This window comes from Ruficoccus amylovorans, from assembly GCF_014230085.1.
In the GTDB taxonomy this organism is placed as follows: domain Bacteria; phylum Verrucomicrobiota; class Verrucomicrobiia; order Opitutales; family Cerasicoccaceae; genus Ruficoccus; species Ruficoccus amylovorans.
The window spans coordinates 169,412-284,754 of sequence record NZ_JACHVB010000013.1 but is presented as its reverse complement, the minus strand read 5'-3'; the positions used below and the strand labels follow the sequence as shown (position 1 = coordinate 284,754).

Genomic DNA, 115,343 nt, shown 5'->3' with positions numbered 1-115,343 from the left:
TCCCGGAGCAAATCGGAGTCGCCGCCTACACCTTGCCCGGCGAGCACGCGCGCCTGTCCGGCATCTATCATAATCACGCCCGCGTCGGCGAACTGGCGGTGGACCGCTTGGCGCAGATGCTCCAGTTCGGTGAGCGTGGCTTGCCGGAATGCCCGGATCGGCTGCTGGTGTCGGCCAGTTGGCGCGAGGGCGGGACGGTACGTCTTTCCCCGGCCATGACGCATCCCTATGACAACAAAGGCCGTTTCACGGAGGAACTCGGATGAGCACGCCCGCCGGGGAGGTTTTGCACCTGTATGTCGGCAGCTACACCGAGGCGCCGTCACCGGCCCCCGCTCCCCAGGGCGCAGGGATCTCCGTCCTGGCTTTTTCGGAAAGGACGGGGGCGTTGGATCTCGTTGGAAGCGTGCCGGCGATCAACCCGAGCTACCTCGCTCTGAATGCGTCAGGAACCCATCTGTACGCGGTGCAGGAGCGTTCGCTCGAAGGCGGTCCCGCCGTCTGTGCCTACCGGATGGATGCGACTTCGTCTTTGCCCGTGCTGCTGAACGCTCAGCCGCTGCCGGATGGCTACCCGTGCCACCTGGCGGTGTCTCCGGATGGCCGCGAGCTCGCCGTTGCCTGCTATGAGGGGGGAAGTGTCTGCCTCCTGCCGATCGCCGAAGACGGGAAGCTGGGAGCCGTCAGCCAGGTGCTGCGCGCTTGCGGCAGCGGACCGCATCCAGTCCGGCAAGAGGGGCCGCATGCGCACATGGTTCACTACCTCGATGGCGATTCACTCCTGGCCACGGACCTGGGCACGGACTCGCTGCGAGCCTACCGGCGTGACGGCGCGGCGTGGAGCCTTGACGTTGCGCTCGCGTTGCCGCCGGGGAGCGGCACGCGCCACTTTGCCCGCCACCCTGACGGAAACCATCTAGCCGTGGTGGGGGAGTTGACGGGGGTTGTTTCTTTATTACGAAGGCATCACGGGCGCTGGGAACTGGTTGCGTCCGCGCGCACGCTGCCCGCGGATCACGCCGGGTCCATCAGTGCGGCCGCGATCCGTTTTTCCCCGGACGGCGGCGAACTCTACGTCTCTCACCGCGGGGGCAATGCCATTGCCCGACTTGATTGCAATATACTCACCGGCCATCTGCAACTGCGTGAGATGATCCCCTGTGCGGGCCGTTGCCCCCGCGACTTTATCCTGTCCCCTGATGGCAAGTGGCTGCTCGCGGCCGGTCAGGATTCCTCCACGATCGAGGTGTTGCGTCGCGAAGGCCGCGGCGGCGCGTGGATCGCGCAGCAGACATTCCCCCTCGGAACTCCGGTCTGTCTGGTTGGACGAGTTTTAGGCAGCATTTAGCTGACTGGGACAAGGGGGGGGAGGGATCTCTGCGCAGAGCAAAGTCCGGCTTGCATGATTCTGGAAAATTGCCTTGACGTTCTATTGACTGATATAATAGAAGAAATATCTATCATTGACTAACCCCAATTGAAACCTCCCTATGAAGAATAGAATCCCTCATATTCCGGCAGTGTTTGCCGCTTCTTTCGCTCTCACGGCGGTCGCTCTGCCAGAAGTGAGTGCTCAGACAACCTTGGCAGAGTGGATACTCTCGTATCCCTCCGGCACCGTGAACAGCGTGACCAGCACCGGCGACAATGCCACGACCGTAACTGCTCCCAGCGGCAACGAGCCGTCCGGGGCCATGTACGGCGAGTATGCCGGTACCAGCTTCAACCCTTCGGGTTCGGGCGACTGGTTGCAGTCCTCAGGCGTGGTGCCGTACCTGAATTTCGCTGCCAGCAGCGCCTTCACCATTGAGGCTTGGGTTTATGCTGAGTCCATTTCTTCGGTTGGACGGAATATTCTCAGTAACCGCACCGTTGGCTCTATCGACCCGACTAATCCCGGCTTCTCGCTCTATCAGCGTGGGACCGCTGCTGGTTCGGGTTCCGGTGAGCTTGGCTTTATTGTTGATTTCGGTTCTGCGGCCGTCGTGGTGAATTCGACGGGTACTGCGATGTCATTGGATACGTGGCACCATGTGGCTGTTACACGCACCGAGACAGGTGTCATCACTCTCTATCTGGATGGTAGTGTCGTCGGCCAGAATACAGCTTCCAATATTGGAGCAATCGTATCCCAAGACAGCACCTATATTGGTCGTGCCGCAAACAGTGGCGATGTAAACTCCATGTGGGATGGCGGGATCAATGTCGTACGGATATCGGATGCGGCGCTGGCACCAGCCAACTTTGTCGCGCTGCAGGCGGCAATCCCCGAGCCCTCGCAGTTCGCCGCGGCAGCCGCGTTGATGACGCTTCTGTTTGTTTATGTCCGCCGTCGGCGCAGCTAGAAGGTTTTTTAGTAATCCAAGTCAATCAATGGGTACCCTGTCCGAATGCTCGGGCAGGGTGCTTTGTTTTCCGCCGGCTCATCCTCCAGCGTAAGTAAGCGAGGTCTGGGCTGACACGTTATTAACCATCATGGACGTCGGAAAGCTGCCGCGTTGACACTGCTTAAAGCATTTTAATGTCAAAACCAGGTGATCCTTTGGGCGAAAAGGGGATGTTCCCGGGGGGAGGGGAAAAGCACGCGGGGTGTGGCTGTCACGACACTTGATGACCGCACGAAACCCGTGGTCATCGTGTTTTGGGGAAGCAACCGGTGGCAAGCTTGGTCCAGCGCGACTCGCCCTCAGACACAAACAAGCCCCGGAGCACGCGCTTCCGGGGCTTGACCGTATGTTATCCCTAAGCCGACCGGCTGAAGTTATTCAGCCCGGTTGGTCAGAAAATCCTTTGCGTACACGAACGCGTTCGAGACCCGTACCGCCTGGATGATGCCGTCAAAGTACCCGTCGGCGCTGGTGCTGTTGGCGGTGCGGCCAATGAAGAGAGGTTGGGGAGAGTGCAGGGGGCCATTCTGGGTGGTCTTTGCGCTGTCCACACTCTTGTGGTCCACCACGAGGTCGAGGCGGCCTTTCTCGTCGCGGCGTACAGCCAGATGATGCCAGGTGTCAGGTTCCAGCGGGGTGGTGGAGGTCAGGAATACATCCTGGTCTCCGAAATCAATAAACGCTCCGACTCCTCTTGCCCCTGACGATCCGGTGCCTCTGATCATGAGCGTTATGCCCGGCATTGCCGGGTCCTGGCTTTTGAAGGCGCGGTTGCTCAACATGGAGCGGCCACTGTCGGAGGTGCTGTGGTATTGGAACCAGAGTTCTATCGTGAACGGCTGGTTGGCCTCAAAGGCGAGTACATTGGTTGCCTCGCTCAGCAGCATTTGGCGCTTCGCCGCCGTAAAGCCGGCCGAGACGGTTTCTCCGGTCTGCACCGCTTCTGGCTCGAAGGCTACCGGAGAGGTCAGGGGTACCTGCTGGCTTCCCGTGCTGGTGGCCGTTTGGATAAGGCTGCCGGGCGTCTGGTTGGAGAAGGTCCATTCCATGACGGTTTCCGCTGCGAGCGCGGCTGGCAACAGCAGGCTGGCCAGGACGGTGGTCAAGAGGGTAGGGGGCATTGGATTTCTCATAATAGCTGGTTTAGATTGTATTGGGGGCATCATCTTTAGTTTGCGCTTTTAAAATATCAATAAAAATATCAGAAGTGGCTACAGGTACAATCGTATTGTAGCGCTGCATCTGGAGTTCTTATTGATATTTTAATTGACATTTCAGTGATTTGGGGATCCATACTGTCGTAACGATCGGCCTGTCCAACCCGCCCCTTGCGATGGCTAGTGCGGTCACGCGGCCATCGTTACGCTCGCCTCAGGCGCAGTGGACATATATGCTAACCCCTATTTGGATTCCGAAATGCATTACCCTCTGTCTTGTTTTTTTGCCGGTGTTTTTGTGCTGCTTCAGACGGCGCAAGCGGACACGGTGCGTACTCTGGAGGCCGACGGCTGGTCGGCGACGGTGGATGCTGGCACGCTCACCGGTTTGACTGGCCCTGACGGTCGCCCGTTGTGGGAGGCACCGTCGGCTCCGTATGGACCGGGGGTGGTGCTCGATGAGAAAACGCTCCGTGCCGCCCCGGGGGATGTGCGCTGGGGGGCTGATGGGACGGCGGTTGCCTCATCTTTTGCCGGTGTGGACGGACTGCGGGTAAACACGCGTTTTACTCTGGATGCCCAACGCAATGAGCTGGTGGTCGAGCAGGAGGCGTCCTCACCCCAGCCCGGACTGGCCGGGGTGGAGTGGTCGGTCGGCCCCCTTCCGCTGGAGAGTAAGATTATCATTCCGGCGGGAGGCGGTACCCAGATCGATGCGGATACTCCCGAGCGAGTCCTGTCTTTTAACTATCCCATGTTCTGGGAGGCGCAGCTGGCGATTGTTCAGATCACACCGGATAAGGGGTTTTACCTCTGGAGCGAAGACAGCGAACACTGTTTCAAGCGCCTGCAGCTCGTGCGCACGGATGCGGGCTGGATGATGAATCTGACGGTTTATAACTATGCACCTTTCGACACACTGACCACGGCCCGGACGCCCCCCTGGCGCATCGGGGTTTATCAGGGGGACTGGCGCGTGCCGGCCAAGGCCTACCGCGACTGGCGGGACGCGTTCATGCACCCCTTGCCGCTTACCCGACAGCAGCCCTCCTGGGTGGCGAACACGCGGGTGCAGGTGCTCAATGACGGCGATACGGATCGGCTGGAAGCGCTGGCCAAGCAGCTCGACCCTTCTCAGGTGTTGCTTTATATCCTGCATTGGCGAAAGCAGGAGTTTGACCGGGACTATCCGGAGTACTCGGAGTTCGCGCAGACTACCCTGCCGATGATCAAGCGCGCGCATGAGCTTGGGTTCCGCGTCATGCTGCATGTTAACCACTTTTCCGTCACGGATACGCATTCGAGCTTCCGCGAAAAGTACGCGGATGTGATCACGCGCAGCCCGTTTGGCCAGCATGAGATGCTCGCGTACAAAAATACCCGCATCAAGCCGCCGATTGTAAACTATTACGTGAATCCGGCCAGTCGGGCGTGGCGTGAGGATTTCGTTGGCCGGATGAAGGAGTTGGTTGAACTCAGTGGCGTTGATGCCTTGCACCTGGATCAGAATGTTCACGTGCATAATGACTATAACGGCCTCATCGATGGCATGACCTATGTCCAGGGCGTGCAGGCGCTTCACCGCGAGTTGCGCGAGGCGCTGCCCCAGGTTGCGCTTTGCGGCGAGGGCGTGAACGAGCTGACGTTCCCTTACTTGAGCTTTGCGCAGCGCACCGTGTGGTCGGCTATGCGGGGCACGATCGACCGTTCGAGTATCGGCAACGGGCACCCCGTCAGTGCCTACCTGTTCCGCCCCTATGTCAAGTTCGTGGGGTGGCCGGGGTATCCCTCGGGCTATGAGCAGCCGCAGCTCTACGCGGCCTGGTGGGAGGACTACCGCAGTTGGGGCGTGATCCCCTCGATCAAGGTCCTGCGGCGTGCCCCGGACGACCTGTTGGAACCGCAGGGGTTTTTCGAGCAGCAGATGGACGAGGCGCGCTTCTGGACGGAAAACCGCGTCGATCAGGACGTGGATGGCCGCTGGCCGCCGGACGTGGCATTCCCCTTTCTCACTGCGGACGGACGGCCGGTTTACCGCATGAAAGACCGCTCCACCCTTTGCGCCGGGGAGGAGATCAGCCGGACTTTGTCCGATATCACGGCGACGGATTTACCCGGCCATGTCGAAGGGTGGCTCTTTTATAACAAGGATGAGATCTTTGGTCTTAATCCGGTGCAATGGTACCCGTACTTCAAAGAGCCTCGCGATCTTTCGGCCTTCCACATTGAGCAGTTGCCCGAGGGGGTGCGCCCGGTGGCGGTGACCGCTTCGGTCGCCAGTCTGCTGGTCGAACTGGAGGCCGATGACTCCGGTGTGCTGGTGGACCTGGGGAATATGCCAGAGCGGTTGACCGGCGGGCTGCGTGACACCTCGGGGCAGGAAACCCTGCTGGAGTTGCCCATTGAGGGGCGCAGTAACGCCAGCTTGCTGGGCGGGGGCGGCGTCTTGCGCCTGACGCCTCCGGGGACCGCCCCCATGGATACGGATGCGGAGGGCGACCTGGTCAACAAGGCACAGGGGCTGGGAGAGGTCTTTGCACGTTGCACCTTGACCCTGCCGGAGGGGCCCGCGCAATTCCTCTCGGAGGTGGGCATGGACGGTCGGGCCGAGAAAAAGAGCGATGGCATGGACTTTACGGTCGTCGTCTCGGATGGTGAACGGACGGCTACGAAGACAGTCTTCACCGCCCTGGGCGCCCGTCAGCCGCTTAATCTCGATCTGGCACCGTTTGCCGGACGCGAGGTGACCGTCACCCTGTTGGCGGGAGCAGGTCCGGCCAATGACGCCACGAAGGACCAGGGCCTCTGGTATCATCCGCGCATTGTGACGTCTGCCCCGGGAGCAGAAGATTCCGCTCTGGCCTTTGTGTCGGGGAAGAGCCCGTGGCGCTGGTTGGCCGTGGACGGGGAGTTGATGGAGATCGCCCAACTGCCGCAGGAGGGTGATCGGCGATTGGCGTCCGGTTTGCCCACGCCCGATTGCTTGCTGTTTCTCGCGCAAGCGCCCTTTCCCGCCGAGGTGCCGGGGGTCCTGGATGAGGCGCCCGTGGCCTATACCGTCATGGACCGCTACGGTTACGTCGAGGGCGAGCGCGGCGGGCTGACGTTGCCGCGGCTGAGCCGGGCGATTGTTCCGGCTGGCTCGGTGGTTCGTGTAGATATCCCCTTGAGCCTGCAGGAGCTTACCTCTCCGGTCGTGGTGGAGATCGATCTGTCATTGGCGGCTCCGAGTCCCCAGCTCAAGCTGGAGTTGCGGTGGAACGGCCACCGGATCACGCTCCATCAAGAGGAAGAGGAGCCGGGCTCCTTTGTTTTCCGCAGTGAGCCGGTCGATATCCCGGGTGGTGTCGGCCTGCTGAGCCTGACTCTTGATGCCAAGGCCTGCCGCAGTGATGTCACATTGGCATCTCTGGAAGTGTTGATGGATACAGATTTTTGATATATCAATAGACATTTTATTGTGGACAGGCCGGCTTGTTTTTGTAATATATCTAGTAATCTATGAAAAGCGCATATCTTGATAAAACCAATGGAGTTGCCGACGTGAACGGCAAGCTGGCCGGCATCGACCATTGCACTATGCTAGCGCTCAAGCGATGGAACACGCCGACCATTTACAATGGCTGGGAGCAGGTCACTGACCATGATATCGCCCGGGAATGCTTTAACCTGGAACCTGTCCGCGATTTCATGCCCCAGATGGGACCCATGGTCGGACGGGCCATCACCGTTGTATTTGAGCCCAGCAACCCCAAGCACCGCGAGAACGCGTCGGCGTGGAGCGAGTACTACGCCTATGTGGCCTCCGTGCCCGGCCCCAAAATCGCCGTGGTGCAGGATTTGGACAAGCCTGTGATGAAGGGCGCATTCTGGGGCGAAGTGAACAGTAATATCCACAAGTCTCTGGGGTGTATCGGCACGATTGTCGATGGTGCCATCCGGGATGTCGATGAGATGAATAACGCCGGGTTCAAGGCCCTGGCGCGTGGCATGTGTGTCGGCCACGCCTACAGCACGCCGGTGCGCTGGGGTGTCTCCGTGGAGGTGTTCGGGGTCGAGGTCGAGCCCGGACGCTTGATCCATGCGGATAAGCACGGCTTTCTGGTCATCCCCCCTGAGGACGAAGTCGGGCTGTTGGAGGCTGCCGAGTTCATGGACCGCAACGAGTGTAATACGTTGATCCCGTCCGGCCGCTCCGCGACAGGGAAAACTATCCCGCAGCTACTCGAAACCATCAAGCAGGCCGGCATGCGCTCGGGGCAGGCGATCAAGGAACAGTTTGGCCGCCGCGGAGAGTGGTAATGCGCGCTTTTCCCTGACCGCGTTATGTCAGTCGTGCTTGACCGTTGGCCCGAGGGTAAGTCGCTGGCGGTAGCCTGGTCCTTTGACGACGGCTTTGCCGGCGATGCCGCCGTTATCGAGCGGCTGAATACGCACGGCGCGCGGGGAACCTTTCACCTCTCGAACGCCTTCCTCGGCTCGCCGGGGTATGTGACAGCCGCTCAAATACGGGAGGTCTATGCAGGGCACGAGGTCGCCGCTCACGGGTATAGCCACAGCTACCTGACGCTGGTGCCTCCGGTCTTGCGCCGGGACGAGATTCGGCGGAATCGTCTGGCGCTGGAGGAGCTCTCCGGTCAGGCGGTTGTGGGCCTGGCCTACCCAGGGGGCTACTATAACAGAGATGTCGAGCAGGCGGCCCGGGAGGCCGGATGTGCCTACGCCCGCAGTACGGTTTCGACGCAGGATATCGCCTTCCCGGCCGCGGAGGAGTTTACGCTCCACCCGACGTGCCATGAGCGCAACCTGAGCGATGCGCTCATTAACCGGTTTCTCCATCCCGCCAATGAGAGTCGAGGTCGCTTCCTTTTGGTCTGGGGGCATGCTGTGGAATTGGACAAAGAAAAACGGTGGGACGGTTTGGAGCGGCAGTTGGACCTGCTCTGCGCGCGCCAGAAGGACATCTGGTGGTGTACGCTGAGTGAGGTCGCTCGTTACTTGGCGGCTTTGCGACGGCTTCATGTCGATCAAGACGGCGGTATCATCCGCAATGCTTCCGCGTCGGAGATCTTTCTTTCGCGTAACGGCCAGCTGTGCCGCCTGCTGCCTGATGAGAGTCTTTCCTGGAAATGAACCGGCTGAGTCCTGATCACCTGAGCTTTCATAATGTGGCGGAATTCCGTGCGCAACAGGCCGGAGGCTGGCTTTTGCAGCGGGTGCCGGAGGACGTTCGGGCACGGTTGAACCCGATTGCGCAGCAGCGGATGCAGGAGCCGTACGGTGTGGAAGTCCGCTTCGTCCCGCAGGATTGGACTCGCCCGGTTCGGTTGACTTTCCGGTCGCTGGGGAAGGAGACGGAGTTGTGGCCATTTTGGGGGATGTTCGCGGAGCGTTTCCCGCGCAAAATCGGCCCGGAGCCGACGACGCTGGAGTTCGTGATGCATGAGCGGATGCGGGAAATCGGTCCTGAAAGATTCGCGGACCATGCGTTCAAGCCTTGGGTGTGTCGTCTGCTGATGCGGGGGGATCCGGTGCTCTTCATCGAAGGGGAGGGGGATGTGCGCTTGCCGAGGCAGGGAGAGGTGCCGCGGGTCCGGCTCCTGGCTTACGGGACATCCATCACGCAAGGCATTGGAGCGTCTCACCAGCACGCCTGCTATGTGAATCAAGTCTGTCGAGAACTGGGCTGGGATGTTGTCAATCTCGGCTCGGGCGGGTCGGCGCTGTGCGAGGAGGCGGTCAGCGACTATATGGCGGCGATGTCCGGCTGGGATGTCGCGCTGCTGTGCGTGTCTGTCAATATGGTGGGCCATGGTATCCCGGCGGAAGAGTTTGAGCGACGAGTCCGCTACATGCTGGAACGCCTGACGGCGCGGCGGCGCCCGATTCTGTGTCTTTCGGTAGTGCCGCATTTTGGGGACTTGGGGGAGTCTCCGCGCCGCGCTTTAGCCGGTTCGTATCGCGAGGTTCTGTCTCGTCTGTGCGGTCGGTATGCCCGGGTGCAGTACCTCAGCGGGGAGCGGGTTTTGACGGACTACGCGGACCTTCTGGACGACTTGATACATCCGTCCGATTACGGCATGACCAAAATTGCCCGGGGGCTTGCTCCCGTCTTGCGCTCCTTGCTGGCCTGATCTTACGGTACAGTTATCGGCGAGATATAGTCAGGTAGGTACACTTGACATATCTTTACATATATCCTATGGATTCCAGTCGCAATGACCCGTGTGAAATCCAAACCCGCTCGAATCCCTGGAAATACTCCCAAGGTCAGCCTTTCCCAGAAAGCCTACGACTATTTGATGGAGAAGCTCATGGCCAACGAGCTGGCACCGGGGGATCTGCTCAACCGCAGGCAGATTGCGGAGGAGCTCAATATCAGCGTCGCGCCCGTCCTGGAAGCGGTCGTGCAACTGGAGTCCGATGGCATCCTCGAATCCATCCCGCGAAAGGGTACCCGCGTTTGCGGTGTGCGCATGGAGGATCTGCGCGGACAGTTCATTCTGCGTGAGGCCCTTGAATGCGAAGCGGCACGCGTTTACGCCGGAAGTCTCGTCCAGGGGCATTACGCTGAGTTGGAGCGCCTGGCGGCTGCGGCCGATAAAGACTACCAGGATATTCGTCTGGCCTGGAACATCGAAAACGAATTCCATTCTGCCTTGGTGGCCCTGACGGGGATTCCCATGTTGCTGACAGCTTTTGGGAATGTGATGCGTAAAAAGCTCTTCATGGGCATTCAGCTTTATCAGTCGGTTCATCCCGAGAGCATGCGTGATAGCCACATCGAGTTGCTGAAGGCTCTATCGGTGGCCAAGGCCGATGAGGCGGCGCGTCTCGTGCGGCACCACATCCGTTGTGGGAAAGAGGCGCTCTTCCGCGGTCTGCCCTGACGGCGGCATCGCTCTTTTGCATTTTTCCTGTTTTTAGTGTTGGCATTGCAGTAGGCTTTTGCTGAAATATCACGATGAATATTGAGAGGCTTGAGCGAATCCCGGTTCTGGGCCAGTACGATGTGGTGGTGTGTGGTGGAGGCCCCTCGGGGATTCCGGCGGCTCTGGCGGCGGCGCGCTCTGGGGCGCGTGTGCTCTTGCTGGAAGGGACCGGGCAATTGGGAGGTGTCGGCACCAGTGCCGGCGTGACAAGCCTGCTCGGCGGCCGCACACGTAGCGAGGGGCATCCCTGCGTCGGGGGTATCTTTCGTGAGATGTCGGAGATCTTGATCGCCCGCGGGGCCGGTATCGACCCGGCGTCTATCCCCAACCAGTATTATCAGCCTTTCGGATGGGCGCCGGGCGATTTGGCGGTGGGCTTTTATTTTGAGCCCCGCGAGATGGTCTCGCTGTTGGACGAGATGATGGTCAAGGCTGGCGTGGATGTGCTCTTTTTCACGAGCTTTGTGGATACGGTGGTGGAGGACGAACGCGTCCGCCAGGTGATTTTCTTTAACAAGGCGGGGCTCCAGGCGGTCGAGGCCGGGGTCGTCGTCGATGCGACCGGGGACGCCGATGTCGCGGCCCGCAGCGGATGTGAGTTTGTCAAAGGCAGGGAGGAGGACGGGCTGATGACGCCCGCTACCCTGATGTTCCGGGTGGACCGGGTGGATCAGGACGCGCTCGAAGCCTATATGAGGGCTCACGAATCGATCCGGCTCAAGGACATTATCCAGCGCTTGCGCGAATCGGGAGAGTGGCCGTTCTCCTTTGATATCTTCATCAGCCAGCAGGCACCGGAGAGGGGAACCTTTATGATCAACACCACGCGGATATGCGGGGTGGACGGAACCGACGGCCGGTCCATTTCGCGTGGGATGATGGAAGGGCGCTCCCAAGTCCATCAGCTCTTCTCTATTATGCGGAAGCATTTCCCCGGCTTCGCGGACAGTCGTATCATCGAGATCTCGCCGTCGCTGGGTATCCGCGAGACGCGGCGTATTCGCGGAGATTTTCTCTATACGGTGGAGGATGTCATGAAACGTATCGAGTTTCCCGACACGATTGGTTTCAGCGGCTACGGTTTCGACCTGCCTGATCCTCAGAAACCCAGCTACCAGCCACTGGATGAGCAGGGCGTGCGAGCGCCGGAGGTGATTGCCATCCCCTACAGGATCATGCTTCCGCGTCCGGTGAGGAACATCCTCTGCCCCGGGCGGGCGGTAAGTGTTGAGCGTTTGCTCCTGGGACCGCTGCGGGTCATGGCTCCCTGCTACGCGATGGGCGAGGCGGCGGGCCAGGCAGCCGTCATGGCCCTCGACAACTGTGGCAATGCCGCGCAGATCGATAGCGAGAAACTACGGGACCGTCTGCGTGAGACAGGCGCGATTGTCGATGCTCAGGCGGTCGTCGGGGCCGCTCATTGAGGCGCTCGATTATAAGTACGATAGCAGGAATTTTTGCAGATTCCTATTGATATATCACGTGAATTTTGTTGTTCTGATTCTAATACCCCTGCCATGGCACCACTCGACTGGATAATCCTGATTGTATTTACGCTCCTGCTTTTTGGAATCGTCGTCTTCTTCAAGCGTTATACGCGCAGTGTCGCTGATTTCCTTTCGGCGAATCGTGCGGCGGGGCGCTACCTGGTGACGATGGCCGAGGGGGCCTCGGGGCTGGGCGCGATTAACCTGATTGCGTACTTCGAGATGTACTACCTGGCCGGGTTTGTGCCGGCCTTCTGGCAACTGATGTTGCTGCCGGCGGCCCTCATCATCTCGACGAGCGGGTGGGTGATCTATCGCTACCGGCAGACGCGGGCTATGACGCTGGGGCAGTTTTTCGAGCTGCGCTATGGGCGTAAGTTTCGCATTTTCGCCGGGGGGCTCGCGTTTTTCTCCGGCATCATCAACTACGGTATTTTCCCCGCCGTTACCGCGCGGTTCTTTGTGTATTTCTGTGGGTTGCCGCAGAGCTTCACGATTGGCTCTTTGGAGATGCAGACCTACCCGGTGGTTATGATTCTGCTGTTGTCCACGGCGTTGTTTTTCACCCTGACGGGCGGGCAGATCGTGATCATGGTGACAGACTTTGTGCAGGCGCAATTTGTGAATGTCGTGCTGGTTGCCGTCCTCATCTTTCTGGTGCTTCATTTCAACATGGACACCGTCAAGGAAGCCCTTCAGTCGGTGGGGGGCAGCGGCCAATCCCGGATCAATCCCTTCGATGCGGGAGAAGTGAAGCACTTTAACGCGTTCTATTTTCTGGTGAATCTCTTCGGGGCGTTCTACTGGACGATGGCCTGGCAGGGGGGACAGGCGTACAACTCCTCCGCGCGCTCACCGCATGAGGCGAGGATGGGGAAAGTGCTGGCGCAGTGGCGCACAGCGGTGACGACGCTGCTTCCGATTTTTCTGCCGATTGCCGCGCTGGTGGTCATGCACAGCGCGGACTTTTCGGCCCAGGCACAGGCGGCGAGCGAGGCGCTCGGAGCGGTCGGCGACGCGCAACTGCAAAAGCAACTGACGACCCCGTTGGTCATCCGCGAACTGCTCCCGGTGGGCATGCTTGGGCTGTTCGCGACGGTCATGCTGGCCTCTGCCATCTCCACCGATAACACCTACATGCACTCCTGGGGCAGCATCCTTATCCAGGACGTGATCGTGCCGTGGCGCGGGCGTCCGCTGAACCCGAAGCAGCACATGTTGTGGCTGCGGGTGTCTATCCTGGGGGTGGCGATCTTTGCCTTTGTCTTCAGCCTGTTCTTCCGTCAAACGCAGTATATCCTGTTGTTTATGTCGCTGACCGGAGCGATCTTTCTCGGCGGAGCCGGGGCGGCGATTATTGGCGGACTGTACTCCCGCCGGGGGACAACTCCGGCGGCGTTTGTCGCCATGATCACCGGGAGCGTCATCGGCTGTGGCGGGATTCTCATCAAGCAGTTTGACCCGGCCTTTCCCTTTGACGGTCAGCAGATGCTGTTCGCGGCGATGATCACCTCCCTCAGCCTGTACATCATTGTCTCGCTCGCCCAGCGGCGCCAGTTCAACCTCGACCGCATGCTGCACCGGGGCGAGTACGCGGAGATGACCGACCATCCCGAGAACTACGGCCAGCCCAAGCCGCGTCTGGGCTGGCACGCTTTGAAACCGGGCCGGGATTTCAACCGACGCGACCGCATCATCTTTTATCTGACGATTGGGTGGTCGCTGAGCCTGTTCAGCGCCTTTGTGATCATCACCGCCCTGAATCTGCACGAGCGCTGGAGTGACGACTGGTGGTTCAGCTACTGGAAAATATTCCTCGGCATCGGGCTCGTGAAGGCGGTTATCGTCACGGTCTGGTTCCTGGTCGGTGGCGCGATCAACTTGCGGGAGCTGATGGATGTGCTTCGGCACGCCAAGCGCAACCCGCTCGATGACGGCACCGTCAGTGCGGGGATCAATCGCGACGAAAACGCTCCCGGCGAAACACTCAACCCTTCACGGCAAAACGATTGATGAAACCCAACATTACCATTCTCGACGCAGAGACTTTTCATTTCTCCGACCGCAGCTCCTGGTCGATATTGGAGCCTTACGGGGAGCTCACCCTCTATGACCGGACGGGACGCGACCGGGCGCAGATCGTCGAGCGTTGCCGGGAAGCTCAGGTCGTCCTGACCAACAAGGTGCCGCTCGACGCGGAAACCCTGCGCATGCTCCCCGAATTGAAACTCGTCTCTGTATTGGCGACTGGATACAATATTATCGATGTGCAGGCGGCCCGCCGTCAGGGCGTGACCGTGTGCAACGTGCCCAGCTACAGCACCACTTCCGTGGCTCAGCACGCCGTCGCCCTCATCCTGGAAATGTGCAACCGGGTCGGCGACCATGCGGTCGGCGTCAGAGCGGGGGATTGGGCCCGATCGCCCGTTTTCTCCTACTGGCTGAGTCCGCCCAGAGAACTTGCGGGCATGACGGTGGGACTGGTCGGCTTGGGCGAGATTGGCCGAGCGGTGTCGGAGCGTCTCCGGCCCTTTGGGGTCCGCCTGCTGGCCTATTCCCCCAGCCGGCGGGGCGGGTTTGATTGGCCGGAGTTTGCATGGGCGAACTCGGTCGAGGAGGTGTTCGAGTCAGCGGACCTGGTTTCACTGCATTGTCCGCAGACACCGACTAATGGTGGTTTCGTTAACGCCGCTTTGCTGGGCCGAATGAAGCCCGGCAGCATGCTCGTCAATACCGCCCGGGGCGGACTCATTAACGAACAGGACCTCGCAGCGGCCTTGCGGGAGGGTCCGCTCGCCGCGGCGGCGGTCGATGTGGTCGGCGTTGAGCCGATGCATGCGGATAATCCGCTGCTGACTTTGGAAAACTGCTACATCACGCCGCACCTGGCCTGGGCCAGCGAAGAAAGCCGCCTGCGCCTGCTGGAGATCACCCGCGACAACCTTCAGTCTTTTTTCAGTGGAACCCCGCAGCATGTTGTTAACGCCTGAATCTTTTTCTATCTCCAACCTTTCCCAAAAACTTACCCATGTCCGATCTGTCATCCAATTACCGCCCGGCCTCCGCGCACAGTATCCACTGTCTGGATACGGTGGAGATTGCCGGAGAGAAATTCTCGACCGCTGTTCTGCCGGAGGGTCTTCGTTTGGAAAAAGAGCTGGGTGTCATCCTGGCTGGAAACCTCACAGCCCGTCGCATCTGCCTGGATGATTTTGTCTGCCATCCGCGTAGCATCATCACGCCGGGGGGCGACTATTTGCTGATGCATCCGGCCGGACCCATGCACTATGTCTGGGCCGGACGGGGTAAGATGGCTAACCGGATGTACCAGTACCGCTCCAGCGATGGCGGTTGCTCCTGGACGCCGGGAGCGGTGGCTTGGGAGGTCCCCTACAGTATGCACGCGGCGGTGCCCTTCGTCCCGAGAGGAAGCTCGAGAATTTACGCTTTCGGGACGGAGCCTGTCGTGGAATTTCATGACGGCACAGAAAATGCCCCCATCGGTTACCGGTTCTCGGACGACGACGGTCGGACCTGGAGCCCGGCGCAGATCATCCGCCCGCAGAACGATCCAGATTTTTGCGGTATGTCCGCCATGCGCATGTGCGAAACGCGCAGCGGCGCCTGGCTGGTCGGCGCTCATGCCTCCCACTGGACCGCGGACGAGGCTGGAGAGCATGTCGTCACGCATCAGTACCTGCTGCGTAGCACCGACCAGGGGAAAACCTGGACGGTCCTGCCTGCGGCCCGGCCGAACGGCTGGCAGTGCCCCGGCACCTGCCGAATGGACGAAGCCCGGCCCATCCTGCTTCCCGACGGGCAAATCCTGCTCATGGCGCGGACGCCGGAAGGACGCCTGTGGCAGAGTCGTAGCGATGACGACGGGCTGACCTGGTCGGCCTTTGAGCCGACGCCGCTGGTCCACCTTGACGCGCCGCCCATGCTTTTCATGTTAGCCGATGGTAAAACCCTCGTGGCCTTTTTTCACAACAAGCGCCGCCCGGCGGATGGAGGAGCCCATATCTTTGCCCATGAGGCGCGTGTCGAGTTGTGGTGTGCGCTTTCGACCGATGGCAGTCGCACCTGGAGCGAGCCCCGTCTCGTTGCGGTTAACGCCTGCGAACCCGCCGTGCTCAATGGCTGGGGCGGCGTGACTCCGATGGTCTCGTACGCGGACTTGCTGGTAAATGGCGATCAGCTCGAGCTGTTTATCGACCATCAGATGCGACAAGTCATCCATGTCCGCCTGACCCGTCAGGATCTTGACCGCCTGCCTGCCCGCAGCGATCTAGTCGATACCCAGCCCTAGCGGACTCCCTGGCGCAGGTCCGAAACGTTTCCGATCATGCCATCGACTGGAAGAGGTGCGCTTCGCAAGGCTTCCCGTATGCCTTTCGCGGCGCTCCGTCCTCTGTCTGGACTACAACCCTACTGTCATGCCCACAACGGTTATAGCTGTTGGACTCAATTAGGGGATGGCACAGCCGTCGTGGTCGATTACAATGCCGGGCCCAAGCCGTTACCTCGACTGCGTATTGGACTTATTCGTTTGACCAAGGGAGTATGCCATCCTCTCCGTAGACCTGGTCCAGCGTATAGGAGCCGCTGCTTCCGTCGGCGAAGAGGAACTGCACCCGATCATTGTGTCGGAAGGAGAGTCGCGGTGAGCCGGACAGAGGAGGGAGGCTTGTCCTGGTCATGATAAAATACCAGCTGCCCACAACCTCTCCTGCGCTATTCTGGGCCTCGCAGTCCGCCAGCAATGGAGTTTTTCCGGGGTTGTTGATCTCGGCGAACGAAAGCGAGCGGGAAGCGGGGTTACTGACCCCCTGACTGTCGGTCAGCCACTTCTTGATCGGCCCATACTGTTGGCTGTAGCCGATGCCATAGTCTCCTCGCACAGAGTGAACAGCCTGGGCTGGATCATAGAAAACCTCCGATGCTTCGGTCCTTCTCCCGTTGACGATTTCATTGTGTTCGAGATAGGGGGCGATAATCGTATGCCAGGCGGTGTTGGTATTCCAGCTTTGCTGAGTCTCAGAATCTGCGCTGATCAGCGGAGGCAGGTTTCCGTGGTCCGCATGATACATGCTTAGCGCGGTGTAAATCGTTCGTTTATTCCCAATGGATTTGGTGGCCCAGGCTTGCTCTTTGATCGAGCCTACTGCGGCAATTATGATTGCTGAAAGTACGCCGATGATAGAGAGAACGACCAAGAGCTCAGTCAGCGAGAAACCTGATCGCCAGTGGGATGCATTGCGTGGGGGATGCGCACTGGTTTGGGTGGATGGGGACATGGGAACAAGTAAAAGAGGGGTTAGTGTCTGGCTTTAATATTGATATATTGAGAGATGTTTCAAGAGTAAAATTCTCTTGATGAGACAGGGCTGGCTATGCTCCCGAAGTGCAGCAGGGCATTGACCTGCTCCTGTAAAGCTGGTCTGTCGTGAGATGGGAGTGCGTGGGCAGACTTACACCATCGCTGGAAAAACAGTCCACGAGGATGGGGATCACCGAGCTGCGTAAGCCAGTCGCTGATCTGAGTCTGGATAACCGCCCGACACAACCAGAGGAACCTGACAACAACGCTGGACTGAAGATCGTGAGCAGGTCAAGTGACTCACTAGTATATCAAACGCAATGGTACGGTTCCAGGAGGTTGCGCCAAGGGCTCAGCCCGGCACAACTCATAGAGCATGAGGTCCATCAGGTGCGGTGATCGTTGAGGATTGCGGACAGCCTGTTCAAGGCGGATTTCTTCGATAATGCCGCCTTCGCGTGTCTCCAGGCAGTCGGCCAAACCGGCATGCAGGCCATTCGCGCCGACGATGTGCATCCGGATTTCGCTGGAGGCATTGCCCCCTAAGACCGGGCGGTCCTGGCACAGGATGACACGGGCTCCCAGACGCGCGGCCGCCAATGCGCAGCAGGTGCCGGAGAGGCCGCCCCCTGCCACCAGCAGATCGCAGTGAAGATTAGTTCTTTGCATGGAGGTTATTATGGTATACCTTAAATTTAGTAACATCTTGGTTTTGCCAAAATTTGTTTTAAAAATCAATTTATTTTGGTATACCAAATTTAAAATGGAAACTGAGTACAGAAATGATACCCCTCGCGGAAAACTCGTGGCGGCCATGGTCACGCCCTTTACCAAGGAGGGCAGCGTGGATGTCGGCAGCACGGTACGCTTGGCTGGCTGGCTCCGGTCGGAAGGCGTCGATGAGCTGTTTGTGGTTGGGTCCACCGGAGAGCTTGCCCTGCTCGATGAAAAAGATCGGCTGGCAGTCATTGAAGCGACAAGGCAGGCTTCCGGAACTGGGACTGTGTATGCGGGGGTGAGTGGCATGGGCTACCGGCATGCGATCCGCAATGCCAAGGCTGCGTATCAGGCCGGAGCGGATGCGGTCGTCCTGATGAGTCCCTTCTTTCTGGCTCTGGACGAGGAGCAGCTTGTCTGCTACTGCACGGCGGTTGCGGATGCGAGCCCGTGTCCGGTGCTCCTCTATCATCATCTGCGCATGCCTTCGCCATTCTCTGTTCCGGTGCTGAAGGAGCTCGTGCGCCATCCCAATATCCACGGGCTCAAGGATACGAATGGCGGTGATAGCGAACGCTGCGAGGAGGTGCTCTCCGCTGCGTATGAAAGCGGTCGTCCCGATTTTCAGTTCTTCCAAGGCGTGGAAAGCCTGGTGCTACGCTCCATGCGGGCGGGAGCCACGGGCTGCGTGGTCGCCCAGGCTTGTATCGCTCCTGGTTTGTTCCGTTCCTTGTTGGATGCCTGGGGGCGAGGTGACATCCAGATGGCTGAGGCTTTTCAGGAAAGAATTACTTCGCTTTGGGGCGTCTTCTCCGAGCCCGGCGTTCGGCAGTCGTTCTTTCATTTTCTGCGTACGCTCAAATTGCCGCTCCAGCAGTGGGGGGTCATTGCCGGGGCGGATTGTTCGCTCCCAGGTGTACGCTACGCAGAGGAGTTTGACGCTCGCATCGCCGCCTTTATCGAGGCGCACCTCCCTCACATCCCAAAGTCCTGAATGATCAACATCCCAGCAACACTTATGATTGCGGCGATAACTTACTCCGGGCTGCCCCCGTCCATACTTGTGATGGATACTTCTGAATCCTGGAAAGCCCTTGCCCCTCTGCCTGAAGGTGTGGCGGGGCATGCCATGGCCTCCGATGCCCGCGAGGGATTATGGGTTGCCGGAGGTAGTCTCTGGCGAGACGGCGTCAAGGTAATACAGGATGAGATCAGGTATCTACAGCCGGGAGGGGCTGAGTGGCAGCACCGCGGCGGCATTCCTGGTGGCTGGGCCTATGGGGGAGGGGCTGTCGAGGGGGATGCTCTTTATCTGGCCGGAGGGATCGGAACTGACGGGCTTCGTGCGGATATTCTGCGTATCGACCTGGTTTCAGGTCACGTGTCCCAAATGGGAGCTTTGCTGGCGGGCCGGGCCTACTGTGCGGCGGCGGTGATGGATGGCGGACTATGGATCATGGGCGGCTCAGAGAATGCCGACGACTTGTCGCAAGCGGATACGCGTGTTTTTCGCTTTGATCTGGCCGACGGTACACTGCGCGAATACGCATCGGCGCCGGGAAGTGGATGGGTGAATCCGCTTCTTCTTTGCGTTGGAGGAAAGCTGTATGCTTTCCCTGGAAGCCGGTGGTCGGTTGACGCGAAAAGACTGATTCCGTTTGAAGGCGTTTTTGTCTTCTCTCCCGACCAGTCAGCCTGGGAGGTCGTGCCGGTCGAGGTGTCTCTGCCCCGGGCGATGAGCGGCGTTGCACTCGGGCAGAAAGCGGTCTGCCTGGCCGGTGGCGTTGTCACTTCCTCCTCTGCCGCCACGATCGAAGGGCATGTGTGGATCTATGATGCGCGAAACGGACACTTGTCCACGGGGCCAAATCTGCCCGAAGCGCGTCTGGGGGCAGCCATGGCAAGTACGGCCGGTCGCGTTTTTATCTCGGGGGGAGAGGACAAGCCGCGCAGCCGTGCGGCTGACGTTTGGAGCCTGGAGCTTGGGACGGCGGAACCGGCGCAATAGCGGATTGCCGTTGCTGTTCAACGTGTCGCTTGCGCTTCCAGAAAATCAAAGGCGGGGGGGACGCCTTGTTCCACCGTCTTGAAGATATGCCCGCCGGGCAGGCGCACGACTTGAGGCGGGTTGCCTGCCGCCGTCGAAGCTTGAATGTAGGCCTCGTTCATCTGACGATCAAAGGCCATCTCTCCGATCACGGTCATGAGCGCTACATCTTTCACCCGCTCGACATGGAGGCGCGGGTTCAGCTTGTTCCACACCGTCGGATCGCTACCGAAGCGGTCCTCTGGAACCCGATAATTTTGTGTCTTATCCGGGATCGGAAGACGCGGAAAATCGAGAAGTCCAATAATGGTCGCCAGCGCGCAAAAATCATCCGGGAGGCGAGTGACCGTCATGGCCGCGCCATAACCGCCCATCGACCAACCGCCGATGGCCCGGTGCCTGGCATCAGACGAGACATGAAATTCCTCCTCGGCCAGGGTGATGACTTCATCCATGTAGTCCGCATATCGGTCGGCGGAGCGAACGGGCGAATTTATGTACCAACCATCGTCGCCACGTGGCAGCACAATCGCGCAGGGTGAATCGAGCAGGCGGGATTTGGTCGCTGGAGACTCAAGTAGGGAGCGTTCGTTTCGCCCCCGGCCATGAAGGAAATAAATCACGGGGAATTCTTGGCTCGAGGTGTCGGCGGGTGTCAGGGTGTCCTCCGGCAGGATGACAATGAACCGTCCCGACCGGCTGAGCGCGGTGCTGGCGAAGTCGCATTGCCAGATGCGTGGTTCCAGCTTTTTGATTTTAAGGTCAGAGGTTCCCGAGGCAGCCGCGTGGGCCGAAGATAACCCCAAGAGTAACAGGATGGCGGCGATGCTGACAGAGAGGTTAAAGGATGGGATCGTCATGGCTTGATTTTGCTCGTAATCACCCTGGGTACTCGCGGGCTTCAGGGATATCTGATGGTTCTGTCAAAGGGGGGAGGGGATGGCAATGACCGTACAAAGAGCCGGACGGCTACCGAGGTTCGCCTGGATGAAGCATCCCCAAGGAGGGGGATTATTACTGAAGATCACCTTTCCAGAAGACGCTGTTATAGCTATCGATCTGGGGTTGGAGATCGTCCCGGCTCTGTGTTTCTATGTGGCAATCCACGTACCCGACATTGGCGAGCGTGCCGTCTCCAAAGCGGAAGCCGATCTGTGTTCGGGTCGCCACCGAGGATGAGGTGCCGGTAATCAACAGCATGGTGCGGGACGGGTCTGGGAGCAGGCTTGGCTGAAAGTGCTCCATGTTCGAGTACGGAGAATGCAGGTAGATGTTGGCCGCGAAGGGGCGGATGATCGCTCCGGGGGCTGTGTCCGCGTAAGGAATCCCCGGACAGTAAAAGATGCTGTTCTTCAGGTTTGAAGAGTCGTTCGTCCACGCAGGAAAGGGAATGCCGGGCATGGCATACTCCCACATGTTGATGACCCAGGGGACTGTCGTATTGCTCTGGTAGGGGACTTTTCCGTTGTTCTCCGTCGCAACCGTATGGAACAGCATCAGGCACTGGCGGAGGTTGGAGCGGCTCACGCTCCGCGCCGCGCTTTCACGTACCGACCCTATTATCGGGATTGTGATGCAAACGAGTATGGCAATGATAGCTATCACAACCAGCAGCTGCATCAGCGTGAAAGCGCGACGACGGGATCGTGTGTGACGGAAGTGCATTCGAATCACATAAAAGCTGAGAGTTTCGGGGCTACATGAGCTTGCTGCGGCGGGATCTGCTGCCGATCAGGAGCAGCATCAGGCAGACCGAGCCGATGACCATCTGGCTGGAGGAGGGCTCGGGGATCGGTACAATTCCATCCCCGGCAAGATTGTTGATCTCGAAGCGGGTTCCGCTGAACAGGCGCATGCCGACTGCGCCCGCGGCGTCAAAATCCGTGGTCGCCGAGAGGGTTTGGTTCCCGGATGTGGCAATGACGCTATTTTCACTATTGAGGACTGAGAGATTGAAGAACGACTGTCCCTCTCCGTCTATCCCCTGATCGACTGAGACCGTATAGGTTTGGTCTGCCGCCAGCTTGGGCCAGCCGGAATTGGTTGTCTGGGAAAACAGTGTGCCGAGCGTAGCGCTTGTGGTTGAGGCTCCGTACCACATGCGCAGCAAAGGTGTGCCCGCGGCGTCGGAGCTCAGCATGACAAGAACACCCGTATCGCTGTCTGTATTGACACGCAGGAAGAACCCTAATGACTGGGATGATCCGAGTTCGCTGATCTTGAACGTGGAGGAAATCGTCTCGGTCTGGAAAAGAGTTTCCCCTGCGTATAGTACGTTGGCCGTGCCCAGCGCCGGTTGTTCAAGAAAGCTGTTGGTCGGGTCCATCTGTGGGGTCGCATTGGCGTTCTGCGTGTATTCGACAGTGAAATTATCTGTGAATGCCGTTTCGTAATCAAAGGTAATATCGGCCTGGGCGACGGGAGAGAGAACGAGCAGAGAGGATGCTAGCAAGGCTGCTGCGCTGAGACGAGACAATGTCTGTGTGTGCATGATGTTATCAGGTTTTGAGTTTTGTAGATGTTCGACGATGAGAATCATGATGAGGAGAAAGGTTTAGTCGTCCCAACGCCAACGCGTGCCGGCGATGTAAGCTACACCTTGCAAATCGGTGAGGTAACAGACCGTCAGGAGTGAGCCGTCCTCCATCTGGAGGGTGGTCGGATAGCCGTTGTCGCCACCGCCGCCATAACCATCCGCGCGGAGCGTGCGGATGTCTTCCTGGTGCCAGGTTTTGCCGTTGTCCCGGCTCAGGGCCACGCGTACCCCCATCGGGGAGGAGCGGTAGCCGTAGGTGCATAGGAGCGAGCCGTCGCGCAGGAGGGTCAGCGATGCGGGGTGTCCGACCATCGGCGTGCTTTCTGGCTTCGTCCAGGTGCGTGCGCCATCACTCGAGCGGGACACCCACAGGCCCGCCCTGGCGTTCGCCGGTTCCTGCCGGAGCATGGCCACGATGTCGCCATTGGCCGCCTTGGCGAAGGCCGTCTCGCCGAAACCGAGCTTTTGTTCCGGGTCGGAGTAAATGGGGATGAATTCCCAGGTCGCGCCATTGTCCGTGCTGCGCAGGACGCCTGACTCATAGTACGGCTTGCTCGCGTTGGGCTTGCCGTAAATCCCGCGTAGAAGGGTCTGATCGTTGACCCGTACGGTGTTCAGCGCTTCGTAGTAATTCATCAGCAGGGCGTACCCGGGGATGTTGGCAGTCTCCTGTTTCCAGGTTGCTCCGCCGTCCGTGGAGCGATCGATGAAGTACCCGCTGGCATAGGCGTATTTGTTCGGATTGTCAGGAGTTACACGCACCTCAACGCCTTCGGCCTTGAGCTTCTTTAGGAGCTGCTGATCGGTGCTGTAGCGCCACCCCACGGCGCCAACGCGGACATAGCTGTGCTCGCCTGTTTTCCAGGCCGGCAGGACGGGATAGCGTTCCGCCGGCTCCCACGTTTTCCCCTCGTCATTAGACCGAAGGATGAGGGCACTCGGTCCGGCTTCCATGTGGCTGGAGGTTCGGCGCAGGGGCGCTTTGATGTAGAGTGAGCCGTCTTCGGCTCTCATCATCTGGGGGAAGAGGGCAAAGATGCCGGGTTGGTGGTAAATTTCGACCGACTCGGCGTTCGTTACCGACGGGGGCATATCCAGAGAGTCTTCGGGAGCGGGCTCCATCATGACATCCACTTCCTCCCAGTACGACTCGCCGGTACCCCCGCCGGTAACAGCTCCAAATGTGACCCAGGGGGTGCGCATGGCATAGCCGGGAAGGGAGGGGCTTCCAGCCAGCAGGGGGTTGCCGTCAACCGAGACCGAGAGGTGCCCATCGGCGAGGACAAGATCCACCTCGTGGGCTGACCCTGTCATGTCCACGGGAACGGTTCGCTTCAGGCGGTGAAAGTAAACCCTGTCCGGAAAGAACGTTATAAACTCCTCATGAAAGCCATCGGAGAGAGCGAGCGAGGCAACGCCCGGCTGTGAGGCGGTAACGGTGCGCATCCGCGCCATCACATCTATGCGCTCAGCGCGTGCGAGGGGAGCCCGAAACGAAGCGCTGGTAAACGCATTCCAACCAGAGGCTTTCGCGCGCTTGATGTGGAGTCCGTCCGGGGTTAACTCCAGGGTGTCGCCATCGGCGACCTGTTGGACCCAGCCTTGCTCCGAGGGGAGCGAAGTTGCCTCATAGCTTTGGATCAGTGTTGCGGATTCCTCGGCTTGGGAAAAGGCAGGCACACACGCGCATAACAGGTAGGCGAGAGTCGTGGTGTACTGGAAATAACGAGGCATCCGAGTGAGAGTTGCGGGGCGGGTATTATTTTCTTGGGCCTGCATAATTTGTATGAACTGAATACTTGACAAATGGTATACCAAAATGCAAGATAAATTTGTTTTGGCCCTAATTGAGTTTAATTTAATGATTAATAAACAATGATTTAAGTTTTAACAAAATAGGAATTCCATGAATAAAAAAAGTGACTACTCAACCCTGCCTTCAAAACTGAGGATTCTTCTGATCGGAGCCCACCCGACGGATGCGTTCGACAATGCTGGGGGGACTCTTATTCACCATATCGACCGCGGAGATGATGTGACCTGCGTGGTGATGACTCATGGAGTCCGCTCTCATTCGAACGTACTTCTTGATGAAATTCTGACCAGCGATGTCGCCCTCTCGGAGGAAGAGATCGAAGAAAAAACCCAGTTCTGGGCGCGCGAGAAGAACCGTGAGGTCGTCGATGCCTGCGAGATCATGGGAATCAAGGATCTGCGCTTCCTCGTGATGGAAGACGACATTTTCCTGATTACCCCCGAGCTCGTGCGTAAGCTCGGCAGCCTGATTCTGGACCTGCGGCCTGACGTGATCATCACTCATTATCCATTCGAAGGTGGTGGCATCGCCTATGCCCACGCGACGACCGCGCACGCGACTCTGCACGCGATCCATTACGCCTCCACGGCCCGCCAGGGAGACTCGCGTAAAATTCACCGTACGCCTCAGCTCTACTACATGGGTATTCCCTCGGCGGGTGTTGCCCTCTCCAGCATTGAAGCCACGTTTCATCCCAAGGTAGACTTTATCGTGGATTGTTCTGACACGATGGACCGCAAGGTGCGGGCGCTGGACCAGATTCGCAGTCAACGTTATGCCGGCCCTTATGCCCGTAAGCGTATCGAAACGGTGGACGGGCACTTCGGGCGTCTGGCGGGCATGGCTTATGCCGAACCTTTTATGCGCCACACCGTGCAGGTTTGCCACTACCTTCCCTTTACCGTGGATGAGCAGCAGCGCGGTAACGAGACCCAGACGGATCGTTTTGCGCGGATGACCCCGATGGTCGGGCAGGGTATCCCCTATGAAGAAACAAGCGACGTGCGTTGACGCTTAAGCCCGTCGTACTATACCCGAATCACAGTCACCACGTATGCCTACCCGCTCCAGCGTCCCCTCCAGGTGTTGCCTGCTCGTCTGGTTACTCCTCAGCCTCGTATGCTTGTTCGGCTGCGAGCGGAGTAACCAGCGACCCCGGCTGGTTGTGTTGACGCCGGGGGGCGATATTCGCCTGGCGGTGGATAAGGCTGTGGAGCGTTTCCTGCTGGCACATCCGGAGGTGGACGTCGAAGTCGTCTCCACGCCCAGCAAGAACTACTACGTGAAGTCTCTGACCATGCTGGCCGGGAATGCGTCCGTCGATCTGCTCTGGATGGGGCAGGGGTTCGGTATGTTTGCCACACGGGGAGCTTTGCTAGACCTCAATCCTTATCTGGAGGCCGAAGGCGTTAATCCCGATGAGATGCCCATCCGTCCGCCAGTGCTTGATTGGTATCGGCTGGATGGGCACCTCTACGGCATTCCCTATGGGATCGATGTCCAGGCCATCGTGTACAACCGCGAGCTGGTCGAGGCAAAGTCTCTCCCTGCACCCAACTGGGATTGGACTGGCAAAGACCTGATGGAGATGGGGCGCAAGCTTACGCGGAGCCGAGAGGCCGGGGGCACGGTTGTCGGTTTGGGATTTCAGGAATTTCCGCTCAATTACGCGGGCCTTTCGCTGCTGGATCCCTCGGCGGAGCGCTTTGCGCTGAATACGCCGGAGGGCCTCTCCTGGCTCAAGACCAACGATGAACTGATTCACGATGAGGGTATTCTGCAAAGAGGGTCGGATCAGGAGTCCGTCGATCGCCTGACGGGCTTTCTGAATGGCCAGATCGCCATTATCGATGTGATGACGTGGGACATGCCCCAGCTCAGCCGCCAGGCCATTTTTGAATGGGCGCTGGCGCCGGTTCCCCAGCCTGATGCGGACAGCCCGCGGGTCGCCTGGGCATCCAGCGCAGGTTTCTCAGTGGCGGGCCACACCGGGCATCCCGAGCTGGCCAGTGAGCTCTTGCGGTACCTGACCGATGAGGAGTTTCAGCGCGATCTCTTCAACCGCACCATCCCGGCCTCCCCCGCGCTGCTGGATGAATATATCGCCTGGCAGCAAGAGCATGGCGTGGATGTTCGCCCACTCGTAGCGATGTTGAGCTACATGCAGCCAGAGCCGCGCTTGCGCGCGCTGAATGAGGTTGAAGCGGAATGGGAGCATTGGAAGGAGCTGGCCTTGAACAAAAAAATATCACCGGAAGAGGCCCTCTCGCAGGCTGAGAAAGGCATCAATCGTATCCTCGAGTTTCACCGGAAGGAAATCAGCCGATGAAAGCCCGCCCCATCACTATCTTTTCGTTTCTGGCGCCGAACCTGATCGGGTTTATGATCTTTACGCTCATCCCGATTGGAGCTGCGCTTCTGCTGTCTTTTTATGCCTGGGATTTGTTCAGTCCTCCGCGGTTCGTGGGCGCTGATAATTACCTGTTTATCATCGGATTTCGTCTTCGGGAGAATGTGGAACCCCTTCGGGGCGGGCTTTTGATCGTTATGGGGGTGCTGTTTCTCGTGACAGTGTGGTCTCGCAAGGTTTCGGGGCTCAACCATACAGTTCGGTGGTTGCTGGCTATGGCCGGAATGGCATGCGTGGCCGCGGGTGCCTTGCAGTGGTATGAGCCGGTTAATCCGCGATTTTGGTACTATGTGTATAACACGCTTTTCCTAATGATCGGCTTGCCCTTCTCGATGATCGGCTCGCTAGTGCTGGCGTCTTTGCTCAACCAGAAGTACTTCGGGCAAAACTTCTTTCGTCTCGCATTTTTTCTTCCTTCCATTGTGAGCAGTGTGGGAATCTACCTGTTGTGGAAATGGATTTTCCAGCCAGACTACGGTTTGATTAACGCCGCGCTCGCCCAAATCGGGGTCTTTGGGCCGCGTTGGTTGGAGTCCACCACCTGGGTCAAGCCAGCTCTTGTTATGATGGACTTCTGGGGGCGGGTCGGAGGTATGAACATGCTTCTTTATCTGGCGGCCCTTCAGAACATTAATCCTGAACTCTACGAGGCGGCCGACATTGACGGGGCCAACGCCTGGCACCGGTTTTGGAAAATCACCTGGCCGATGGTTTCACCTACCACGTTCTTTATCCTGGTCATGGGAATCATCCAGGGCTTTCAGAGCGGCTTCGACGCGGCTTATGTCATGACCCGCGGCGGTCCCGCGGGTGCCTCCACGACGCTCAGCTACTTCATCTACGAAAACGCGTTTAATTTCTTCTACATGGGCCGCGCGGCGGCAGCCAGTTGGATTCTGTTCGCCATCGTTCTGGGCTGCACTTGGCTCAACTGGAAGCTGTCGGCTAACCGTATCCATTATTAACCTCTGCCTGGTGGACACGCTTCCTATGTCATCTTCAGCTACTCATCACTCTCTTCACTCGCCTCTGGTCAAGCGTATGGGCACATGGCTGGCCTGGATTGTCCTGGCAGGGTTGGCGGTGACCATGCTCTATCCTCTGCTCTGGATGCTTGGTACATCAGTGAAAACCACCGACCCGTCGCTGATCGCTATCGAAGGACCGTCCTCCAGCGTGTTTCCTGCGGAACCCGGAGTCGTAAAAAACCTGTTCCCGCGCGTCTGGCATTGGGAGAATTACCTCGAAGTCTTTCGGCAAGTTCCTTTTGCCCGGTACTTTTTTAACAGTCTTTTTGTTTCGCTCGCAGTAACGATCGGGCAGGTTGTTACCAGCTCAATGGCCGCGTACGCCTTCAGCCGTCTGCAATTCAGGGGCAGAGATGTGCTGTTCTTTTTCTACCTGGCTACGTTGATGGTCCCGGCCACGGTTACTCTTATTCCGACGTTTATCCTGCTGTCGGGGATTGGGCTGATCGACACCTATTTCGCTCTGATTGTCCCGTCCATTTTCACGGCCTACGGCACATTTATGCTAAGGCAGTTCTTTCTCGGTTTGCCCACTGAACTGGAAGAAGCCGCCATCCTGGATGGGTGCGGTCCTGTCCGCATTTATTTCAAGATCGTGCTGCCGCTTTCGGGACCCGCTCTGGCGGCCTTGGGCATATTCTCCTTTCTGGGAACCTGGCAGAACCTGCTCGGTCCACTCGTGAAGATCAATCGCGACGCGCTTAAACCCCTCTCGCTTGGCTTGCTTGACTTCATGGACTCTTATTCCGCGAACTGGCCGCTCCTGATGGCGGCTAGCCTGCTGTCCATCTTGCCGGTGGTGTTCATCTTTCTCTTCGGGCAGAAATTCTTTGTCGCCGGTGTTCGGCTGGGAGGGGTGAAGGGATGACGGCGATAGGATCAAAAATCGGGTTTGCCAAAGGCTGCGCCCCCCTGATGATGCCTGTTATGCCTGCTCATACATCCGCGAACGAAAGCGTATCGTCGCACCTGAATCGCCTTGTCCGCCTGGTGTTTTCGGAGAAATACCTACCTGGAGACCGTTTGGTCGAACGTGATTTAGCCGCTCAGTTAAACCTGAGCCGCATCCCCATCCGCGAGGGCTTGCTTATGCTCGCCGCCAAAGGGTTGATTCTGAAGGATGACTCTAGCCGGGGGATGCGGTTGCGTGATTACACACCGACCGAGGTGCTTCACCTTTATGAATATCGCGAGGCCATCGAGCTGGCCGCCATCCACGCGGCTTGTCAGCACCGTACCCAAACACAGTTGGTCGAACTCGAGTTGCTCTGTGATGAGCTTGATGCCGGGGCGGAACATCTGGACACGACGCGTCGTCTGGAACTTGAATGGAGCTTCCACCAGAGCATCGTTCTGGCCAGTGGAAACGCGCGTTTCATCAGCGATTTCGCGTTGCTCATGGTCGAATGCAATTATGTTTTTTATCACCTCCACAGCGATGGAAGAAACACCGATGAAAATGCGAATCTGTCGCTCTCTACTCATGTTCACGCGGTGGCCAAAGAGCACCGGGACATCGTGCGTATGATTGGTGAGCGTGATAGCGCCTCGGCCTCGACTGCTATGCGCGCTCATCTTTCCAGTCTCAGCAGCCGGATTCATCGTATCCTGGTCAAACGGCCATTTCGGGCCGATACCGGCGATTAACCCCCCCCCTCACAATAAAGTCTATCGCGCCTGCGATCTCCTGATTTCAGCGCTCAGTGTTTATGGCAAACGTAAGTATCAGCAAACTCACCAAGACCTATCCCGGCAGCGGCGGCCCCGACGTAACGGTCGTGCATGGCATCGACCTGGAGATCCGCGACGGGGAGTTCATGGTGCTGGTCGGTCCTTCCGGCTGCGGTAAATCCACGACGCTGCGCATGATTGCCGGACTTGAAGACATCACCGGCGGCAGTGTGTCAATCGGCGACCGTGTCGTGAACAACGTGCTGCCCAAGGAGCGGGACATCGCCATGGTTTTTCAGAACTACGCGCTCTACCCACACATGAGCGTGTACGAGAACATGGCCTTTGGGCTGAAGCTGAGAAAGTTCCCTAAGGCCGAAATCGACCAGCGGGTGCGCGAGGCCTCGGCCATGCTCGGGCTGGACCCGTACCTGGCGCGCAAGCCCAAGGCGCTCTCCGGCGGGCAGCGGCAGCGGGTCGCCGTCGGGCGGGCGATTGTGAGGAAGCCGAAGGTCTTTCTCTTTGACGAACCGTTGTCGAATCTCGACGCGAAAATGCGGGTGTCGATGCGCGCGGAGATATCCAAGCTGCACGCCCGCCTGGATGCGACGATGATCTATGTGACCCACGACCAGGTCGAGGCCATGACGATGGGAGACCGCATCTGCGTCATGAAGGATGGCCGCATCATGCAGGTGGACGAGCCACTCGCCCTCTACAACAAGCCGGACAATATGTTCGTGGCGGGCTTTATCGGCAGTCCGGCCATGAATTTCTTCAAAGGTACTTTGCGCAAATCGGACGGAGGGCTGGTCTTTGCCGGGGCCGAGGGCGACGCCGACCCGGTCAGGCTCATGCTGCCTGAGGCAGTGGCGAGCCAGGTAACCGGGCATGTCGATCGGGAGGTTGTGCTCGGGATTCGCCCCGAGGACATCTCAGAGGCGACGCCTTCCCCGGACGAAGGGCTGCTGCGCAGTATTACGGCACGCCTGGATGTGCGCGAGCCCATGGGGGCGGAAACCTATTTATACTGCGTGGCCGGTGGTACTTTGTTTGTCGCCCGCGTGCACCCCGGCGGCCATTATGAATGCGGACAGCAGGTGAAGCTTCACGTCAAAGTGGAGCACATCCACCTCTTCGACGCGCAAACAGAACAAGCGCTCTTGAGTTCGCTTTCAGGTGCTTGGATGAATTGTTATTGATAACGATCTTTGGGCTGAAACTTAAATTCTATTGTTGAGTTGGGCAGCAGGGTGAGTGTTGTTTGTGTGTCCAGTAATTATGTCTAATCGCTATTATACCGAGCTGCGAAATGGATCAGTTCGGAGATCTCGACCTCGGACCTGGGAAGACGACTGGGAGCGGCAGTTCCCGATATTCCGAGGCGTCGGTAGCGTACAGCTTGCGCGGGACGGGGCCACTGTCGGGGCTGCCTTCCAGCCGCTGTGCGAGAGCTTCGAGACCGGGTCGAGCGGCCGGTTATGCTCATGGGCAGGGGGCTGTGAAACCGCTAGAACTGCATCCCTGGAGCCCTAGCTGTAACTGAGTTTTCCGATCGTTGTTGTGAGGTCTTCGTCTAGTGGACGTTGCGGAGAGATGCCATTTTTTTGCAGTGTGCCGTGGTAGGCCTTGACGGCTTCGACCGGGCCGACATCGCCGTCTGTTATGCGGCGGAGCATTTCGATGAAGGCCAGGGGGTGCTCGGACAGATTGATTTTTCTGCCGAAGAGGGCGACTTTCGCGCCGTGTTTCTGAGCATCATGGATGAGTTGGAAAGCATCCAGCGTCGTGCCGGCGCTTCCTCCAAGAATACCGATGACCAGGTTGCTGTCGTAGGAGGCGAGCTCCTCCAGGGGACCGGGTCCGTTGTAGGGGATTTTCAGGAACAGCGGCCGACCGGCTGAGGTGACACCTGCCAGGCAGCGGATAATGCTGTCGTTGAGAAAGCCGCCGACTGTCGCCGCATCAATGCCGGGATCGACATTCGGGTTAAAGACTTCGAGGAAGTAACGGAATTTCTTTTTTTCCGCCTCGATGCGAAACTCGTGAAAAGCCTCCAGCGCCGCATAGTCCCAATCGATATTGTTGGTAAAGGTCACCGAGTATAGTCCGAGGTCGGCGCCGATGTAGGGACGGTGGTGATTGTTTTCCAGCTTGCCGTACTTGATGTGGTCAAGTGTCGCCGTACGGAAATGGCGGGAGGGCTGGCTGGGATACTTGCCTCCGCGCACAGCCCAGACATCGGTGGTGTCATTGGCCCGCGCGGCGGGGGTGATGGGGGAGTTCTTGAAGAGTCCTTCATTGATCCCGAGCCGTTCCAGGTTGGAAGCGGACAGCAGCACGATATCGACGAGCTGTTGCTTGATGACTTCGCGAATCTGCTGCTGATAATCGTCGAGCGTTTTGTAGCACTTTTGTTTTGGGTCGTAGCCATGAGGGCACGAGCCTGCGCGGTTAGGGCCGGGGGCGGTTATGCCGAAGGCCATGTCGGCGTCCTTGGCGTCAGCAAGGATGAAGTCCTTTCGCGTGTCATTACCGGCGGCAATGCGCTTGAGCTTTTGGTCGAGGGTTTTCTGGGAATGTATCATGGCTTGGGAGTCAATTTAAGGAGTCGAAAGCGGGGGTTAGGGCGTCAGCAGGTTCAGCATGTGCGTGCAGGTCGCCTGCACGGCTGAACGCCGGGTGTGGTGAAGGTAACTGCCGCAAGTCGTATGGATGCTGTCGGTCCCTGCTGAGGCCCAGGCGTTTTGCAGGCTATGGCTGGCTTGCCGGGCCATTGCGGTGTAGAAGTTCACCTTGCAGATTCCGTCCTGCGCCACGGTGGAGAGTTTATCACCGAGGCTGCTGGTGCCATGCAGGGCGAGAATGGGGCCGACTTTTTGCGTGAGCTCGCGGGCCAGTTCACGGCGGTAGTAAATATGTTCGCCGGGTTGCCCCCGGTGTTCGGTTCCCAGGCTGGGGACGATCAAGTCAACCCCGGTCTTGCTGACAAAGGTGGCGGCGCTCTGCGGATTAGTCAGGAAGGGCGAGGAGTCCTGCGGTTTCTTGGCGAGGTCCGCCTGGGAAAGGATTTTATCCGGGCAACCCTCGACGACAACGGACTCTCCATGCCGCTTCACATAGTCCTGAGTACGGGCTATGTTCGCGTCCAGGTCGTAGCCGCTGGCGTCGAACATGATGATCCCCATCCGATCGATGAATTCGTCGTTCTCCATCAACTCGCGGTCCTGGGGGATGGGCACCCAACCGTGATCCAGAAATGGAATGGCGCGCACGGATGGGAAAATATCCGGGCGGGCATAGGCGGCTATCCAGTCCAGCCAGATGAGCGCCCGGTCAACGACGGAGCAGGTGGGCTCTGATTGGCAAATCCCCTCGGCGGTCAGTTGCGAGTTCAGGTCGAGGCGACGCAGTTGCGGATGGTCCGGGTACGAGGCGGTGATGCCGAGGCCGACCGAGATGTGCGGCAACTTGCGCTGTTGGGCGAACGATTGGGCGGCGTTCAGGACGCCTTCGATTTCGTCGGGCGTCTCCGCATTGGGGCAGAAGACAGGTGCTCCGGCTTTTCGAGCCTCTTCGAGACAAGTGAGGACCTCGCGGCGATTGTGGATGATTTGCATACTGCTTCAGGAGACAAGGGAGGCTTGAGCTATGAGGGTTTGAACGGCATCGCGGGTAGTGCCGCTCAGCATCGACTGGTCAAATTGCGAGAGCATTTTCCGGTCTGGAAGTCGTGTGCGGCCTCCAAGGGCGGTGGCCACATTAGCGGCTATCCAGGCGCCATATTCCATACGCGTGGGCAGGTCCCAGCCTTCCAGCAGGCCGACGGCGTAGCCGCCATGATAGGCGTCGCCGCAGCCGGTCGTATCGACTGCCTGTACCCGGAAAGATGGCTGATGCAGGATTTTACCGCCGTTCCAGGCCCAGCTTCCTTTGATCCCGTCCGTGATGAGGAGATTGCCCGAAGTCCACTCGGCCATGCGGGCGAGGGCGGTTTCGGGGTCGTTGCAGCCGGTGATCGTCTCGGCGGCTTCCCAGGGCAAGATCATGTCCGTGCCCATTTTCAGGCAGCGGATGAGGGTGTCACTGTCACCGTGTTCGAGATCAAGCACAGTTCTTACAGCGCTTCCCCGAACTGCTTCGAGAATGACTTCCATCGCCTCCAGTTCGAAACTGTCGATGATGAGAAGGCGGGCCTGACGAATGACATCGAGAGGGATGTCCTCTTTTTTCAGTCCGCGGTAGTGGCTAAGGTTGTAATAGACGGTGCGCTCGGCTGTCTGCGGATTTATCTCGCACAGCGCCAGGGCTGGGGCGGCACCCTCGTGCATATTGAAAAGGTCGTTGCGTACGCCGCAGCGTTTGAACTCCTCGATCGCGATAGCCGAGAGGGTGTTTTCACCCAGATTCGCCAGAAAGCCGGTCCGGTAGCCGAGACGACCGAGTTGACTGGTGGTGCTGCCGGCGGGGGCTCCGCCTTGCAGCACCATGTCCTTGACTTCGTTTTTGCTGCCGACCGTTACCTGCTCGGGCGTGCGCCATAAGACATCGACGGCGACCAGCCCGACCCCGATCACATCGAACGCGCTGTTCTTTTCCATGGGAAGCGTTGGTGAAGGTTAGGCGCTCAAGCCGCAGGAGCCGCCATTATTGGTTACCGGCTGGTCCTTGACGTCCAGCCAATGATTGAGCATGGAAAGATCCTTGGCGAAGTGTCCGCGTCCCATGACCCAGTGGTGGTCGAAGCCGTTGTCGAGGATAGTGCCCATCAACTGTTCGGCGGTGTGGGGGCCGGAGGGTTCGACATCAGCATAGGCTCCGCGGAAAGCCATCGGTGAATCGACCACGTTACCCTCGAAGGTAAAGGCGCGGCTGCTGTCGGGAGAGAGATAGCGGGTTGCGGTGACGGGTCCCAGCTCCAGCAGGGACTCGACGAGCAGCCCCCAGGCGGTTTCCTCGTCGGCGTTTTCCAGGATGGAGTGGCGGCGGCACTCGTACTTGGTGCCCTGGCGCAGCAGGCGGGTGGCTGAGCCCCCGCAGTGCCAGAAACCGAGCACATTGCGTTGCGGGTCGAGCAGGGAAATGTCCATCAGGGTCGGAATCGACTCGCCCTCGCGCACCAGATGCATGGCGCACATGGAGATGAGGCCGTTCATGTCGCTCTCGTCGGCGGCAGGCAGTCCGTAGTCGTTGATCATGGACAGGGCACCGTCGGCGGCGCACTTGTAGAGGTCAAAGAGTTCGGGCCAGCACTTCAGGGCGCACCCGATGTGGCCGCCCTCTCCAGCGATCCGGAGTGTGCCCAGCGCGAGACGGATCGTCTTGTAGGCCTGTTCGGCGGGGACGTTGTCGTAGCCGCACTGGGGGGCTTCGGTCAAGGCCTTGCGGACGCGCTCGACATCGGCGTCGGAGAACTTGTCTCCCTCGTCGAAGGCGTATTCGAGGCCGATGCGATCGAAGCGAAAACCGAAGCGGTCCATGACGGAGAGCTCGTCGCACTCCGCGTCATAGAATCCTGGTACACGGCCGGTTCCGACGATGAGGCCCTTGCCGTTGCGGAAGCGTTGATACGCACGCACGCTGCGGGCGAAGCGTCCGATCAGTTCCTCTTTGCCGGGAGCTTCGAGGCTTTTGAACATCCAGGTATAGCGCACGCCGAGGCGCTTGAAGGCATTGAGCACGAAGTTCTGGCAGCAGAGGCTGTTGGCGGTCAGGCGTCCGCCTTTGACCTCCGGGTAGGCCCAACTGAAAAGCGGCATGCGGTGGTCGCGCAACCAGCGGCCCATCTGCGAGCCAATTTCGCCCGCGGTGTACGAGCCGTGGAAGAGGATAACCCCTTCGATGCCCTCGGCCTTGAGCTTGTCCAGCGTTTTTAAAAGCTCTTCGGGAGACTCATAAGCCTCCTCGGAAGCGCAGAGCTCGAACTGGTCCGCAGGCAGGAGGGCTCGTACCTGCTCACAGGCCGCCCGGTACAGGCGGGAAGCTTCCGCCCAGACAAAATGCATTTTCAGGCCGACGCCGACCATGCCGATTTTAGTCGGAGCGGCTTTGGGACGGGCAGGGACGAGATCGTTGATAACTTGGCAGGCAACGCCATTTGCGGGGAATGTTTGGGTATCTTTCATAGTGTTTTCAATCGGGGGTTCTGATGGCTGGGATTGTAGCATTCCGGGCATGTTAAAAACTACCTGCCGGTTGACTAAAACTAACAAGATATTGCTCTCAAAGGTGGATTGAGATTGGTTTTGTGTTAAACTATAGGCATAGTTTGTTTGATGCGTTGCCCATGATGAAAGCTGCACTTGAGACGATTCATGAAACCCGGCATGAAACCTTTGCCTTCCGGGAGTTCGACCAGGCGCGTTTCACGTCTCCGTGGCATTACCACCCGGAGTTCGAGATCACGTTGATTGAATCCAGCGTCGGGGAACTTTTCGTGGGAGACAGGATTCGGCCTTTTGACAGCGGGGAGGTTTATGTCTTCGGGTGTTCGCTGCCGCATTATTTCCACAACTCAGAGGGCCGGTCGAAAAGGAATCGGGCGAGGGCGGTTGTGGTGCAGTTTCTGCCGGATGTTTTCGGACGGGATTTCTGGGGGCTCTCCGAGATGGGTGCGGTTCGGCGTTTCATGACAAGGGCGCGGGCAGGGTTCCAAGTCAAGGGCGTGGCATTGGCTTCGACAGTTGCCCGCATGCGGCGCATGCGCAGGCAGAGCGGAGCCGAACGGTTGTTTGAGCTGTTTCACCTGCTCGACGAACTCAGCAGAGCCGAAGACGGGTTGGTCGGGCTCAGCAGCGAAGGCTTCATGCCGACGCTGGACCCGGAGGCGAGTCAGCGGATGACCAGAATCTATCAGTATATATTCAGGGAGCTTGCCTCGGACATTTCGCTGGGGGAAGCCGCCCGCGCCGCAGGAATGACCGAATCGGCTTTCTGCCGCTACTTTCGCCGGATGACGGGGAAGCGTTTCACCGATTTTATCAACGAACTGCGCGTCTCGCGCTCGTGCCGGGATCTTATCGAGACTTCAAGCACGGTGGCTGAGATTGCGTTCGCATGCGGCTATGGGAGTATTTCAAATTACAACCGCTGCTTCCGCCAGATTACAGGCGTTTCCCCGCGAGAGTTTCGCGCCAGGCATCGTGCCGGATAGGGCTCTCCCTATCCGCCGAAAACATCTCTGTCTATGACGACGTTGCGGCGCTTGAGTTCCTGGGTATAGAAGTCCGACCACTCGACGGTATCGGTGTTGTAGTCCTCGATATAGTACAGGTGGCGCTCCAGCACATCGGCGTAAGCAGGGTCACGGGCGAGGTTTTTCGTTTCGTTCGGATCGGCGCGATAATCGTAAAGCTCGACCGCCTTGCGCTCGAAATTAAAGATGCTCTTGAAGCGCTCGTCGCGAAAGCTGTTCTGGACGCCACCCTTGACCGTTTCCGCGGGAGTGTATTCACGCCAGTCGGTGTCCTTGCCTTCAAGGAACGGACGCAGGCTGCGGGCGACGCGCATGCCCGGCATCGGCTCGGCGCCCGCGTAGTCAAGAATCGTAGCGGTCACGTCCACTCCGCTCGCGCAGTGCTGTGTGTCGATGACTCCCGCCTCAATGTGTCCGGGCCAGACGAACGTCAGCGGGACGCGCAAGGATTCCTCGTAGAGAAGCCCTTTGCGCAGGTGATTGTGGTGCCCCATCATTTCACCGTGATCTGCACTGAAGATGAACAGCGTGTTATCCCGGAAAGGGGAGTCGGCCAGAGCGTCATAAACGCGCCCGATTTCCTGATCGACCATCTCGATCATCCGGTAGTAGTAATAGTTGTGCAGGCGCAGTTCATCCGGCCCCCAGGAGTCGGAGGCGGCAGCGGCCAGCGGCTTGTCCGGATCGTAAGTGGGGGGGAGGTCTGGCAACTTGCCTTCCAGTTCGCCGTTCATACCTACTTTCATCGCCGTGTTGTCGCTGCCGAAAGAGGTGTAGCAGATGTCGTGAGGGTTTTGGAAACCGAGGTTGAGGAAGAAGGGGTTGCCGTCGGCAGGGCGTTGTGCGATAAAGGCGGTTGCAGTTTGCGCAACGTGAGGGTCGTCTTTCTCCCCGAAAGGCCGGTGGGGGTAGAGGTCGATAAAGCAGTCGGCCACGTCACGATCGACGAGGTGCCACTTACCCGCATAGTAGCAGTCGTAGGAGCGCTCACGCAGCCAATGCCCCAGATCGGGCATGTCTTCGCGGATGGGGACAGCGTTGTCCCAGGTCCCATGTTCGCTGGACATGCGACCGGTGTACCAACTGGTGCGTGCCGGGCAGCAGACGGGGTAGGCGCCCTGCGCTATCTCGAAGCTCATACCCTCGGCGCGAATGCGGTCGATGTTCGGCGTGTGAACCCAGGGGTCGCCCAGGGAACTGAGCGTGTCATAGGTCAACTGGTCAACGTGGCAGAAAATGATATTGGGGGGCTGGGTGCTCATGCTGAAGAAATCAGGCGATCTGTTTTAGGATGAACGAGGTGGCGAACTCCGTGCAGGCGGTACTGTATTGCTGCCCCGTGGGCACGAGGTAGTGCTGGGGGAGACGGTGCGCACAACTGAGGCTGTAAACCGCGAGCGAAAGGTTTTCCGTCTGACCGCGTAAAGTCAGCGGTTCATTTTGGCTTACCTCGCAGGGCGCCGGATGCTGGAAACAAAACTCATGGCTGAAGAGCGTGGCGGGGCCTGACTGTGCCAGTTTTGACAGCGGCACCCCCCCAGTGAGCAGTTCACAGTCGGCAACGGGATGATGTTCGAGATTTCCGCTTTCTTCACGGCCGTTAATGGACTGCCGCCAGAGGCCATTGCCGGCCTCTCCGCGAACCCGCGTGCTCAGGCCGAGGTCCATCGACTCCTTGCCACGGGGTTTTTGCTCGAACTCCCAACTCAGGCTATTCCCGTTGCGTCGGACCAAGGCGGTGCTCTCCACCATTTGCTCCATGCGGGCGAGTTGGTATTCGGCGCCATCCGGCTGCCTTTTGTACTGGATGCGCAGCGTGCCATATTCCCCGCATGTGGGCGGGCTTTTGCGGTTGGCCTGTTTCCATTCGACCAGAGAATAAACCAATGTTGCTGCGTCGGGGTTTTCCGGGGCTGTTTCAAGTAGCCCATTCTTGCGCACGAAATCGGCAATGGGGGCAAGCGCGTAAGCACCTTCTCCCTCGATGCTGTAGCCGGTACCTGCGCCCCGTGGAGAAATGGGTTGGGCGGTCAGGGCGGATTTCCAGGGGGTGGCTACGCCTGCAGTGACGGACAGTGCCAGAGAATAGATAAAGTTACGCCGGTGCATGGGATAGGCAGGGGTTGGAAATGAGCGGAATCAAATGAGGAAAGGCGGTTCCTGCGCAGGAGCAGCGTCCATGAGGCAGGCGATGTAGGAAGCGAAGCCGTGATTGCAACTTGCCTTGCTGCTGGAATGTTCCCAGAGAGTGCCGGTGCTCTCTGCCATCGGGGCATAGTAACTGAGAAGCTCTTGCGAAAGGCGCTTGGATTCACCGTGCCGTTTGAGGCATTCAAACCTCAGAATGTTCCCGATAAAAGCGTTGGAGGGGAAGATCTCCGGGTATTGGCTTGAGGCATTGCGCAGCGGTCCGAAGTCTTTGACCAGCCGCTGCCAGAGGGTTGGGGTGGTTTGGGGAGAGGCCGCTCCGAAGAAAAAGGCGTAGTACTGGCAGGTTTCAGTCCGCTCGGCGCTGAGAGTCAGACCATCGTCTTTTCGCAGGGCCTGATCGTGGAACCATTCGCCATCGAAAGACCGTTCGGCAGCCCGTTGCCGGAGGGATTGTCCGGCCTCTACCCAGTCGTCTCTGGAGTAGGTGCGCCCGGCAGCTATGAGAGCTGCGGCATAGAGGAACTGCGTAGGGAAGTTGACTCCAGTGGTGAGGTCATTCGACTTCGACCACTCCACGAAATTCCAGCCGGGCAGGTTTTCCAGAAAGCCCTCACTGTTGAGATAGCCAGAGAACCACTGAAATATCCCATCGGTCTTCTGTTGGGCCATTTCGACGAGTTCATCATTGCCGCTTCGGGCGGGTGTCTCGCAGATTTCTAGGATAAACCACAGGGCCCATTGGGGGATGAACATTTTCAGTGGATTGTCAGCCGGCCAGCACATAGGTAGCATTCCGGCCGGGATATTCTCGTAGGTTTCCGCCAGGAGGAAGTTCTCCAAAAAGTCGGTTTCAATCGCGTTGCATCCGGTGAAGAGGTATTCGGCGCGCGCGGTGAAGAAACTGTCGCAAAGCCACCCGGCTCTTTCGCGCCCCGGGCAATCCATGAAGATGTCGATCGCGTTTTGCCTGAAGGTCTGCCAACTCGCCTCCAATATCGGCTGCATTTTCGGCTCTGCATTCGGCCATCGCGGGCGGGGGCAAGGGTGTGTCATCTCCACCAGATCGATTCGCTCAAGATGGATCGAACCCTCCAGCGTCCAGAGTTGCAGGTATTGCAAGGTTTGCGGCTCGAACGTGCGCAGCCGATGGTGGCCTGAGCACAATTCCCAGTAAAAAGCGGGATGGCACTTGTTGCGGGAGGGGCTGACGGAGCCATCGGTCAGGACTTCGTCGAAGGTTGCGAGCAGGCTGACGGGGCGCTCGCAGTAAACTTCCAGGTCGAGGAAGCCGGTTGCATTGCGTCCAAAGCCGAGGAGCGCCCACTGGCCGGTTTGCAAGCCGAGGGGAAGGGACGGCGGAGGCGCTTCCCTTCGTTTGGTTTCGCTGATCCGCTCAAGGAGGCCGGAAATATCGACTGCCTGAGCGTTTAACGCGAGCCGGCGAAGTGGTTCGTTATACTCCGGCGCTTTCCACCAGAAGTCCATGTCATGGGCTTTTTCTTTCCCAAGAGAAAAATCGCCGCTGGCGATTATCGCCTCGACCGGGAGTTCTGAGAACAGGGGGAGCGGAGCACGGCGCGGAAGGAAACGCGGTTGGTCTTCCGGGCAAAGCGTGGTGGGCGCAACGGATTCAAATCCGCGCAATGAGGCTCGCAGGTTTATGTAGCATGCGGGGCGATGAAAGCGCATGGCCTCAATCCGTCCACGCTGTGCGGAAAATTTTTCCATAGCTTCAAGACGCCAGCCAGGCTGAACGACTTTCCAGTCCTTGCCGACTCCTGTCGCAGCGACGATCTTTCCGTCTTCCTCCCACTCCGCGGCGAGGAAAGCCGGGCTTGATGCGCGGTCAAAGCGCGGGGTGGTTTCCCATGCGACTTCAATGGCGAGAAGGCTGTGCGCGGTCGTAGGCGCGGGTGTGATCGGGATCTGGTCGATTCTCGCATATCCGGGGGCCGTGCGGGCCGGTCCTTGGGCGATGGGGACGTCGTCCAGCCAGACCCGATAGCTGTCTGTCGCGGCTATTCGAAGCTCCGCGCGCGCCCCCGCTTGGCGGGAAAGCTCGCAATAGAAGATCAGGGTTTGCCCAGCCCTGTGACTTCCGTGTTGTAGATGACTCCAGACACATTCCGCCTGCCTCATTTGGGAGGTGATGCGGGTTGCTTGTGAAATGTTCGACGGGGCCATGCGTAACAAGAAATGGGGGAAGGGGATGCTAAATTTATTGTCACAGGACTAATGCTAGTCCAGAAAAAAGTTTATAAATGATTCTTTAAGGGGATGGTTTTGATCTGGGAGAAATAAGTAACCGTTGTCTCTCTGCTTGCCATTCGAAACGATAAAGGAGGTCTTAATTGGCTTATCATTCGATTAATTGTAGGCTATATTAGTTCTTTCTGAGATGTGAGCGGAGTAGTATTTGATCTGGGGAGGGAATTCTCCAGATGATGAATTTTTAATAAATGGGTTGACAGTTTAAAGGTATTGCCGCTCTTATTTCTTTTAAAGAAATCAATATTGATTACTTAAACCCCATTCTCGTTGATGAAAGAAACGCCCCCACCATCTTCCGGCGCGTCCCGGCGGCAATTCATTCGTACTGCTGTCGTTACTGCAGCAGGAGGTTTACTTTCTAACGTCGTGGCCCGGGGACAGGCTCCGGCTGTCATTCGCAGTGAGAAGTCTAGGCGGCCAAATATTATCTACATGGTTGTCCATGATTTGGGAAAGCACTGCAGCGTGCATGGAGTTCCCGTTCCGACGCCGACGCTGGAGGGCTTGGCCGCTGAGGGAATCGCCTGCGACAGTGCCTTTTGCACATCTCCGCCATGCAGCCCGTCGCGCGGTTGTGCGATGACGGGACATCTTCCGCACCGAAATCAACTCATGGGATTGGTTAACCACGGGTGGCGGCTGGCGGATGAGCCACCCAACATGGTCGATGTGATGAATGCAAACGGCTATGTCACCGCATCAGCGGGGTTTACGCATGAGCGTCATGGGGGTGCGGACGAGATGCACTACCAGCGCGTGCTCAAGCACCGCAAATCGATGGCCGACAACTTTATCGAGAACGCGCTGGATGATGCAATTGGCTTTATGGACAGCCGCAGTAAGGGAGATGCGCCTTTTTACCTGAATATCGGCACGATGGAGACACACGGGAGCCAGTGGAAGCCGGACGGCTACTACGAGGAGCATTTTGGCCGCGGCGCGAAGAAATTCGGGATAGACCGGGTGGAGGATACTTACATCCCGCCCCAAATGTCTGCTTCTGAGTATTCCTATGAGATGATGAGGCGCTTCGCTCCTTGTGTCCGGTATATGGATTCCCAGTTGGCCCGGTTGGTCGAGGCTATTCAGCAGATGGACGATGCCGAAAATACGCTGTTTGTATTTACGACCGACCACGGGATTCTTTCCAGTCGCGGGAAGGGGACGGCCTACGACCACGGGATGGAGATCACCAACATATTTTACCAGCCCGGAAGATTGGCCGCAGGTAAGCGCTTCCCGCATCTGGTTAATAACGTAGACCTCTTTCCGACGCTGCTTGACTGTGCGGGCGTTCCGGCCCCGGAGAACTTTGGCCATTCTCACTGGAGCGGGCTCACCGGTGAAAGGGAGTACACACCGCAGGAATATATCTTTACCGAGCGTAATTATCACGAGAATTACGACCCGGTGCGGGCAATCCGCACAGACCGTTATCACTACCTGCGGAACTTCCATCCTTTTGCCAAAAAATATCCGACGGCTGCAGAGATTATGGCTTCTGATGATCGGAATATCCGTGATCGTTGGCCGGCGGAGACAACCCTGGCGGGCCCTGACCACAGCTCGGCTTCTCTGGCCAAGTATCCGGATCGGGACAAGGAAGAGCTCTACGACATCGTTAACGATCCTTACGAGACTCACAATCTGGCCTATGATCCTGAGTTTGCGGGTGTCCGCGAGCGGTTGGCGGCTTGCTGCGAGCAGGAGATGGTGCGTACCCGGGATCCGCTTCTGGCGGGGCCCATCCCTCCCACGCCCGAGCAATACGAGTTGATCAAAGGACGCACAGGGAAAACGGTCGGTCCACCTTTGGAGCAAACGCTGGGACTGGCTTAAGCCCCAGGGTAAAGCACGCGCCATTTGCGGGCGAGTGTGCGGCCCCGGCTGTTATGTATCGAAATTCTAATGACACTTTAATCCCGAATACCTCAAGATTCTATGGCCCGTAACTTGATCGACACGCATACCTTGGGCGTGGCTCTGTCCCTATTGGGAGCTGCTGTCCCCATGAGCTCATCAGCGGCTCCTCAAGAGAAGCCCAATGTCATTTTTATCCTCGTGGATGACATGGGCTGGGCGGATTCCTCTGTGTACGGTTCGACCTACTATGAGTCTCCGGCCCTGGAGCGTCTGGCTCAGTCGTCCGTGCGTTTTACGGACGCCTACTCGGCCAGCCCGCTATGTTCGCCGGCGCGGGCGTCACTCCTCAGTGGTCAGTACCCGGCGCGTCACGGGATGACGACGGCCTGGGGCCACACCGCGCTCAGGGATGACCCCGAGTATCAAGAGAAAGGCGTACCGCGCACCAGTCGTTACTTGCTGCCGACCTCAAAGCGCTATCTCGATCCGGAGCAGTACACGCTGGCGGAAGCTTTCCAGGATGCCGGCTACCGCACCGGTTTTATCGGCAAGTGGCACATGGGGTTGGATGAGAAGTTTTGGCCGGATAAGCAGGGCTTTGAGCATAGCTTTCATGGTGCGCCTGACGCGGGCCCGCCAAGTTATTTTTCGCCCTACCGGTTCCAGCGGGGGAATGTGACCAACGGGCCGGATGGCGAATATATCACCGACCGGGCAACAGATGAGGCTATCGCCTTCATGGAGGAGAAAAGCGACAAGCCCTTCTTCTTATGCCTCTGGCACTGGGGCGTTCATGGACCGTGGCAGGGTAAGGAAGAGCTGATCGAATATTATAAAAACCGCAAAGACCCGACGGGCCGCCATCAAAGTCCGACCATGGCGGCGATGTTGCGCAGTGTGGACGACAGCCTTGCGGATATACTGGACTATCTGGAAGAGAGCGGCCAGGCCGACAATACCATCATCGTCTTTACCTCTGATAATGGGGGCAAGGACGACCGCTCCGTGCCCGGTGAGAGTGTGCCGATCACCAGTAATGAGCCCTTGCGTTCGGGCAAGGGGACAGTGTTTCAGGGAGGCTCGCGCGTACCCTTGCTGATCTCGTGGCCCGGCGTCATCGACGATGCGCAAGTCAGTACCGAGCCCGTCACTGGTGTGGACATGTATCCGACGCTTCTTGAAATGTGTAATATCGGCTTGCCGGAGCAGCAGACTCTGGACGGTGTGAGCCTCGCGCCTTTGTTGCAAGGAGGAGGGATCGACCGCGAGGCGATCTACTGCTATTTCCCTGAGAATTTCGGCGAACGTTCTCCTGCCGGAGCATGGGTCCGGATGGGGGACTGGGTGCTGGTTGAAGTTTTCTATCAGACGGACCTGTGGCCGGAGCAATACGAGCTGTATAACCTCGCGGAAGATTCCGGTGAGTACCACAACCTGGCGGTGGAGGAGCCCGAGCGGGTACGCAAGATGGCTGCCATGCTCCGCGAGCACTATATGAGCCCGCCGGGAGTTCGTCCCAAACCGAATCCGGATTTTTCGCCTGAACTGCTTCCGGTGGACGGGTGGATCGGTGCAACGAGAAATGATTCGCTCTCCCTGTCCGGGGATGGGGCGGTTGAGTTGAAAGGCTCGGGTATTTCCACCCGGAACCTTCCCCGGGTCACCGGGCCACTCAAGGTTTCGTTTCGGGTACGCTCCGGAAGTGCTGGTCAAGGTCGTTTTTACTGGTCGGATCGTTCCGATTGGGTGTTTAACCGCGAGCGAAGCACCGAGTTTTCCGTAGAGGGTGACAGTGACTGGCAAACCTGCGAAATTCCGTTCGAGGTCAGTGCTGAACTGATTGGTATAAGGATCGATTTTCCGCGGAGCAAAGAAACCGTCGAAATCGATGATATCCTTTTGTCACGTGAGAACGGCGAGGTGCTGGACCGTTGGGCGTTCGATGGGAAGCGCGCCCGCCCGACTACCTGGATGGTCGAGCGCTGGCCGTACAATTTCCAGTCCTACGAGTAATAAGCCCTTATCAAACCATGTGTGAATTACCGTGCAGTAGCCCGATAGGTCTCCGTGACTGGCGCTATCAGTAGTATCTCTATCCAAGGCTAACAAAGCCCGTATCAGTTACCCCCCCATGAACCTATTGTGCCCCTTATTATGCGTGTCTGGTCTTGCATTGTTTATATGAATGGAAATTTGACGGTTAAGCTCAACGTGATTGGGTTTGAAGAGTCGGTTTCCACCTACAGGGCTGTTCGGAGATAGAAACCTAAATGTCAGTCAGCGTGAAAAATCTCAGATCAAACATTCGGTGTGGAACCTGGCTATATCTGTTGCTAATCGGTGTGAGCCTTTTCGCTGTTCACGGCATTCGAGCTGCTGAGGCACGACAGCCCAACATTATTTTCGTTGTGGCTGACGACCTCGGCTATGCCGATCTCGGGGTCTACGGAAGCAATGAAATCCAGACTCCCAATCTCGATCAGTTGGCTGATGGGGGGATCATCCTGACCGACGGCTATGTCTCGGCTCCTTATTGTGGTCCGAGCCGGGCGGGGTTCATGACTGGACGCTATCAGCAACGGCATGGCTTCTGGTGCAACCCGACGAACTGGCCGGTTGACCGTTCGCAGGGCTTGGATCTTGAGGAGGAAACCATCGCGGATGTTCTTCGGCGTGGAGGCTATCGGACTTGTGCCATCGGTAAATGGCATCTGGGTTCGGCGGAAGCGTTTCACCCGATAAATCGGGGCTTCGACGAGTATTTCGGTTTCCTGGGCGGCGGGCACCATTATTTTCCTATGCAGTACGAGGAGAATATGAAGCGCTGGGCGCGGGATCATTCGGACACGGATACGCCGTTTCTCTACAACTACGGCAGCCCCCTGGAGGTCAGTGGCATTCCTATTCCCCCGCAGGAAGGCTACTTGACGGATTTGCTCACCGATTATTCCATCGGCTTTATGAAGCGGGCCAGCGGGACTCCCTTTTTTCTGTACATAGCCTACAACGCCCCGCATGTGCCGCTTGAGGCACCAGAGGAAACCATCGAGAAATACAGCAGCATCAACGACAAAAAACGCCGGACCTATGCGGCTATGGTGGATAACCTGGATATGAACATGGGCCGCATTGTTGAGTACCTGCGCGAGAGCGGGGAATTCGACAACACGCTGATCGTGTTTATCAGCGATAACGGGGGTAAGCCTCAGAATGGCGGATTCAACGGAGAGTTGCGCGGGCACAAAGGGCAGGTCTATGAGGGCGGTGTACGCGTCCCGTTTATCTGGTCGTGGCCGAATGTCTTGCCGGCGGGGGAAATTGTCACAACCCCAATCTCATCCCTCGACTTGCTGCCGACATTCGCCGTCGCCGCGGGGGTGAATCCTGCGGGAAAGCCGTTGGATGGAATCAATGTGTTGCCCGTCTTGCTTGGTGAATCCGGGAGTGCGTCGCACGCTCGCCTGTTTTGGGAAAGGGGAGGCCAGCGGGGCATTCGTCAGGGTGAGTGGAAGGCAACGCTTTGGCGTGAGCGATCGAACTGGCAGCTCTTTAACCTCACCGATGACGTGGGAGAACAAAACGATCTGGCAAAGAGCAATCCCGAGCAACTTGAGGAGATGAAGGCACTGTACGAGCAGTGGATCGGGCAATTCGAGGGACCGCGCTGGAGCGATCCCAAGTACTAATTTTAATCTCACAGGCACAGATTGATGAGCATCATGCGCGACAGGAAGAACTGGGTGGCTTATGCCGTTATTCTCTGGTCAGTCTTTTTGCCACGTCTCGGGGCTGAACTGTGGCTGCCGAATATCTTTGGCGACCATATGGTGCTGCAGCGCGACCTGGATAACCCGATATGGGGTAAGGCCCAACCCGGCGAGCGCATCTCAGTGACCATTGGCGGAAAAGTGCGTGAAACTACGGCCGGACCTGACGGCCGGTGGTTGCTCAAGCTTGATCCGATGGGGGCCGGTGGCCCATATGAGCTGACGGTCCGTGGCGACTCAGAGACGCTTCAGTTTCAGGATGTCCTGGTGGGGGAAGTTTGGTTCTGCTCGGGACAGTCGAATATGCTGTTCAATCTTGGTAGTGCTTTTGATAGCGATGTGGAAATCGCCTCTGCCAATTATCCGGAGATACGGCTGCTGCAGGTGCCTCGTCGCGCCAGCCTGGAGCCGCTGGAGGACTTCGAGGGAGGGTGGAATGTGTGCTCGCCCCGGACAGCGTCGGGCTTTTCTGCGGTGGGTTATCTCTTCGGCCGCCAACTGCACAATGCGCTTGGTGTGCCGGTCGGGTTAGTTGCCAATCCGTGGGGTGGCTCATGTGCTGAAGCCTGGCTGCCAATGGACTTGTTGATGGCCAATGAGGAGACGGCTGAAGTCGTTGCTGAATGGAAGCAGGACGCAGCCTCCTACACCGACGAGATGTACGAGCGCGATATGGCTGAGTATAAAAAACAGCTCAAGGAGTGGGAGAGATTCGGCCAGTACAACGGTCAACGTCGGCCCTTTGGTGTATTGGACAAGCGACTATACCAGCGAACTCCCTCAGGCATCTTTAACGGCATGGTTTATCCGACCATCGGCTACGGAATGCGGGGCATTATCTGGTATCAGGGCGAGTCCAACACACCGACGGCAAAAAGAGCCGGGCAGTATCGCGATCTTTTCCCTACGTTAATCAACTACTATCGTGACATTTGGGGGCAGGGAGACTTTCCGTTCTACTGGGTTCAGTTACCCGCCTACGGTCCGGAGTTTGACGATCCCAACGGTGATATCTCTCCGCGTAATTGGGCAGTGCTTCGCGAAGCACAGAGCGGGGCGCTAAGCCTTCCGAACACTGGCCAGGCGGTTGCGATCGACCTTGGCGAGGGAAATGAGATCCATCCGGGGGCCAAGCAGGCCGTGGCTCGCCGGTTGGCCCGACAGGCATTGGCCAGAGACTACGGCTACGAATTGGTAAGCGGCAGTCCGCAATGTGCCTCCGCCGTGGTCGATGGCTCGCGCGTAACGCTGACTTTCGATCAGGTCGATGAAGGACTCTATGCCTATGGGAGAAATGAGGTGTCGGGCTTTTCAATCGCGGGTGAGGACGGTGTCTTCTACTGGGCGGAGGCCACGATCCCGGTCCGTAACCAGGTCGTTCTCCAGCATGTGGAGGTGAGGCATCCAGTGGAGGTACGCTATGCCTGGGGAGATAATCCTCCGAATAATTTGCGGGACCGAAATGGCCTCCCGGTAACTCCCTTCCGGGTCAGGCTGAATGATGAGGCAACGCGTGGACTCGAATAAAACCGAAACCTGTGTAATCGTTTTATGAATACAATAATATCTCTGTTCAGAAAGTTCGTGCTGGCTGCCGGTGCGACTGTAATCATAACGTCTGCGGCTTCGGCCCGTAAACCGAATGTCATTGTCATTTTGTCCGATGACCAGGGCTACGCGGATGTCGGCTTTAACGGTAGCAAGGAAATCCCGACGCCTGCGCTCGACTCGATTGCTAAAAACGGAGTGTTGTTTACGAATGGGTACGTTACTGCGCCGCAGTGTGCGCCTTCGCGGGCTGGGCTTCTATCCGGACAGAACCAGAGCAGATTTGGCCGTGAATGCAATACGACGATCGACACATTCGGCCTGCCTGATACGATCCCGCTGATGCCGGAGTACCTGCGTGAGGATGGGTACGCGACCGGCATTATCGGCAAGTGGCACCTGGGGGCCGAGCCTCTCTCTCCAACCCCTTCCGACAGGCCCAATGAGCGCGGCTTCGATTATTTCTACGGACACCTCGTCGGAGGGACCATGTACATGCCTCAGGAAGGGGAGGATTCGATTCCTTACCTGTGGAGAAACGACGAGCCGGTGACAGAGACGCGTTACCTGACGCATGTTTTCGGCGAAGAGGCCTGCGAATTTATCAAGAAAAACGCGGATCAGCCTTTCTTTCTCTATCTGGCCTTTAACGCTCCCCATGCTCCGCTGCAGGCCCCCGAAGACTATCTCAAGCGCTTCGAACACCTCGCGCACGAGGATGATGTCCCTGCGCATTGCGCTTATACGGATCGGATGATTGCCCATCCCCGGCAGGTCTATGCCGCTATGGTTGCTGCGATGGATGATGCCGTTGGCTCAGTGCTTTCCACCCTTAAGGACGAGAACCTGGAGAACGACACGCTGATCTTCTTCCTCAGTGACAACGGTGGACCAACTTCGGTGACCCGGGCGAACAACGAACCGCTCCGGGGGGTCAAAGGCGATGTTCTTGAAGGTGGGGTGCGCGTGCCCTTTGCCATGCAATGGCCTTCTGTTATTCCCGCTGGCCAGGTAATTGACACACCGGTTATTTCCCTGGATATTCTGCCGACGGCATTGGCCGCCGCAGGGGATGACAGTAAGATACCTGAAGGCCTGGACGGAGAGAACCTGCTGCCAATGGTGACCGGGAAAGGAAAGCTCCCCGAGCGGGCCTTGATGTGGCGTTTTCCGCATCCGTTGAGCATGCCGGAGCGCCACGGATGGGCGATTCGCGAAGGAGACTGGAAAGTGACTAATGAAGGACTGACTACCAAGCGTTCGCGCGAAGTGGGAGCTCCGACTTTGATTGGCTTGTACGAGCTCCCGAACGACATTACGGAGAGCAATGACCTGCAGCACGAGCAGTCAGACCGTTTCCGGCAGATGACCGAGACCTATCAGCGTTGGGTCGAAGGTTTGCCAGCTCAGACCACGATGAGCCAGCGCGAGCTCAGGGACTTGTACCGCAGCCTGCCTCCGGAATCGCGAGAGCGTTTTGCCCCGTGGGCGGAAGCGAACTAATGCTGAAGAGTTCAACGCTGTGTTGCCTGAATTGGCTTAACTTAACCTCTTGATACTTTGACGATGAATCTCCTACACGGATTGTTTCTCACGCTGGGTCTTGCCTGCGGATGCTGTGCTGCTCAAAATACGGTCTCACTTGCCGATTTCGGGGGAGCTCCGGACGACGGACTGGATGATACGGCCGCTTTCCAGAACCTGTTTAGCCAGGCGAGAAACCAGCCTGGCCTTACGGTGCTTCTGGAGCCGGGAGTCTACGACCTGGCCGCGGAGGAGGGTGCATTTGGCAGCCTCTTTGTGCTCAGAAATGTGCAGCAATTCACGATGAATGGGGAAGGGGCGATCCTCAGGATAAATACTCCGACCATTGGTTTGTTCAAACTTATCGGATGCGTGGATGTTTCGCTGAAGGGCTTCAGTGTCGGCTATGACCCTGTGCCTTTTGCCTGGGGGAAGGTTGTCGAAGTCGAGCAGCAGAGTGGGACGATCATCGTGGAAGCCAATCCAGAGTCGCCGTCGTTTGTGGAACCGTGGATTACGAAAAATGGCTTATGGGGCTACTTCATGGACGATACGGTACCAGGGCGCCTTACCCGTGGGATGCCCAATGTGCTTTTTCTGAAAGCGCCCCCTGAAGAAACTGCGGTCGGGACGTTTGCCATCCCGTTGACCTGCCCTCCGGATGTCCTGCGTAAGATTGAGCCCGGGATGGTCTTTATGCTGAATGCGCGCGAGAATCGAAGCCCGCTGTTGATCGCGCAGGATTGCCGCAACCTGCTTCTTGAGAGAATTATTTCCTACGGTTCTGTTGGGGGGCATTATCTCGCGGTTGACTCCGAGGGACTCTCATTCATCGGTTGCGAAGCAAAGATCGGGAGAGGAATGATCAAAGGGGGGAATGCGGACTTTATTCATGTTCAGAATGCCCGCGGCCCTATTGTCATTCGCGATAATGTTGTGGAAGGTATTTCTGACGATGCCATCAACCTGTACTCGAAACCGTTCTTCCTGCTCGACCAGCTTGAGCCGAGGCGTTTGCAGCTATCTGCGGATGCGCGGACTTTTGCTCCCCGGAAATCCGCCGGGCAATTGCGGGTGGGCGATGGTTTGGTCATCTTTGACCGTGAGAAGGGGGAGATCGTTGCGCGCACGCGTATTACATCGGTCTTTCCCGAGGAGGGAATCGTTGATGTGTCCGATCCTCTCCCGGAGTTGATGTCCCGCAAGGAAGCGCTCGGTTTTTATGGGACTGGTTTCAATCGCGGAGTTCTGATCGAGGGGAACACATTTAAAAACTCACGTCGCTTCGGTGTCTTTCTGAAAGCTTACGATGTCGAACTGAGCAAGAATACCTTCACGGGGTTAAGTGGTCCGGCCATTTTCATGTGCAACGAGCCGGGGAGCTATCGTGAAGGGTTGTTTTGTGAGAACGTCGAGATCGTTAGTAACCGCATCATCGATTGCGGATTCAGTTCCAATTTCGACGAAAACAAAAACTGGGGCATTATCACCATCGAAGCGCTGCGAGCACCCCATATACCCATTGAGGACATCGATGCCTTTCATGACATTACCCTGGTCAATAACGTCATCGAACAGTGTACCCGAGGCATGAACCTCAGGAATATCACTGGATTGAAAACCCAATAATAACGGCTGGAAGTCGTTTAAAAAAGAGCAAAAACGATATTTATGTTGCGAGGCGTGGAGCCCTCGACTACGCTTCTCCTAATATTATCATGATAGGCTCAATTACGGGCCTGTCACCAAAAAGATATTGGAGAGTTGTGTTTTATGCCGGTAACTGCGTTCAAGTCTGATCCCTTGGTCCGTTTAATGAGGCGTCGCGTCAAGGATGGATATTATGAGGCGACGCCGATTCCATCGGAGCGTAGGCTTTCGGCCGAATCGGGCTTGAGTTTGACCTGCGTGCGTCGGGCTATCGCGCAGTTGGTTGACGAGGGCTATTTGGAGAGAAACGGGAGCAAGTCCGGCAAGTTGATGGCCGCGCGTAAGTATCAATGCGCCGGGCAGAAGTTTCAGGCTCTGTTGCTTAGCCCGGTGACGGGAGGGCTTTCCGCACACCTGTGGCAGGAGGGAGTCTATGAAGGGGTGCGTTGCTGTAACGGTTTGTTGCGCGTACATCACTTCCTTGATGAGGACGACCCGGCTCTGTTGTCGATGCTGGGGCAGTCTTTTGACATTATTTTCTTCATTCCCCCGGATAATTTCTCCGAGGTGCTCCGTAACCGCCTGATGCAGTGCCGTAACCGCATATTTACCCTCTTTCGGGATTTGACCGATCAGGGTTTGTCCATGATTTCGGACGTCTCGGCCTCGGCTATGTTGCCATTGCTGGATCATTTGTCGGAACTCGGGCACAAAACCATCGATTGCGTGCACTGCCGAACCGGCTACCGCGAGTATGAGGAGCGAATAAAAATCTGGCGCCGTTACCTGGATGAACATGGTCTGCGTGGCCAGTTGTGGGATTGCTCAACCTCGAACGAGCGGGGTGAGCAGCGGATGGTGACAAGCTCAATGAGAAACGTTTTTATCGACGGGCGGACCGATGCTACCGCTATGCTGGGGCTGTCTGTCATTACGGGGTGGGGACTTGCGCGGGCGATTACTGATGCGCAGTTGCGGATTCCTCAGGATGTTTCCCTCGCGGTCTTTGGCCCTGCCGAGCATGGTTCCCAGTCGGTGCCATCGATTACGAGCCTTCAGCAGCCAGCCGTCTCGGAAATGGTACGGCGCGCCATTGAGAGATTTCAAACTCAAGGGCTGGAAGAGACGGTCGTGATTGAGCCGGACCGGGTTGCCTTATTCAAGGGAGAGTCAACCGGCGCTCCTTCGCACTAGAGCATGTTCGCTTTAATCTGCCGCCGGGGCTCAAAAGCAGCCAGTCCTTCGGATGAGGCCTGTCTTGGAGCTCGCGGCGTTGGCAGCAGGCTTACGGGCTTCCAGCCCGCTACACCCACTGCCGCCTGGCGAGGCTTCAAGACATTTCCCCACCGCAGGCGACAGATTAAAGCGAACATGCTCTAGGTCGTGCGGGGGACAAGCGTCCCTGTTTTTTCCTGTCGGGATTGAAAGGGATTTACGTTCCGGTTGCCGGTGTTGCCCTTGAGTTAGCCTCTCCTGGCTTGCACAGCTCGTTGTTGCCTGGTCCGGTTTCCTGCCTTTTGGAAAGGAAGTGTGCGGAGGCGGGCTTGGGGAGTTATTTAATGAAAGGGGGACTGGTTCGACCTTTCACTCCTTTTGTACCCGGTTGGATTCCTTATCGGATATTTTTTAGCGGTGTTTTTCTGCGTCAACGAGGGGTGTACGGGGTATTTGCCTGTTTCTGGCAGAGGTTTGGGATGCTTTTATCTTGAAAAAAATCAATATTGATATGTTTTATATGTTGAGAACGCAAAGAAAAGCATCTAGACGGGTAGCCGTTCTACTTTGAAAACAACCTCTATTCTTGTCGTCTATGCCCCCCCAGATGATCCTTTCCCCCCGGCGAGTGTTTCGCGGAGTCCGGCCATGCCGACGTGGGTTTGCACTCATTATTTCCATGGTTTTAATGGGTTTTGTCTTTATCCTGATTATGGCCTTCAGCGGGTTGGTCATGGTCGAGAGTTCCTCGGTGAGGATTGCCCTGGACCAGGCCGTTGCCCGCCAGAATGCCATGCTCGGCATGCAGGTGGCGATCGGACGCCTGCAGAGTCTGGCCGGGCCGGATCGGCGCATTACCGCCAAGGCAGGAATCTTTATGACCGGCCCCGGCGATACGTCTATTGATGAGCCGGACTGGGTCGGAGTGTGGTCAACCAATCCGTTGAGCGACGACGGTGATGAGAGTACCTATGATCCGGTTCTTGGGACTTCTGCCCAACGCAGTTGGGACAGCTACAGTCCGGCTCAGAAAATGAATATGAGCAAGGGCTGGCTGGTCAGTGGCGCTGTTGATACGCTGGACCCCTCGGAGGCGTTGACGGGTACCGACGTGGTGACGATCCGGAAAGCGGCAGGAGATGCCCGCGCGGTTAAGGTGTACTTCGAGGATGTCGAGGGCCAGCCCGGTGCGCGCTATGCCTGGTGGGTGCAGGATGAAAACCAGAAGGTACGGATCGACATGGGGGATCCGTACCGTAATGCCGCCGAAGACGCTGATGCGGCCCTGGCGGCGCGAGTCGCCCAGCGCTTTGCCCCCGAGGTGGTATTACCGTCATCCGGCACGGCCGCATCGGTTTCCGAGGACGATTGGGCGCGGATATCATCGCTGACCGATTTGGCTGTGTTCGGTATCGATCCGGAGGGCGTTGAGGATTTTTTGAGTGCGAGTTCGGTTGGGGTCTTGACTGATCCCAGGGTGGGAGGTCTGAAGAAAGACCTGACCTCTCTGATCCGTCTTCCCGAAATTAACATGGATGACGGAGTGACGGCGGACCTGGAAGAATTCCCGGAGCCATACAGGACGAGTCCTTATCTGTACTCGATTTATCTGGACGAGGAAATCGAGTCTGGCGCGCCCACCAATCCGAATGTCGGTGTCATGGATAATGTCATTTACGGGCCACGAATCGAGGCACTATGGGATTTCGCCAATCACCGTCGGTTGCTTTCGGGGGCGAACAACACGATACGTGTCCATGAGCCAGTCAATGAGGACTGGCTGGCGACCGAGAGCGGGACAGACCCGAATGGTTACGATGTCCGGGAGGAAATCGCCTCGGCTCTTCTGAACAGCCAACCCTTTGTCATGGGGGATGAGCGTGAGAATGATATTTTCACGCCCTATGAGGCGCAGGCTCTTGGTGATCTCTTGAATTTTGGGGCCAACTTCCAGGATTACGATGTGCTCGATGCCAAACGCCATCTGCCGATTAATTCTCCGGTTACTCCCATCATGACAGAGCTGATATTCTATGTGCGTGCCGAAGTGGTGGCGAACGGCAGTGACCGGGAAATACAGCTTCACGTACACCCCTTTGTCGAATTGACGAACCCCTACGATGTGCCGGTCCTGATGGACAAGGCTTTTCATATTCCTGTCTTTCAACTGCGCATGACTTTCGACTTCAGGCTGAGCGATGCTGATCCGGGTATTCCAGATCTGATCTGGTCGGTCGATAATGATACCAGCCAGATCGCGTTGACTCAGGCCAACGCCCGCAGCCTTGGCTCAATGATCACCGGGGAACTGAAGGGCGGCTCCGGGAGCGAGGTAACGACGAATGCGAACATGACGCTCCGTGTGGCGGCTGGTAGCAGTGGGATAAGCTTCGCGCCGGGAGAGACAAAAGGGTTTGTGGCCTCTTCGAGTGCAGGGGGAACCCTGGTCATGGTGGAGGGGGACGATTGGCGAAATACTTCGATGGCTGTACCCGTACGCTCGTATTCCAGGTCGGGGTCAACTGTCTCCTACGGGCTGACCTGGCCTCAGTTCTCCAGCGGCGGTACCAGTGGGGCTTCGACGAGCATGGACGATTATAACCTGATGAATATCCGTGTCAGCTTACTGCCCATGATGCAGCAGGGAGCGCAACGCATTACCAGTGACTGGCATACGCAGGGGGGGAGCCAGCTTGGGAATATACGTCTGACTCATCAGGCGGTGGAAGTCCCGTTCTCGCGGAACCGCATCGGGGAAAACTCCCAGGTGGGGACAGATTCGGACCTGGGGGATGCTTTTGCCGTTGATGTCTCGCTGGTCAAGGATGCGGCTTCGACCTGGGGCGGGCAAATCACGGACGTCGGCGTCATTCAACTGCGGGCACTCTCGGCTGAGGATTTCCGGTTGGGGACTTACGCCGTGGACGGACTCAACGACGGTGCCGAGAATTTCCTCGGACGCACCAACCCCCGCTCGTTACTTATTCGCGATCCGAACGGCTTCGATGGCGACCGGGCCTTTGAAACCAGCGGGTGGACAACGGGTTTTTATCCCGACCCATACAGCTTCGGGCTGGATATGACGGGCTGGGGCGAGTCCAATGTCAGCGTTGATGAAACGATACTCTTTCATGTGCCTCAGGAGGAGCCCTCGTCGCTGGGCGTTCTGCGGCACTGGAATGTCGCTTTCCACCCCGGCGACCCCGCTTACACCTTTGGGAGTTCACGCCTGCCGAGCGCCAATCTGGAGCGTACCGAGACGGTTTCCTTTCACCGGAACCAGCCCGGCTACAGTCTGGACAGCGGGAACCTGACCGACTTCGACTTTTTCGGCCAGGCGCTGCCGGAGTCTGTCAATATGAACACGACGGACCTGGTTGTGGATAGTGCCTACTACTTGAACCGTGCGCTTTGGGACAGCTACTTTTTCTCCACTGTCCCCGCGGGGGCGGATCTGTTTACCAGGTCCTGGCCGAACCAGAATTTTGTCATACTGGACCAGGATGAGGTGGAATTACGCGATCATGCGCTGGCGGCGAAGCACCTGATGCTGAAGGGTGCGTTCAATGTGAACTCAACGTCTGAAAAGGCTTGGGCGGCCTTTCTGGCCTCACGTCTGGGGTTGACGCCGGAGGGGCGTCTCGGGGCCAGCGACGAAGTGTTTTTCCCGCGCATGCCTGGCATGCAAGCCGGTACCGATGAGTGGGCTGAGACCCGTCCCGTTGCGGTGGAGGATATTTACCGTAGCAATCAGTCCGACAGCGCTGCGCTGGAGACACTCTCCGAGTACATCGTGGACGAAGTTCGGCAGAGAGGGCCGTTTCTGTCGGTGGCGCAGTTTGTCAACCGGATGCTGGTGGATGACGAGCGTGGGGATCGGGGAGCCCTGCAAGCAGCAATCGAACGCAGCGGTTTGAACGCAGATTCCACTTTTGCGTATGCGCCGGGTACCCTGACGCAGGGGGATTTGCTTGAGCCGCTGGGGCCGTACTTGAGCGTGCGCGGTGACACCTTTACCATTCGTTCCATCGGCGAGGTGACGAACCCGATTTCTGGTGAGACGGCAATCGCGTGCTGTGAGGCCATCGTGCAGCGCACTCCCGAATATATTGATCCTGCCAACCTGCCCGAGGTCCACCCCTCAAGTGCGGAACTCGAAGAGATTAACCGCCAGTTCGGGCGCAAGTTCCGTATCATCGGCTTCCGCTGGCTTGATACTTCCTCCATCAGCCTATGAGTGCTCTGTCTTTTTATAAAAACCTCTTACGACTTTCGTTGCTGTTGAGCTTTGGCCAGCACGGCATGGGCGTGCTTTCGGCGCAGGAGGAAGAGCCACCGATACAGTTTACCTATTCGATTCACTCGACCCTGGGGACACTGGAGCTGGAGACTGAAGGCGAAGGGCCGGAGTTGGTGAAGCAATGGGTGCCCAATCGCGGTTTTTCGAAGGTCCGCAAGTATGTTGGCCTTGGCCCGTTGCGTTATCGCCTGCTTTCCAAGGACGGTTCGTCGAGTGTTCAGGAGCTTCCGGTCCCGCGGCAATGGCAGGGGCGCCACATCTATCTGTTTGTGGTTCGGGGAGCGGGCGACACGGAGACGGTCAAGCTCATGCCTATACCCGAGAATCCGGGCTTTTCCGGAAAGGGCGCAATTGTGTTTGCGAATTTCAGTGCGGCAAACATCGCCGCCAAAATGGATGAAATCGTGCTGCGAGCAGCTCCCGGTCAGATTTATTGGGAGTCGTCAATTGAAGCCCCGTCGGGGATGGAGACGATTCTCGTGCAGTCGGTGGACGACGGTTACCGGCCCATTTACAGGAACCGCATTCCGGTTCGGGCCAATGAGAGGGTATTTATTTTCATTGTACCGAGTAAGGCGAGGATGGGAATGGAGTTGCTTGTCGTGTTCGACCGGGCGCAGCCACGGAGGATAGTTTCGGATGACGCCTCGTCTCTGTCGGGAGGAATTTAAGCTTTTATAATGAACGAAACAAATCACGATGATAGGCGTGGTGCGTCGATCAGAGCCAGCCAACATGGGCTGTACCCTGACTCCAACGAAGATGCCACGCCCCTGATTAAGCAGATACTGGGCAAAGTCGAAAATGGGCAGACGCTTGTACTTGAGCCGGGGGAATACCATTTTTGGCCTCATCAGGCTGAGGAGAAATTTTATTATCTGTCCAACAATCAGGCAGGTTTGAAGCGGATCGCCTTCCCCTTGCTGGGGCGAAGAGGCATCACGATTGACGGTGCCGGGGCGCGTCTGGTCTTTCACGGGGAGATACTTCCTTTCGTCGTCGATCATGGCAGTAATATCCGCTTGAAGAACTTTACAATCGACTGGCACCGGACGTTTTTCTCGCAAGGGGAAATCCTGGCTGCCGGTATGGACCATGTCGATGTCGCCATTGATGAGGCCCGCTATCCCTACGAGGTGGTGGACGGCACGATGCGCTTCATCGGTGAAGGCTGGAGCCACGGTTTCACCGAGGGTATTTTTGAATTCGACGCCCGACTCCGCCGTCCGGCCCACCTGAGCGGGGATAACCTGGGAGGGGTGTTCAGCTCGGAAAACAGCGCCGAATATCTCGGGGACTCGCGTGTGCGCCTGAAGGGGGAATTCGGTCGGTTAGCCCGCCCTGGCAACATCTTGGTCATGCGCCATTACCGCCGGTACTTCCCCGCCGTGTTCATGGTGGATTCCAAGGATGTGGTGCTGGAGTCTTTGGTGATCCGACACGCGGCGGGCACAGCCGTGCTGGGGCAATTCACCGAAAATATCTCTTTGCTCAACTGTGCGGTCGAACCAGACGAGGCCTCGGGCCGGTATTTTTCTTCGACGGCGGACGCGACGCACTTTGTTAACTGCCGGGGGAAAATCTTGTTCCGGCGTTGCCGGATGTCCAACCAGCTCGATGACGCTGCGAACGTTCACGGGATTCATTTCAGGGTTGATGAGCGGGAGGGCGATTGCTCGCTGCTGTTGGGAATCGGCCACTTTGAGCAAAAGTCGATGCGTCCGGGAGTGGCGGGAGATGACGTGGTCTTTCGGCATGCGAACAGTCTCGCTACCTTGGGTAAGGGACGTATCAAGCGCATCGAGCAGGTTGATGAGTGGACGTTTAGGGTTATTTTCCGCGCGCCGCTGTCTCCGGAGATCCAGCCTGGCTGCGCGATGGAGAACCTGACCTGGACGCCGGAGGTTGTAATCGAAGGATGCCGCGTACAAAACAACCGCGCCCGGGGCTTTCTGCTCTCAACCCCGCGCAAAATCATCGTGCGCGAGAATGAACTGTCCCCGGCGGGGTCGGCTATCAAAATCAGCGGTGATGCCAGTTACTGGTTTGAGTCCGGGGCGGTGCGGGATGTTCTCATCGAGGACAACCACTTCGGCGAGTGCTGCTACGGGCCTGTCTCCTGGGGGCGAGCCGTCATTGACATCGACCCGGAGGTTAGCGGCCCGGATGTTGCCGAGGCGACGTTCCACAGTGGGATTTGCATCACCAATAACATATTCAGCACCTTCGATACCGGTCTGGTCTATGCGCGTTCGGTGAAGGGCTTTGTGTTCAAGGGAAACCGCATCGAGGCCAACCGTGCATACCGGCCTGACAAGCGGATGCGGGCGCGGCTGACTCTGGAGGTCTGCAAGGATGTCTGTGTTCAGGATAATTATATCGCTACTGATGTCGCTGAGGCGCCCATGCTGGAACTCAATGAGACATTGAACGAGCGTCACCACGTCGAATTGCAGCCTCACCTGGATACCACTCCCCAGGCGCATGTGGAGTCCCTTTGAGCCGGTGGCCTTTATGCCTCGCTGCCGGTTACCCATTTAAAAACACCCCGATAAGCACACCTCTATGATGAAACCCATGTCGCATAAGCCAGCTGGTCTGGCTCGAATCTTTGGCTATGCCATGGGGGAGGGGGGGATCTCTATCGCCATGAACGGGGTGAGCAACTTTGCGCTCATCTTTCTGACTCAGGTACTGGGGCTGGGTGCGGGGGTGGCGGCGCTGGCACTGAGCATAACGACGCTCTGGGATGCGATTACGGACCCGTTGATGGGATATATTTCCGATAATACGCGGACGCGCCTGGGGCGGCGACAGCCTTACCTGCTTATCGGCAGCTTGGCGCTGGCGGTCAGTTTCTTTCTGCTCTGGTTTGTCCCGCAGCAAGTGACGGGCGAGGCGGCGGTCTTCGCCGTTGTGCTATGCATCAACCTGCTGCTGAGAACCGCGGTGACGGTGTTCGCCGTGCCCTTTACCGCGCTCGGCTTTGAGATCTGCCCGGACTACGAAGGCCGTTCCCGGCTCCAGGGGGTTCGTTTCTTTATCAATCAGGTGGTCAACTTCACGTTCGGTGCAATGGCCTGGACGCTTTTCTTTCGGGATGAGTTCTCCGCGGAAGGCGAGCGTATCGACGGCACATTGATCGCGGGGAATTATCTGCTCATGGGGGCCGTGCTCGCGATGGCGGTGTTGATTATGTCACTCATCTGTATTGTATCCACGTGGCAATACGCGAAGCCATACGATGATGAGGTAGGAGACGCCGGAAACTCCAGAAGCGTGGCCGGTTTTGTCCGGGAGTTCGGCTCCATCCTGCGGGACCGGCTGGCACTGTGGGTATTCGGATTTTTTGTGGTGGCGCAATTCGCCATGCTGCTGACGGCTCAGATGCAGCTTTTCACCTACGTGTTTTTCATGGAGTTCAGCAGTTCGGAGAAGACATTTGTCCACGGCGCGGGGATGCTGAGTTTCGCTGTCTGTTCGTTATTCCAGTCCAGGCTGGTCGCGCGTTTTGACAAGAAGGTCTGCGGCTATATTGGTGGCGGTCTCTCGTTTTTTGGCGGCGTGGGGCTGTACCTCGTATTCATCGGGGGCGTCTTGCCTGCTGATTCGACGTGGACGGTTGGCGGGGTGGCGATTCCGCTTTCGGTGGGTGTCTTTGCCTTGCTCCAGAGTTGCTGGTGGGGCGGCGGCGGAGTGCTTGTTCCGCTGGCCAGCTCCATGATAGCCGATGTAGCGGCGATCAACTACGTCAATACGGGTAAGCTCAAAAATGCCAGCTATGCGTCCGTCTTCACCTTTTGTCAGAAAACGTCGATCTCCATCGGGTTGTTGTTGACCGGGTGGCTGGTCGCCACGGCGGGCATTGAATCCGGGGCCGACGAGCAAACGCCCGAAGCCGTTCGCAACATCGCGACGCTGACTTTCATTTCCGGGCCGGTGGTGATCGCTCTGGCATTGTTTATCCTGGGGCGTTACCCGGTTGACCGTGCGTACATGGACGATATCAATCGCAGGACAGAGGAGATGGAAGCGAAGATGAAAACCTGAGCCTGACCGGGATTGTTTTCCACCGTGAGTGTTGGCTGAGATATGAATATACTCTGGATTTTCGTTGAGGACATGAGCCCGTTGCTGCCGTTGTGGGGGGACCGCACCGTGGCGACACCCAACATCGAACGATTGGCTGCGCGGGGGCGGACGTACATTAATTGCCATTCCACCGCCCCGGTTTGCTCGCCCTCGCGCTCCGGCCTGATCTGCGGCTGTTATCCGACACGCATCGGCGTTCATAACCATGTTTCCTCGCGCCCCGGTGAGCCGGAAGTCTTTCTGCCAACGGGGGTGCGTCCCCTTCCGCAAATCATGCGCGAAGCCGGTTATTTTACCTATAATCTGGGCAAGGACGACTACAACTTTGTCTATGATCGCGCGGCACTCTACGATGGGGAGTTCGAGACGCCGGAGTTTTATGGGCACCATCATCGTGGTTACGTCCCTTTCGATACCCGCGAGCGCGAATGGGCCTACTGGCGTCGCCGCAGGGACGGCCAGCCTTTCTTCGGGCAGATTGGCCTTTGGGGAGGGAAGAATACGCGGCCAGCCCTTGAGGCCGTATCGCCGGAGCGGGTGCGTGTGCCGGCTTGTTACCCGGATACGCCCGCGTTTCGCCGCCAGATCGCCCGGCACTACGAGTGTATCCAACTGGTTGACCAGGAAGTGGGCTGGATTTTACAGGCGCTGGAAGCGGACGACTTGCTGGAGGACACGGCCATCTTTTTCTTTTCCGACCACGGAATGGACCTGCTGCGCCACAAGCAGTTTTGCTACGACGGTGGAACGCACGTCCCGCTGGTGGTAAGTGTGCCTCAGGATCATCGTGCGGGAGTGACTGAGAAGCGCCTGGTCAGCTCGATTGATATTGCTGCCGCCAGTCTGGAGTTGGCGGGTCTTGAGGTGCCTGAGTGGATGGATGCCCGAAATTTTATGACGGAAGGGAACGAGCGGTCCTGTGTTTTCTCGGCGCGGGATCGTTGTGATTTCACCATCGACCGCATTCGCTCGGTCCGGACCGAGCGATACCGCTACATCCGTAATTACCTGACGGACCGGCCGCTGATGCAGCCGCAGTACCGTGACCAGACCGAGTGTTACCTGGAGTACAGGCGTCTATGGGCAGAGGGGCGCCTGAACGACGAGCAGGCTCCCTATGCCGGTGATGCCCGGCCAGCCGAAGAGCTTTACGACCACGCCGCCGATCATGATGAGGTGCATAATCTGGTGGGCGATCCTTGCTATGAGGATATTCGCGAGCAGTTGTCCGCAACGCTGGAACGCTGGATCATCGAGACAAATGACCGGGGCCGTACAGGCGAATCCGATCAACAACTGCGAGCCCTCATCAATCGGTGGGGAGACGAGCGTTGCCAGGCGCCGGAGTATGCCCGTGTAAAACAGGTGTAGCAAAGCTGGACGGCTCAGCCTGTCCGGAAGATGCAGGGACTTGCTACTCGATGAGATTGGCGGCGTACTCCTCGCGGTCGAGGAAGGGGAACATGTCCTCCAGCGAAGGGGAGACCATGCTGCCGTCGGGAAGCTTGCGGGCCGAGAGCTTCGGGGTGAAGGCGTAGTCGGTCTCGCACATGACTTCGCACAGCACGGGGCCATCGGCGGCCAGTACCTCGCGGACGGAGGTTTCCAAAGCGTCGGCTTCGGTAATGCGGACTGAGGGCAGGCCAAAGGCTTGCGCCAGTTCGCGGAAGTCCGGCACGCTCACGCCGCTGCCCGAGCACGAGCCGGTGCGGTGGCCGCTGAAAAAGTTGTTCTGCGTCTGCTTGATGGAGGCGTAGCCATCGTTGCAGATGACGAAGAGCTTGATCGGCAGGTTGTTGTGCCGGAGCGTTTGCAGCTCCTGCAAATTCATCATGATGGAGCCGTCGCCGGCCAGGCAGACAACCCGGCGCGAGGGAGCCGCGTACTGCGCCCCGATGGCCGATGGCAGGTCGTAGCCCATGGAGGCGTCGCCCGAATTCCAGAAAATGCGCTGGTCCTTTTTCACCACTCCGGCCTGGTGCAGGCAAACGCAGGCCGAGCCGTTGGCCGCAGTCATGATGTCGCCCTCGGCCATCTGCGCGGTCAGCGTGTGGATGAAGTGGTAAACGTTGATGGGCGCGCCCGGCTGCTGCTGATACTCCGCCGTGTGCTCGAAGGAGTACTTGCGGCGCAGGTTGATGCTGAAGTCGAACCACTCCTGCGAGCCGATGGGTCCGGGGAGGGCCTGAGCGAGCGCGGGCAAAAAGTCCCGCAGGTCGGCGTGGACCGCGATGTCGGGGGAGACGAGCGGCTTGGCCAGCTCGGCCGGGTCAATATCGACGATGATCTTGCAGGCTCTGGAGGCGAAGTTTTCCCAGTTGTAGCTGACCTGACGGATGTTGTTGCGCGTGCCCAGGAAGAGCACGCAATCGGCGTTCTGGAGCGTGAAGTTCGCGCAACGCTGGCCGACGGTGCCGATGCGCCCGGCGAAGTGCGGGGCGTCCGACTCCATCAGGTCAAAGCCGTTGAAAGTGGTGACGACGGGGACGTTGAGCCGCTCGACCAGTTCGCGGAAGAGCGGGATCTGGTCGGCCAGGCGGATGCCGTGCCCGGCCACGATGAGCGGGTGGCGGGCTTGTTGCAACTCGGCGGTGACGCGCGCGATTTGCAGGTCGTAAACGGGCTGCTCCGGAGGGGTGAACTCCCGTAGCTCGCTCTCCTCGACCATCGCGCCCTGGACATTCATCGGCACGTCGAGCCAGACCGGGCCAAAGCGCCCGTGTGTGGCCTCGAAGACGGCGCGGTCGAGGTGGTACTTCACGTCGAGCGGATCGGTGACCATGACGGCGTACTTGGTCAGGTGCCGCACGGAGGTGACGATGTCCACTTCCTGGTCGCCGAGCTGGCGCAGGCCGGGGACCTCGCAGGAGGCCAGGCAGGTGGAGAACTTGACCTGCCCGGAAAGGTAGAGCACGGGGGCGGAGTCGGTCCACTGGCCGAAGACGCCGTTGAGGCAGTTGAGTCCGCCGGGGCCGGTGGTGACGTTGACCACGGCCAGTTGCTGGCCCACGCGGGCGAAGCCTTCGGCGGCGATGGCGCAGGCCTGTTCGTGGTGGTTCGCCGTGTAGGGGAGGCTGCGCCCGAGGCTGTCGTTGAGGTGCATGGCACCCCCGCCCGAAACCATAAAAAAGTGGGTGGCGTTATAGTGCTCGCGGAGGCGTTTGGCGATGTAGTCGGAAACTTTGATCATCGGGAGGCGGCTGAAAAATGGGCGACCAGCAAGTTGGCCAGCTCAGGTACCGAGTAGAGCGCCAGATCCGATTCTTTTTCAAGCAAATCCTTGTCGCCGTAGCCCCAAAGCGCGCCGACTGAAAACAGGCCGGCGCGGCGGCCCGAGCAGACATCGTCCGGGGAGTCGCCCACCATGAGGCAGCGGGCGGGGTCAAGCTGGTGGGTTTCGACGATGCCCGTGATCATTTCGTACTTGGTCAGGCGGGTGCCGAGTTTGTCGATGGTGTAAACGTCGTCGAAGTCCTCCATCCCCAGCGCCCGCAGGACGCGGAGAGTCGCCTTCATTGGCTTGTTGGTGGCGATGAAAACCCGGCGACCGTGCCCGCGCAGGAGCGCCAGCAGTTCGGCGGTTCCCTCGTAGGCGGTGGAGCAGTCGTCCTCCGAGTTGTCGTAACGCTGGCGGAAGGCCGCGATGATAGCGGCGGTTTGCTCCTCAGTCAGTCCGGGGGAGAGCTTGGGGATGATCTGGCTGACCGGCGGCCCCATCAGGCTGGAGTCGAAGGCGAGGCCGTCGATGCCCACCTTGGCGTCGAGGTAAGCCTGTTTCAGGCATTTGATGATCTCGGCGGAGGAATCCACGAGGGTTCCGTCCAGATCGAAAATCAGTGCTTCCAGCGTGCCAGCGGGCTGGCCGTTCAGCAGCATAGAGCCTTGGCTTCCTTGAGAAGCTTCTCGTAGCGGGTTTCGAGCATGTTGATGCGCTCGGCGTCCTCCTTGAAGATGTTCCCGTAGAAGTCGCGCTTGTTTTTGAGCCACATCAGCTCGAAGCCGACGGCCTTGATCAGGCCTTCGGGAGCCTTTTCAGAGTGCAGGCTCCGGGTGGCGTCGAAAATGATCTTGCGGGTCTCGTACTTGGCCAGCGAACCGGCGGGCAAGCGGCGGAAGAAGGGCAGGGACTCGGCGGAGACGCCGCCGCCGACCACGAGCTTCTTGCCCATGGCCTGCATCTTCTTGGCCATGATGTTGGTCATCTCGAAAATGCGCTCGGAGTTGATCTGGTCGCGGCCCAGGCCGAGGGAGCCGGTCATGTCCACGCGCCCCACGACGATGCCGTCGATGTGCTCGAACTCGGGGGCTTCGGTGATCGAGTCGAGATTTTCGAAGCCAGTAATCGTCTCGATGTTGATGAGGAAATCCATCTCCTCGCGCTCGTCCTCACTGAAGGAGAACTGGGCGGTCTTGACGTATTTGGTCATCGCGTAGGCGGTTTCGATCATGGGGCCGACGATGGCGCGGGTGCCGATGACTTTGGCGTCGAGCATGTCCTTGACGGCTTCGCAGCCGCCGATCTTGATCGTCAGGCCCAGGTCGGCCATCGTGACAATTTCCTTCAGGCGGAGCGCCTCCTCCATGCGGGTGCCTTCGGCTTCGAATTCAGCCTTGATGCCGATGACGTTGTAGTTGTCCCGCAGGTCTTCGAGACACCCGAGCATTTTCTTTTCAAGTCGATTCATGGAATACGGATGGAGAGTGAATTTGTGCTGCCAGTATTGCCATCGGGCGGGCGAGGTCGATTTTCTAATGCAGAATTTTCACCAGCGGCGAATCATCTGCGATTTTCTTCCAGGAACTCCCGGCAGGCCATACTGAAAGGGGGATACACTGTATGTTTTGGGGAAGACTGTTTTCCCCGGATAAGTGTCGGGTGGCAAGTTTTAAAGTTAAGAGAGGGGGATGGTTGGGGAGCGTTGGCGGAGGCTTGAGAAGGATGTGTGCAGGCGGGGAGGGGGAGCTGCGGACCTGCCAGGCCTGGGCAGGACCTATCGCGCCGATAATAGGTATTGCCATGATACGAAAAATTTAAAGACACTGGACGTTTCTCTTTGTTATGAAAGTAGTGATCCTCTGTGGCGGAAAAGGTACCCGGCTGCGCCAGGAAACCGAATACCGGCCCAAGCCAATGGTCTCGATTGGCGCCTATCCCATCCTCTGGCACATCATGAAAATCTATGCCCATCACGGACATAGGGACTTTGTCCTGTGCCTGGGCTACAAGGGCGAGATGATCAAGGAGTACTTCCGCGATTATCTCTGGAACACGGGCGACGTGACCCTCAAGCTCGGCAGCAAGAGCGACATCGTCTTCCACGACAAGCACGACGAGGAGGACTGGAGCGTCACTCTGGCCGAGACCGGTCCCGAGAGCATGACCGCCCGCCGGATCAAGATGATTCAGCGCCATATCCCGGACGGGGAGCCCTTTTTGCTGACCTACGGCGACGGCCTGGCCGACATCAACATCAACGCCGCCATCGCCGCCCACCAGGCCTCCGGCAAAGCCTGCACGCTCAGCGCCGTCCACCCGGCAGGCCGCTTCGGCTCCATCGGGATCGAGAACGACGGTCGCATCCACTATTTTCAGGAAAAACCGCAGGTCGAGTCAGCCTACATCAACGGCGGGTTCCTCGTCTGCGAGCACCGTGTTTTCGACTACCTCGGTGACGACAACATCATGTTTGAGCGCGAGCCGATCACGCGGCTGGTCGAGGCGGGCGAGCTCAACGCCTACCGCCACGAGGGCTGGTGGCAACCGATGGACACCTATCAGGAGAGCGAACACCTCAACCAGCTCTGGTCCAGCGGCAAAGCTCCCTGGAAGTGCTGGTAAAACAAACGCCCATGCATGCAGGCAGCTTAAAAGACACTTTCGCCGGCAAACGCGTCTTCGTCACCGGCCATACCGGATTCAAGGGGGCCTGGCTCTCGCTGTGGCTGCGCCACCTCGGGGCGGAGGTTTACGGTTACGCCCTGGCCCCGGCTCAGTCTCCGTCTTTCTTTGACCAGCTCGGGCTGGAGCGCGAACTGGCCGCCCACCACCTGGCCGACATCCGTGACGCCGCCCGTGTCGGGCAGGCGCTCGGCGAGGCGAAGCCGGACTTTGTCTTTCACCTGGCGGCCCAGCCGCTGGTGCTGGAGTCGTACCGCGAGCCGCTGGCGACCTACGAGGTCAATGTCAACGGCACGCTGCATGTGCTGGAGGCGCTGCGGCGGCTCGATGGACCGTGCTCGGCAGTCTTTATCACGACCGACAAGTGCTACGAAAATCGGGAGGACGGTCGCCGCTACCGCGAGGAGGAGGCCATGGGCGGCTACGACCCGTACAGCTCCAGCAAGGGCTGCGCCGAGTTGGCCATCGCTTCGTGGCGCAAGTCGTTTTTCGGCCCGGAATCGCCGGTGGCCGTGGCCTCGGCCCGCGCGGGCAACGTCATCGGCGGCGGCGACTGGGCGGATAACCGCATCGTGCCCGACGCCATGCGCAGCCTGCGTGAAGGCAAGCCCATCTGCGTGCGCAACCCGCGCGCCGTGCGCCCCTGGCAGCACGTGCTGGAGCCGCTCCACGGCTACCTGCGGCTGGCGCAGGCCCTGGCGGAGAAGCCGCGGGAGGTTTCCCTGCGCTCGGCGTTTAACTTCGGGCCGTCGGAAGACGCCAGCCAGAGTGTCGAGGCGCTCGTGGGCGAGATTTTGAAAAACTGGCCCGGTGCCTGGGAAGACGCTTCCGTGCCGGGAGCGCCGCATGAGGCTGGGCTCTTGCACCTGGCCATCGAAAAGGCCGAGCGCGTGCTGGGCTGGCGGCCGGTTTGGGATTTTTCTGAAACCATCCGGCAGACAGTCGGCTGGTACCGGGAGGCCGAGCGCGACTCCGCCGGCATCCGTGATTTTTCACTGGGGCAGATTCATTGTTTCGAGAAAGCAGCACTATGACCATGGAGCAGATACGGGCGGAAATCCTTCGCCTGACGCGCGAATACAGCCGGCAGGCGCATGCCGCCAACCGCCCGGGAGACCAGCGCGAAGACGCCTTTGTCGCGGGCGAGACGACCGTCCCCTACGCGGCCCGGACCTTTACCGAGGAGGAGGTGAGCGCGGGCATCGGCTCGATGCTGGACTTCTGGCTGACGCTGGGCAAGGAGGGGGAAGCCTTTGAACGCGAGCTGGCTTCCCGGCTCGGGGTCAAGCGCAGCCTGCTGGTCAACTCCGGCTCCTCGGCCAACCTGCTGGCCCTTTCCGCCTTGACGAGCCACAAGCTCCCGGCTGAGCGGCGCCTCCGTCCCGGCGATGAAGTCATCACCTGCGCGGCGGGCTTTCCCACTACCGTGACCCCGATCCTCCAGAACGGCGCGGTTCCGGTCTTTCTCGACAACAACCCGCTCACCGCCAACGCCGACCTCTCCCGCCTGGAGGAAGCCTACCGCCCCGGCAAGACCAAGGCCGTGATGATGGCCCATGCGCTGGGGAACCCCTTTGAGCTGGCCACGGTCAAGGCCTTCTGCGAGCGCCACGGACTCTGGCTGATCGAGGACAACTGCGACGCGCTCGGCTCGCTCTACTTCAGCCCCGGCGAGGACGGCTCTCTCAGCGGCCAGCCGACCGGCTCCTTTGGCGATCTTTCCACTCAGTCCTTCTACCCGCCGCACCACCTGACACTGGGCGAGGGCGGGGCGGTCAGCATTGTGCGCGAGATGCGCCTGAAGCTCATCGTCGAGTCGCTGCGCGACTGGGGCCGCGACTGCTGGTGCCCTTCCGGCATGGACGATACCTGCCGCAAGCGCTTCAAGTGGCAACTGGGCGAACTGCCCGAGGGCTACGACCACAAGTACACCTACAGCCACCTGGGCTACAACCTCAAGCCCCTCGACCCGCAGGCCGCCATCGGGCGGGTGCAGATCCAGCGGCTGGACGCCTTTACCGCGGCTCGTATTTCCAACTGGAACACCCTCCGGGCCGGGTTGGACGAATTGTCCGAGTTCCTCGACTTCTCCCTGCCGACCCACGCCACCGACTGGACACCGGAGGGCTTCACCTGGGATGGCAGCGGCCACCGCACGGCCCCCTCGTGGTTCGGGTTCCAGATGCTGGTCAAGCCCGGCGCTCCCTTTACCCACACCGACCTGGCGCGCTTCCTCAACGAGCGCAAGATCGGCACGCGCATGTTCTTCGGCGGCAACCTCGTGCGTCAGCCCGCCTTCGTGCAGGCGAAGAAGGACAACCCCGACGCCTTCCGCGTGCTCGGGCCGCTCGAAGGGGCCGACCGGATCATGAACAGCGCGATCTTCCTCGGCGTTTATCCGGGCCTGACCCCGGCCATGCTGGAGTTTATGGTTTCCTCCGTGCGCGACTTCGTTAAAACGGTCTGATCGGCGAAACGCCGCCGCCCGGTTGACAGACCGGGGTCGGGAGGCGTTTTGCGCTGATCCTGTTTCTTTACGGAACCGTTCATGGCCAAGCTCGACCTCTTTGTACTCACCTATAATCGGGCGGATTACCTGCGCCAGACGCTGGCCAGCATCCGGGCGCAGACTTTTACCGACTACCGGCTGATCGTGCTGGACAATGCCAGTACCGACCACACCGCCGAGGTCGTGCGCGAATTCGGCGCCGAGCACCGCCCGACGACGGAGAACATCGGGGGCCTGCCCAACCTGCTCCGCATCAAGGAACTGGCCGAGGCCGACTGGGTGATGTCCTTCCACGACGACGACCTCATGCACCCGCAATTGCTGGAGGCGCTCTTCCGCCATATTGATACGCACCCGGCGTGCACGCTGGCGGCTTGCAACTTCCTCTCGTCGGAAGCCCCCGAGCAAGACGATTTCAAGACCTGGACGGTGACGGACGCGGGCTGGGATTTCGTCAATGTGGCCCACCTGACCAGCTTTTGCCTGACCCTGAACACGGTGGCTTTTTCGAGCAGCATTTACCGGCGCGAGGCGTTCCTGCGGATGGACCCGGAGCGCTACGCCCCCTTTGGCAAGATCGGGGACCGCCCGATCATGCTCGACCTCTGCGGCGAGGGGACGGCCTTTGTCCTCAAGGACGCCTACGTGAACTACCGTATCCACGCCGGGCAGGACTCCAGTCAGGGGCCGGGAGCGGACGAGATCATCGCGATGACCCGCTACTACCGGGGGCTGACCGGCACTTCCTGGAAGACACCCTGGGGCCGCAGCTTCATCGTCAACAACCGCGCCTTCCTGAAGAACCTCTACAAGTGGAGTTGCGACCGCCCGCGCATGTCCTTCAACCGTTTCGTCTGGCGCGCGCTCAAGGCCGGGGCCTGCACCCGCTGGGTGTTGGTTCCGAGGCCGCTCATGCGCATCGTCAAAAAAATACTCCGCCGCCGCGACCCGCTGTTTTTCTAAGGCGGTTTAAATAAAATCGTAGCCGCCACAAGAAAGCCGAATGGCTAAATGGTTAAATGGTTAATTGTTGTTTTCTAGGTTCCGCATCCAACAATTAACAATTGGCCATTTTAATCATTCAACCACTGTGGCTATAGTATTTTTAAAACGCTCTCGGGGTATCCCGTTGACTCTGCCAGCTCTCCCACACAATGGGTGATGCGAAAGTATCACAGGCGCAGAACGCTGTCCTGCTGCCGGTTTGGGGCGTGTAGCCCCGAGTATTGGATGTCTGACTACGTCCCGAATACGGTGAAGAGCATTTTCACGCTCAGGCCGATCAGCAGCACGGCGAAAGTCTTTTTGACCACGCCACCGGGCAGGGTGTGGGTCAACTTGGCCCCGATGGGCGCGGTGAAAAAGCTCGTCGTCGCGATCAGCACAACGGCGGGCAGATAAACGAATCCGGCGGAATGGATGGGGAGCCCCTCGGTGCCGAGGCCGTTGACGATGTAGCCGAGCGTCCCGGCCACGGCGATGGGCAGCCCGACGGCGGCGCTGGTGGCGATGGCCTGACGCACATGAGTGTTGCACCACATGAGGAAGGTCGTGGTCAAGGCCCCGCCGCCGATGGCCGCGAGGGCGGAGATTCCGCCGATGACCGCCCCGACCAGCGCGCAGACCGGGGGCGCGGGGAGCTGGCGTTGGGGCTTGGGCTTGAGGTTGCGGAACATCCCCAGCGCGACATAGCCCATGAAGCAGGCGAAAAAGATGCCCAGCGCCCGGCTGGAGAGGTGCGAGGCCAGATAGGTCGCGCAAAAGGTGCCCACGAGCACGCCGGGGGCCATTTTCCAGACCACGGGCCAGAGCACCGCGCCGTGCCGGTGGTGGGCGCGAATGCTGGAGGTGGCTGTGATGACGATGGTGGCCATAGCTGTTCCCAGCGAGAGGTGGACGATCTGCTCGTCGGGGATGCCCTGGGCGGCGAAGATCGTGGTCAGGATCGGCACGATGATGCCGCCCCCGCCGATGCCAAGCATTCCCGCCATGACGCCGACAACGGCCCCCAGCGCGAGATAGGCGATGATCCACTCCGGCGACATGACGAGCGAGACGGACGTTCCGAGCCTACAGATACTGGGCCACTTCCGCCGGGTCGGCGGTGGGGGCGGAGCAGGTCGTGCCGACGCACAGTTGGTAGCCCTCGGGCTGGGCCGGGTCGTCGCTGAGCTGGACAAAGACGCGTCGCCACGGGCGTTCGGCGAGGGCGGCGCGGAGCGGCTCCAGGTCGTCCGTGCCCTTGACCTTGATCACGGCCAGCCCGGAGGCGGACTGGGCGTAGGCCGAGAGGGCGTGGGCGACGGCGGCAGGGGCGCGGGCGACCAGCCCCGGGTAGGCCTGGCGCATGTCGTTCATTTCGGCGGCGTACTCGCCGGTGCCGTTGAGCATGTGCAGGGCGCTGAGCGCGTGCAGCAGGCTGGAATTGGCCGAGGGGATGGCGTTGTCGAACCACGTCTTCTTGCGGGCGACGAGTTCCTCCCCGTCGTCCGGGCTGAAAAAGAAGCCTGCCTGGCCGGGGTCGCGGAAGTGCTTGAACACGGTTTCCATGAGCGCGGCGGCGCGGTCGAGGGTGCGGCGGGAGGTGCCCGGCTCGTGCCAGTCAGCCCACGCGCCCAGGGCGAGCAGGGCCTCCATGAAGTAGGCGTAGTCCTCCAGCGTGGCGTTCACGCGCGGCCCGGCCTGCGGGTAGTAAACCGAGTACAGGCGACCTTCGGGCGTACGCATTTTTTCCCACAAAAAGTCGGCGGCGTCACGGGCGCGGGCGAACCACTCCTTTTTGCCAAAGGCGACAGCGGCGGTAGCGAGGCCGCGTATGGCCAGCGCGTTCCAGGCCAGAAGGATCTTCGGGTCGCGGGTCGGGGCGACGCGCTGCTGGCGCACGGCGAGGAGTTTTTCGCGGGCTGGGGCGAGGCGGGTGCGCAGTTCGGTTTCGCCCCCGGCGAAGCACGGATTGGACGCGCCGGATTGCTCGAAATTGCCCTTCGGGGTGATGAGGTAGGCGTCGCAGAAGACAGCGGCTTCGTCCTTGCCCAGCACGGCCTCGATCTCGTCCGGGGTCCACACGTAGTATTTGCCCTCGACGCCCTCGGAATCGGCGTCGAGCGAGGCGTAAAACGCCCCCTCGGGCGCGAGCATTTCGCGCTCCAGCCAGCCAATGGTTTCGGTCACCACGTCGGCGTAAAGCGGTTGGCGGTAGCGCTGCCAGCCTTTGGAGAAGATGTCCAGCAACAGGCCGTTGTCGTAGAGCATCTTCTCGAAGTGCGGGATGATCCAGTGCCGGTCGGTGCTGTAGCGGCAGAAGCCGCCCCCGATCTGGTCGAAAATGCCCCCGCGGGCCATCCCGGCGAGAGATTTACGGATCACGTCGTCGAGTTGGGAAGCCAGTTCGGGCTGGTCGGAAACGGCCTGGGTGGCGCGCATGGCCAGCAGGAAGTCGAGCGTCATCGAGGGCGGGAACTTCGGGGCGTCGCCGAAGCCGCCCCATTCGTCGTCGTGCTGCCCGCAAATGGCCTCGGCGGCGGTGACGAGCGCCTCGTTGGCCAGGGAGGTGCCGTCCGCGCCCATCGGGACGTTGGCGGCGGCGAGGTTTTTGACGATGTTCCCGGCGTTCTCCTCCAGTTCGTCGCGGTTTTTCTTAAAATAGTCGGCAATGCGCATGATGAGCTGCGGCCACGGCACAATGCCCTGCCCGCGATCCTCGGGCGGGAAGTACGTCCCCCCGAAAAAGGGCCGCCCGTCCGGCAGGCAAAAGGCGTTCAGGGGCCAGCCGCCGTGCTGGTTGATCATCTGCACGGCCTCCATGTAGATCTGGTCCACGTCTGGCCGCTCCTCGCGGTCCACCTTGATGCAGACGAAGTGCCGGTTCATGAGGTCGGCGATGTACGGGTCCTCGAAGCTCTCGCGCTCCATCACGTGGCACCAGTGGCACGAACTGTACCCGACCGACACGATGACGGGCACATCCCGCCGCCGCGCCTCCTCGAAGGCTTCCGGCCCCCAGGGCTGCCAGTGGACGGGGTTCCCCGCGTGCTGGCGCAGGTACAGGCTGTTCTCGCCGTCAAGGCGGTTGCGGGAAAGGTCGGTCTCGGGCATAGGAATTTTAAGATTAACCACAGAGGGCACAAAGAGCACAGAGAAAAACGGAGTGCTGCGAGCGGCTTGTGTTCAAGCCAGCGTTTGCGCCAATCAGTGGTAAAACTCAAGAGGGGAAACCCGCCCGCCGCGAATGGCAAACGCAAAGCGCGGTTTTTGTTGGGAAGGGAATTAACCGCAGACGCAGAGGCGTAGAGAGTGCAAGGACTAATTGGTAGCTGCCGAGGAGGCGGGCGCGAGGAATTCGTCCTTTTTTACGATGAGGAAAATCAACAACCCGATTCCCAAGAGGGTGCCGAGTGGGAAACCGGGCAACAGGAGGACACCGTAGATAGTGAGGAACCAGAAAAACCACGTCGCCCGGTATTTCATCCCGAACAGAGCGATGGCCATGAGAATGAGTCCGACGAGAGCGAAAGGAAGTCCGATCATCGTACTGGTCAGCGAGGCGCTGATGTTGTCAGCAAGGACTTGCGGGTCGACTTGGCTCTCGGCTGCTATCTGTTTAAACGCTCGAACCATCCCGTAAATAGTTGCTCCGACTCCGAGCAATGCTCCCAACTGGAGCCAGGCTCCGGTAAAAGCCAACAGGTGCCCCGGTTGGCGTCGTGCGGGGCGTTGGAGGCAGGTGTGCTGGAGCGGTGGCGGGGCGGATGGCGTCACGGCTTAATACAATCCCACCACGTGCCCCTGGGCAAGTTTTATGACAAACACGCCGACGTTGCTGGCGAGGTGGGCGGCGACGCAGGGGATGAGGGAGCGGGTCTTGTTGAGGCCGTAGAAGCGCACGGTGTAGAACCACAGGGAATTGGCGAAGACCAGTGCGGTGCTGAACCAGCCCTTCACGCCCCAGTCAAAGGTCAGGGTGCCCTGCCAGAACTGCCAGCCGGGGACGCCTTCGGGCATGTCGAGATCCCAGAGAAAGGGGTGCAGCGCCGCGAAGAGGAACGAAAAGATAAAAATGCTGCCGATGAGGGCGGCGGTGCCTTTTTTTGTCACCACGAGGTAACCCCGGAAAATCAGTTCCTCGAAAAAGGCGGCGGCGGTGATCGAGAGCAGGGCTAGCCAGGTGATGTCGCTCTGCTGGGCGGAGATGCCCAGGGCGATCTCCCCGAAGGTCTCGGCCGCGAGCAGGATGAGCGCCCCGACCACGGCCACGATCACGCACAGGGCGGAGCAGGCGGTTGCGCCGGGGAAGGCTTTCGGGTTGGGCTCGCCGCGTTTGTTGGCCTTGAAGTCGTCGAACCAGAGCTTGGCCAGGTAAATACTGGCCGCGAACATGATCACGATCATGAGAGGGTCGTTCTGCATCTCGCTCTTGTTGTCCCCGGCGGGAAGCGGTTCGGCGGGCTGGGTCGTGGCGGTCGTTTCCACGGCGTCGGCGGCAGCGGGGGCGGTCGTGTCCGTGGTGGCCGGAGCCTGTTCGGTCGCGGCGGGCTGGGTGCCGGTCACAGGGGTGGAGTCGGGGGCGGGAGCGTCGGTTTCGTTCATGAGAGGACGGGGCGGAGCCGATTTTCAGGGTTTTTTTGACAATTAATCACAGGTGGTCAACACTCTGTGAAAAAGAGGGGTTGAGGTTTTCCGTCCAATCTGCCAAACCGCAACCGTAAAAGTATGCTGACCGCACAAAACAAAAGCCAGCCGCGACCCCCGGCTTTCGATGACATCGTGAAGCCGGTGGTGCCGCATATGCAGGCGCTGGGAGACTTTCTGGACAACCAGGTGGAGCAGTTCGAGACGGACATCCGCGATCTGGTGCGCTACAGCCTGCAAAATCAGGGCAAGCGCCTGCGCCCCCTGCTGGTTTTCTTCGGCGGCTGGCGCGAGGGGGAGGTCAACCCCGATCTGGTGCGGGCTGCCGCCGTGGTCGAGCTGGTCCATCTGGCCACGCTCATCCACGACGACATCCTCGACGACGCCACCCTGCGGCATAATTCCGACACGGTCAGCGCACGCTACGGCTCGACTGCGGCTGTGCTGGTGGGCGACGCGCTCTTTTCCCAGGCCCTCGTGCTGGCGGCGGAGTTTCCGACCGTCGATGTTTGCCGGGCCGTTTCGCTCTCGACCCGCCGCGTCTGCGCCGGAGAGATTCGCCAGACCTTCGAGCGGGGCAATGCCGCTTTTTCGCTGGAGGAGTACTTCCGCGTCATCGACCTGAAGACGGCGGAGCTGTTTTCCGTCTCGTCGCGCCTGGGGGCTTCGCTCGCCGGGTATGACGAGGCTTTCTCCGAGGCCGCCGGGAAGTTCAGCCGCCACCTGGGGGTGGCTTACCAGATTTTCGACGACTTGGCCGACTACCTCGGCGACGAGGAAAAAATCGGCAAAACCCTCGGCACGGACCTGGCCAGCGGGAAGTTCACCCTGCCGATGCTGGTGCTCTTTCAGCGCCTGCCGCGTGGTGAGCAGAAGCTCTTTCTCCAGCGTGTGCGCCGGGGCGAGTTGAACCCCTCGCAGCTTGCCGGGGTGATGAAAGACTACGCCGTCATCGCGGAAGTTAGCTCCAGCTTCGAGCGCGAGCTGGCCAAGGCCGACGACGTGCTGGCCCCCTTCGCAAACCTCGAGCCGGTGCCCCGTCTGCTCAACCTGAGCAAGTTCGTGCTCAGCCAGTTCGAGCGCCTCGCGGTCAGCTCCTAGGGGGATTCTTCCGGGGCTGCGCGCCCCGGACCCGCGGTGTGTGTCCGCACTCGACATTTTTGATGCTGTGTATCGTATCAGCGATTACGGGAAACAGTTCCTCTGTTTCCCGTAATCGCTGAGCAAAGCATCGAAAACAGACCACCTATTTGTGGCGAAAACGGTAAGCTTGCGACAGGCCATCGGACTGCGCCCCTTGTTGGAGAAGAGTCAGCGGTGCCTGGAAAAAGCGGGAAGTCGCTGGCCCGTTGAGAGATGGGTCTTGCGGGAAGGAGAGCTTGAAGCGTGGGCTTGCTTTGCGGGAGATTTCTCCTAAAGTTATTCACAGACAATGTCTGAAAGTAACGCCATGACCGGAGCCCTGGCGGCCTCGTCTGCATCCCATGCGGCCGAGGCGGATACCGATATGGCGCTGGTCCGGCAGGTGCAGGCAGGCGAGGTCTCGGCCTACGACAAGCTGGTGGTAAAATACCGGGAGCGTTTGTACTCAGTGGTTTACAACCTTACCGGCAACCGCGAGGACGCCAACGATCTGGCGCAGGAGGCGTTCATCAAGGCCTTCCGCTCGATTAACTTGTTTCGGGGCAAATCCTCATTTTTTACCTGGCTGTACCGGATCGCGGTGAATAACACCCTGACCCACCTTAAGCGCAACCGCATGCGCCGCTTCCTCAGTCTGGAAAAGGTGGACGAAGAGGTGCACAGCTCCGACATCCTGGAAAAACTGACCGCACGCACCCGCTCGGACAAGCCGACACTGATGCGCGAGTTACAGGAAAAATTGAACGAAGCGCTCCAGAAATTGTCTCTTAAACATAGGACTGTTGTTGTGCTGTTCGAAATTGAGGGTTTGAGCCATCAGGAAATCGCCGAGATCACCAAGACCTCGGAGGGTACTGTGCGTTCGCGCCTTCATTACGCCAAGCAGCAGCTTCAGGCCAGTTTGAAGGAGTATTTGGAACAATAGTTGCTAATAGATCCGAACATTTTATTTATGCAGGATAATCAAGAGCCTCAATCCTCTCACGTCTCTGTCGAAGATCTTCTGCGCCTCAAACGCCATGAGAAGCCCGACGAGGCCTACTGGGAGCGCTTTGATCGCGAGCTACACCAGAAATCCTGGCAAGCCCTGGCCAAGCCTGAGCCCCTCCTTGTGCGCGGGCTGAAGGCGTTCGGGGGCAAATTCGTCCCGGCCCTTCCGCTTTCGGCGGCAGCAGCCTTTGTGGTGGCGCTCAGCCTGAACCATTTCCCCGCCTACACGGCGTCTAATCCGGTCCACCCGGTGTACACGGCCCCGGCCCCCGTTTCGGCCGATGTCGCCGTTCCTGCCGCGCCTGTGGCCGGGATGGCGGCGGACTTCGCCCAGGGCAGCCATCAGGCGACCTTTGTCGTCGGGCAGTTCGACGCGCAAAGTTCGCGCTCGTCGGAGGGGAATGTCACTTTGGTGGCGGCTTCGCGCCCCATGCCGGTGGAGGCCAACCAAAATGTTTACTATGTCGGCGGCTCCTTTGACAGTGGCTTCGGCAGTGAGAACGTTTCCGATCAATCCCGCGTCTACTAGTTTCTATCATGCTTAGTCTTGGCAGGATGCGGGCGGTGCTCGCGTTGGTTTTTTTTTGACCCCGTATCTGGGTGGAGCCGCCGATAACGGTGGCGCTCCGCTGGCTTTGCAAAAGCGGGTGATCGACATTTATCGCGCCAATGAGCGCGCGGTGGTCAAGGTATTTGCGGCTTTCGACGGCAAACAGCCGGGCGGCAAGACCATGCTCTTTATCGGGACGGGCTTCTACATCAGCAAGGAAGGCCATATCCTGACTAATACGAACATCACCTACGGGGCGGATCGTATCTGGGTCGAGCGCAACGGTATCGCCTACGCGGCCGAACTGGTCGGTAGTGACCCGCTGACCAATGTCTCGATCATCAAGGTTTTCGCGCTCCCGGCGGATTTCCAGTTCCTGCGGTTGAGCGACTCGCCCGAAGTCCCACCCATCGGCTCCTTCCTCGTCGCCCTGACCTGCGAGCTGGGGCAGGACCCCGGCCCTTCGCTGGGGCTGGTCTCGGGCTGGAACACCAGTTACGGAGAGCGTATCCTGCCGACGATTTACCTGCGCTCGGACATCCCTTCCGACGGAGGCGAGGGCGGTTCGCCGGTTTTTGATATCAACGGCTCGCTGGTCGGCATGCTGATCGTCTCCCTGCCGGAGGTGCGTTCCTCGTTTATCCTGCCCGCCCGGGCCATTCAGCGCATCCGTGACGACATTCTTTTCTCCGGGAAGGTGACGTATGCCTATTTCGGTTTCCAGACGCGCCAGAAGTCCAGTCTCGACAGCGGCCCGTGGGTCGAGGTCGAAGGATTGGTGGAGGGTGGTCCTGCCGCGCTCGCGGGAGTGAAGGCGGGCGACCGCTTGCTCTCGATGGGGGATTTTGCGATCATGACCGATGCGGACCTTCGGGTGGCGACGTTTTTCCAGCGTCCGGATGAATTTGTCCCGGTCATGATCAAACGTGGCGACCAGGAGATTGAGTTAAGCGTCAAGCCCGGCGCCCGCGAGGCTCCACCGTCGGCGATGCCGCCGGTGGGTGTCGGTACGCCCGAGCCGCCCGCTGCGGTGGTTGAGCCGGCTGATGAGCAGAGCGCTGCCCCTTCGAGGGGTGAAGGTGTTTCCGTTGCCGGGGCCTCTGACAGCAACGCGACGGCTGCGGACTCAGCAGGGGAGGGAGGCGCATCCGAGTCGGCGCAGGCCGTTTCTGAGTCTCCCGCCGATGGCAGCGATAAGGCGTCTGCCGGTTCGCCAGTTGTTCCCGAGGACGTTCCAGCCTCCTGATGGCTTGCCCCGTGATTGGTTGGCGGGCAGAGTTGCCTGTTTGTTTACCGACTGCGCGAAGGGCTTGGTTTCCGCATTGGCTGCGAATGGCATTCGTCTATGTCGGGAATAAAGGCAAAGGACACATTTTTTGCTTGTCTCGGCGTGGCGGAGCTTCATTGTCACCTGCTTTTTCCAATTTGTAAATCTGCGTACCATTAACGCCAATTAATCGACATGGGTAATCTTAAAAAGAAGCGCCGCCTCAAAATGAACAAGCACAAGCGGCGGAAGCGTTCACGCTCGAATCGTCACAAGAAGCGCACCTGGTAGGGACGCGCCGCAAGGCGCCTCTATCAGACTGTACCGCTGTATTTACCGACATAAGGGTTTCTTCCCCTTCGTTTCTACGAATGGAGAGCCCCATGTCCGGCAGGTGGCGCGAAGCGACGATATCGCTAACAACTCTAAAGCGAGTCCATGGCACCTCTGGTGCCGTGGGCTTTGCTTTTGTACAACCGGAGCACTTGGGCCAGGTTTTTTTCACGCTTGCGTGTCAGACCGCTTAAAAGCCAGCAGGTGAGACTGTCCGTGTGCAGCGTGTTAGCAGGAAGCAAATGATAACCGGAGGTACCGGTTTAGTCCTTCGTAACTTGTTGTCGTGAAGGTTTTTTCAGGCTCGTTCTATCTCTACAAGTTTGTTTTCCCTGGCTCTCGGTAGCAGCCGGGAGTTGATGGAGTAGGGGTTTTTGCCTAGTTTAACCGGGGAAGCTTTCGTCCGGGTGAAATAAGTGTAAACCCTTCATTGAAAGTGGGAAAAAGAATTGCAACATTCGTGGGGCGGTAATTATGACTAAGGCTTAAATGCCGAGCCACCCGCATTATTTCACCTCAGCAGCGTTTGAGCCTTCTGGGAGTTGGGGTATCCGGGGGAGTGAGGCCGGTATGTTTCTGCCCAGTTCCGGAGTCCATGCGAAGGTCCGCCAATAAACCCCTATTTGTCGATCTGTCAGATCAAGTGATGCTGCTGGCGCGGGTAAACGCGCTGAAAGGCCCCATCTGTATTGAGGCGTTGATGGAGTGTCCGCTGAACCAGACACCCGAGCAGATTGCCCAGACGACCGGCCAGCTTGCCGGGGTGGCCAAGAACCAGTACAGCCCGGCTGTGTGCGGGATTTACCCGCGCGAGGCGCTCATCCGCCGGGCAACGCTCGACAACGCCGCCAAGGTCAAAGACCCGGCCTATTTGCCCGAGTTTGTCCGCCAGCAGTTCAAACTGGATGTTGTCCAGTACGCGATCATGGTGATGAACGCGACGCAGGGGACCGAATTTCGGATAGAGAAGGCGGTCAGCAAGGAGCTTCTGTTTTGCGGAGCCCCCCGGAAGCAGTTGCAGGAGTCTCAGGACCGTCTGCTCAATTACGGGCTGTATCCGGAGCGGATGGAGCTGTCCACCCTGTCGACGATCGGCGGGCTGATGCACTACACAGCCTGGAAGGGGATCAAGGCGCCGACACTGGTGCTGGAGATTACCGAAAACCAGGCGCAGGTGTTGATCTTTCAGGGGGACATGCTGGATGTGGCTCGCCCGATGCCGCACGGCTTCTCAAGCATGTACCCGCTGGTGCAGGAGCAACTCGGGCTCAAGGATGTCGAATCCGCCCGCAAGCTTTTCTCCTCGAATACCTTCGATTTTACGGAAATGGGACCGCTGCTCTTGAAGAAGATGCTCAAGGAGTTGCAGGCCACGACGGGCTTTTACGAGGTGCAGACCGGACAGACCATTGGGCAGATATTCCTCAACGGGCTGCCGGACAATCTTGCCTGGATCAGCCGAAGCCTGTCCCGAACGCTTTGCGTGGACGTGATCCAGCCAGACTACGCGGCCTGGCTGCCCGTTCTCGGAGTAGAAGTTGCGCCCGAGGTGGACGTTTCCAAGCTGGGGCCGCGCTGGTTCGGGCTTTTCGCCCTGATGGGCGACTACAACAACCCTTTACCCCTTCCCGCTGATGCAAAAGGACAGTAAGAAGGATCGGCATCAGAACTGGCACCCGAACTTCCGGCTGACTGAGACGCTGCCGGACATCAAGGTCGTCCGGACAGGCTTTCTGGTGAATTTTGTTGCTATTCTGGTCGTCGTTCTGGCCTTGGCCTTTAACGGTTACCGTGAGTGGCGGATCAGCACGCTCAAACGGGACATCGCCGGGCTGGAGGTGCGCTTGAGCCAGGGGCAGCGCCAGAATATGGCCAATCTCAAGCTGAGCGGGGAATTCGCCCGGCAGTCGAAACTGGTCGAAGATGTGCAGAAATTTTTCTCATTGAACGAACCGCCATTGGACTTCGTGATCGCGATCACCGAGAGCCGTCCGGAGAACATCGCCTACCAGTCGATCTCCTTCACCTTGAAAGAGCCGGTTGTGAAAAAGAAGCAGACTGCCAAGCGCGAGGACTATCTGGGCGAGTACAAGATCCGGGGGATGCTCAAGGGGAGTTCGGCGGAGGCGTTGACCGCGCTGAACAGTTACCGCAGCACACTTTCCAACCTCGATTCGCTCAAGGACAGCATCAAGGACATTGAGGTTTCTCCGCCCCGGCGGAACCCGGGCCTGAATCTCTTTGAGTTCGAAATCACCCTGACCCTGAAAGCCCCCAAGCTATGAGCACGCAGAAGATCATTTCCATGCTCAAGCAGCACCCGCTGGCCGTGGCGTGCGCAGTGCTGGCCGTCGTTCTGCTGGCTGTGGTGGCCTTGCGCGGGACGACCTACTCCGATAGCGAGCAGCGTTATGATAAATTGGTCAGCGAGGTCGATGAGATGGAGGTAAATGAAAAGAATTCCATCGGCCTGAGCGAGGATGTTGAAACGATCAACCAACTCGCCGCCGAGATCGAATCCCGCCTCATGCGCGAAGAGGCACGGGCCGACCATTACCGCTATTTTCTCTCGCTGGCAGAGGACAGCAAAGTGAGCCTGACGGACCCGTCGTTAAGTACCTTCCTGGTTCCCGGTACCAAGGGAGGCAATCTCATGACCAGCGAATTGGCCCAGGCCGAGTATCGCCTTCAGGTCAAGGGGGAGTTCAAGCAGGTGATGGATTTTCTGTACCGGCTGAGCGTGGGACGCTACCTGACCCGTGTTGACGGGATGAGCCTGACGGCGAATTCCGCCCTGGGCAACGATATGGTGCAGGCTGCATTGACTGTCCGTATCCTGGCCTCGGCCCCGCCCAAGCCCGCCAGTACCAAGAAAAAATAAACCGCCTCATGACAACAATATCCATGAAGATTCCGACTTTGCTGCATAAGTGCGCGCCGGTTGTCCTGGCGGCGGTTCTCGGGGCTTCCGCAAGTGTCTGCACGCTGCGGGCGCAGGTCGTGCCGATTAAGCGCAGGGCCGTGATTCTGGCGGCGGGCGAGCGTTACCTGGTGACGTTCGACCAACAGAAGCTGGACGAGATTAACAGCCTCAAATACCCCTTTGCCTTTGAAGCCGAGCAGGCCCCTGCCACTGTCGAGACTCCGCAAACGCAAACCGCCCCCGAGCTGCCCAGCCTGACGGACGAGCAGGTGCTGGCGGCGTTTTCGTCGAAGTTCAACCCGACCGGGATGATGGCCCGCGGGGACGTGAATTACCTCCTGGTACCGCTGGGCAAGGAGACCCGCCCGGTGGCCGCCGGGAGCCTGATCCGCTTTAACTATCAAAACGAGGCTTACGATGTGAGGCTGGGCGAGGTGACGGATGACGAATATACGCTCCAGCTCGGAGAGGCCCGTCTGGTCCGGCGGCTTGATAAGTCGTTCGATCCGGACCGGATCAAGCGCTTTACCCCCCAACCCTGATGATTTGCTACTGCTAAATTCCAACTGCGAGGAACCTGAATATGAAGATTGTTCGACCCCTTATATTTGCCGCGCTGCTGTCTGTCCCGGTCGCATGGGCCATTGATCCGGCCAAGGACACGATTGATCCCGGCGGCTCGATTGAGCTGCCCCAGGATAATACCCCGGTGGTGGACGGTGACGGTAATATCGTCCCGCCCGCCTCGGACGACTCCGCTCCGGCGCAGGAGAGTAACCCGGCCCCGGCTTCCCCGGAGAACACTCCGCCGCCCAAGCCCGAGCCTGCCGACGCCTACAGCCCCGACGCCTCGGGCATTACCGTGAAGAATATCACCGAAACCACGCCGACGCTGGAAGTGACAGTTACGCCGGACGGCGAGGCCGTCCAGAAGCACGAGGAAGTGCCCGCTCTTGAGCTGGACTTCCCCTCCGGCGGGCAGGCGACCCTTGAGTTCCCGACGGATGTGAAGCCCGGCTCCGACATGGAGATGGGCGACGACGACACGATCTCGGTCGATTTCCCGGACGAGGAAGTGCGCACCATCATCCGCAATGTGGCGGACCTCTACGACCTGAATGTGGTCATCCCCGAGACCCTCGTGGGCAACACGACAATCAAGCTTCGCAACGTGACCTGGCGTCAGGTTTTCGAGGTTGTGCTCCAGCCGCTGGGCTACACCTACGTGGAGGACCGCAACATTATCAAGGTCAAGAGCATGGACGAGCTCATGCAGGAGCCGGTCGATACGCGCGTCTTTCTCATCAACTACGCCCTGGCCTCGCAGTTGCAGGGGTCGATCAAGCTGCTGATTGACCCGGCGGCGGGCGGGTCGCTTCAAGTGGACAACCGCACCAATGCCCTCATCATCACCGAGCGTCCCTCGCGCATGAACGACATTCAGGACATTATCGAGCGTCTCGACCAGCCCACGCCGCAGGTCATGATTCACTCGATGTTCATCGAGACGCAGGCCAGCGAGGAACTGAACCTCGGGGTGCAGTGGCCGAGTTCGACCACCTTCACCCTTCAGGGCAGCGGCACGGACGGAGCGGTCAATCTGGCGGGTGTCGGCACGCTGCCGGGCAACGTCATCGGCAATGTCAACTTCGGCAATAACGCTGTGCTGAGCATGAGCCGGATGGAGGCGACCCTGAACTACCTCCAGAAGGATACCAAGTCGCGCGTGCTTAACCATCCGAGCCTCGTCACGATGGACGGTGAGGAAGCGAAGATCGTGGTCGGTGAGGAAATCCCGATTCCCGAGTTCGTCTTCAACGAGGAGACGGGCCGTTTTTCAATTTCCGGTTACGAGTACCGGGACACCGGTTCGGTCCTGACGGTGACTCCGCACGTCAACAGCGCCGGTTTCATCCGCCTGATCGTCGAGCCGGTCCTGAGCAAGAAAGGCAATAACGGGATCAGCATCTCAACCAGTGCGACCAGTGCGACGGAAATCCCCTCCTTCGATACAAAATCGACGAAAACCACCGTGGTGCTCAAGGACGGCTACACGCTCGTCATCGGCGGCTTGCGTGAAAAGGCCAACAAGGTTGTCGAGGACAAGGTGCCCTTCCTCGGGGACATCCCGCTGCTGGGGCGGCTCTTCACCAACGAGTACCGTGACCCGGCCGACAACGGCGTGACTGACCTGCTCATCTTCATCACGGCCCGGACGCTGAACCCCGACGGCACGACCTATAAGGAAATGGTCGATCCCCGCCAGCTTAACCGCATGCGGATCACGGACTCGGAAATCCCGGACTACCGTCTGCCCGAAGCTCAGAGCGCCCAGCTCGACAGTGTGCTGAACACGCGCAACGAGGTGGACCTGCAAAAGGAGTCCGTCAGCCTGAAAAGCGAGCAGCAGACCTTGTCTTCCGAGCTCAAGAGCACTGAAAAGGAGGAGTCTTCGTCCTCCAGTTCGCGTCCGCGCCGCCTGCGCCGCGGACCCTAAAGCAAACAGGCTCTAAGCCACGCGTCCTGAGCCGCGCAGGCTTTGAACAGTTCCTCTTTCAACGCTCCGGGTAGACGCCCGGAGCGTTTTTTTGTTGGCGGGACGGGGAAAAGGGGGGCGGATGTCAGGGCGGGGGACCGCAGCGGGAAGGCCGGGTTTTGGGATTGAAGCCGCCGGTGCGTCGGCTAGGCTGTGCGGCATCAAGGGGGTCTCTCACGCCTGTCTTTTCTCTGCTCTTCGGGCGCTCAGTGGGAGCTTTCCTGCATCCACTAATCTATTACTTTATGAACAAGACGCTGCCTTTGTGTTTGACCGTCTGTGCCGCGCTGGCCGTGTTGCTGACCGGTTGCGGCCGTGAGAATGAGTTTGTCGCCCCGCCGCCCCCGCCCGTGGAACTTGCGCTGCCCTATCAGGGGGAGGTGACCGTTTACACGCCGGTGGCCGGGCAGACCCGGGCCCGCGACACGGTGGAGATCCGCGCCCGCGTGAAGGGCTACCTGCAGACGGTGGACTTCGAGCCCGGCACGATGGTCGAGGAGGGGAAGCTCCTGTTCACGATCGAGCCGGAGCTTTACGAGGCCGCCCTCCAGTCCGCGCAGGGGCAGCTTGCCAGCGCTGAGGCCAGCCGGGAGTTGGCCGACACCACCTACCAGCGCAACGAGCAGCTTTTCACCTCGGACGCGATTTCCGAACTGGACCTGCTGCGCAGCAAGGCCGAACTGGACCTGGCCGAGGCCAGCGTCTCCCAGGCCAAGGCCGCGGTGGAGTCGGCTTCGCTCGACCTGGGGTACACGCAGATTTACGCCCATCTGGGGGGGCGCATTTCACGCGACCTCGTCACCGTTGGCAATCTCGTTGGCTCCGGTGAGCCGACCCTGCTGGCCACCATCGTGCAGATGGACCCGATGGACGTTTACATCAACATCGACGAGCGTTCGCTGCTCAAGATGATCAATAAGTACGGGGCCTCGGGCGGCGCGCGCGGGTCCAAGGTGGCCGTGCAACTGGAGCTGGCCGACGGCTCGCTCTACCCGCTCACCGGCACGCTCGACTACGTCGGCAACACGGTGGACGCGATGACTGGCACGATTGAGGCGCGGGTCAGCTTCCCCAACCCGGAGGGCACGCTCATCCCCGGCCTGTTCGGCAAGGTGCTCTTCGCCGAGCGCAGTCCGGACGCGATCGTCATCCCCGAGGGCTGCATCCAGCAGGACCTGGCCGGAAGCTACGTGCTGGTGGCCAATGCCGAAAATGTAGTGGAAATGCGCTACATCGAAAAAGGCCCGCTGGTGAACGAGGGCAGGGTAGTGAGCAAGGGGCTGGAGCCGGACGAGCGCGTCATCGTCAACGGCATCCAGCGTGCCCGCCCCGGTGCGAAGGTCGCCCCGCAGAACCCCGCCAACGCCCAGTCCTGAGGAGCGCCGCATGTTCAGCCACTTTTTTATCCGCCGCCCGATCTTCGCCGCGGTCCTGTCGATTGTCATCATGCTGCTGGGCGGGTTTGCCCTGCTGAGCCTGCCGGTCGAGCGCTACCCGGACATCGCGCCTCCCTCGGTGCAGGTCACGGCGAACTACCCCGGCGCCGACGCGCAGACGGTAGCCGACACCGTGGCCTCACCCATCGAGCAGGAGGTTAACGGCGTCGAGAACATGATCTACATGTCCAGCACCTGCGCCAACGACGGCAGCATGACGCTGACGATTTCCTTCGCTACCGGGACGGACGTGGATATGTCGCAGGTGCTGGTGCAGAACCGCGTGAGCAAGGCCCTCTCGCAACTGCCCGAGGAGGTGCAGCGCCTCGGCGTGCAGGTGGACAAGCAGATGAAGGACGCCAACCTCTACCTGGCGCTCATTTCGCCCGACGGGCGCTACGACGACATCTTTCTGGCCAACTACGTTAACCTCTACATCAAGGACGAACTGGCCCGCGTGCCCGGTGTTGGGAAGGTGCAGACCTTCGGGGCGGAGAAGTTCAGCATGCGCCTGTGGCTGGACCCGGACAAGATGACCGCGCGCAAGGTCTCCGTCACCGAGGTCATCAACGCGGTCAAGGAGCAAAACGTGCAGGTCGCCGCCGGGACCATCGGCGAGCCGCCCGCCCCGCCCGGCCAGCAGTTCCAGTACACGATCAACGTCAAAGGCCGCCTGGCCGACCCCGAGGAGTTCGCCAACATTATTATCCGTACCGGCACGGGCGGCGAGGTGCTCCGACTCGGCGATGTGGCCCGGGTCGAACTGGGCGCTGAGAACTATAAGCTCCAGGCCCAGCTCAACGGCCAGCCCGCCTGCGCGATGGGCATCTACCAGGTGCCGGGAGCGAATGCCCTCGCCGTGGCCGAAGGGGTCAAGGCCAAGGTGGACGACCTGACCGGCAACTTCCCCGACGGGATCGACATGGTGGTCGTTTACGACAACACGCGGATGATTGTCGCCTCGATGGAGGAGGTCGTCGTCACGCTGTTCATGACGCTCATCCTCGTCGTGCTGGTGGTTTACATTTTCCTGCAAAGCTTCCGGGCCACGCTCATCCCGACGCTGACCATTCCCGTCTCGCTCATCGGCACCTTCGGGGCGATGGCGTTGATGGGTTTTTCCATTAACCTGCTCACGCTGTTCGGGTTGATCCTCGTCATCGGGATCGTGGTGGACGACGCCATCGTGGTGGTCGAGAACTGCTCGCGCCACCTGGAGGAGGGGATGTCTCCGAAAGACGCGGCCTTCCTCACCATGACCGAGGTCAGCGGCCCGGTCATCGCGACCACGCTGGTCTTGCTGGCGGTGTTCGTGCCGACGGCGTTCATGGGCGGGATCACCGGGATTCTCTTCCAGCAGTTCGCGCTCACCATCTCGGTGGCCACGCTCTTTTCCTCCATCAACGCGCTCACTCTCAGCCCCGCGCTCTGCGGTGTGCTTTTGAGAAAAAGCTCGGGCCGGGTGAACTGGTTCTTCCGCCTCTTCAACACCGGGATGGACAAGACCACCAACGGGTACCACGCCGCCGTGCGGGCCTTCATGCGCAAGGCCGCGCTCGGCGTGCTGCTCTTTGTCGGCATGGTGGTGCTGGCGGGGTGGGGGTACGTGCGCTTGCCCACGGGCTTCGTGCCGCAGGAGGACGAGGGCTACTGCATCCTCTCGGTGCAACTCCCGGACGCGGCCTCTCTTCAGCGCACAGCCTCGGTCATGGACCAGGTGAACAAGATCGTGGCCGACACTCCCGGCGTGCAGAACACGCTGACGATCTCGGGCTTTTCCCTGTTGGACGGGGCGGCCTCGTCAAATATGGCCTTCAGCATCGCGGTCTTCAAGGACTGGTCCGAGCGCCCGCCCGAGGAGCACCAGAACGCGATCCTGATGAGCATTAACCGGCGGCTCTCGCGCCTGATGGACGCGCTTGCCTTCGCCTTTCCGACGCCCTCGCTGCCCGGCCTTGGGCTGACAGGTGGCTTTACCCTGATGCTCCAGGACCGGGGCGGGGTCGGGCTGGAAACACTGGAGCAGGTGGCCGACACCTTTATCGAGGACGGCAACAGCCAGTCGGCCATCACGGGCATGAGCACGACCTTCCGGGCCAACGTGCCCCAGCTCTTTGTCAACATCGACCGCGAGCAGGTCAAAAACCGCGGCCTCTCGCTGACCTCGGTCTTCGACGCGATGCAGACCTACCTGGGGTCGAGTTACATCAACGACTTCACGCGCTACAACCGGGTTTTCAAGGTCAAGGCGCAGGCCGAGCCGGACGCCCGCTCCGTCCCTGACGACATCGGCAAGCTGGAGATCCTCGCCCCGGACGGGCAGATGACGCCGATTGCCGGGCTGATCGAGGTGAGCGAAATCCTCGGCCCGCAGACCATCACCCGCTACAACCTTTACCCCTCGGTCAAGATTCTCGGCAACAACGCGCCCGGCTACAGTTCCGGGCAGGCCATGACGGTGGTCGAAAACATGGCCGCGCAAAAGCTGCCCAACTCGATGGGCTACGAGTGGACGGACCTTTCCTACCAGCAACAGACGGCCAGCGGTGGCACGGTCATCATCTTCGCGCTGGCGATCATCCTGGTCTATCTTGTATTGGCCGCCCAATACGAGAGCTGGACGCTCCCGCTGTCGGTCTGCCTGTCCGTGCCCACGGCGTTGCTGGGGGCGGTGGCCGCGCTCATGATTCGCGGCTACGATAACAACCTCTACACGCAGATCGGGGTCGTGCTGCTGATCGGGCTATCGACCAAGAGCGCGATCCTCATCGTCGAGTTCGCCAAGGAGCAGCGCGACCACGGCATGAGCCCTTTTGACGCCGCCCTGAGCGCCGCCCGCCTGCGCTTCCGCGCCGTGCTGATGACGGCTTTCTCCTTTATCCTCGGGGTGATCCCGCTGCTGGTGGCGACCGGTGCGGGGGCCGAGAGCCGCCGCGCCATCGGGACTTCCGTCTTTGGCGGGATGCTGGTGGCCACGGTGGTCAGCGTGATCGTCGTGCCGATGCTTTACTACGTCATCCAGGTCGCGGCCGAGAAATTCGGCGGGGCCAAACCCGCCGCGCCCGCTACCTCCCCCGCAACTTCTTCCGACAATACCGGCCATGAAGCTTAGTTTCCTTTTTTCCTTTCTGACCGCCGTGCTGGCGCTGCCGCTGGCCGCGCAGACTTCCCCTGCGCAGGGTGGGGCGGAGTCCGCCGGCAGTGCCGCGAATGCCCCCTCCGGCCCCGCCGGTAAAAGCGCCCCCGCTCCGGCGCAGACCTACACGGTCGCGGTGGTGCGCGACGGGGACTCCCCCGTCTTCGAGACTCAACTGGCCGGGGTGCGGCAGGAGCTGGAGGGGCTGCTCCGGGGCCGGGTGCAGGTGGTTTTTAAAGAGGACGGCGACTTCAGTGCGCACTGGGCGCCGGGGCGCGCCGCCGAGGCCCTGCGGGCCGGGCTGGTCGATCCGGAGGCCGATGCCGTCCTCGTGCAGGGGCTGCTGGTGATGAACGCCGCCACCGGGGCGACCTATCCGCTGCCCAAGCCCGTGGTCGGCGCGTGGTTGCAGGAGCCGGAGATGATTAACCTCCTGCTCGACGAGATGGGCCGCTCCAAGGTTCCCAATCTCAATCTCGTGACCGGCGGCCACACCGTGCGGGAGGATTTGCAGGACTTTATCGGGCTGGTGGATTTTTCCCGGCTTTACGTGTTGGTCGATGCCCCCTACGCGGACGCGACGGCCTTCATGCAGGACTACCTGGACGAACTGAAGACGGCGGTAAAGGCGCAGGTCGAAGTCGTCGGGATGGGCGCAGATGCCCAGTCTGTGCTCGACCAACTTCCGCCCGACGCGCGGGCGGTGTACCTGTTTCCGCCCTGGCAGATGGACAAGGCCGAGCGGGAAAAACTCATCGCGGGCATCAACGCGCGGGGCCTGCCGTCCTTCGCCTTTCGAGGTGAACCGGCGGTTCGGGCCGGGGTGCTGGCCGGTTCGCTGCCGGACATCGATTTGCAACTGACGCGGCGGCTTGCGCTCAACCTCCAGCGCATCATCCTTGGCAGCGCCCCCGAGACGCTGGCGGCGCGCATCCGCGTGGAGCCGCGCCTGTACCTCAATGCTCTCACCGCGCAGCAAATCGGCTACGACATCGGCTTCGAGACCGCCGCCAACGCCGAGGTGCTGTTTGAAGACGAGATCGTGACCGGCGACCCCATCGAACTGGTCGGGGCCATCGAAAAGGCGTTGCGGTTTAACTTCGAGTACCTCTCGCGCCAGCAGGACACCAAGGTCAGCTACGAGGACAAGCGGCTCGCGATGAGCCCCCTGTTGCCGCAGATCAGCGCCTTCACCGGCTACCAGCAGGTGGACGCCGGGACCGTCCGCGCCTCCGGAGGGGCCACCCCGAAGGTCGAGGCCAATGTCGGCGTGCGCATCAGCCAGATTATTTACAGCGACCAGCGCCTGGCCAACCTCCAGGTCGCGGGCGAGAACTACCAAGCCGCCACCCTGCAGGAGGAGGTCACGCGGCTGGACATCATTCAGGGGACGGCTTTCGCGTACATCAACTACCTCTCGGCCCTGGCGGTCGAGCGCGTCGCCCGGGATAACCTCGCCGTGACCCGGCGAAATCTTGAGCTGTCCCGCATCCGCGAGGAAGTCGGCACCGGCGGGCGCGAGGAGGTTTACCGCTTCGAGGCGGCGGAGGCCGGGGACCGGGCACAGGTTTCCGACGCGCAAGCCACGGTCGAGCAGGCGCTGGTGGCGCTTAATCAGGTGCTCGGCGAGGACCTGAGCAAGCGCTGGCAACCCGAAGACCTTTCGCTGGAGTCTTCGCACTTCCGCGACGTGGCCGAGACGGCCTCCGGGCTCATCGCGACGGCTTCGGACTACGAGCGCTTCCGGCTCTTTTCGCTCCAGTACGGGGTGTCGCGCAGCCCCGAAGTGGGCGCGTTCGACCGGCTGATTCAGGGGCAGGAGATCAGCCTCGACCAGAAACAGCGGGCCTTTTACATGCCCGAGGTCGGGGCGAACTTCAACTACGCCAACACTTTTCATCAGAGCAGCGAGTACAACCCGACTTTCCCGCCCGACGACGACGCCTGGGCCGTCATGGTCGAGGCCGAGATACCGATCTTCGAGGGCGGGGCGCGGGTCTTTGACGTGATCCGCCAGCGGTCCGTCGTGCGCGGGCTGGAGTACACCCGCGAGCTGACCCGCCAGCTCGTCCAGCAGCGCATCCTTAACGCGCTCTACTCACTGGCTGCCTCCCGCGCCAACATCGAGTACAGCAAGACTGCCGCCGACCGGGCCAACCGCAACCTCGACATCGTGACCGACAAATACCGGCAGGGCATGGTCAACAACATCGACCTGATCGACGCGCAGAACGAAGCCTTTACCCAGCGCCAGAACGAGGTGCTCGCCGTGTACGGCTTTTTGCAGGACATGGTCAACTACATGCGGGCGATCAACTTTTACGAGTTCTACGCCGACCCCGCGCAGCGGACGGAGTGGATCCAGCGGGCGCAGGCCTTTATCGGACGCGAGGCGACGCGGAGCAGTGCCGTTTCCCCGCAGTGACCCGCCCCGTTAACCGGATGCCCGGCGTGCCCGTGAATCGCGTAGAGACAGACCAGAAGTTGCCGGCTGAGGGCTTGCCGCCGCACGTGGATTTCCCGGCGCATTGGGAGCTCCTGCGCACCGACCGGGTGGGGCGGTGCGTCACCCGCGTGATCCACCGCCTGCCGGACGGACGGCTGCACGTGTGGACGTCTCGCCGCCACCGCAAGCATCTGGGTGCGCTTATCACCGAGGGTGCCGAGGCCGACCTGAAAGCTATCGAGCGACGCTTGCGGACCGACCTGCGGCATTTTCACTGGTGGGGCTGGCGCTTCGACCACTTGAGCTGGTGGATCGGGCTGATCTTTATCATTGGTTCGATCTGCTTTGTCCTCGGGACGGTGCCGATGGCGTTTTCCACTATCGCGCAGTGGATGGGCTGGAGCGCGTGGGCGCTGGACTTTACCTGCTTCATGGGCTCGGTCTTTTTCACCATCGGCAGTTCGATGCTGGTATTGGAGGCGCTCAACGCTCCGTCCGACCCGAGCCGGAGCCACGCGGGCAAACCCGCCCGCCGCCGTTGGCGTTGGTTCGGCTGGGAGTGGGGGCGGATCGACTTCCGGGCTGCGGTGGTGCAGTTGACCGGGGCGTGCATCTTTAACATCAACTGCGGCATGGCGCTGGTCGCGGGGCTGAGCTGGTGGCAGAGCGACCTGTACGTGTGGACCCCGAGCACACTGGCCTCGTGCTGCTTCGTCATGGCCAGCTACATCGGGCTGGTCGAGGTCAGCCACCGGCGCTGGGCCTGGCTGGTCTGGGACATGGCCTGGTGGATCAATTTTTTCAGCCTGCTGGGCTCGTTCGGATTCCTGTGTTCGAGCTTGGTGGGGTACTTCGGGCAGGGGCCGTTGGAGTTTCCGCAGTGGTGGGGGAATTTCTTCGCCCTGATGATAGGCTCGTGGTTCTTTTTATTCAGCACCTACCTGCTCGTGCCCGAGGTGCTCAGCGAGGATGATCCGGCAACTCCGGCTGATGGAAGAGAAGCCGCTTCCGGGGGGTAAGGTAAATCGTGTTACCTGGGGTAACAGCGGTTAAATATCCTTGCCGCAACGGGGGCAGAAGTCGAAATTGGGCTCGACCTTCGCGCCGCAGAAGGGACAGTGCTCGCCGGGGTACTTGCGCGGATTGCCGGTCGGCGGGGCTTGGTGCTGGCCGGGCGGGCGGCGGTGGTCATGTGGATGGCGCTCGCGGCGTTCATAGCCAAGGGCCTGAGCGAGGGGGTCGTGTTCCTCGTGGCCGGAGGTGATGTCGAAATTGCTCAGGCGGTTTTTGCTGGTGGCGTTGAAAAAATTATACGCGGCCATCCCGAGCGCGGCGAGGACGAACACGGCCCCGAACGCCGTGAAAAAAACCGGTGCGCCCATCGAAGCGGCTCCGATGGTCCAGATGATGCCAAAAACGGCAGCGACAATGCCGCCGACTCCGCCCATCAGGGAAGGGCCTCTCCCGGGTTTTACGCTGTACATAGGGGCGTGGGATTCACGCTGGCAGCAGTAACGTTATTTTTCTCCTCGGGCAAGGGGTAAATATGGTGGCCTTGGCTTGCAAGCCGGCGGCGGGGGAGTATGATTAACCACAGCCCCCAACTGATATATAGAACCATGAGTACCCCCTCGAAGCCCATCCCCGCTCCGCGTATCAAGGAAACCCTCGATAATCTGCGGCACAACATCGGCACCGTCATTCGCGGCAAGGACGAGGTGGTGCGACAGGTGGTGGTTTCACTGGTTGCCGGGGGGCATGTGCTGATCGAGGACTTGCCGGGGGTGGGCAAGACCACGCTAGCCTATTGCCTGGCGCGGTCGGTGGACTGTACCTTTTCGCGCATTCAGTTCACCAGCGACCTGCTGCCCAGTGACGTGATCGGGGTCTCTATCTACGACGACCAGCTCAAGGAATTTGTTTTCAAGAAAGGCCCGATCTTCGCCAACATCGTGCTGGCCGACGAGATCAACCGCACCACGCCGAAGACCCAGTCCAGCCTGCTCGAAGCCATGGACCGGGGCAAGGTCACCGTGGACGGGCAGACCTACACCGTGGGCTCGCCCTTCCTCGTCTTCGCCACGCAGAACCCGGTCGATTACGAGGGGACTTTCCCGCTGCCCGAGAGCCAGATGGACCGCTTTCACATGCGCCTCCAGATGGGCTACCCGCAGTACGAGGACGAGTTGGAAATCCTCATGCGCAACGCCAGCCGGGGCAGCTACGACACGATCGACATCGGGCCGGTGGTGACGAAAAAGGAGGTGCAGGAGATCCAGCACTTCACGCCGCAGGTTTTTGTCGAGGAGAGCATCCTGCACTACATGCTCAAGCTCGTGCAGGCCACGCGGACCGAGAGCGAGTTCGAGGCCGGGATCAGCACGCGCGGGACGCTCGCGCTCAAACTCGCCGCCCAGGCCAACGCCCTGGTCGAGGGCCGGGGCTTCGTCATCCCCGAGGATGTCAGCGGGGTGCTCCGGGCGGTCTTTACCCACCGGCTGCACCTGCGTCGCCAGACCTCCGACCCGATGGAGGAACGCCGTCTGGTTGAGGGCATTCTCAACCGCATGCTCGACAACATTCCCGTCCCGACGTGAGCACCTGGGCAGAGCCGAACCCCTCGGCGGCGCGTCCCGGCGACTGGGCCGATCCGGGCTTTTTCTCCTCGCGGCTGAGCCGTGAGAGCGGTTTCTGGCGGCTGCTGTGGATCATGGTCCTGCCGCCGGAGGGCAGCCGGATCATTCCGACTCCGGCCGGTTACGCGCTCATTCTGGTGGCGCTGGGCCTGGGCACGGCCGCCTACAACACCGCCAGCAACATCCTCTTCATGGCACTCTCACTGCTGCTTTCGAGCCTGATCCTGAGCGGCTTCCTGAGCTGGCTCAACTTCAAGGGCACCCGCTGGCGGCTGAACCTGCCCACGCAATTCCGGGTGGGGGAGAAGGCCGACCTGCAAATCGAGCTGCGCAACACCAAGGCGCTCCTGCCGACCTACAACATCTGCTTCAACGTGCGTACACGTGGTCCGGGCAAGAAGGAACGCGTCTTTCTGGACTCACGGCTCAATGCCGGGGAACAGCGCCGTTTGGGGTGGATTTACCGTCCGCAGGAGCGGGGCAGGGACACGATTATTGTCTCGGGGCTGGAGTCGCAGTTCCCGTTCGGCTTTCTGCGCAAAATCGTCGGTGGAGGCATCAAGCACCCAATCACGGTTTTCCCGGCGCGGATCGACTACACCTTTCAGCCGCCGGTCGGGCACCACGCCCGTCGGCGCGGGGAGGCCAGCCGTCGTCCCGGCGGCGGGGCCGAGTTGATTAATATCCGGCGCTACCAGCAGGGCGACTCTCAGCGGCTGGTGCACTGGAAGGCATCGGCCCGCCTGCGCCGCCTGATGATCCGGCAGATGGCGGAGGAAAACCGCGACGGTTACCTCGTCTTCGTCGAGTCCCCGGCCTCGCTCTGGTCGGAGGAGGGGAAGCTGCATGCGCAGACCGCGGAGCGTTTTGAGAAGCTGTGTTCCTTTGCCGGGAGCCTGGCCGAAGATCTGTTTCGACAGGGTAGCCTGATCGCATACGCGATCAACGACGAGCCGGTCAGCCCGGTCAAGCGCCTGCACGACCTCAATGCCTTTCTGCTCAAGCTGTCCACGCTGGCCCCGGTCGAGCACTACCAGCCTTCGCCCGAGATCACCAGCTACAACCTGATCACTTTCCGCCCCGGCGTGGGGGCGAGCGTCCACGCCTACGTGGGCGGTAACTCTGTCGGCACGGCCTGATGAACACCTTCACGCAGACCGATTTTCACCGCCTGAAGTGGCTGCTGGGGCAACTGCTGGCCCTGATTGCGTTCTGGGCCATGCTCGACCTGGATTTCGGGAACCAGCCGCTGCTCTTGTTTTTCGGTTTTCTGATTGCGTTGACGGTGTGCGCTCCGGGGCTGCCGGGGCGGATTGCACCGCTGTTCTGGCGGGCCATGACGCCTGCGCTCATCCTTGTGGTGGGGCTGGACTTCCTGCTGCACGGGCAGGAGTTTCTCAAGCCGCTGGTGCGGATGGTCATGCTGCTGTCGGTTTACCGTTGCCTGCAGTACCGCAGCCGCCGCGAGGACCTGCAACTGGTCCTGCTGTGCCTGTTCATCCTCGTCATCGCGGGTGTGCTGACCGTGTCGCTGTCCTTCGGGGCGCAGATGCTGCTCTTTACGCCCCTGGCCATGGTGCTGCTGTTTGTCGTCAATATCCTGGAGTCGAGCCAGGCGACCAAGCTCACCCGCGCCGACTGGAAGGGCTTCCGTTGGGGGGCGTTCCTGCGCCGCCTGCGCCTGAGCATGGACTACCGGCTGATCGGGTTCGCCGCCGTGCTGTTCGCGGGCGTTGTCACCGTCAGCAGCGTGATTTTTGTGACCATCCCGCGCTTCCGTATCGACCAGGCTCTGCCCTTCCTGCAAATGGCGGGCACGAGCATGAGCGGGTTCAGCGACATCGTGCGCTACGGGGATGTCAGCCGCCTCCAGAACGACGACCGCATCGCCATGCGCGTCGAGGTGCCCAATGCCAACAACATCCCCTCCAATCCCTACTGGCGGATGGTCGTGCTCGACGAATACACCGAGCAGGGCTTCCGCATGTCGCACTGGGTCAAGCGCAAGGGGGGCGAAATGGGGGAGGGCAACCTGGTGGCTGCCGATTACTGGGGGCGGGAACCGGAAGGCAACGAGGGGGACTGGATCTTTTACATGGAGGGTAACGTCAGCGAGTACCTTCCACTGTTGGGGCCGTTTTCGCAGATGCGTTTCCAGATCCAGAAAAAGAATAAGTTTCGGACTTTCCCCCGGCTCAACATCGTGTCGCTGGAAACGGTCAACCCCTCCCGCTTCGCCTACTCGGTCAGCGGCATGAACAAGGGGGACCGGATCAGCGCGACCGAGATGGAGCAATTCGAGCTGATCGAGCACGACCCCGTGGCCTCGCCCCGGATCGAACTCGACCGCGAGATGCCCCGTAGCGGTCTGGAATACCCGGCCACCACCCGTGCGCTCCCGTACCGGGAGGAGGACCGCGCCTACCTGGAGGGGCTGGTGCAGGAGATCACCGGGGGGGAAGAGATGGATGCGCAGACGTTCATCGCGGCGGCGCTGAAGTGGCTGCACGGGCACTACCGTTACAGCCGCAGCCTGCGGGAAATGTACATGCAGGAGGGCGATCCCCTCATCCTGTGGATGCAGCAGGATGACCGTGGCTGGTGTGAGCACTTTGCCGGGGCTTTCGCCTTGCTCGCACGCTCGGCGGGTTTCCCGTCGCGGCTGGTGGCCGGGTTTGCCGGGGCCGAGTGGAACGGCTACGAGGATTACCTCGTCGTGCGCAACCGCAACGCCCACGCCTGGGTCGAGGTCTATGACCGTGAGGGCAACTGGCTGCGGGTGGACCCGACGCCGCAGTCCGGGCTGGAAGCTCCTGGCGGTCCCGGCATGGAGACGGCCTCGGTGGGACGTTTTTCCGGCTGGTTGGCCTGGATCGACAGCATCCGCATGGTCTGGTACCGCCGGGTCATCAGCTTTGACGAGGGCGACCAGGCCCGGCTGGCCCAGAATCTCAAGGGTTACTCCGAGCGAACCTACGGTCAGGCCCGTTCCTGGCTGCGGGAGCAGATCAACGCCTTTAAATCCTGGCTGACTCAGGGCTGGAACCGCGAAAAAATCCTCCGGATCGCGCTCGGCGTCTCCGCCGTCTGTTTCCTGTTTCTGGCAATGCGTTTCGTCGTGCTGTGGCTGCGTTCGCTCATGCACCGCCGGAGTTCCCGGCCCGGAATGCAGGTCTTTGACCCCCAACGCAAGCGGGCCGGAAAGTTGCTGGCGCGTTATCGTCCGGTGCGGGAGCACCTGCTCGCCCATCCTCCGGAAGCGGAGGACGGTACCGCCTGGGAGGAGACCTATCAGGCGTTGCTGGCAGTACGCTTTGGCGAGCAGAGCCAGCGCCCCGCCGCCAAGGTGACATTCCGCCAGGCCCGCCGATTGCTTCGCCGCGCACGCCGCCAGGGCTGGTGCTGAGACACTGGACGGGATGATGACCCGGTCAGGTGGTAACGGTTTCAGGCTCAGCCAATACCGGCGCAGGCGGGCGGAAAGGGTGGGGAAGGTTTTCTGCGTCCCGTCGCAGGGCTGATCTATACAGGGATAGGACGGCGTAAGTTGTTTTTTTTACGAATAAGCGTGCTATCGCCGTGAAGCTCCACACAATGCGGAACCGATGGACGTCGAAATCCTCTCGCGGATCCAGTTCGCCTTCACGATTGCTTTTCACTACATCTATCCGGTTTTCAGTATCGGGTTGGGGTTGTTTCTGGTCATCGTGCAGCTATTCTGGCTGAAAACAAGGCGGCCGATCTACCACAATATGGCGCGTTTCTGGACGCGGATATTCGGTCTGACCTTCGCCGTCGGGGTCGCCAGCGGTATCGTGATGGAGTTCGAGTTCGGCACGAACTGGGCCACCTACTCGCGCTTCGTGGGGGACGTATTCGGCAGCCCGCTGGCTATTGAGGGGCTTTACGCCTTCTTCCTGGAGTCGGGTTTCCTAGCCGTGCTGCTCTTTGGCTGGGACAAGGTCGGCCCGTACACGCACTTTTTCGCCACCCTGATGGTTTGCCTCGGCTCGCACTTCAGCGCCGTGTGGATCGTGGTGGCCAACTCCTGGATGCAGACCCCCGCCGGTTTCGTCCTGGCGGAGAAGGTCAAGGTCACCGCTGACGGCATGCACCACCCGATGACCGCCGACCTGGCCGCGGGCACCTTCAGCATTCAGGAAATCCCGCTGCCCGCCGACTACGTCGTGCAGGCCGACCAGCTCGACAACGTCCGGGCCGTCATCACCGACTTCTGGGGCATGGTGCTCAACCCGTCCTCCATCGACCGGCTGACTCACGTCATCCTCGGTTGCTGGCTGGCTGGGGCCTTCCTTGTTATCAGCATCAGCGCCTACTACCTGCTGCGCCGCCGCCACACGGAGTTCGCCAAGACCTCGCTCAAGATTGCCCTGGTCATGGGGACGACCGCCTCCCTGCTCCAGCTCTGGAGCGCCGACTCAACCGCCCGTGGCGTAGCCGACAACCAGCCGATCAAGCTCGCCGCCATCGAAGGCTTGGCCGAGTCGCAGACGGAGGCCCCGCTGGGACTCTTCGGAGTGGTCAGTTGGGAGAAAGATGCCGAGGGCAACATCACTGGCATCAACGAAAGCTCGGTCAAAATCAAGGGCCTGCTGAGCATCCTCGTCTCCGGTGAGTTCATGGACATGACCAAGGCGGCCGAGACGGAGGTCAAGGGCCTTTACGAGTTGCCTTCGGACGAGTTTCTCCTGACCCGTTACCCGGATGCCACGCCGGAGGAGCTGGCCAAAATCCGCCCCGAGTACTGGCCGAACGTGCCGGTTGTTTTCCAGACCTACCACCTGATGATCGCCTGCGGCATGGCCCTGATCGGCCTTTCCGTCCTGGGCTGCGTCCTGTGGAAAGCCGGGTACCTCTTTAACGTGGACAAGAAATGGACGCGCGCCTTTCTGTGGATTCTGGTCTTCTCGGTTTTCATCCCGCAGATCGCGAATCAGGCGGGGTGGTTCACGGCTGAGATGGGTCGCCAGCCCTGGGTCGTGTACGAAATTTTGAAAACCTCCGAGGGGCTTTCCAAGGCGGTCAAGGCCCACCAGGTGCTCAGTTCGCTGATCGGCTTTTTCCTGATCTACACGCTGCTTTTCTTCGTCTTCCTCTACACGCTGAACCGAAAAGTCAAACACGGCCCGAGGGACGACGAGTCCATCAAGGTGCTGCCTGAAAAGTGGCAGAAGATCGTGAAGATCGAGCACGGGCCGACCTTGGACGAATAAGTAACGACAGACACCGGACATCATGGATCTCAACACCATCTGGTTTATTCTCGTCGGGGTACTTCTCACCGGCTACGCCATGCTGGACGGCTTCGACCTCGGCGTGGGCGCACTCCACCTCTTTGTCAAAAAGGACGAAGACCGGCGCATGCTGCTCAACGCCATCGGCCCGGTCTGGGACGGTAACGAGGTCTGGCTCGTCACCGGCGGCGGCGCGCTCTTTGCGGCTTTCCCCGAAGTCTATGCGACGGCCTTTTCCGGTTTCTACGACGCGTTCATGCTGTTGCTGTTCTCGCTGATTTTCCGCGCCTGCGCCATCGAGTTCCGCAGCAAGGAGCCGGGCCGTCTCTGGCGCTCCTGCTGGGACGGTGGTTTCGCCGTGGGCAGCATCCTGGCGGCTTTCCTCATCGGGGTGGCCATGGGCAACGTCACCTGGGGCATCCCGTTGGACGAGAACCACGAGTTTGTCGGGAATTTCCTCGGCCTGCTGCATCCCTACGCGCTGTTTCTTGGGGTGACGACGGTGGCGCTGTTCATGATGCACGGCAATATCTACCTCATCATGAAGACCGAGGGCGCCTTGCAGGAAAAGCTCAAGCGCTGGGTCAAGATCACGATCCCGGTTTACATCACCTGCTTCCTGATTTTCAACGTCTGGACAATTTTCGCCTGCCCGCACATCGAGAGCGTGATGCACAAGCGCCCGGTCGAGCTTGGGATCGTGTTCGTGCTGGCGGTCCTGGTCGTGGCGAACATCCCCCGCGAGGTTCACAAGGGCCGATACTTCCTGTCCTTCCTCAGCTCCTGCGCCGGGATGGGTCTCCTCATGCTCTTGTTCGCGCTGAGTGTGTACCCGAACATGATTTTCTCCAACCCCAACCCCGCCAACAGCCTCAACATCTACAACGGCTCCTCCTCGGAGGGCACGTTGCAGATCATGTTCTGGATTGCGCTGATTGGTGTGCCGATCGTAATCACCTACACCTCCTGCGTGTACTATATTTTCCGTGGCAAGGTGAAACTGACCGAAGAAAGTTACTGAGGCCCAAACGCCCGCCAATACTGGCGTGGACGGCGACGGACGTAGTTTTTCGGTGTGTTTTATCCGCCCAATCCCGGGCGGACCCTTGCAACGGCACGCGAGTTGCTATTAGTTAGGCCTTACCCACGCATGCACTTTGACAACTACACTACGGACGGTTTTTTTGACGAAATGTTCGAGGCGCCCGGCAAGGTCCGCCCGCATTATAAAGTATTGGCCGAGCGATTTGACCGGCTGAGCGACGAGGAGTTCGAGGAGAAACGGCAGGCGGTGGACCTGTCCTTCCTGCGGGCCGGGGTGACCTTCACCGTTTACAGCGACAATCAGGGGACGGAGCGCATCATGCCCTTCGACCTGATCCCGCGCATCATCCCCGCCGGGGAGTGGGAGCTGCTGGAGCGCGGCCTCAAGCAGCGGCTGGAGGCGCTCAACCTTTTCCTGCACGACATTTACCACGACCAGAAAATCCTCAAGGACAACGTCATCCCGCCCAGCTACGTGCTCAGTTCAAAGGATTTTCGCAGGGAAATGGTCGGGGTGGACGTGCCCAGAAACATTTATATTCACATCTGCGGCACCGACCTGATCCGTGACGACAAGGGCCAATACCTTGTACTGGAGGACAATGGCCGCTGCCCCTCCGGCGTCTCCTATGTGCTGGAAAACCGCGCTGCCATGCGCCGGGCCTTCCCGAACCTTTTCCCCGCTGCCGGGGTCCGTCCGGTCGAGCATTATTCCGAGGACCTGCTGAAAATGCTCAAGTACATCTCCCCGGTGCAGGACCGCGAGCCGACCGTGGCCATTCTAACGCCGGGCGTGTACAACAGCGCCTACTTCGAGCACTGTTTCCTTGCCCGTCAGATGGGCGTCGAAATCGTCGAAGGTCGCGACCTGGTCGTGCGCGACTACAAGGTCTATATGCGCACGACCAAGGGCCTGCAACAGGTGGACGTGATTTACCGGCGCATCAACGACGACTTCCTCGACCCGAGCGTCTTCAACCCGGACTCCCTGCTCGGCGTGCCTGGCCTGCTCAACGCCGTGCGCGCGGGTAACATCGGACTGGCCAACGCCATCGGCACCGGCGTGGCCGACGACAAGGTGATGTACTACTTCGTGCCGCGCATGATCAAGTACTACCTCGACCAGGACCCGATCCTGCCCAACGTCGAGACCTACCTGCCTTCGGAGAAAAAGGACTACGACTTTGTCATCAACAACCTCGATAAGCTCGTGGTCAAGTCGGCCAACGAGGCCGGCGGCTACGGCATGTTGATGGGCCCCTGGGCCTCGAAAGAGGAGATCGCGAAGTTCCACGACGACATCCAGAAGAACCCGCGCAACTACATCGCGCAAAACCCGATCTCGCTCTCGCGCCACCCGACCTACTGCGGAGAGGCCGGTTTCGAGGGCCGCCACATCGACCTGCGCCCGTACATCATCTGCGGCGAGGACATCAAGATCACGCCCGGCGGGCTGACCCGTGTGGCCTTGCGCAAGGGCTCGCTCGTCGTCAACTCGTCCCAGGGCGGTGGTGCCAAAGACACCTGGGTGTTGTATAAGGAGTAAATGGTCAAATGGCTGAATGGTTAAAGGGTTGGTTGTTGGATTGGGTCGCTGATTGCGATTCGCAGCGTGTGTTTTATCCGAGCAATTTTTTAACATTCATACCGGACGACCAGATGTATTTTGACGACCATTCAGCCCATCAACCATTTAACCTTTTAGCCATTTAACCATTTAATCCCCCATGCTTTCACGCGTCGCAGACTCAATCTACTGGATGGCCCGCTACATCGAGCGGGCCGAGAACATCGCCCGCCTGGTCGAAGTTAACCTGCAGCTCCTGCTGGACTTTCAGGATGTGGACGACGCCAAGCTCAAGGAGCACTGGGACCCGCTCATCCGCTCGACCGGGGACGAGAAGCGCTTTTACGAGAACAACAAAAAGGCCAACAGCGAGAACGTGCTGGAGTTTCTGACCTTCGAACTGGAGAACCCGAACTCGGTCCTCTCGTGCGTGTTCAGCGCCCGTGAAAACGCCCGCATGGTGCGCGACCAGATCACGGCCGAAATGTGGGAAACGCTGAACAAGCTCTACCTCTTCCTCAAGTCCGGCCGCGCCCGCCAGCTTTTCGAGTCGGACATCCACGACTTTTACCAGCAGATCAAGGAGCATTCGCACCTCTTCCTCGGGCTGGCCAACGCCACCGTCACTCGCGACGAGGGTTACGACTTTCTCCAGATCGGCTCCTATATCGAGCGCGCCGACAAGACCACGCGTATCCTCGATATCAAATACCACATGCTCCTTCCCAATGTGACGGATGTGGGCGGCGCGGTGGACGTGGCCCAGTGGATCGCCATCCTGCGCTCAGCCAGCGCCTACGAGGCATACCACCAGCTTTACGTGACGGATGTGAACCCGGCCAAAATCGCCGAGTTCCTCATCTTCTCGGAGACCTTCCCGCGCTCCATCCGCTTCTGCGTGCAAAAGCTCAACGAGTGCCTGCACCGTGTTTCCGGCTGCCAACTGGCCAACTACTCCAATGAGGCCGAACGCCTCTGCGGCCGCCTGCTCTCCGAGTTGAACTACGGCTCGGTCGAGGAGGTCTTTCAGGAAGGGTTGCACGAGTACCTGGACCGGATTCAGGAGCGCCTGAACGAGATCGGCGGCTCCACTTACAAGGCGTACATGTTCCTGCCCCCCGTCGATATGGAGGGCGAGATCCAGGTCCAGCAGCAGCAACAGCAGTAGTGATATTACGGCCTGTCTGCCGCCGGGAGTTCTCTTTTAAGGATTGTCGCCGCCGGGGATGCGCGTAGGTGTAGGGGCATGAAATCCCTGCTGCTCTCGCTGTTGCTCGTGTGTGTCGCTCTCGGCGCTGAAGGAAAGCTCATCCAGTACGGTGACGAGACCTTCGATCTGGAGGTGCAAATGTACGAGCCGCCGCTGGTGATCGCTGACGGGCAGTTGGCCGAGGGGGAGGACGCGCCGGAGTGGTGGCCTGCCTACGACGCGTTGAAAAACTTCCGCGACGGGCGCGGCTATGAGGAGTGGATCGCGTACTTCTCGCCCCAGTACCGGGAGCGCTTCAAGCTCAGCCCCGAGGCGTTCGAACGGATGAAGCAACAGCCGGAAAACCCGCTTATGAACCCGCCGCTGCGCACCGCGCTCTACGAGTTGGAACTCAAGTGGGACGGGCGGCGGATCGTTTTTGTCAAAATGGTGGACACCCGGCTGGAGAGCATGCCGGAAAACCTCCGCCGTCTGCCGGTGCTCAGTTCGGTGCAGGTCTTTGAGCAGTCCGCCGACGGCACCTGGCAGAATCAGGCGCTCGACGCAACCGGCATTGGGATGGAGATGCCCTACAGCGACCCGGCCAAGGCCGAAGCCATCATCGAGGCCGGTAACGTTTACTACGACCACGGCCTGCACCCTGTGGTTAAGTAGGTGGCCCTAATACCGGTTCCAAGTCGCTTTGAGGGGTATGCGAGAGGGTGTTTTTTGAAAAAAACACCCTCTCGCGCTCTCCCCAAAAAACTTTTGAGACGAAACTTCGTTTCTTCGCAAGAACGGTGAGTTAAAGCGAAAGCGCTCTGATTCGGAGGCGTAGCCTTCCCTCACTTCCCGTTCTTCCTGTTAAAATAAGCCAAGCAGGACGGGCTACCGTTTACTCGGTCAGGATGTCCTTGGCGGACTTCTTTTGCGGGATGAAGGGCAGGACGTGCTCGGTGTAGGGGATGAGAACGTCGAGGACGTAGGGGCCGTCGTGTTCGAGCATCTCCTTGATCGCCGGGCGCAGATCTTCCTTCTTGTAAACGCGCCGCCCGGCGATGCCGTAGCCCTGCGCGATCATGGCGAAGTCCGGGTAAACGGCGTCGAGGTTGTCGGGGCTGCCGATGTTGTTCGGGTCGCAGAGGATGGTGTGGCCGCGCACGCCGTCGTAGAAGCGGTCTTCCCACTGCACGACCATGCCCAGGTGCTGGTTGTTCAGGAGCATGACCTTGGCGTCGATCTTCTCGATCTTGGCGGTGGCCAATTCCTGGATGTTCATCTGGAACGAGCCGTCACCCTCGATGTTGACGACGGTCTTTTCCGGGAAGGCGATCTTGGCCCCGAGGGCCGCGGGCAGGCCGAAGCCCATTGTGCCCAGCCCGAGCGAGCTGATGAAGTGGCGCGGCTCCTTGAAATGGTAGTACTGCGGGGCCCACATCTGGTGCTGGCCCACGCCGGTGGAGATGATGGCGTCGCCGTGAGTCTCCTCATAGAGCACCTTAACGGCGTCCTGGGCGAGGATGTACTTGTCGCTCTCCTTGTAGGAGAACGGGTAGGGGTGCTGTTTTTTCCAGCCGTTGATGGTCTCGTACCACGCGCTCAGGTCGGGCTTGGTAAAGCCGCCCGCCTTGATCAGCTCGATCATACGCTTGAGCGCGTACTTGAGGTCGGTGTGGATCGGGAAATGGGTGGGCTTGTTCTTGTTGTGCTCGGAGCGGTCAATGTCGAAGTGGACAATGGTCGCGTCCGGGGCGAACTTCGAGACGGTGCCGGTGATGCGGTCGTCGAAGCGTGCGCCAACGCAGATGAGCAGGTCGGAGTCGCACACGGCCCAGTTACCGGCAACGGTCCCATGCATCCCGAACCAGTACAGGCTCTGCGGGTCGTCCGGCGGGAGCGCGCCCAGGCCCATCAGGGTGGAGGCGACAGGGATACCCGTCAGCTTGGCGAACTCGCGCAACTCGTCCGAGGCGTGGGCGGAGATGACACCACCGCCGGTGTAGAGCGCGGGCTGTTTGGACTGGGTGATCAGGTCGAGCACCTTGCGCAGGTCCTCGTCGCTGGCCTCGGGCAGTGGTGGGTAGCCGGGGATATCGACGGTGGAGGGGAAAACGGGCTCGAAGACCTTCTGCTGGACATCCTTGGGGATGTCGATCACGACCGGGCCGGGACGGCCGGTCGTGGCGATGATGAAGGCCTTTTTGATGATGATGGGCAGCTCCTCGGCCGTGAGCACGAGGAAGCTGTGCTTGACCACGGGCAGCGTCATGCCGAAGAAGTCCGTCTCCTGGAAAGCGGTCTTGCCGATGAATTCCTGAAAGACCTGACCGGTGATCGCGACCAGTGGAATCGAGTCCATGAAGGCGTCGGCGATGCAGGTCACGAGGTTGGTCGCGCCGGGGCCGGAGGTGGCCATGCAGACGCCGGGCTTGCCGGTGGCACGGGCATAGCCGTGGGCCATGAAGCCGCCGCCCTGCTCATGGCGGGGGAGGATCGTGCGCAGCTTTTTGGCACGGGTCAGGGCCTGGTGCAGCTCGATGGAGGAGCCGCCCGGATAGGCGAAGATCACATCTACCCCCTCGCGTTCCAGGCACTCTACGACGACATCGGCGCCCTTCATGGCGGGGCCTTTCTCGTCCTGTGGCGGGAAGTTGACAAGGGGTTCGGTCTTCATGGTCGGTCGGTGTTGGTGGTTGGAAATGCCGTGCGCCCGAATTGAGCGCGAGCACGGAAAATAAGGCGCGAAACACTAGTCCATCTCCCCTCAGACGCAAGGCCGAAGTTCACCCCTCCCATTTGGGTCGGGAGCCGTGTCGGGACCGACGGAGGGAGTCGCGCCGAGTCCGCTTCTTCTTCCGTTGCTTTGGGTAGCCGCCTGTCTGGCGGCGTAGGGGTACCGCCCCTCAATAAAAACTTGCCCCACCGGGGGAAGGGGCGCTTGCTCGTAAGGCTATGCCGAAAGTACTGTTTATCGGGGACATCGTGGGCAAACCCGGCCGCTCCTTTGTCATGAAGTGTCTGCCAGCGTTCCGTGAAGAGCGGGGAATCGACCTGGTGGTGGCCAACGCCGAAAACGCTGCCGCCGGGGCGGGGATCACCACGGCCATTGTCAATGAGTTGCTCGCGGTGGGGGTGGACGGCATCACCCTGGGCGACCATGTCTGGGATCAGCGGGGCTTTGCCGACGAGATCAACGGCTTGGAGAAAGTCTGCCGCCCGGCCAACCTCCCGCCGCAGTGCCCCGGCCGCACGCACCTGATTCTGGAGAAGGATGGTTTCCGGTTGGCGGTCTGCACGCTGTTGGGGAACAATTTCATGAAGGTCTCGGCGGACTGCCCGTTCCGTGTCGGTGACCGTATGCTTGGGGACATTGGCTCCTCCGCCGATGCCGTACTGATGGAGATCCACGCCGAGACGACTTCGGAAAAGGTCGCCTTCGGGTGGTACTTCGACGGGCGGGCCTCCGCCGTCATCGGCACGCATACGCACATCCCGACCGCCGACAACACCATCCTGCCGCGCGGCACCGCCTACCAGACCGACGCCGGGATGAGCGGTCCGTACCGCTCCGTGCTCGGGCGCGAGGTCGAGCCCATTGTCTTAAAATTCCTCGACGGGATGCCTCGGCGCTGGCCGGTAGCCGAGGGTGATGTGCGCCTGTGCGGGCTGCTGGTCGAGATCGACCGCGAGACGGGTATGTGCGTGAGCCAGGAGCGCATTTGCCTGACGGAGGAACTTTGAAACTTTCCGGGAATTTCCCTGTTTCACGGAGTATCTGGTAAAAAAACAGACGGCTTGCGGTGCCTGTTTTTATTCGTATGCTATTGATTGATATCCCGTTGAACGTTTTTTCAAAAGCAGCCACCTTTGGGGCGATCCTGGCCGGTTCCGCATTGCCGCTTCCGGCGCTGATCCTCTATTCCGGTGACAACAGTGCCAACCAGACCGCCCCCGCCAATGGCGCGCCCTTTGAGCAGGTGGGTTCATATTGCAACACGTCGCCTACGGCAAATGCCTCTGGCTCGGTGGTCCACCTGCGGGGGAAGTATGTGCTAACTGTCGATCACGTCCAGGCGCGTAGCAATGTCACCTTTGATGGGGAAGCTTTTCATACCGTGGATAAAGCTTTTGCCAAAATCCAGATCGGGTCTGTCGATCTGGTTATCATCAAGCTGGTCGATGATCCGGGGTTGGATGACTTGCCCTTGAATACGAGTACAAGTGCCGATATTTCGAGTTCGACCAGCACCGTTCTGGTTGGTTATGGCCGGGGTAGATCAACAGCGCAGACGGATGCGGGAGACCCTGTCAGTTGGACATGGGGAGGTAACTCCACTGTGGCTAAGCGTTGGGGGACAAACCGCGTGACAGGGGCATTAGCGCTCTCATATACGAACAGCTCAGAAACCGTTACCTGGAGCTATATCGCGCTGACCACTGTGCTTGACGCTGATGCGGGTGATGATGAGGCCGCGATGGCGGAGTTAGACTCGGGCTCGGCATTGTTCCAGTTCATCAACGGCGTGTGGGTGCTTTCGGGGCTGACTGCGACAGTTGAGACCAGTGGCAGCAGCACCTTTGACACCGCTCAAAAGGTCGGGCCGGTAACATTACCCTCAGATGCAGACACCAACTACTTCGTTCGCATCGCCAGCTATGCTGCCGAGATTGAGGCTGCGCTGCCCGACCTGTCCACTTACAGCGGTTGGCTGACGGACAATTCCCTCTCCGGTGAGGACGCCGCCTCCGATGCCGACCCGGACGCCGACGGGATGACTAATCTGGAAGAATTCGCCTACGGGACCAACCCGAACTTCTGGGATGCCGAACTGGGCCCTCGCGTGAGCCAGACGGACGCCTCGCTCGTCATGGATTGGCAGCAGAGCGACACCGCTGCGGGTCTGACTTATACGCTGGAGGAGACCACCGACCTCGTGGGCGTGTCTTTTGCCACCTCGTCGCTGATACCCGAGCAGGTGACAACCGAGGGCGGTGTGACCAGCTGGAGCGTCACCTGCACACCAGCCGCCGGGGAACAGCGCTTCCTGCGTCTGGTGGTAAGCTCAAGCGAATCGCTCTGAACGACCCGCGAAGCGCGGCCAACCGGCACGAAAAAGCCGGGCTCCGATTGGAAGCCCGGCCTGGGTAAGAGGTATGCGATGGCCGGTCCAGATCCGGCCTTGGCGGCGGGTTGCGGCTAGCGATCCCGCGAGATGAGAAACAGGTAGAGCAGGCTGGCCAGCGAACTGATGAAGGCAGCCACGTAGGTCCAGCCGGCGGCGTTGAGTGTGCGGACGACGCCCACGGCCTCATCCTGGCCGATGATACCGATGCCGACCAACTCCTTGCGGGCGCGGGCACTGGCGTCGAACTCGACCGGCAGCGTGATAAGCTGAAAGATCGTCAAGATCAGGTAGCACACGACAGCGATCTTGATCCCCATCATGCCCAGCATGGGCAGGAAGAAGCTCGCGATCAGCACGATGGGAAGAATTTGCGAGGCCATCGTCGTGATTGGGATCAGGCTCATGCGCAACTGGAGGGCCTTGTAGCCGACCTTGTGCTGGATGGCGTGCCCGGCCTCGTGCGCGGCCACGCCGAGTGCGGCCAGGCTGGTGCCCCGGTAGTTGGCGCTGCTCAGGGCGAGGCGCTTGTGGATCGGGTCATAGTGGTCGCTGAGCTGGCCGCCGATTTCGACGATTTCCACGTCGTTAATACCGGCCTTGCGTATGACGGCGGAGGCGGCTTCGGCTCCGGTGATGCGGCCGCGGGAGGGCACCTGGCTGTACTTCTTGTACGTGCTCATCACGCGGTGCTGGGCCCAGAAGCCCAGGATAATGGTCGGGACGATGAGAACGAGCCACAGGCCCCAGCCTCCACCAGCCGGGATGATGAAGCCCAGTCCGGGCAAAAATGACAGTGAGAGTATGGTATTCATGATTTTCCTTTAGCAAATTCAGTTCCGGGCGGTTTTCAAGGGAAAGCGACCGGTTGTGCCGGTGCGCAAATCCCGCCCCTCAAGCGGCATAGAACATTGCCCCTATAAAAAGGTTCCCCGAAACCGGTGGCGCAGCCTCCGTTCGCCTGTGTCAACGTGGCACAGGCGCAGCGCGTGCGCGGGCAAAAATTCCCCTCCCCAAAGGAGGAAACGTCTTGCCCGTGCCGGGGTAGGAGCCTTTTTGGCTCCGTAGGGGCGCAGCCCCTTAATGCTGCTCCAGCCGGAGTCCGGCGCGGATGAGGAGGGAGTTGAGATCCGGGTCGCGGCCCATGAAGTCACGGAAGAGCTTTTCGGGCGGCTCGGAGTTGCCCTTTTGCAGGATCTTTTCGCGGAAATCTTTTCCGGTGGCCGGGTTGAGGACACCCTCGGCCTTGAAGCGGGTGAAGGCGTCGGCGTCGAGGACTTCGGCCCACTTGTAAGAGTAGTAACCGGCGGCGTAGCCGGTGGGGTCGGAAAACAGGTGGGTGAAGCGCCGCACGATACCGGGAGCCTTGGTCTTGAGGGGGGCGCGGTAGCCCTCCAGCGATTCGTCCACCCACGCGTCGAGGTCGCGGCCTGCGTGGTCCTTGATGCCGGTGTGCAGGTCGAGGTCCATCTTGCCAAAGGAGAGCTGGCGCATCGTCATGGTGGCCTGCTCGAAGTTACGGGCGGCGAGCATCTTGTCCAGCAGGGCGGCGGGCAGGGGCTCGCCGGTGTCCACGTGCTTGGCGAAGAGGTCGAGCGCCTCCTTTTCCCAGCACCAGTTTTCCATGATCTGCGAGGGCAGTTCGACGAAGTCCCAGGCGACGTTGACGCCGTTGAGCGACTTGATCTCGACCTTGCCCAGCAGGTGGTGCAGCAGGTGCCCGAACTCGTGGAAGATCGTCTCCACGTCGCGGTGGTTCATGAGGGCGGGCTTGCCGCCGACGGGCGGGTTGAGGTTGCCGCACATCAGGCCGATGTGCGGGGCGGTGGAGCCGTCGGGGCGCGGGCCGCCGGTGCGCAGGTAGTTCATCCACGCGCCGCCGCGTTTGGATTCGCGCGGGTACCAGTCGGCGTAAAAGGAGCCCAGGTGCGTGCCGTCGGCGTCGAGCAGGTCGTAGAACTTCACGTCCGGGTGCCAGACTTCGGCCACAACGTGGTCGGGCGAGGGCGTGCCCTCGTCAAAGCGCTGCTCCGCGCCCGCCTCGTCAACAAAGCGGGTGGGGCGCTGGACGATTTTCACGCCAAAGATGCGCTCGACCAGCGTGTACATGCCCTCGACCACGCGGTGGATGGGGAAGTACGGACGCAGTTCCTCCTCGTCGAGCGCGTAGCGATGCTTGCGGAGTTTTTCCGACCAGTAGGCGACCTCCCAGGGCTGGAGGTGGTCGCGGGGCGTGCCGGTCTGCTCGGCCTTAAAGGTTTCCAGCTCGGCCACTTCGGCGGCGAAGGCGTCCTTGATGCGCTCGTGCAGGTCGTCGGTAAAGGCGAGGGCGGCGGCTCCGGTTTTGGCCATGCGGCGCTCCAGCACGAGGTCGGCGAAGTTGGCCTTGCCTAAAAGCTCGGCCTTTTCCTGACGCTTTTCGAGGATTTTCCAGACCAGGTCGGTGTTGTCGTGGGGGGCTTGCTGGCCGATGCCGGTGGAGCCTTCCCAGACCTGCTTGCGCAACGCCTCGTCGTCGGCGTACTTCATGACCGGCAGGAGCGAGGGCATGTGCTGGGTGAAGCGCCAGACCGGCTTTTCGTCGGTGCCGTGCCCTTTGGCTTTGGCGGACTCGCGGGCGGCGTCTTTGGCCGACTGGGGGAGCCCGGCCAGGCGCGACTCGTCCTCGATGAGCAGTTCCCAGGCGTTGGTCGAGTCGAGGACGTTTTCGCCGTACTTCTGGGTCAGGCGTGAAAGCTCGGCGTTGATGCCTTCGAGGAGTTTTTTCTTCTCGGGGAGCAGGTCCGCCCCGCTGCCCTTAAAATCTTCCAGTGTCTCTTCGAGCAGGCGCTTGCGGGTGCCGGTCAGTGCCTTGGCCTCGGCGGTTTCGGCAAAGGCTTTAAGGACTTGCCAGAGCTTGTCGTTGAGGCTGATGCGGGTGGTGAACTCCGAAACCTTCGGCAGCATGGCGTTGTAGGCTTCGCGCAGGGCGGGGCTATTGGACACGCTGTCGAGGTGGCCGACGCTGCCCCAACCGCGGGTCAGCTCCTCGGTGGCTTCCTCCAGCGCGAGCAGGGTATTGTCAAAGGTGACAGCGTCCAGCGGCGTGTCCGCGATAGCGTCGAGCTTTTGCTGGGCGCGCTCAAGGGCCAGCTCGATGTCAGGCTGGATGCGCGCGGGCGTCAGCAGGTGCCAGGGGATGATAAAAGTGTCGGCGAGAAAGGGATGCTTCATAGGTGTTGGTTGAGAAAGGTGTCGGTTTCCCCGCCGATGCCAAACGCAAAACGCGGCAAGGCTGCGCGGGGAGCCAGCGTTGTGGCGTTTATTGTTTTTAAAACTGCGGACGAGGGAGGGTATCTGTATCATCCGTGGTTAAGAAAAAGAAGCTCACACGGAGGCACGGAGGGAAGAGAAGAGAATGTTTGATGGGTTGGTTGTTGGATTCGGTTGTTTAAGAATTATCATTCATCTTTGCGTCCTTTGTGCCTTTGCGGTTAAAATCCCACTCTGTGCTCTCTGTGTCCTCTGTGGTTTATCTCTTATAACGTTTCACGACCGGGCGGCTGCCGGCGGCGGAGTTATCCACTTCTCGTGTGGAGCTTATAAATCGGAAACGCAGTGGGGAATTTTGTGGCAGGGATTTTTCGCCTGTGCTTAAATCATTGCGTGAATACCGAACCGCAAGCTGTCCGCTACCATGAACGAGGAAAGCCCGAAGAGGTCCTGACGCTCGAGCCGATGCCCGTCGGCCAGCCCGGCCCCGGCGAAGCGCTGGTCGCGCTGCGGGCGGCCGTCATCCACCCCTCCGACATGGGGATGATCGGCGGCACCTACGGACGGCTGCCGGACCTGCCCGCCGTGGCGGGCCGCGAAGGCGTGGGCGAGGTGCTCGCGGTTGGCGCGGGCGTGAGCGGGCTTGAGCCGGGCCAGCAGGTCAAGATGCCCGAGGCTCCCGGCGCGTGGATGCAGGCGGTGGTCGTTCCGGCGGAGAGCCTGATTCGTATCCCCAACAATGTTCCGGTGGAAATGGCCGCACAGGCCTTTATCAACCCGCCGACGGCGCTGCGCATTTTGCGTGACTTTATCGACTTCAAGCCGGGTGAATGGATCATCCAGAATGCCGCCAATTCCGCTGTGGGCATCTCGCTCATCCAGCTCGCCCGCCACTGTGGCCTGAAGACGATCAACATCGTGCGCGACGTGGCCACCTGGGAGCCGATTCTCAAGGAGATGGGCGCGGATGTCGTCGTGGCCGAGGACTCGGGTTTTGAAAAAAACATCAAGGAACTGACCGGCGGGGCCAAGCCGCGCCTGGGCCTGAACTCCATCGGTGGCGAGAGCGTGATCCGGATCATCCGTTGCCTGGCCGATCAGGGTAAGGTCGTGACCTTCGGCGGCATGGTCGGGGACAAGGTCCGCTTCCCCACGCGCAACCTGATTTTCAACGACGTGTGCCTGTGCGGCTTCTGGATGGACCGTTGGGTCCGCACCCACGACCAGGCCGAGTTCGAGGCGATGCAGGCCGAGATCTACGACCTCATGGCCGAGGGCGCGCTCAAGCTCCCTATCGACAGCCGCTACCCGTTTGACAAGGCGCTCGACGCCGTCGCCCGCGCCAACGCCGGAGGCCGCAAGGGCAAGGTGCTCATTCTCAGTGACTGGAAAGGTTGAGGTTCAACACCGGATACCGGCTTTTCGCTTTTTCCGGCCTTCCTGTTAATTTTCCATTCTTTTTGACCGGGTCGAAAAATGACCCTACTGGCTGCTGCGCGTCAGTCGGTACTGGCGGGGCGTCATGCCGACGTGTCGCCGGAAGATCCGGATGAAATAGGAGGGCTCGTTGAAGCCGCAAGCCCAGCCGATTTCGGAGATATTGTAAGTGCTCGTTTCCAGCAGGTCGCGCGCCTGGGCAACGCGTTCCTGCGCGATCCAGGTGCTCAGGGTGAGCCCCCGGTGGCGGTGGAATAGGCGCGAGAGGTGGTCGGCGGTGCAGTTGAGGGTGAGGGCGATTCCGGCCACGTTCAATTGGGGATCGCTCACGTGCGTGCGAACAAAGGCTTCGGCCTGCGCGACCAGCGGTGAGCCGGGACGCGCTGCCGGGGTGGCGGGTTTGCTCAGTTCCGCGCTGGTGGCGATGAGAAACGCTTCCAACAGGGCGCGGGTGTAGGGCTTGCGGTGTGGAGCAGGGAGGGCGTCGAGGTTATCCAGCTCGTCGAGGTAGTGAAAAATGTGATGCCCGCGTCCGCTGCCGAGGTGAAGCGGGCTGTAGCCGAGGATGCGGCCCGGCACATCCGAGCGTGCCCGCATGAGGTAAAGCTCGTCGCGGGGGTTCATGCACACGATGATCCCGTATGGGGTTTTCAGGTCGCGGGGTATCTCGGCGTGCGGGACGCCCCTGGGCATGACGCAGACATCCCCGGTACCGAGCCGGAAAGTCTCCCCGGCGCAGTCGAAGTCCGTCGCCCCGCCCGTCTGGATGAAAAACTCCGGCGTGGCGTGGAAATGCGAATTCGGGCGTTTGCGGTGGAGGTTCCGGCGTTGCGGGATGTGGACGCGCAGCTTACCTGAGCGCAAACGGGCAAGAATGCGCCGGATGTCCTGATCGAAGTTTTGTGCGGACGGCATGGGGAAGGGAGTGATGCCGGTTTTGTACTATAAATCTCAAATCAATCGTACTCTGTCCGCTTGTCAAAAGCAAAGAGTGGCGGCAAGCTGATCACCATAAACACCCCCCTTGTTCTCCTCGCGAGAAATTAACCCTAAGCACCGTTACCGTTATGAGTTCACCGATCCGAGTCACCGTCTGGGGCGAGTACCGCCACGAAAAGAAGAATCCGAAAGTCGCGGAGATTTACCCCGATGGCATGCACAACACCATTGCCGGATTTCTCGGCAAGCAGACGGATTTCACACTGCGCACGGCCACGCTTGACCAGCCGGAGCACGGCCTGGGCGGCAACGTGCTTGACGAGACCGACGTGCTGGTGTGGTGGGGGCACATGGCCCACGGTGAAGTCGCCGACGAGGTGGTGGCGCGGGTGAAGACCCGCGTGCTGGAAGGGATGGGGCTGATCGTGCTCCACTCCGGGCACTACGCCAAAATCTTCAAGGCCTTGATGGGCACGACCTGCTCGCTGAAGTGGCGCGAATCCACCGATAAGGAACGCCTCTGGAACCTGATGCCCTCGCATCCGATCACGCAGGGGATCGGCGACTACTTTGAAATTCCGCAGGAGGAAATGTACGGCGAACCCTTTGGCATTCCCACGCCGGACGAGTTGCTTTTCGTCTCGTGGTTCACGGGTGGCGAAGTCTTCCGCAGCGGCGCAACCTGGTACCGCGGCAATGGTCGGGTTTTCTACTTCCGCCCCGGTCACGAAACCTATCCGACCTATCACCAGTCCGAAGTGCAGACCGTCATCACCAACGCCGTCCGCTGGGCCCATACCGGGGTGCGCATCGCCGATGTCTGCCCGAACTCACCCCCGCTGGAGCCCCTGCCCGAAGATGCCGAAGCTGCCTCGCGTCCAACCGAAGGCTTTAAATAAGCCGGGCCGGTTTTGTCTCATCCATTCCAGCTTTAGTTTTTTGTCGATCCAGGGACCGGCTTCGCGCCGGGCGCTTAACCTGTCTTCCTGCATCCCATGAAAAAAACATCCAGACGTTCTGG

General features: G+C 59.8%; 89 protein-coding genes (2 of these 89 running past the window's edge). 63 read left to right on the top strand and 26 right to left on the bottom strand.

Annotated elements, in window-relative coordinates:
- From H5P28_RS04415 to H5P28_RS04405, 3 genes are all read left to right on the top strand, one after another.
- Positions 1–266, top strand: the 3' end of a protein-coding gene (locus H5P28_RS04415; protein WP_185674500.1) for a LacI family DNA-binding transcriptional regulator. 796 nt of this gene lie to the left of the window's left edge; the window shows 266 of its 1,062 coding nt (coding positions 797–1,062); its start codon lies beyond the left edge, outside the window; its stop codon occupies positions 264–266.
- Positions 263–1,348 carry a lactonase family protein gene (locus H5P28_RS04410; protein ID WP_185674499.1) on the top strand — a complete coding sequence of 362 codons (1,086 nt, stop codon included), beginning with the start codon at positions 263–265 and terminating at the stop codon, positions 1,346–1,348. The genes H5P28_RS04415 and H5P28_RS04410 overlap by 4 nt, the downstream gene beginning before the upstream one ends.
- Positions 1,349–1,490: 142 nt before the next feature.
- On the top strand, positions 1,491–2,345 hold the full coding sequence (locus H5P28_RS04405; RefSeq protein ID WP_185674498.1) for a LamG domain-containing protein: 855 nt from the start codon (positions 1,491–1,493) through the stop codon (positions 2,343–2,345).
- Between the two features lie 416 nt (positions 2,346–2,761).
- Here H5P28_RS04405 and H5P28_RS04400 read toward each other — a convergent pair whose 3' ends face one another.
- Positions 2,762–3,508, bottom strand: a complete 747-nt coding sequence (locus H5P28_RS04400) for a LamG-like jellyroll fold domain-containing protein (RefSeq protein ID WP_185674497.1) — start codon at positions 3,506–3,508, stop codon at positions 2,762–2,764.
- A 295-nt stretch (positions 3,509–3,803) separates the two neighbouring features.
- Here H5P28_RS04400 and H5P28_RS04395 point away from each other — a divergent pair, with 295 nt between their 5' ends.
- The 9 genes from H5P28_RS04395 to H5P28_RS04355 all read left to right on the top strand — a co-directional run bounded on the left by H5P28_RS04395 (position 3,804) and on the right by H5P28_RS04355 (position 16,272).
- Positions 3,804–6,983, top strand: coding sequence for a DUF6259 domain-containing protein (locus H5P28_RS04395; RefSeq protein ID WP_185674496.1), 3,180 nt, complete (start codon positions 3,804–3,806; stop codon positions 6,981–6,983).
- Positions 6,984–7,045: 62 nt separating this feature from the next.
- Positions 7,046–7,846, top strand: a complete 801-nt coding sequence (locus tag H5P28_RS04390; protein WP_221773354.1) for an RraA family protein — start codon at positions 7,046–7,048, stop codon at positions 7,844–7,846.
- Between the two features lie 24 nt (positions 7,847–7,870).
- Complete coding sequence (locus tag H5P28_RS04385) at positions 7,871–8,677, top strand: polysaccharide deacetylase family protein (protein ID WP_185674495.1); 807 nt, start codon at positions 7,871–7,873, stop codon at positions 8,675–8,677.
- Complete coding sequence (locus H5P28_RS04380) at positions 8,674–9,678, top strand: GDSL-type esterase/lipase family protein (RefSeq protein WP_185674494.1); 1,005 nt, start codon at positions 8,674–8,676, stop codon at positions 9,676–9,678. Before H5P28_RS04385 ends, H5P28_RS04380 begins: the two co-directional genes overlap by 4 nt.
- 84 nt (positions 9,679–9,762) lie before the next feature.
- Positions 9,763–10,434 (top strand): GntR family transcriptional regulator, encoded by a 672-nt coding sequence (locus H5P28_RS04375; protein WP_185674493.1) that lies wholly within the window; start codon positions 9,763–9,765, stop codon positions 10,432–10,434.
- Between the two features lie 74 nt (positions 10,435–10,508).
- Entirely contained in the window at positions 10,509–11,900 is a 1,392-nt protein-coding gene (locus H5P28_RS04370) for an FAD-dependent oxidoreductase (protein WP_185674492.1), read from the top strand.
- Between the two features lie 93 nt (positions 11,901–11,993).
- Complete coding sequence (locus tag H5P28_RS04365) at positions 11,994–13,976, top strand: sodium:solute symporter family protein (RefSeq protein WP_185674491.1); 1,983 nt, start codon at positions 11,994–11,996, stop codon at positions 13,974–13,976.
- Positions 13,976–14,953 carry a D-2-hydroxyacid dehydrogenase gene (locus H5P28_RS04360; protein ID WP_185674490.1) on the top strand — a complete coding sequence of 326 codons (978 nt, stop codon included), beginning with the start codon at positions 13,976–13,978 and terminating at the stop codon, positions 14,951–14,953. Before H5P28_RS04365 ends, H5P28_RS04360 begins: the two co-directional genes overlap by 1 nt.
- Positions 14,954–14,991: 38 nt before the next feature.
- The gene (locus H5P28_RS04355; protein ID WP_185674489.1) at positions 14,992–16,272 is read left to right on the top strand and encodes a sialidase family protein; all 1,281 of its coding nucleotides are present in this window, start codon (positions 14,992–14,994) and stop codon (positions 16,270–16,272) included.
- A 232-nt stretch (positions 16,273–16,504) separates the two neighbouring features.
- Here the strand turns inward: H5P28_RS04355 and H5P28_RS04350 are convergent, their stop codons facing one another.
- Together H5P28_RS04350 and H5P28_RS04345 are read right to left on the bottom strand one after the other, a co-directional pair.
- A complete protein-coding gene (locus tag H5P28_RS04350; RefSeq protein ID WP_185674488.1) occupies positions 16,505–17,260 on the bottom strand; it encodes a type II secretion system protein in 756 nt (251 codons plus the stop codon).
- 326 nt (positions 17,261–17,586) lie between these two features.
- Positions 17,587–17,952 carry an FAD-dependent oxidoreductase gene (locus H5P28_RS04345; RefSeq protein WP_185674487.1) on the bottom strand — a complete coding sequence of 122 codons (366 nt, stop codon included), beginning with the start codon at positions 17,950–17,952 and terminating at the stop codon, positions 17,587–17,589.
- A gap of 94 nt (positions 17,953–18,046) precedes the next feature.
- Here H5P28_RS04345 and H5P28_RS04340 point away from each other — a divergent pair, with 94 nt between their 5' ends.
- Positions 18,047–18,994 (top strand): dihydrodipicolinate synthase family protein, encoded by a 948-nt coding sequence (locus H5P28_RS04340; protein WP_185674486.1) that lies wholly within the window; start codon positions 18,047–18,049, stop codon positions 18,992–18,994.
- A 72-nt stretch (positions 18,995–19,066) separates the two neighbouring features.
- On the top strand, positions 19,067–20,008 hold the full coding sequence (locus H5P28_RS04335) for a Kelch repeat-containing protein (RefSeq protein WP_185674485.1): 942 nt from the start codon (positions 19,067–19,069) through the stop codon (positions 20,006–20,008).
- Positions 20,009–20,025: 17 nt separating this feature from the next.
- Here H5P28_RS04335 and H5P28_RS04330 read toward each other — a convergent pair whose 3' ends face one another.
- From H5P28_RS04330 to H5P28_RS04315, 4 genes are all read right to left on the bottom strand, one after another.
- The gene (locus tag H5P28_RS04330) at positions 20,026–20,907 is read right to left on the bottom strand and encodes an alpha/beta hydrolase (RefSeq protein WP_185674484.1); all 882 of its coding nucleotides are present in this window, start codon (positions 20,905–20,907) and stop codon (positions 20,026–20,028) included.
- A 154-nt stretch (positions 20,908–21,061) separates the two neighbouring features.
- Positions 21,062–21,574, bottom strand: coding sequence for a hypothetical protein (locus tag H5P28_RS04325; protein WP_185674483.1), 513 nt, complete (start codon positions 21,572–21,574; stop codon positions 21,062–21,064).
- A 169-nt stretch (positions 21,575–21,743) separates the two neighbouring features.
- Positions 21,744–22,586 carry a hypothetical protein gene (locus H5P28_RS04320; RefSeq protein ID WP_185674482.1) on the bottom strand — a complete coding sequence of 281 codons (843 nt, stop codon included), beginning with the start codon at positions 22,584–22,586 and terminating at the stop codon, positions 21,744–21,746.
- 15 nt (positions 22,587–22,601) lie between these two features.
- A complete protein-coding gene (locus H5P28_RS04315; protein ID WP_185674481.1) occupies positions 22,602–24,317 on the bottom strand; it encodes a sialidase family protein in 1,716 nt (571 codons plus the stop codon).
- A gap of 172 nt (positions 24,318–24,489) precedes the next feature.
- Between H5P28_RS04315 and H5P28_RS04310 the strand changes: the two genes are divergently transcribed.
- The 6 genes from H5P28_RS04310 (at position 24,490) to H5P28_RS04285 (ending at position 30,710) form a co-directional block, all read left to right on the top strand.
- The gene (locus H5P28_RS04310; protein WP_185674480.1) at positions 24,490–25,410 is read left to right on the top strand and encodes a PIG-L deacetylase family protein; all 921 of its coding nucleotides are present in this window, start codon (positions 24,490–24,492) and stop codon (positions 25,408–25,410) included.
- A 43-nt stretch (positions 25,411–25,453) separates the two neighbouring features.
- Positions 25,454–26,728, top strand: a complete 1,275-nt coding sequence (locus tag H5P28_RS04305; protein ID WP_185674479.1) for an ABC transporter substrate-binding protein — start codon at positions 25,454–25,456, stop codon at positions 26,726–26,728.
- Positions 26,725–27,774, top strand: coding sequence for a carbohydrate ABC transporter permease (locus H5P28_RS04300; protein WP_185674478.1), 1,050 nt, complete (start codon positions 26,725–26,727; stop codon positions 27,772–27,774). Before H5P28_RS04305 ends, H5P28_RS04300 begins: the two co-directional genes overlap by 4 nt.
- A 25-nt stretch (positions 27,775–27,799) precedes the next feature.
- Positions 27,800–28,705, top strand: a complete 906-nt coding sequence (locus H5P28_RS04295; protein ID WP_221773353.1) for a carbohydrate ABC transporter permease — start codon at positions 27,800–27,802, stop codon at positions 28,703–28,705.
- On the top strand, positions 28,702–29,484 hold the full coding sequence (locus H5P28_RS04290; protein WP_185674477.1) for a GntR family transcriptional regulator: 783 nt from the start codon (positions 28,702–28,704) through the stop codon (positions 29,482–29,484). The genes H5P28_RS04295 and H5P28_RS04290 overlap by 4 nt, the downstream gene beginning before the upstream one ends.
- Before the next feature lie 62 nt (positions 29,485–29,546).
- On the top strand, positions 29,547–30,710 hold the full coding sequence (locus H5P28_RS04285; RefSeq protein ID WP_185674476.1) for an ABC transporter ATP-binding protein: 1,164 nt from the start codon (positions 29,547–29,549) through the stop codon (positions 30,708–30,710).
- A gap of 330 nt (positions 30,711–31,040) precedes the next feature.
- Here H5P28_RS04285 and H5P28_RS04280 read toward each other — a convergent pair whose 3' ends face one another.
- Genes H5P28_RS04280 through H5P28_RS04265 form a run of 4 tightly spaced genes read right to left on the bottom strand, consistent with a single transcriptional unit; the run spans position 31,041 to position 35,633 of the window.
- Positions 31,041–32,096, bottom strand: a complete 1,056-nt coding sequence (locus H5P28_RS04280; RefSeq protein ID WP_185674475.1) for a beta/alpha barrel domain-containing protein — start codon at positions 32,094–32,096, stop codon at positions 31,041–31,043.
- Between the two features lie 36 nt (positions 32,097–32,132).
- Positions 32,133–33,128 (bottom strand): class II fructose-bisphosphate aldolase, encoded by a 996-nt coding sequence (locus tag H5P28_RS04275; RefSeq protein ID WP_185674474.1) that lies wholly within the window; start codon positions 33,126–33,128, stop codon positions 32,133–32,135.
- 6 nt (positions 33,129–33,134) lie between these two features.
- Positions 33,135–34,109, bottom strand: coding sequence for a carbohydrate kinase family protein (locus H5P28_RS04270; protein WP_185674473.1), 975 nt, complete (start codon positions 34,107–34,109; stop codon positions 33,135–33,137).
- Between the two features lie 18 nt (positions 34,110–34,127).
- Entirely contained in the window at positions 34,128–35,633 is a 1,506-nt protein-coding gene (locus H5P28_RS04265) for an L-fucose/L-arabinose isomerase family protein (protein WP_185674472.1), read from the bottom strand.
- Positions 35,634–35,794: 161 nt separating this feature from the next.
- Between H5P28_RS04265 and H5P28_RS04260 the strand changes: the two genes are divergently transcribed.
- Positions 35,795–36,661: an AraC family transcriptional regulator gene (locus H5P28_RS04260; RefSeq protein ID WP_185674471.1), complete on the top strand. Its 867-nt coding sequence runs from the start codon at positions 35,795–35,797 to the stop codon at positions 36,659–36,661.
- A gap of 8 nt (positions 36,662–36,669) precedes the next feature.
- On the opposite strand, the gene H5P28_RS04255 is transcribed toward H5P28_RS04260, so the two are convergent.
- From H5P28_RS04255 to H5P28_RS04245, 3 genes are read right to left on the bottom strand one after another with little or no spacing between them, the layout of a single operon-like run.
- Positions 36,670–37,965: a sulfatase family protein gene (locus H5P28_RS04255; RefSeq protein ID WP_185674470.1), complete on the bottom strand. Its 1,296-nt coding sequence runs from the start codon at positions 37,963–37,965 to the stop codon at positions 36,670–36,672.
- A gap of 10 nt (positions 37,966–37,975) precedes the next feature.
- On the bottom strand, positions 37,976–38,812 hold the full coding sequence (locus H5P28_RS04250; protein WP_185674469.1) for a hypothetical protein: 837 nt from the start codon (positions 38,810–38,812) through the stop codon (positions 37,976–37,978).
- A 30-nt stretch (positions 38,813–38,842) separates the two neighbouring features.
- Positions 38,843–41,038 carry an alpha-L-rhamnosidase-related protein gene (locus H5P28_RS04245; RefSeq protein WP_185674468.1) on the bottom strand — a complete coding sequence of 732 codons (2,196 nt, stop codon included), beginning with the start codon at positions 41,036–41,038 and terminating at the stop codon, positions 38,843–38,845.
- 357 nt (positions 41,039–41,395) lie between these two features.
- Here H5P28_RS04245 and H5P28_RS04240 point away from each other — a divergent pair, with 357 nt between their 5' ends.
- The 12 genes from H5P28_RS04240 to H5P28_RS04185 all read left to right on the top strand — a co-directional run bounded on the left by H5P28_RS04240 (position 41,396) and on the right by H5P28_RS04185 (position 62,455).
- Positions 41,396–42,964 carry a sulfatase-like hydrolase/transferase gene (locus H5P28_RS04240; RefSeq protein WP_281398113.1) on the top strand — a complete coding sequence of 523 codons (1,569 nt, stop codon included), beginning with the start codon at positions 41,396–41,398 and terminating at the stop codon, positions 42,962–42,964.
- A gap of 171 nt (positions 42,965–43,135) precedes the next feature.
- A complete protein-coding gene (locus H5P28_RS04235) occupies positions 43,136–45,001 on the top strand; it encodes a sulfatase (protein WP_185674466.1) in 1,866 nt (621 codons plus the stop codon).
- 257 nt (positions 45,002–45,258) lie between these two features.
- Positions 45,259–46,674, top strand: a complete 1,416-nt coding sequence (locus tag H5P28_RS04230) for a sulfatase (protein ID WP_246455756.1) — start codon at positions 45,259–45,261, stop codon at positions 46,672–46,674.
- Positions 46,675–46,698: 24 nt separating this feature from the next.
- On the top strand, positions 46,699–48,282 hold the full coding sequence (locus H5P28_RS04225; RefSeq protein WP_246455754.1) for a sialate O-acetylesterase: 1,584 nt from the start codon (positions 46,699–46,701) through the stop codon (positions 48,280–48,282).
- Between the two features lie 24 nt (positions 48,283–48,306).
- On the top strand, positions 48,307–49,806 hold the full coding sequence (locus H5P28_RS04220) for a sulfatase family protein (protein WP_185674464.1): 1,500 nt from the start codon (positions 48,307–48,309) through the stop codon (positions 49,804–49,806).
- Positions 49,807–49,869: 63 nt separating this feature from the next.
- Entirely contained in the window at positions 49,870–51,456 is a 1,587-nt protein-coding gene (locus H5P28_RS04215; protein ID WP_185674463.1) for a right-handed parallel beta-helix repeat-containing protein, read from the top strand.
- A gap of 144 nt (positions 51,457–51,600) precedes the next feature.
- Positions 51,601–52,671 carry a substrate-binding domain-containing protein gene (locus tag H5P28_RS04210; protein ID WP_185674462.1) on the top strand — a complete coding sequence of 357 codons (1,071 nt, stop codon included), beginning with the start codon at positions 51,601–51,603 and terminating at the stop codon, positions 52,669–52,671.
- Positions 52,672–53,371: 700 nt separating this feature from the next.
- The gene (locus tag H5P28_RS04205) at positions 53,372–56,929 is read left to right on the top strand and encodes a hypothetical protein (RefSeq protein ID WP_185674461.1); all 3,558 of its coding nucleotides are present in this window, start codon (positions 53,372–53,374) and stop codon (positions 56,927–56,929) included.
- The gene (locus H5P28_RS04200; RefSeq protein WP_185674460.1) at positions 56,926–57,663 is read left to right on the top strand and encodes a hypothetical protein; all 738 of its coding nucleotides are present in this window, start codon (positions 56,926–56,928) and stop codon (positions 57,661–57,663) included. The genes H5P28_RS04205 and H5P28_RS04200 overlap by 4 nt, the downstream gene beginning before the upstream one ends.
- Positions 57,664–57,672: 9 nt before the next feature.
- On the top strand, positions 57,673–59,493 hold the full coding sequence (locus H5P28_RS04195; protein WP_185674459.1) for an alpha-1,3-galactosidase-related protein: 1,821 nt from the start codon (positions 57,673–57,675) through the stop codon (positions 59,491–59,493).
- Between the two features lie 64 nt (positions 59,494–59,557).
- On the top strand, positions 59,558–61,042 hold the full coding sequence (locus H5P28_RS04190) for an MFS transporter (protein WP_185674458.1): 1,485 nt from the start codon (positions 59,558–59,560) through the stop codon (positions 61,040–61,042).
- A 42-nt stretch (positions 61,043–61,084) separates the two neighbouring features.
- Positions 61,085–62,455 carry a sulfatase family protein gene (locus H5P28_RS04185; protein WP_185674457.1) on the top strand — a complete coding sequence of 457 codons (1,371 nt, stop codon included), beginning with the start codon at positions 61,085–61,087 and terminating at the stop codon, positions 62,453–62,455.
- A 43-nt stretch (positions 62,456–62,498) separates the two neighbouring features.
- Here the strand turns inward: H5P28_RS04185 and H5P28_RS04180 are convergent, their stop codons facing one another.
- The 3 genes from H5P28_RS04180 to H5P28_RS04170 are packed head-to-tail and all read right to left on the bottom strand — an operon-like array spanning position 62,499 to position 65,769.
- Entirely contained in the window at positions 62,499–64,274 is a 1,776-nt protein-coding gene (locus tag H5P28_RS04180) for a thiamine pyrophosphate-binding protein (RefSeq protein WP_185674456.1), read from the bottom strand.
- Entirely contained in the window at positions 64,271–64,960 is a 690-nt protein-coding gene (locus tag H5P28_RS04175; RefSeq protein WP_185674455.1) for an HAD family hydrolase, read from the bottom strand. The genes H5P28_RS04180 and H5P28_RS04175 overlap by 4 nt, the downstream gene beginning before the upstream one ends.
- Positions 64,951–65,769 (bottom strand): aldolase/citrate lyase family protein, encoded by an 819-nt coding sequence (locus tag H5P28_RS04170; protein WP_185674454.1) that lies wholly within the window; start codon positions 65,767–65,769, stop codon positions 64,951–64,953. Before H5P28_RS04170 ends, H5P28_RS04175 begins: the two co-directional genes overlap by 10 nt.
- A 374-nt stretch (positions 65,770–66,143) precedes the next feature.
- Here H5P28_RS04170 and rfbF point away from each other — a divergent pair, with 374 nt between their 5' ends.
- From rfbF to H5P28_RS04150, 4 genes are all read left to right on the top strand, one after another.
- Entirely contained in the window at positions 66,144–66,923 is a 780-nt protein-coding gene (rfbF, locus tag H5P28_RS04165) for a glucose-1-phosphate cytidylyltransferase (RefSeq protein WP_185674453.1), read from the top strand.
- Positions 66,924–66,934: 11 nt separating this feature from the next.
- The gene (gene rfbG, locus H5P28_RS04160; RefSeq protein ID WP_185674452.1) at positions 66,935–68,017 is read left to right on the top strand and encodes a CDP-glucose 4,6-dehydratase; all 1,083 of its coding nucleotides are present in this window, start codon (positions 66,935–66,937) and stop codon (positions 68,015–68,017) included.
- Between the two features lie 2 nt (positions 68,018–68,019).
- Complete coding sequence (gene rfbH / locus H5P28_RS04155; protein WP_246455750.1) at positions 68,020–69,450, top strand: lipopolysaccharide biosynthesis protein RfbH; 1,431 nt, start codon at positions 68,020–68,022, stop codon at positions 69,448–69,450.
- Between the two features lie 81 nt (positions 69,451–69,531).
- Positions 69,532–70,455 (top strand): glycosyltransferase family 2 protein, encoded by a 924-nt coding sequence (locus H5P28_RS04150; RefSeq protein WP_185674450.1) that lies wholly within the window; start codon positions 69,532–69,534, stop codon positions 70,453–70,455.
- 275 nt (positions 70,456–70,730) lie between these two features.
- Here H5P28_RS04150 and H5P28_RS04145 read toward each other — a convergent pair whose 3' ends face one another.
- From H5P28_RS04145 to H5P28_RS04130, 4 genes are all read right to left on the bottom strand, one after another.
- A complete protein-coding gene (locus tag H5P28_RS04145; RefSeq protein WP_185674449.1) occupies positions 70,731–71,537 on the bottom strand; it encodes a sulfite exporter TauE/SafE family protein in 807 nt (268 codons plus the stop codon).
- A gap of 25 nt (positions 71,538–71,562) precedes the next feature.
- The gene (locus tag H5P28_RS04140; protein WP_185674448.1) at positions 71,563–73,587 is read right to left on the bottom strand and encodes a thioredoxin domain-containing protein; all 2,025 of its coding nucleotides are present in this window, start codon (positions 73,585–73,587) and stop codon (positions 71,563–71,565) included.
- A gap of 207 nt (positions 73,588–73,794) precedes the next feature.
- Positions 73,795–74,250, bottom strand: coding sequence for a MotA/TolQ/ExbB proton channel family protein (locus H5P28_RS04135; protein WP_185674447.1), 456 nt, complete (start codon positions 74,248–74,250; stop codon positions 73,795–73,797).
- A 3-nt stretch (positions 74,251–74,253) separates the two neighbouring features.
- Positions 74,254–75,078 carry a CPBP family intramembrane glutamic endopeptidase gene (locus H5P28_RS04130; protein WP_221773352.1) on the bottom strand — a complete coding sequence of 275 codons (825 nt, stop codon included), beginning with the start codon at positions 75,076–75,078 and terminating at the stop codon, positions 74,254–74,256.
- Positions 75,079–75,201: 123 nt separating this feature from the next.
- On the opposite strand from H5P28_RS04130, the gene H5P28_RS04125 reads away from it, so the two are divergent.
- From H5P28_RS04125 to H5P28_RS04060, 13 genes are all read left to right on the top strand, one after another.
- The gene (locus H5P28_RS04125; protein WP_185674446.1) at positions 75,202–76,221 is read left to right on the top strand and encodes a polyprenyl synthetase family protein; all 1,020 of its coding nucleotides are present in this window, start codon (positions 75,202–75,204) and stop codon (positions 76,219–76,221) included.
- Positions 76,222–76,570: 349 nt separating this feature from the next.
- Entirely contained in the window at positions 76,571–77,188 is a 618-nt protein-coding gene (locus H5P28_RS04120) for a sigma-70 family RNA polymerase sigma factor (RefSeq protein WP_221773351.1), read from the top strand.
- A 27-nt stretch (positions 77,189–77,215) separates the two neighbouring features.
- Positions 77,216–77,782, top strand: coding sequence for a hypothetical protein (locus H5P28_RS04115; RefSeq protein ID WP_185674444.1), 567 nt, complete (start codon positions 77,216–77,218; stop codon positions 77,780–77,782).
- Between the two features lie 55 nt (positions 77,783–77,837).
- Positions 77,838–79,049 (top strand): S1C family serine protease, encoded by a 1,212-nt coding sequence (locus tag H5P28_RS04110; RefSeq protein WP_185674443.1) that lies wholly within the window; start codon positions 77,838–77,840, stop codon positions 79,047–79,049.
- A 949-nt stretch (positions 79,050–79,998) separates the two neighbouring features.
- Positions 79,999–81,054 (top strand): hypothetical protein, encoded by a 1,056-nt coding sequence (locus H5P28_RS04100; RefSeq protein WP_185674441.1) that lies wholly within the window; start codon positions 79,999–80,001, stop codon positions 81,052–81,054.
- On the top strand, positions 81,038–81,688 hold the full coding sequence (locus H5P28_RS04095) for a hypothetical protein (protein WP_185674440.1): 651 nt from the start codon (positions 81,038–81,040) through the stop codon (positions 81,686–81,688). The genes H5P28_RS04100 and H5P28_RS04095 overlap by 17 nt, the downstream gene beginning before the upstream one ends.
- Complete coding sequence (locus tag H5P28_RS04090) at positions 81,685–82,284, top strand: hypothetical protein (RefSeq protein WP_185674439.1); 600 nt, start codon at positions 81,685–81,687, stop codon at positions 82,282–82,284. Before H5P28_RS04095 ends, H5P28_RS04090 begins: the two co-directional genes overlap by 4 nt.
- A gap of 23 nt (positions 82,285–82,307) precedes the next feature.
- The gene (locus H5P28_RS04085) at positions 82,308–82,868 is read left to right on the top strand and encodes a hypothetical protein (protein WP_185674438.1); all 561 of its coding nucleotides are present in this window, start codon (positions 82,308–82,310) and stop codon (positions 82,866–82,868) included.
- A gap of 41 nt (positions 82,869–82,909) precedes the next feature.
- A complete protein-coding gene (locus H5P28_RS04080) occupies positions 82,910–84,823 on the top strand; it encodes a secretin N-terminal domain-containing protein (RefSeq protein WP_185674437.1) in 1,914 nt (637 codons plus the stop codon).
- A 284-nt stretch (positions 84,824–85,107) separates the two neighbouring features.
- Positions 85,108–86,238: an efflux RND transporter periplasmic adaptor subunit gene (locus H5P28_RS04075; RefSeq protein ID WP_185674436.1), complete on the top strand. Its 1,131-nt coding sequence runs from the start codon at positions 85,108–85,110 to the stop codon at positions 86,236–86,238.
- A gap of 10 nt (positions 86,239–86,248) precedes the next feature.
- Complete coding sequence (locus tag H5P28_RS04070) at positions 86,249–89,410, top strand: efflux RND transporter permease subunit (RefSeq protein WP_185674435.1); 3,162 nt, start codon at positions 86,249–86,251, stop codon at positions 89,408–89,410.
- Entirely contained in the window at positions 89,400–91,859 is a 2,460-nt protein-coding gene (locus H5P28_RS04065; RefSeq protein ID WP_185674434.1) for a TolC family protein, read from the top strand. The genes H5P28_RS04070 and H5P28_RS04065 overlap by 11 nt, the downstream gene beginning before the upstream one ends.
- Positions 91,856–92,899 carry a hypothetical protein gene (locus tag H5P28_RS04060; protein WP_185674433.1) on the top strand — a complete coding sequence of 348 codons (1,044 nt, stop codon included), beginning with the start codon at positions 91,856–91,858 and terminating at the stop codon, positions 92,897–92,899. Before H5P28_RS04065 ends, H5P28_RS04060 begins: the two co-directional genes overlap by 4 nt.
- Before the next feature lie 30 nt (positions 92,900–92,929).
- Here the strand turns inward: H5P28_RS04060 and H5P28_RS04055 are convergent, their stop codons facing one another.
- Positions 92,930–93,364, bottom strand: coding sequence for a DUF7577 domain-containing protein (locus tag H5P28_RS04055; RefSeq protein ID WP_185674432.1), 435 nt, complete (start codon positions 93,362–93,364; stop codon positions 92,930–92,932).
- A 135-nt stretch (positions 93,365–93,499) separates the two neighbouring features.
- Between H5P28_RS04055 and H5P28_RS04050 the strand changes: the two genes are divergently transcribed.
- From H5P28_RS04050 to H5P28_RS04015, 8 genes are all read left to right on the top strand, one after another.
- On the top strand, positions 93,500–94,477 hold the full coding sequence (locus H5P28_RS04050; protein ID WP_185674431.1) for an AAA family ATPase: 978 nt from the start codon (positions 93,500–93,502) through the stop codon (positions 94,475–94,477).
- Positions 94,474–95,655, top strand: a complete 1,182-nt coding sequence (locus tag H5P28_RS04045; protein ID WP_185674430.1) for a DUF58 domain-containing protein — start codon at positions 94,474–94,476, stop codon at positions 95,653–95,655. Before H5P28_RS04050 ends, H5P28_RS04045 begins: the two co-directional genes overlap by 4 nt.
- Positions 95,655–97,922 (top strand): transglutaminase TgpA family protein, encoded by a 2,268-nt coding sequence (locus tag H5P28_RS04040; protein ID WP_185674429.1) that lies wholly within the window; start codon positions 95,655–95,657, stop codon positions 97,920–97,922. The genes H5P28_RS04045 and H5P28_RS04040 overlap by 1 nt, the downstream gene beginning before the upstream one ends.
- A 199-nt stretch (positions 97,923–98,121) precedes the next feature.
- The gene (locus tag H5P28_RS04035; protein ID WP_185674428.1) at positions 98,122–99,750 is read left to right on the top strand and encodes a cytochrome ubiquinol oxidase subunit I; all 1,629 of its coding nucleotides are present in this window, start codon (positions 98,122–98,124) and stop codon (positions 99,748–99,750) included.
- Positions 99,751–99,772: 22 nt separating this feature from the next.
- Positions 99,773–100,792 (top strand): cytochrome d ubiquinol oxidase subunit II, encoded by a 1,020-nt coding sequence (gene cydB, locus H5P28_RS04030; protein WP_185674427.1) that lies wholly within the window; start codon positions 99,773–99,775, stop codon positions 100,790–100,792.
- A gap of 129 nt (positions 100,793–100,921) precedes the next feature.
- The gene (locus tag H5P28_RS04025) at positions 100,922–102,361 is read left to right on the top strand and encodes a circularly permuted type 2 ATP-grasp protein (RefSeq protein ID WP_185674426.1); all 1,440 of its coding nucleotides are present in this window, start codon (positions 100,922–100,924) and stop codon (positions 102,359–102,361) included.
- Between the two features lie 181 nt (positions 102,362–102,542).
- Complete coding sequence (locus H5P28_RS04020; protein WP_185674425.1) at positions 102,543–103,550, top strand: alpha-E domain-containing protein; 1,008 nt, start codon at positions 102,543–102,545, stop codon at positions 103,548–103,550.
- A gap of 78 nt (positions 103,551–103,628) precedes the next feature.
- Entirely contained in the window at positions 103,629–104,246 is a 618-nt protein-coding gene (locus tag H5P28_RS04015) for a hypothetical protein (RefSeq protein ID WP_185674424.1), read from the top strand.
- Positions 104,247–104,466: 220 nt separating this feature from the next.
- On the opposite strand, the gene ilvB is transcribed toward H5P28_RS04015, so the two are convergent.
- Complete coding sequence (ilvB, locus tag H5P28_RS04010) at positions 104,467–106,245, bottom strand: biosynthetic-type acetolactate synthase large subunit (protein WP_185674423.1); 1,779 nt, start codon at positions 106,243–106,245, stop codon at positions 104,467–104,469.
- Between the two features lie 278 nt (positions 106,246–106,523).
- On the opposite strand from ilvB, the gene H5P28_RS04005 reads away from it, so the two are divergent.
- Positions 106,524–107,312, top strand: coding sequence for a TIGR00282 family metallophosphoesterase (locus H5P28_RS04005; RefSeq protein WP_185674422.1), 789 nt, complete (start codon positions 106,524–106,526; stop codon positions 107,310–107,312).
- 77 nt (positions 107,313–107,389) lie between these two features.
- On the top strand, positions 107,390–108,652 hold the full coding sequence (locus tag H5P28_RS04000; RefSeq protein ID WP_185674421.1) for a hypothetical protein: 1,263 nt from the start codon (positions 107,390–107,392) through the stop codon (positions 108,650–108,652).
- Positions 108,653–108,768: 116 nt separating this feature from the next.
- Here H5P28_RS04000 and H5P28_RS03995 read toward each other — a convergent pair whose 3' ends face one another.
- Both H5P28_RS03995 and H5P28_RS03990 read right to left on the bottom strand, forming a co-directional pair.
- A complete protein-coding gene (locus H5P28_RS03995; protein WP_185674420.1) occupies positions 108,769–109,509 on the bottom strand; it encodes a zinc metallopeptidase in 741 nt (246 codons plus the stop codon).
- A gap of 265 nt (positions 109,510–109,774) precedes the next feature.
- A complete protein-coding gene (locus H5P28_RS03990; RefSeq protein WP_185674419.1) occupies positions 109,775–111,907 on the bottom strand; it encodes a M3 family metallopeptidase in 2,133 nt (710 codons plus the stop codon).
- A gap of 432 nt (positions 111,908–112,339) precedes the next feature.
- Between H5P28_RS03990 and H5P28_RS03985 the strand changes: the two genes are divergently transcribed.
- Positions 112,340–113,344: a zinc-binding dehydrogenase gene (locus H5P28_RS03985; RefSeq protein ID WP_185674418.1), complete on the top strand. Its 1,005-nt coding sequence runs from the start codon at positions 112,340–112,342 to the stop codon at positions 113,342–113,344.
- An 84-nt stretch (positions 113,345–113,428) separates the two neighbouring features.
- On the opposite strand, the gene H5P28_RS03980 is transcribed toward H5P28_RS03985, so the two are convergent.
- Positions 113,429–114,298 carry a helix-turn-helix transcriptional regulator gene (locus H5P28_RS03980; protein WP_185674417.1) on the bottom strand — a complete coding sequence of 290 codons (870 nt, stop codon included), beginning with the start codon at positions 114,296–114,298 and terminating at the stop codon, positions 113,429–113,431.
- A gap of 152 nt (positions 114,299–114,450) precedes the next feature.
- Between H5P28_RS03980 and H5P28_RS03975 the strand changes: the two genes are divergently transcribed.
- Both H5P28_RS03975 and H5P28_RS03970 read left to right on the top strand, forming a co-directional pair.
- Positions 114,451–115,221: a ThuA domain-containing protein gene (locus tag H5P28_RS03975; protein ID WP_185674416.1), complete on the top strand. Its 771-nt coding sequence runs from the start codon at positions 114,451–114,453 to the stop codon at positions 115,219–115,221.
- Between the two features lie 96 nt (positions 115,222–115,317).
- On the top strand, positions 115,318–115,343 hold the 5' portion of the coding sequence (locus H5P28_RS03970; RefSeq protein WP_185674415.1) for a Gfo/Idh/MocA family protein. It continues 1,069 nt past the right edge of the window; only the first 26 of its 1,095 coding nucleotides appear in the window; it begins with the start codon at positions 115,318–115,320; its stop codon lies off the right edge, out of view.

Excerpts from the sequence above, each read along its gene's own strand:
- H5P28_RS04075 (WP_185674436.1), top strand. The coding sequence starts at position 85,108 with ATGAACAAGACGCTGCCTTTGTGTTTGACCGTCTGTGCCGCGCTGGCC.
- H5P28_RS04225 (WP_246455754.1), top strand. The coding sequence starts at position 46,699 with ATGAGCATCATGCGCGACAGGAAGAACTGGGTGGCTTATGCCGTTATT.
- H5P28_RS04190 (WP_185674458.1), top strand. The coding sequence starts at position 59,558 with ATGATGAAACCCATGTCGCATAAGCCAGCTGGTCTGGCTCGAATCTTT.
- H5P28_RS04020 (WP_185674425.1), top strand. The coding sequence starts at position 102,543 with ATGCTTTCACGCGTCGCAGACTCAATCTACTGGATGGCCCGCTACATC.
- H5P28_RS04370 (WP_185674492.1), top strand. The coding sequence starts at position 10,509 with ATGAATATTGAGAGGCTTGAGCGAATCCCGGTTCTGGGCCAGTACGAT.
- H5P28_RS04205 (WP_185674461.1), top strand. The coding sequence starts at position 53,372 with ATGGTTTTAATGGGTTTTGTCTTTATCCTGATTATGGCCTTCAGCGGG.
- H5P28_RS04250 (WP_185674469.1), bottom strand. The coding sequence starts at position 38,812 with ATGCACCGGCGTAACTTTATCTATTCTCTGGCACTGTCCGTCACTGCA.
- rfbG (WP_185674452.1), top strand. The coding sequence starts at position 66,935 with ATGCATGCAGGCAGCTTAAAAGACACTTTCGCCGGCAAACGCGTCTTC.
- H5P28_RS04070 (WP_185674435.1), top strand. The coding sequence starts at position 86,249 with ATGTTCAGCCACTTTTTTATCCGCCGCCCGATCTTCGCCGCGGTCCTG.
- H5P28_RS04055 (WP_185674432.1), bottom strand. The coding sequence starts at position 93,364 with ATGTACAGCGTAAAACCCGGGAGAGGCCCTTCCCTGATGGGCGGAGTC.
- H5P28_RS04315 (WP_185674481.1), bottom strand. The coding sequence starts at position 24,317 with ATGCCTCGTTATTTCCAGTACACCACGACTCTCGCCTACCTGTTATGC.
- H5P28_RS04200 (WP_185674460.1), top strand. The coding sequence starts at position 56,926 with ATGAGTGCTCTGTCTTTTTATAAAAACCTCTTACGACTTTCGTTGCTG.
- H5P28_RS04280 (WP_185674475.1), bottom strand. The coding sequence starts at position 32,096 with ATGATACATTCCCAGAAAACCCTCGACCAAAAGCTCAAGCGCATTGCC.
- H5P28_RS04040 (WP_185674429.1), top strand. The coding sequence starts at position 95,655 with ATGAACACCTTCACGCAGACCGATTTTCACCGCCTGAAGTGGCTGCTG.
- H5P28_RS04305 (WP_185674479.1), top strand. The coding sequence starts at position 25,454 with ATGCCTACCCGCTCCAGCGTCCCCTCCAGGTGTTGCCTGCTCGTCTGG.
- H5P28_RS04150 (WP_185674450.1), top strand. The coding sequence starts at position 69,532 with ATGGCCAAGCTCGACCTCTTTGTACTCACCTATAATCGGGCGGATTAC.
- H5P28_RS04240 (WP_281398113.1), top strand. The coding sequence starts at position 41,396 with ATGAAAGAAACGCCCCCACCATCTTCCGGCGCGTCCCGGCGGCAATTC.
- cydB (WP_185674427.1), top strand. The coding sequence starts at position 99,773 with ATGGATCTCAACACCATCTGGTTTATTCTCGTCGGGGTACTTCTCACC.
- H5P28_RS04145 (WP_185674449.1), bottom strand. The coding sequence starts at position 71,537 with ATGTCGCCGGAGTGGATCATCGCCTATCTCGCGCTGGGGGCCGTTGTC.
- H5P28_RS04310 (WP_185674480.1), top strand. The coding sequence starts at position 24,490 with ATGAATAAAAAAAGTGACTACTCAACCCTGCCTTCAAAACTGAGGATT.
- H5P28_RS04395 (WP_185674496.1), top strand. The coding sequence starts at position 3,804 with ATGCATTACCCTCTGTCTTGTTTTTTTGCCGGTGTTTTTGTGCTGCTT.
- H5P28_RS04330 (WP_185674484.1), bottom strand. The coding sequence starts at position 20,907 with ATGACGATCCCATCCTTTAACCTCTCTGTCAGCATCGCCGCCATCCTG.
- ilvB (WP_185674423.1), bottom strand. The coding sequence starts at position 106,245 with ATGAAGACCGAACCCCTTGTCAACTTCCCGCCACAGGACGAGAAAGGC.
- H5P28_RS04090 (WP_185674439.1), top strand. The coding sequence starts at position 81,685 with ATGAGCACGCAGAAGATCATTTCCATGCTCAAGCAGCACCCGCTGGCC.
- H5P28_RS04085 (WP_185674438.1), top strand. The coding sequence starts at position 82,308 with ATGAAGATTCCGACTTTGCTGCATAAGTGCGCGCCGGTTGTCCTGGCG.
- H5P28_RS04235 (WP_185674466.1), top strand. The coding sequence starts at position 43,136 with ATGAGCTCATCAGCGGCTCCTCAAGAGAAGCCCAATGTCATTTTTATC.
- H5P28_RS04405 (WP_185674498.1), top strand. The coding sequence starts at position 1,491 with ATGAAGAATAGAATCCCTCATATTCCGGCAGTGTTTGCCGCTTCTTTC.
- H5P28_RS04215 (WP_185674463.1), top strand. The coding sequence starts at position 49,870 with ATGAATCTCCTACACGGATTGTTTCTCACGCTGGGTCTTGCCTGCGGA.
- H5P28_RS04260 (WP_185674471.1), top strand. The coding sequence starts at position 35,795 with ATGATGAAAGCTGCACTTGAGACGATTCATGAAACCCGGCATGAAACC.
- H5P28_RS04000 (WP_185674421.1), top strand. The coding sequence starts at position 107,390 with ATGCTATTGATTGATATCCCGTTGAACGTTTTTTCAAAAGCAGCCACC.
- H5P28_RS03975 (WP_185674416.1), top strand. The coding sequence starts at position 114,451 with ATGAGTTCACCGATCCGAGTCACCGTCTGGGGCGAGTACCGCCACGAA.
- H5P28_RS04185 (WP_185674457.1), top strand. The coding sequence starts at position 61,085 with ATGAATATACTCTGGATTTTCGTTGAGGACATGAGCCCGTTGCTGCCG.
- H5P28_RS03980 (WP_185674417.1), bottom strand. The coding sequence starts at position 114,298 with ATGCCGTCCGCACAAAACTTCGATCAGGACATCCGGCGCATTCTTGCC.
- H5P28_RS04360 (WP_185674490.1), top strand. The coding sequence starts at position 13,976 with ATGAAACCCAACATTACCATTCTCGACGCAGAGACTTTTCATTTCTCC.
- H5P28_RS04270 (WP_185674473.1), bottom strand. The coding sequence starts at position 34,109 with ATGGAAAAGAACAGCGCGTTCGATGTGATCGGGGTCGGGCTGGTCGCC.
- H5P28_RS04295 (WP_221773353.1), top strand. The coding sequence starts at position 27,800 with ATGTCATCTTCAGCTACTCATCACTCTCTTCACTCGCCTCTGGTCAAG.
- H5P28_RS04410 (WP_185674499.1), top strand. The coding sequence starts at position 263 with ATGAGCACGCCCGCCGGGGAGGTTTTGCACCTGTATGTCGGCAGCTAC.
- H5P28_RS04320 (WP_185674482.1), bottom strand. The coding sequence starts at position 22,586 with ATGATTCTCATCGTCGAACATCTACAAAACTCAAAACCTGATAACATC.
- H5P28_RS04340 (WP_185674486.1), top strand. The coding sequence starts at position 18,047 with ATGGAAACTGAGTACAGAAATGATACCCCTCGCGGAAAACTCGTGGCG.
- H5P28_RS04375 (WP_185674493.1), top strand. The coding sequence starts at position 9,763 with ATGACCCGTGTGAAATCCAAACCCGCTCGAATCCCTGGAAATACTCCC.
- H5P28_RS03995 (WP_185674420.1), bottom strand. The coding sequence starts at position 109,509 with ATGAATACCATACTCTCACTGTCATTTTTGCCCGGACTGGGCTTCATC.
- H5P28_RS04100 (WP_185674441.1), top strand. The coding sequence starts at position 79,999 with ATGCGAAGGTCCGCCAATAAACCCCTATTTGTCGATCTGTCAGATCAA.
- H5P28_RS04175 (WP_185674455.1), bottom strand. The coding sequence starts at position 64,960 with ATGCTGCTGAACGGCCAGCCCGCTGGCACGCTGGAAGCACTGATTTTC.
- H5P28_RS04365 (WP_185674491.1), top strand. The coding sequence starts at position 11,994 with ATGGCACCACTCGACTGGATAATCCTGATTGTATTTACGCTCCTGCTT.
- H5P28_RS04285 (WP_185674476.1), top strand. The coding sequence starts at position 29,547 with ATGGCAAACGTAAGTATCAGCAAACTCACCAAGACCTATCCCGGCAGC.
- H5P28_RS04220 (WP_185674464.1), top strand. The coding sequence starts at position 48,307 with ATGAATACAATAATATCTCTGTTCAGAAAGTTCGTGCTGGCTGCCGGT.
- H5P28_RS04400 (WP_185674497.1), bottom strand. The coding sequence starts at position 3,508 with ATGCCCCCTACCCTCTTGACCACCGTCCTGGCCAGCCTGCTGTTGCCA.
- H5P28_RS04380 (WP_185674494.1), top strand. The coding sequence starts at position 8,674 with ATGAACCGGCTGAGTCCTGATCACCTGAGCTTTCATAATGTGGCGGAA.
- H5P28_RS04300 (WP_185674478.1), top strand. The coding sequence starts at position 26,725 with ATGAAAGCCCGCCCCATCACTATCTTTTCGTTTCTGGCGCCGAACCTG.
- H5P28_RS04265 (WP_185674472.1), bottom strand. The coding sequence starts at position 35,633 with ATGAAAGATACCCAAACATTCCCCGCAAATGGCGTTGCCTGCCAAGTT.
- H5P28_RS04385 (WP_185674495.1), top strand. The coding sequence starts at position 7,871 with ATGTCAGTCGTGCTTGACCGTTGGCCCGAGGGTAAGTCGCTGGCGGTA.
- H5P28_RS04290 (WP_185674477.1), top strand. The coding sequence starts at position 28,702 with ATGACGGCGATAGGATCAAAAATCGGGTTTGCCAAAGGCTGCGCCCCC.
- H5P28_RS04065 (WP_185674434.1), top strand. The coding sequence starts at position 89,400 with ATGAAGCTTAGTTTCCTTTTTTCCTTTCTGACCGCCGTGCTGGCGCTG.
- H5P28_RS04195 (WP_185674459.1), top strand. The coding sequence starts at position 57,673 with ATGAACGAAACAAATCACGATGATAGGCGTGGTGCGTCGATCAGAGCC.
- H5P28_RS04255 (WP_185674470.1), bottom strand. The coding sequence starts at position 37,965 with ATGAGCACCCAGCCCCCCAATATCATTTTCTGCCACGTTGACCAGTTG.
- H5P28_RS04245 (WP_185674468.1), bottom strand. The coding sequence starts at position 41,038 with ATGGCCCCGTCGAACATTTCACAAGCAACCCGCATCACCTCCCAAATG.
- H5P28_RS04015 (WP_185674424.1), top strand. The coding sequence starts at position 103,629 with ATGAAATCCCTGCTGCTCTCGCTGTTGCTCGTGTGTGTCGCTCTCGGC.
- H5P28_RS04115 (WP_185674444.1), top strand. The coding sequence starts at position 77,216 with ATGCAGGATAATCAAGAGCCTCAATCCTCTCACGTCTCTGTCGAAGAT.
- H5P28_RS04390 (WP_221773354.1), top strand. The coding sequence starts at position 7,046 with ATGAAAAGCGCATATCTTGATAAAACCAATGGAGTTGCCGACGTGAAC.
- H5P28_RS04170 (WP_185674454.1), bottom strand. The coding sequence starts at position 65,769 with ATGAATCGACTTGAAAAGAAAATGCTCGGGTGTCTCGAAGACCTGCGG.
- H5P28_RS04180 (WP_185674456.1), bottom strand. The coding sequence starts at position 64,274 with ATGATCAAAGTTTCCGACTACATCGCCAAACGCCTCCGCGAGCACTAT.
- H5P28_RS04130 (WP_221773352.1), bottom strand. The coding sequence starts at position 75,078 with ATGAACGAAACCGACGCTCCCGCCCCCGACTCCACCCCTGTGACCGGC.
- H5P28_RS04025 (WP_185674426.1), top strand. The coding sequence starts at position 100,922 with ATGCACTTTGACAACTACACTACGGACGGTTTTTTTGACGAAATGTTC.
- H5P28_RS04275 (WP_185674474.1), bottom strand. The coding sequence starts at position 33,128 with ATGCAAATCATCCACAATCGCCGCGAGGTCCTCACTTGTCTCGAAGAG.
- H5P28_RS04210 (WP_185674462.1), top strand. The coding sequence starts at position 51,601 with ATGCCGGTAACTGCGTTCAAGTCTGATCCCTTGGTCCGTTTAATGAGG.
- rfbF (WP_185674453.1), top strand. The coding sequence starts at position 66,144 with ATGAAAGTAGTGATCCTCTGTGGCGGAAAAGGTACCCGGCTGCGCCAG.
- H5P28_RS04345 (WP_185674487.1), bottom strand. The coding sequence starts at position 17,952 with ATGCAAAGAACTAATCTTCACTGCGATCTGCTGGTGGCAGGGGGCGGC.
- H5P28_RS04350 (WP_185674488.1), bottom strand. The coding sequence starts at position 17,260 with ATGTCCCCATCCACCCAAACCAGTGCGCATCCCCCACGCAATGCATCC.
- H5P28_RS04080 (WP_185674437.1), top strand. The coding sequence starts at position 82,910 with ATGAAGATTGTTCGACCCCTTATATTTGCCGCGCTGCTGTCTGTCCCG.
- rfbH (WP_246455750.1), top strand. The coding sequence starts at position 68,020 with ATGGAGCAGATACGGGCGGAAATCCTTCGCCTGACGCGCGAATACAGC.
- H5P28_RS04120 (WP_221773351.1), top strand. The coding sequence starts at position 76,571 with ATGACCGGAGCCCTGGCGGCCTCGTCTGCATCCCATGCGGCCGAGGCG.
- H5P28_RS04035 (WP_185674428.1), top strand. The coding sequence starts at position 98,122 with ATGGACGTCGAAATCCTCTCGCGGATCCAGTTCGCCTTCACGATTGCT.
- H5P28_RS04140 (WP_185674448.1), bottom strand. The coding sequence starts at position 73,587 with ATGCCCGAGACCGACCTTTCCCGCAACCGCCTTGACGGCGAGAACAGC.
- H5P28_RS04335 (WP_185674485.1), top strand. The coding sequence starts at position 19,067 with ATGGATACTTCTGAATCCTGGAAAGCCCTTGCCCCTCTGCCTGAAGGT.
- H5P28_RS04125 (WP_185674446.1), top strand. The coding sequence starts at position 75,202 with ATGCTGACCGCACAAAACAAAAGCCAGCCGCGACCCCCGGCTTTCGAT.
- H5P28_RS04050 (WP_185674431.1), top strand. The coding sequence starts at position 93,500 with ATGAGTACCCCCTCGAAGCCCATCCCCGCTCCGCGTATCAAGGAAACC.
- H5P28_RS04355 (WP_185674489.1), top strand. The coding sequence starts at position 14,992 with ATGTCCGATCTGTCATCCAATTACCGCCCGGCCTCCGCGCACAGTATC.
- H5P28_RS04095 (WP_185674440.1), top strand. The coding sequence starts at position 81,038 with ATGCAAAAGGACAGTAAGAAGGATCGGCATCAGAACTGGCACCCGAAC.
- H5P28_RS04230 (WP_246455756.1), top strand. The coding sequence starts at position 45,259 with ATGTCAGTCAGCGTGAAAAATCTCAGATCAAACATTCGGTGTGGAACC.
- H5P28_RS03990 (WP_185674419.1), bottom strand. The coding sequence starts at position 111,907 with ATGAAGCATCCCTTTCTCGCCGACACTTTTATCATCCCCTGGCACCTG.
- H5P28_RS04005 (WP_185674422.1), top strand. The coding sequence starts at position 106,524 with ATGCCGAAAGTACTGTTTATCGGGGACATCGTGGGCAAACCCGGCCGC.